This window comes from Pseudoflavonifractor phocaeensis (assembly GCF_016901735.1).
Lineage (GTDB): Bacteria > Bacillota > Clostridia > Oscillospirales > Oscillospiraceae > Pseudoflavonifractor_A.
In genome coordinates this window covers 1-115343 of sequence record NZ_JACLZC010000002.1, presented here as the reverse complement: position 1 = coordinate 115343, position 115343 = coordinate 1, and the positions used below count along the sequence as shown (strand labels likewise).

113 protein-coding genes (1 of these 113 running past the window's edge) are annotated in these 115343 nt (G+C 55.0%); 57 read left to right on the top strand and 56 right to left on the bottom strand.

Going from position 1 to position 115343, the window contains the following annotated elements; genetic code table 11:
- Positions 1-728: the 5' portion of a phosphate/phosphite/phosphonate ABC transporter substrate-binding protein gene (locus H7U37_RS01330; protein WP_204872995.1), read on the bottom strand. The gene continues 337 nt to the left of window position 1, outside the view; only the first 728 of its 1065 coding nucleotides appear in the window; the start codon lies at positions 726-728; its stop codon lies off the left edge, out of view.
- A 527-nt stretch (positions 729-1255) separates the two neighbouring features.
- On the opposite strand from H7U37_RS01330, the gene H7U37_RS01325 reads away from it, so the two are divergent.
- The 4 genes from H7U37_RS01325 to H7U37_RS15970 are packed head-to-tail and all read left to right on the top strand — an operon-like array spanning position 1256 to position 3781.
- Complete coding sequence (locus H7U37_RS01325; protein WP_204872993.1) at positions 1256-1543, top strand: hypothetical protein; 288 nt, start codon at positions 1256-1258, stop codon at positions 1541-1543.
- Positions 1544-1558: 15 nt separating this feature from the next.
- On the top strand, positions 1559-2242 hold the full coding sequence (locus H7U37_RS01320; protein ID WP_204872991.1) for a hypothetical protein: 684 nt from the start codon (positions 1559-1561) through the stop codon (positions 2240-2242).
- An 8-nt stretch (positions 2243-2250) separates the two neighbouring features.
- Entirely contained in the window at positions 2251-3231 is a 981-nt protein-coding gene (locus tag H7U37_RS01315) for a S8 family peptidase (protein ID WP_204872990.1), read from the top strand.
- The gene (locus H7U37_RS15970) at positions 3188-3781 is read left to right on the top strand and encodes a BspA family leucine-rich repeat surface protein (RefSeq protein WP_338049734.1); all 594 of its coding nucleotides are present in this window, start codon (positions 3188-3190) and stop codon (positions 3779-3781) included. The genes H7U37_RS01315 and H7U37_RS15970 overlap by 44 nt, the downstream gene beginning before the upstream one ends.
- A 190-nt stretch (positions 3782-3971) precedes the next feature.
- Here the strand turns inward: H7U37_RS15970 and H7U37_RS01305 are convergent, their stop codons facing one another.
- Entirely contained in the window at positions 3972-4730 is a 759-nt protein-coding gene (locus tag H7U37_RS01305) for a polysaccharide deacetylase family protein (protein ID WP_204872989.1), read from the bottom strand.
- Positions 4731-4898: 168 nt separating this feature from the next.
- Between H7U37_RS01305 and H7U37_RS01300 the strand changes: the two genes are divergently transcribed.
- Complete coding sequence (locus tag H7U37_RS01300; RefSeq protein WP_204872988.1) at positions 4899-5300, top strand: NifB/NifX family molybdenum-iron cluster-binding protein; 402 nt, start codon at positions 4899-4901, stop codon at positions 5298-5300.
- Complete coding sequence (locus H7U37_RS01295) at positions 5293-6657, top strand: transglutaminase-like domain-containing protein (RefSeq protein ID WP_243413660.1); 1365 nt, start codon at positions 5293-5295, stop codon at positions 6655-6657. The genes H7U37_RS01300 and H7U37_RS01295 overlap by 8 nt, the downstream gene beginning before the upstream one ends.
- A 54-nt stretch (positions 6658-6711) precedes the next feature.
- Here the strand turns inward: H7U37_RS01295 and H7U37_RS01290 are convergent, their stop codons facing one another.
- Positions 6712-7215: a GreA/GreB family elongation factor gene (locus tag H7U37_RS01290; RefSeq protein WP_204872987.1), complete on the bottom strand. Its 504-nt coding sequence runs from the start codon at positions 7213-7215 to the stop codon at positions 6712-6714.
- 138 nt (positions 7216-7353) lie between these two features.
- Here H7U37_RS01290 and H7U37_RS01285 point away from each other — a divergent pair, with 138 nt between their 5' ends.
- Positions 7354-7824 (top strand): TspO/MBR family protein, encoded by a 471-nt coding sequence (locus H7U37_RS01285; RefSeq protein ID WP_204872986.1) that lies wholly within the window; start codon positions 7354-7356, stop codon positions 7822-7824.
- A 54-nt stretch (positions 7825-7878) separates the two neighbouring features.
- Here H7U37_RS01285 and H7U37_RS01280 read toward each other — a convergent pair whose 3' ends face one another.
- The 6 genes from H7U37_RS01280 to malQ all read right to left on the bottom strand — a co-directional run bounded on the left by H7U37_RS01280 (position 7879) and on the right by malQ (position 15302).
- Positions 7879-9222: a butyryl-CoA:acetate CoA-transferase gene (locus H7U37_RS01280; RefSeq protein WP_204872985.1), complete on the bottom strand. Its 1344-nt coding sequence runs from the start codon at positions 9220-9222 to the stop codon at positions 7879-7881.
- Between the two features lie 10 nt (positions 9223-9232).
- Positions 9233-10270 (bottom strand): MBL fold metallo-hydrolase, encoded by a 1038-nt coding sequence (locus tag H7U37_RS01275; protein WP_204872984.1) that lies wholly within the window; start codon positions 10268-10270, stop codon positions 9233-9235.
- Between the two features lie 110 nt (positions 10271-10380).
- Positions 10381-11523, bottom strand: coding sequence for an acyl-CoA dehydrogenase (locus H7U37_RS01270; RefSeq protein ID WP_204872983.1), 1143 nt, complete (start codon positions 11521-11523; stop codon positions 10381-10383).
- A gap of 63 nt (positions 11524-11586) precedes the next feature.
- Positions 11587-12591, bottom strand: a complete 1005-nt coding sequence (locus H7U37_RS01265) for an electron transfer flavoprotein subunit alpha/FixB family protein (protein ID WP_204872982.1) — start codon at positions 12589-12591, stop codon at positions 11587-11589.
- A 19-nt stretch (positions 12592-12610) separates the two neighbouring features.
- Complete coding sequence (locus tag H7U37_RS01260) at positions 12611-13417, bottom strand: electron transfer flavoprotein subunit beta/FixA family protein (protein WP_204872981.1); 807 nt, start codon at positions 13415-13417, stop codon at positions 12611-12613.
- Positions 13418-13814: 397 nt separating this feature from the next.
- Positions 13815-15302 carry a 4-alpha-glucanotransferase gene (malQ, locus tag H7U37_RS01255; protein WP_243414187.1) on the bottom strand — a complete coding sequence of 496 codons (1488 nt, stop codon included), beginning with the start codon at positions 15300-15302 and terminating at the stop codon, positions 13815-13817.
- 241 nt (positions 15303-15543) lie between these two features.
- Here malQ and H7U37_RS01250 point away from each other — a divergent pair, with 241 nt between their 5' ends.
- Complete coding sequence (locus tag H7U37_RS01250; RefSeq protein WP_204872979.1) at positions 15544-16908, top strand: citrate/2-methylcitrate synthase; 1365 nt, start codon at positions 15544-15546, stop codon at positions 16906-16908.
- Positions 16909-16987: 79 nt separating this feature from the next.
- Here H7U37_RS01250 and H7U37_RS01245 read toward each other — a convergent pair whose 3' ends face one another.
- Entirely contained in the window at positions 16988-17830 is an 843-nt protein-coding gene (locus H7U37_RS01245) for a hypothetical protein (protein ID WP_204872977.1), read from the bottom strand.
- A 94-nt stretch (positions 17831-17924) separates the two neighbouring features.
- Between H7U37_RS01245 and H7U37_RS01240 the strand changes: the two genes are divergently transcribed.
- The 3 genes from H7U37_RS01240 to lysS all read left to right on the top strand — a co-directional run bounded on the left by H7U37_RS01240 (position 17925) and on the right by lysS (position 20749).
- Positions 17925-18641: a hypothetical protein gene (locus H7U37_RS01240; RefSeq protein ID WP_204872975.1), complete on the top strand. Its 717-nt coding sequence runs from the start codon at positions 17925-17927 to the stop codon at positions 18639-18641.
- 100 nt (positions 18642-18741) lie between these two features.
- On the top strand, positions 18742-19221 hold the full coding sequence (gene greA, locus H7U37_RS01235) for a transcription elongation factor GreA (RefSeq protein WP_204872973.1): 480 nt from the start codon (positions 18742-18744) through the stop codon (positions 19219-19221).
- A 31-nt stretch (positions 19222-19252) separates the two neighbouring features.
- A complete protein-coding gene (gene lysS, locus H7U37_RS01230; protein ID WP_204872971.1) occupies positions 19253-20749 on the top strand; it encodes a lysine--tRNA ligase in 1497 nt (498 codons plus the stop codon).
- Between the two features lie 159 nt (positions 20750-20908).
- On the opposite strand, the gene H7U37_RS01225 is transcribed toward lysS, so the two are convergent.
- Together H7U37_RS01225 and H7U37_RS01220 are read right to left on the bottom strand one after the other, a co-directional pair.
- Entirely contained in the window at positions 20909-22138 is a 1230-nt protein-coding gene (locus tag H7U37_RS01225) for a site-specific integrase (protein WP_204872969.1), read from the bottom strand.
- A 57-nt stretch (positions 22139-22195) separates the two neighbouring features.
- Complete coding sequence (locus H7U37_RS01220; RefSeq protein ID WP_006573960.1) at positions 22196-22396, bottom strand: hypothetical protein; 201 nt, start codon at positions 22394-22396, stop codon at positions 22196-22198.
- An 854-nt stretch (positions 22397-23250) separates the two neighbouring features.
- On the opposite strand from H7U37_RS01220, the gene H7U37_RS16405 reads away from it, so the two are divergent.
- From H7U37_RS16405 to H7U37_RS01130, 20 genes are all read left to right on the top strand, one after another.
- Positions 23251-23739, top strand: coding sequence for a lambda-exonuclease family protein (locus H7U37_RS16405; RefSeq protein ID WP_420875787.1), 489 nt, complete (start codon positions 23251-23253; stop codon positions 23737-23739).
- Between the two features lie 57 nt (positions 23740-23796).
- Complete coding sequence (locus H7U37_RS16400) at positions 23797-24372, top strand: hypothetical protein (protein ID WP_420875786.1); 576 nt, start codon at positions 23797-23799, stop codon at positions 24370-24372.
- A gap of 16 nt (positions 24373-24388) precedes the next feature.
- Positions 24389-26662, top strand: a complete 2274-nt coding sequence (gene recD2, locus H7U37_RS01210) for an SF1B family DNA helicase RecD2 (protein WP_204872967.1) — start codon at positions 24389-24391, stop codon at positions 26660-26662.
- Positions 26663-26731: 69 nt separating this feature from the next.
- Complete coding sequence (locus tag H7U37_RS01205; RefSeq protein ID WP_204872965.1) at positions 26732-27751, top strand: hypothetical protein; 1020 nt, start codon at positions 26732-26734, stop codon at positions 27749-27751.
- A gap of 38 nt (positions 27752-27789) precedes the next feature.
- Positions 27790-29568, top strand: coding sequence for a YodL domain-containing protein (locus H7U37_RS01200; protein WP_204872963.1), 1779 nt, complete (start codon positions 27790-27792; stop codon positions 29566-29568).
- Positions 29565-29828: a ribosomal-processing cysteine protease Prp gene (locus H7U37_RS01195; RefSeq protein ID WP_087376819.1), complete on the top strand. Its 264-nt coding sequence runs from the start codon at positions 29565-29567 to the stop codon at positions 29826-29828. The genes H7U37_RS01200 and H7U37_RS01195 overlap by 4 nt, the downstream gene beginning before the upstream one ends.
- Before the next feature lie 39 nt (positions 29829-29867).
- Positions 29868-30863, top strand: coding sequence for a Cas9 inhibitor AcrIIA9 family protein (locus H7U37_RS01190; protein ID WP_243414186.1), 996 nt, complete (start codon positions 29868-29870; stop codon positions 30861-30863).
- A gap of 11 nt (positions 30864-30874) precedes the next feature.
- Entirely contained in the window at positions 30875-31420 is a 546-nt protein-coding gene (locus H7U37_RS01185; protein ID WP_007713138.1) for a DUF7666 domain-containing protein, read from the top strand.
- A gap of 1 nt (position 31421) precedes the next feature.
- Positions 31422-33614 carry a PcfJ domain-containing protein gene (locus tag H7U37_RS01180; RefSeq protein WP_243414185.1) on the top strand — a complete coding sequence of 731 codons (2193 nt, stop codon included), beginning with the start codon at positions 31422-31424 and terminating at the stop codon, positions 33612-33614.
- Between the two features lie 65 nt (positions 33615-33679).
- Complete coding sequence (locus tag H7U37_RS01175) at positions 33680-34162, top strand: hypothetical protein (protein WP_204872959.1); 483 nt, start codon at positions 33680-33682, stop codon at positions 34160-34162.
- 13 nt (positions 34163-34175) lie between these two features.
- A complete protein-coding gene (locus tag H7U37_RS15560; protein WP_243414184.1) occupies positions 34176-34319 on the top strand; it encodes a hypothetical protein in 144 nt (47 codons plus the stop codon).
- Positions 34320-34395: 76 nt separating this feature from the next.
- A complete protein-coding gene (locus H7U37_RS01165; protein ID WP_007713133.1) occupies positions 34396-34716 on the top strand; it encodes a hypothetical protein in 321 nt (106 codons plus the stop codon).
- Entirely contained in the window at positions 34716-36737 is a 2022-nt protein-coding gene (gene ligA, locus H7U37_RS01160; protein ID WP_204872957.1) for an NAD-dependent DNA ligase LigA, read from the top strand. Before H7U37_RS01165 ends, ligA begins: the two co-directional genes overlap by 1 nt.
- Positions 36738-36813: 76 nt before the next feature.
- Positions 36814-37038, top strand: a complete 225-nt coding sequence (locus H7U37_RS01155; protein WP_040411900.1) for a hypothetical protein — start codon at positions 36814-36816, stop codon at positions 37036-37038.
- Between the two features lie 20 nt (positions 37039-37058).
- A complete protein-coding gene (locus H7U37_RS01150) occupies positions 37059-39179 on the top strand; it encodes a hypothetical protein (protein WP_204872955.1) in 2121 nt (706 codons plus the stop codon).
- A complete protein-coding gene (locus H7U37_RS01145) occupies positions 39176-40888 on the top strand; it encodes a hypothetical protein (RefSeq protein WP_243414183.1) in 1713 nt (570 codons plus the stop codon). Before H7U37_RS01150 ends, H7U37_RS01145 begins: the two co-directional genes overlap by 4 nt.
- Before the next feature lie 9 nt (positions 40889-40897).
- Positions 40898-41641, top strand: a complete 744-nt coding sequence (locus H7U37_RS15555; RefSeq protein ID WP_243414182.1) for a hypothetical protein — start codon at positions 40898-40900, stop codon at positions 41639-41641.
- A 4-nt stretch (positions 41642-41645) separates the two neighbouring features.
- On the top strand, positions 41646-42278 hold the full coding sequence (locus H7U37_RS01140; RefSeq protein WP_007713100.1) for a hypothetical protein: 633 nt from the start codon (positions 41646-41648) through the stop codon (positions 42276-42278).
- Between the two features lie 177 nt (positions 42279-42455).
- The gene (locus H7U37_RS01135) at positions 42456-43367 is read left to right on the top strand and encodes a ParM/StbA family protein (RefSeq protein WP_117777621.1); all 912 of its coding nucleotides are present in this window, start codon (positions 42456-42458) and stop codon (positions 43365-43367) included.
- A gap of 5 nt (positions 43368-43372) precedes the next feature.
- Positions 43373-43801, top strand: coding sequence for a hypothetical protein (locus tag H7U37_RS01130; protein ID WP_243414181.1), 429 nt, complete (start codon positions 43373-43375; stop codon positions 43799-43801).
- Between the two features lie 39 nt (positions 43802-43840).
- Here H7U37_RS01130 and H7U37_RS01125 read toward each other — a convergent pair whose 3' ends face one another.
- Complete coding sequence (locus H7U37_RS01125; protein WP_204872953.1) at positions 43841-44176, bottom strand: helix-turn-helix domain-containing protein; 336 nt, start codon at positions 44174-44176, stop codon at positions 43841-43843.
- 133 nt (positions 44177-44309) lie between these two features.
- Here H7U37_RS01125 and H7U37_RS01120 point away from each other — a divergent pair, with 133 nt between their 5' ends.
- Positions 44310-44849, top strand: a complete 540-nt coding sequence (locus H7U37_RS01120; RefSeq protein ID WP_204872951.1) for an SLOG family protein — start codon at positions 44310-44312, stop codon at positions 44847-44849.
- 104 nt (positions 44850-44953) lie between these two features.
- Here H7U37_RS01120 and H7U37_RS01115 read toward each other — a convergent pair whose 3' ends face one another.
- Together H7U37_RS01115 and H7U37_RS01110 are read right to left on the bottom strand one after the other, a co-directional pair.
- Positions 44954-46669: an ABC transporter ATP-binding protein gene (locus H7U37_RS01115; RefSeq protein WP_207751906.1), complete on the bottom strand. Its 1716-nt coding sequence runs from the start codon at positions 46667-46669 to the stop codon at positions 44954-44956.
- A gap of 1 nt (position 46670) precedes the next feature.
- Positions 46671-48422: an ABC transporter ATP-binding protein gene (locus H7U37_RS01110; RefSeq protein ID WP_204872949.1), complete on the bottom strand. Its 1752-nt coding sequence runs from the start codon at positions 48420-48422 to the stop codon at positions 46671-46673.
- Between the two features lie 126 nt (positions 48423-48548).
- Here H7U37_RS01110 and H7U37_RS01105 point away from each other — a divergent pair, with 126 nt between their 5' ends.
- The 6 genes from H7U37_RS01105 (at position 48549) to H7U37_RS01080 (ending at position 52812) form a co-directional block, all read left to right on the top strand.
- Entirely contained in the window at positions 48549-49166 is a 618-nt protein-coding gene (locus H7U37_RS01105) for a TetR/AcrR family transcriptional regulator (protein WP_177692410.1), read from the top strand.
- Between the two features lie 122 nt (positions 49167-49288).
- Positions 49289-49876 (top strand): MptD family putative ECF transporter S component, encoded by a 588-nt coding sequence (locus H7U37_RS01100; RefSeq protein ID WP_177692409.1) that lies wholly within the window; start codon positions 49289-49291, stop codon positions 49874-49876.
- 44 nt (positions 49877-49920) lie between these two features.
- Positions 49921-50607, top strand: coding sequence for an energy-coupling factor transporter transmembrane component T (locus H7U37_RS01095; protein ID WP_243414180.1), 687 nt, complete (start codon positions 49921-49923; stop codon positions 50605-50607).
- A 12-nt stretch (positions 50608-50619) separates the two neighbouring features.
- Entirely contained in the window at positions 50620-52125 is a 1506-nt protein-coding gene (locus H7U37_RS01090; RefSeq protein WP_204872945.1) for an ATP-binding cassette domain-containing protein, read from the top strand.
- Positions 52112-52492, top strand: a complete 381-nt coding sequence (locus H7U37_RS01085; protein WP_007713082.1) for a metal-dependent transcriptional regulator — start codon at positions 52112-52114, stop codon at positions 52490-52492. Before H7U37_RS01090 ends, H7U37_RS01085 begins: the two co-directional genes overlap by 14 nt.
- 26 nt (positions 52493-52518) lie before the next feature.
- Positions 52519-52812, top strand: coding sequence for a winged helix-turn-helix domain-containing protein (locus tag H7U37_RS01080; RefSeq protein WP_243010176.1), 294 nt, complete (start codon positions 52519-52521; stop codon positions 52810-52812).
- Between the two features lie 77 nt (positions 52813-52889).
- On the opposite strand, the gene H7U37_RS01075 is transcribed toward H7U37_RS01080, so the two are convergent.
- The 10 genes from H7U37_RS01075 to H7U37_RS01030 form a co-directional block, all read right to left on the bottom strand.
- On the bottom strand, positions 52890-53561 hold the full coding sequence (locus tag H7U37_RS01075) for a peroxiredoxin (protein WP_087388203.1): 672 nt from the start codon (positions 53559-53561) through the stop codon (positions 52890-52892).
- A gap of 91 nt (positions 53562-53652) precedes the next feature.
- Positions 53653-54672 (bottom strand): siderophore ABC transporter substrate-binding protein, encoded by a 1020-nt coding sequence (locus H7U37_RS01070; RefSeq protein WP_204873016.1) that lies wholly within the window; start codon positions 54670-54672, stop codon positions 53653-53655.
- A gap of 46 nt (positions 54673-54718) precedes the next feature.
- A complete protein-coding gene (locus H7U37_RS01065; protein ID WP_204872943.1) occupies positions 54719-55471 on the bottom strand; it encodes an iron ABC transporter ATP-binding protein in 753 nt (250 codons plus the stop codon).
- 2 nt (positions 55472-55473) lie between these two features.
- On the bottom strand, positions 55474-56451 hold the full coding sequence (locus tag H7U37_RS01060; RefSeq protein WP_204872941.1) for an iron chelate uptake ABC transporter family permease subunit: 978 nt from the start codon (positions 56449-56451) through the stop codon (positions 55474-55476).
- Positions 56448-57521: an ABC transporter permease gene (locus tag H7U37_RS01055; RefSeq protein ID WP_204872939.1), complete on the bottom strand. Its 1074-nt coding sequence runs from the start codon at positions 57519-57521 to the stop codon at positions 56448-56450. The genes H7U37_RS01060 and H7U37_RS01055 overlap by 4 nt, the downstream gene beginning before the upstream one ends.
- Positions 57522-57671: 150 nt before the next feature.
- Positions 57672-59786 carry a heavy metal translocating P-type ATPase gene (locus tag H7U37_RS01050; protein ID WP_204872937.1) on the bottom strand — a complete coding sequence of 705 codons (2115 nt, stop codon included), beginning with the start codon at positions 59784-59786 and terminating at the stop codon, positions 57672-57674.
- A gap of 52 nt (positions 59787-59838) precedes the next feature.
- Positions 59839-60111 carry a DUF6110 family protein gene (locus tag H7U37_RS01045; RefSeq protein ID WP_204872935.1) on the bottom strand — a complete coding sequence of 91 codons (273 nt, stop codon included), beginning with the start codon at positions 60109-60111 and terminating at the stop codon, positions 59839-59841.
- A 169-nt stretch (positions 60112-60280) separates the two neighbouring features.
- The gene (locus H7U37_RS01040) at positions 60281-61201 is read right to left on the bottom strand and encodes a helix-turn-helix domain-containing protein (protein WP_204872933.1); all 921 of its coding nucleotides are present in this window, start codon (positions 61199-61201) and stop codon (positions 60281-60283) included.
- A 109-nt stretch (positions 61202-61310) separates the two neighbouring features.
- Complete coding sequence (locus tag H7U37_RS01035) at positions 61311-61733, bottom strand: flavodoxin (protein WP_204872931.1); 423 nt, start codon at positions 61731-61733, stop codon at positions 61311-61313.
- Positions 61734-61777: 44 nt separating this feature from the next.
- The gene (locus H7U37_RS01030) at positions 61778-62329 is read right to left on the bottom strand and encodes a DUF3793 family protein (protein WP_204872929.1); all 552 of its coding nucleotides are present in this window, start codon (positions 62327-62329) and stop codon (positions 61778-61780) included.
- A gap of 262 nt (positions 62330-62591) precedes the next feature.
- Here H7U37_RS01030 and H7U37_RS01025 point away from each other — a divergent pair, with 262 nt between their 5' ends.
- Positions 62592-62987: a metal-dependent transcriptional regulator gene (locus tag H7U37_RS01025; RefSeq protein ID WP_164475022.1), complete on the top strand. Its 396-nt coding sequence runs from the start codon at positions 62592-62594 to the stop codon at positions 62985-62987.
- Positions 62988-63184: 197 nt separating this feature from the next.
- Here H7U37_RS01025 and H7U37_RS15550 read toward each other — a convergent pair whose 3' ends face one another.
- The 6 genes from H7U37_RS15550 to H7U37_RS00995 form a co-directional block, all read right to left on the bottom strand.
- Positions 63185-63328 (bottom strand): hypothetical protein, encoded by a 144-nt coding sequence (locus H7U37_RS15550; RefSeq protein ID WP_243413619.1) that lies wholly within the window; start codon positions 63326-63328, stop codon positions 63185-63187.
- A gap of 37 nt (positions 63329-63365) precedes the next feature.
- Positions 63366-63611 (bottom strand): heavy-metal-associated domain-containing protein, encoded by a 246-nt coding sequence (locus H7U37_RS01015; protein ID WP_087238112.1) that lies wholly within the window; start codon positions 63609-63611, stop codon positions 63366-63368.
- A 6-nt stretch (positions 63612-63617) separates the two neighbouring features.
- Positions 63618-64304, bottom strand: coding sequence for a class I SAM-dependent methyltransferase (locus H7U37_RS01010; protein WP_204872927.1), 687 nt, complete (start codon positions 64302-64304; stop codon positions 63618-63620).
- 189 nt (positions 64305-64493) lie between these two features.
- On the bottom strand, positions 64494-66233 hold the full coding sequence (locus tag H7U37_RS01005; protein WP_204872925.1) for an ABC transporter ATP-binding protein: 1740 nt from the start codon (positions 66231-66233) through the stop codon (positions 64494-64496).
- Positions 66230-67981 carry an ATP-binding cassette domain-containing protein gene (locus H7U37_RS01000; protein WP_204872922.1) on the bottom strand — a complete coding sequence of 584 codons (1752 nt, stop codon included), beginning with the start codon at positions 67979-67981 and terminating at the stop codon, positions 66230-66232. The genes H7U37_RS01005 and H7U37_RS01000 overlap by 4 nt, the downstream gene beginning before the upstream one ends.
- A 69-nt stretch (positions 67982-68050) precedes the next feature.
- Positions 68051-68671: a TetR/AcrR family transcriptional regulator gene (locus H7U37_RS00995; RefSeq protein WP_204872921.1), complete on the bottom strand. Its 621-nt coding sequence runs from the start codon at positions 68669-68671 to the stop codon at positions 68051-68053.
- Positions 68672-68837: 166 nt separating this feature from the next.
- On the opposite strand from H7U37_RS00995, the gene H7U37_RS00990 reads away from it, so the two are divergent.
- The 3 genes from H7U37_RS00990 (at position 68838) to H7U37_RS00980 (ending at position 73014) form a co-directional block, all read left to right on the top strand.
- The gene (locus H7U37_RS00990; RefSeq protein ID WP_204872919.1) at positions 68838-69467 is read left to right on the top strand and encodes a TetR/AcrR family transcriptional regulator; all 630 of its coding nucleotides are present in this window, start codon (positions 68838-68840) and stop codon (positions 69465-69467) included.
- Between the two features lie 74 nt (positions 69468-69541).
- Positions 69542-71287 carry an ABC transporter ATP-binding protein gene (locus tag H7U37_RS00985; RefSeq protein ID WP_204872916.1) on the top strand — a complete coding sequence of 582 codons (1746 nt, stop codon included), beginning with the start codon at positions 69542-69544 and terminating at the stop codon, positions 71285-71287.
- Positions 71284-73014 carry an ABC transporter ATP-binding protein gene (locus tag H7U37_RS00980; protein ID WP_204872914.1) on the top strand — a complete coding sequence of 577 codons (1731 nt, stop codon included), beginning with the start codon at positions 71284-71286 and terminating at the stop codon, positions 73012-73014. The genes H7U37_RS00985 and H7U37_RS00980 overlap by 4 nt, the downstream gene beginning before the upstream one ends.
- A 90-nt stretch (positions 73015-73104) precedes the next feature.
- On the opposite strand, the gene H7U37_RS00975 is transcribed toward H7U37_RS00980, so the two are convergent.
- A complete protein-coding gene (locus H7U37_RS00975) occupies positions 73105-73335 on the bottom strand; it encodes a helix-turn-helix domain-containing protein (protein WP_040411886.1) in 231 nt (76 codons plus the stop codon).
- A 156-nt stretch (positions 73336-73491) separates the two neighbouring features.
- Between H7U37_RS00975 and H7U37_RS00970 the strand changes: the two genes are divergently transcribed.
- From H7U37_RS00970 to H7U37_RS00900, 15 genes are all read left to right on the top strand, one after another.
- Positions 73492-73971, top strand: coding sequence for a hypothetical protein (locus H7U37_RS00970; RefSeq protein ID WP_204872912.1), 480 nt, complete (start codon positions 73492-73494; stop codon positions 73969-73971).
- A gap of 286 nt (positions 73972-74257) precedes the next feature.
- Positions 74258-75043, top strand: a complete 786-nt coding sequence (locus H7U37_RS00965; RefSeq protein WP_204872910.1) for a ZIP family metal transporter — start codon at positions 74258-74260, stop codon at positions 75041-75043.
- Between the two features lie 70 nt (positions 75044-75113).
- Positions 75114-75629 (top strand): hypothetical protein, encoded by a 516-nt coding sequence (locus H7U37_RS00960; protein WP_204872908.1) that lies wholly within the window; start codon positions 75114-75116, stop codon positions 75627-75629.
- Between the two features lie 251 nt (positions 75630-75880).
- On the top strand, positions 75881-76669 hold the full coding sequence (locus H7U37_RS00955) for a class I SAM-dependent methyltransferase (RefSeq protein ID WP_477742896.1): 789 nt from the start codon (positions 75881-75883) through the stop codon (positions 76667-76669).
- 136 nt (positions 76670-76805) lie between these two features.
- On the top strand, positions 76806-77669 hold the full coding sequence (locus H7U37_RS00950) for a helix-turn-helix transcriptional regulator (protein ID WP_338049732.1): 864 nt from the start codon (positions 76806-76808) through the stop codon (positions 77667-77669).
- 175 nt (positions 77670-77844) lie between these two features.
- Positions 77845-78426, top strand: coding sequence for an MptD family putative ECF transporter S component (locus tag H7U37_RS00945; protein ID WP_204872902.1), 582 nt, complete (start codon positions 77845-77847; stop codon positions 78424-78426).
- On the top strand, positions 78423-79127 hold the full coding sequence (locus H7U37_RS00940; protein WP_204872900.1) for an energy-coupling factor transporter transmembrane protein EcfT: 705 nt from the start codon (positions 78423-78425) through the stop codon (positions 79125-79127). Before H7U37_RS00945 ends, H7U37_RS00940 begins: the two co-directional genes overlap by 4 nt.
- 15 nt (positions 79128-79142) lie before the next feature.
- Positions 79143-81659 (top strand): ATP-binding cassette domain-containing protein, encoded by a 2517-nt coding sequence (locus H7U37_RS00935; RefSeq protein ID WP_204872898.1) that lies wholly within the window; start codon positions 79143-79145, stop codon positions 81657-81659.
- A gap of 109 nt (positions 81660-81768) precedes the next feature.
- Complete coding sequence (locus H7U37_RS00930) at positions 81769-82488, top strand: L-2-amino-thiazoline-4-carboxylic acid hydrolase (RefSeq protein WP_243414179.1); 720 nt, start codon at positions 81769-81771, stop codon at positions 82486-82488.
- A 301-nt stretch (positions 82489-82789) separates the two neighbouring features.
- Positions 82790-83389: an MptD family putative ECF transporter S component gene (locus H7U37_RS00925; protein ID WP_204872893.1), complete on the top strand. Its 600-nt coding sequence runs from the start codon at positions 82790-82792 to the stop codon at positions 83387-83389.
- A gap of 1 nt (position 83390) precedes the next feature.
- On the top strand, positions 83391-84086 hold the full coding sequence (locus H7U37_RS00920; RefSeq protein WP_204872891.1) for an energy-coupling factor transporter transmembrane component T: 696 nt from the start codon (positions 83391-83393) through the stop codon (positions 84084-84086).
- Positions 84080-85462: an ABC transporter ATP-binding protein gene (locus H7U37_RS00915; RefSeq protein WP_204872888.1), complete on the top strand. Its 1383-nt coding sequence runs from the start codon at positions 84080-84082 to the stop codon at positions 85460-85462. Before H7U37_RS00920 ends, H7U37_RS00915 begins: the two co-directional genes overlap by 7 nt.
- 18 nt (positions 85463-85480) lie before the next feature.
- Complete coding sequence (locus H7U37_RS00910) at positions 85481-86461, top strand: helix-turn-helix domain-containing protein (RefSeq protein ID WP_204872886.1); 981 nt, start codon at positions 85481-85483, stop codon at positions 86459-86461.
- Between the two features lie 99 nt (positions 86462-86560).
- A complete protein-coding gene (locus H7U37_RS00905) occupies positions 86561-88318 on the top strand; it encodes an ATP-binding cassette domain-containing protein (RefSeq protein ID WP_204872884.1) in 1758 nt (585 codons plus the stop codon).
- Positions 88319-88320: 2 nt separating this feature from the next.
- On the top strand, positions 88321-90066 hold the full coding sequence (locus H7U37_RS00900; protein WP_204872882.1) for an ABC transporter ATP-binding protein: 1746 nt from the start codon (positions 88321-88323) through the stop codon (positions 90064-90066).
- Positions 90067-90140: 74 nt separating this feature from the next.
- On the opposite strand, the gene H7U37_RS00895 is transcribed toward H7U37_RS00900, so the two are convergent.
- From H7U37_RS00895 to H7U37_RS00785, 24 genes are all read right to left on the bottom strand, one after another.
- Positions 90141-91709, bottom strand: coding sequence for an ATPase, T2SS/T4P/T4SS family (locus H7U37_RS00895; protein WP_204872880.1), 1569 nt, complete (start codon positions 91707-91709; stop codon positions 90141-90143).
- A complete protein-coding gene (locus tag H7U37_RS00890; RefSeq protein ID WP_420875785.1) occupies positions 91702-92460 on the bottom strand; it encodes a hypothetical protein in 759 nt (252 codons plus the stop codon). The genes H7U37_RS00895 and H7U37_RS00890 overlap by 8 nt, the downstream gene beginning before the upstream one ends.
- Positions 92461-92527: 67 nt before the next feature.
- A complete protein-coding gene (gene cpaB, locus H7U37_RS00885; RefSeq protein WP_040411863.1) occupies positions 92528-93367 on the bottom strand; it encodes a Flp pilus assembly protein CpaB in 840 nt (279 codons plus the stop codon).
- A gap of 12 nt (positions 93368-93379) precedes the next feature.
- Positions 93380-93892 carry a prepilin peptidase gene (locus H7U37_RS00880; protein ID WP_204872877.1) on the bottom strand — a complete coding sequence of 171 codons (513 nt, stop codon included), beginning with the start codon at positions 93890-93892 and terminating at the stop codon, positions 93380-93382.
- Positions 93864-95558: a DUF8193 domain-containing protein gene (locus tag H7U37_RS00875; protein WP_204872875.1), complete on the bottom strand. Its 1695-nt coding sequence runs from the start codon at positions 95556-95558 to the stop codon at positions 93864-93866. The genes H7U37_RS00880 and H7U37_RS00875 overlap by 29 nt, the downstream gene beginning before the upstream one ends.
- Before the next feature lie 86 nt (positions 95559-95644).
- Positions 95645-96217, bottom strand: coding sequence for a DUF6550 family protein (locus H7U37_RS00870; RefSeq protein ID WP_204872873.1), 573 nt, complete (start codon positions 96215-96217; stop codon positions 95645-95647).
- A 74-nt stretch (positions 96218-96291) separates the two neighbouring features.
- Entirely contained in the window at positions 96292-96792 is a 501-nt protein-coding gene (locus H7U37_RS00865) for a hypothetical protein (RefSeq protein ID WP_204872871.1), read from the bottom strand.
- Positions 96793-96800: 8 nt separating this feature from the next.
- Complete coding sequence (locus H7U37_RS00860; RefSeq protein WP_204872869.1) at positions 96801-97223, bottom strand: DUF4320 family protein; 423 nt, start codon at positions 97221-97223, stop codon at positions 96801-96803.
- Between the two features lie 182 nt (positions 97224-97405).
- A complete protein-coding gene (locus H7U37_RS00855) occupies positions 97406-98053 on the bottom strand; it encodes an RloB family protein (RefSeq protein ID WP_204872867.1) in 648 nt (215 codons plus the stop codon).
- Position 98054: 1 nt separating this feature from the next.
- Positions 98055-99251: an AAA family ATPase gene (locus H7U37_RS00850; RefSeq protein ID WP_204872865.1), complete on the bottom strand. Its 1197-nt coding sequence runs from the start codon at positions 99249-99251 to the stop codon at positions 98055-98057.
- A 163-nt stretch (positions 99252-99414) separates the two neighbouring features.
- Positions 99415-100974, bottom strand: coding sequence for a S1 RNA-binding domain-containing protein (locus H7U37_RS00845; RefSeq protein WP_204872863.1), 1560 nt, complete (start codon positions 100972-100974; stop codon positions 99415-99417).
- Positions 100975-101002: 28 nt separating this feature from the next.
- Positions 101003-102910 (bottom strand): VirD4-like conjugal transfer protein, CD1115 family, encoded by a 1908-nt coding sequence (locus tag H7U37_RS00840; protein WP_204872860.1) that lies wholly within the window; start codon positions 102908-102910, stop codon positions 101003-101005.
- Positions 102911-102921: 11 nt separating this feature from the next.
- A complete protein-coding gene (locus H7U37_RS00835) occupies positions 102922-103908 on the bottom strand; it encodes a hypothetical protein (protein ID WP_338049731.1) in 987 nt (328 codons plus the stop codon).
- A 283-nt stretch (positions 103909-104191) separates the two neighbouring features.
- Positions 104192-104854 carry a DUF6100 family protein gene (locus H7U37_RS00830; RefSeq protein WP_204872856.1) on the bottom strand — a complete coding sequence of 221 codons (663 nt, stop codon included), beginning with the start codon at positions 104852-104854 and terminating at the stop codon, positions 104192-104194.
- A gap of 3 nt (positions 104855-104857) precedes the next feature.
- Entirely contained in the window at positions 104858-105385 is a 528-nt protein-coding gene (locus H7U37_RS00825; protein ID WP_040411855.1) for a DUF5697 family protein, read from the bottom strand.
- Between the two features lie 122 nt (positions 105386-105507).
- Positions 105508-106284: a radical SAM protein gene (locus tag H7U37_RS00820; RefSeq protein ID WP_204873015.1), complete on the bottom strand. Its 777-nt coding sequence runs from the start codon at positions 106282-106284 to the stop codon at positions 105508-105510.
- Between the two features lie 349 nt (positions 106285-106633).
- Positions 106634-107104, bottom strand: a complete 471-nt coding sequence (locus H7U37_RS16395) for a TraG/VirB4 family ATPase (protein WP_420875788.1) — start codon at positions 107102-107104, stop codon at positions 106634-106636.
- Positions 107105-107137: 33 nt separating this feature from the next.
- Positions 107138-109591 (bottom strand): VirB4 family type IV secretion system protein, encoded by a 2454-nt coding sequence (locus H7U37_RS00815; protein ID WP_420875784.1) that lies wholly within the window; start codon positions 109589-109591, stop codon positions 107138-107140.
- A 30-nt stretch (positions 109592-109621) separates the two neighbouring features.
- Positions 109622-110998 (bottom strand): C39 family peptidase, encoded by a 1377-nt coding sequence (locus H7U37_RS00810; RefSeq protein WP_204872854.1) that lies wholly within the window; start codon positions 110996-110998, stop codon positions 109622-109624.
- A complete protein-coding gene (locus tag H7U37_RS00805; RefSeq protein ID WP_204872852.1) occupies positions 110999-111979 on the bottom strand; it encodes a hypothetical protein in 981 nt (326 codons plus the stop codon). It abuts the gene before it with no gap.
- 11 nt (positions 111980-111990) lie between these two features.
- Positions 111991-112701 (bottom strand): hypothetical protein, encoded by a 711-nt coding sequence (locus tag H7U37_RS00800; RefSeq protein WP_204872850.1) that lies wholly within the window; start codon positions 112699-112701, stop codon positions 111991-111993.
- Between the two features lie 39 nt (positions 112702-112740).
- Positions 112741-113139, bottom strand: a complete 399-nt coding sequence (locus H7U37_RS00795; RefSeq protein ID WP_007712699.1) for a hypothetical protein — start codon at positions 113137-113139, stop codon at positions 112741-112743.
- A 254-nt stretch (positions 113140-113393) separates the two neighbouring features.
- Complete coding sequence (locus H7U37_RS00790; protein WP_148320070.1) at positions 113394-113945, bottom strand: hypothetical protein; 552 nt, start codon at positions 113943-113945, stop codon at positions 113394-113396.
- 12 nt (positions 113946-113957) lie between these two features.
- Complete coding sequence (locus H7U37_RS00785; RefSeq protein WP_204872848.1) at positions 113958-115097, bottom strand: MarR family transcriptional regulator; 1140 nt, start codon at positions 115095-115097, stop codon at positions 113958-113960.
- Between the last annotated feature and the right edge of the window lie 246 nt (positions 115098-115343).

Genomic DNA, 115343 nt, shown 5'->3' with positions numbered 1-115343 from the left:
ACCTGACCGGCGGCCAGCCGGGCCACGGAGGTGGTGTGGGAGTCACACTCCACCACGTTGTCCAGGTCGCTGATCCCCTTGCCGTAGTGCTCCTGGAGCCAGAGACAGGGGTAGATATAGCCGGAAGCGGAGGTGGGGTTCAGCACCGCCCAGGTGGCGCTGTTGAGGTCGTCCCAGGTGAGTTCCTGGCCGCTGTTGACCTTGTCCAAGAGCGCCTGTCCCTTTTCGGTGGGGCCGGCCAGGAGGATGCAGCGGTAATAGGTGCTCATCTCGTCGGTATTTTCCTCAATGGTCCCGTCGTTCCAGTCGGCGGGATTTTCCGAGTCCTTATTGATGGCGTAGCGCAGGGCGGTGAGGAGCACGTCGCAGTCGTCGGAGAACAGGACGTAGTTGCCGCCCGAAATAAAGCCCAGGTCAGCGCTGCCGGCGCTGAGGGCCTCGCCCACGGCGGTGTAGCTGGTGCCCACCGTCATGTCGATCTCTTCCACGTCGTAGCCCTTTTCCAGCAGCTTTTCCTGCAGCATGGCTTCCAGCGGCTGGGTGGACTCCGAAATAAGATCGGCGTCGGCATAGGGAGAGAAGGCAATCTTCAAGGATTCCACCCTCTGGACGCCGGAGGAGGGCTGGGCGGACTGGGCGGACTGGGCGGTCTCGCCGGAGCCGCAGCCGGTCAGCAGACCGGAGCAGAGGGCCAGGGTGAGCAGGAGCGCGGGGAGCTTTCGTTTCATGGGAATAACCTCCAATCAAATAGATCCGCGCAAAAGAAAAGGGGTATGCGCAGCATCAGCACATACCCGCCATGACTTTTCCGCAGATGCTGATGGCCCGCTTCCGCAGGGGGAAGCGGGTACGGTCGGCCCTCTCTGGGACCCTCTCAGCCTGGAACACAGGCTCCCTCGCAATCTGGTTTTTGTCATCCATATTCTGAGCGTGGCGCCAGGGCGCTCCCCCTTTCGCCGCATTCCTCAAACCTCGCCCAGTATAGCACGAAATCGTGGAGAAAACAAGAGCAATACAAAATCCCGAATTCTTTGGGAACAAGGCGAAAAGAGAAAATGCTATAATCCGTTTGTCTAATATTTTCTATAAATAGGAGGAGTATCCACAGATTTTGATGAGAGGAAAAAGAATATAAGAAGGAAGGTTGCGAAGGAGTATACTTCAAGCATAGCAAGAGCAGGCAGACCTGCCCGGCGGGAAAACCGGATGGATTCCGGCTGGACGTGCGGGCCAATAGACAGAGAGAGGGATTAGAATGGCGAGGATAGAATTTACGTGTTATAAGTACTCAAAATTAGCAACGGTTGTTTCGTTTACGGGCAGCTTGCTGTCGTGGGGCGTAATAATGCTGGGCATTGGCCTGTTGCTGTCAGAATTCAGCCTGGAAGGCGTTGTCGTGTTGGCCGTGATCCTTGGGATTGGGATTTTGATTGGTGCAGGCTTTGAATTTCTGGCGCATCAGATCGCCAAGAGAAAGCAAATGAAGATGTTACAGAAGATGCTTCAGCAAAACGGCTGCGTAGGTTTCCAGAAGCGGAAGTAAACGAAAGGAGGAAATATGATGCGTAAACAGTTTGGCCTGCTGAGTTGGTTCTTTTCCCTCGTGGGAGCCGGCATCGGAGGATTTCTTGCCGCATTGCTGCTGGGCAAGTGCAATGATACCTGGACATATATTTTGTGGAGCGGGGCTCTTTTTCTCCTCATTTTTTGCGGTGGATTTCTTGGAGTACAGCTCTCGCTTCTCGTAAATAAACGATACCGTATGCAGCAGGGGTCAAAGTGGCTGGCGGCAGGTCTGATTTCTGGCGTGGCAATTTTTGCGGTGGGTTGTGGCGGACAGGCGCTCTTCCTGTTTGCCCAGACGGCTGCCGGAACGTCTCCTGCGGTGATGCTGCTGGCCGGTTGGGAACAACTTTCCATCTATCTGTTTCTAATCCGTCTGCTGACGGTCATGGTATGCGCCGTTCTCTTCCATATTGGCTATTTTGGGCGTATCACCCTGGCCGGCGCGGTATCTGCTTTGCTCAGAGGTCTGGCGGCGGCAATAGCGCTCTCCTTGACGGGAGGAAATCCTTATCTTGCAGCACTTTTTATTTGTCTGCTTCTGGGCGCCGCTTATACCATGCTGGAATGCGGCGAGAGGAGTCATGAAAAAAATCCAACGCTTGGGAAATGTCTCCCCGTGTGGAGCCTGTCCCTACCCAAGGTAAGAAGCCATCCCAGGAGAAGAATCCGCATATAGTACCCGGAATGATTGCAACACAGATGGCCAGGCTGTCTGGTGGGAAGCTGGTAAATGGAACCTATCAGGGGAGAAAGGGACCGGGCTGGAAACAGAAACTCCTTATTCTACTCGGAGCCGTTGCGGCGGTGGCGGCAATTGTGCTTGTGGTAGTGGGCGTCCGTGTCTTGCAGCGTACGGCTCCGCGGAATATTCTGGTACATAAAGATACCAAATTGACCTGGACGGTTACGCTGACGGAAACCAATGAGGCGTTAAACAACATGATCCAGCAGTATGACGACGAGCTGGTCGTCAGCGGTGTAAACAGCACCAAACGGCTGCTGATTCAATTTGAGGGAGATGAGCTTGATCTAAGTGCGTTTCCGGCCGCGGAGGTCATTGCCGATGAGGACAATTATCTGATTGTTCAGTTTCAAACGGAGGAGGACGCCCAGCAATGCCTTGTGGCCGTCGAAGAAATGGATGGCGTGGTATGCGCGAGTATGGATAAATATCAGTCCATCTCACAGAATGCCATAGCGGCCCAGACGGCATACGGGACACCATACACATCGCCGTCTACCGGAATGGTCTATTATAGTTGGGGCGTAGAATATTTGGGACTGGATCGAATGTCCAGCTGGGTCGCAGGGCAGCAAACCGAGCCGGTCACTGTGGCCGTGCTGGATTCCGGCGTGGAACCTTGCAATGAAACCCAGGGCCGTATCCTGGAAGGGTTAGATATGTTCGACTCAAGCGGGAACGGATGGAATGACATGGCCGGATATGGCACCCATGTGGCCGGTACGATCCTTGACTGCACCAGGGGACTGGATGTTTCTGTTTTTCCGGTGCGCGTTTTAGGCGAAAATGGTAAGGGAACAGATTCCAGCGTTATACAGGGACTCAAAGCGGCCATTGCCAATGACGTAGACGTGATCAATATGAGTTTGGGCGGACGGCGTGATTTTTCTCCACAGCACGATCTCAAAAATGCGAAGGACTGAGCCTGTCGAAAAAGTCCAGCGAAAGCTGGGCTTTTTCGACAGGCTCGTATTGATGTCTGATCCCTGTGAGGTTACCAATGGCGATGACGCCTATACAGCCCCGGTGTTTGGCACGGAGCTAAGAAGGGAAGAAATTGGGACGGTCACCTTCCTGGACAATCTGAATAGTGCCCCCAATCATGTGAGGGACGTATCCCAAAACCAGGACGGCTCTGTGGTGGCCTGGTGGGAGCAGAACGGCGTGGGTTACTATGACCTCTTTATAGCGGCGGAAGGCGGTGTTTCCGCACCGCAAGACGCGTCTTATCTGTTCAGAGGCTATCGGAATGTGACGGGGATATATTTTAACGGCGCATTTGACACGGAAAATGTCACAAAGATGGATCTGAGTTCTTTTGATACTTCAAAAGTGACGGGTATGCTGGCGATGTTTTATCGCTGTTCTAATCTGACGGAACTGGATGTGAGTGGGTTTGACATCTCGCAGGTAGTGGATATGTACGGAATGTTTGATGGTGTGCCGGAAAGCGCGATCCGATACTGGAATTAGAGTCAAACCATCAAGTCTGCGTTAACAGTACACGCTTTCCGGACATCCTATGCCGGTCAATGAGACGATATGCCGCAGGGAGACCGGAGTAACCAACGGCTGAAAAAGGCAGAGCATGGCGTCTCTCCACTGTCGCGGCAGTGGAGAGACGCCGGTTTTTATTTTTTGGCAAAAGGAACGGCGCAGGCGCTCACTCTGCGGGACACTGGCGGCCGGTGTGGTCGATGGTGTAATCTCCCTGGAGGAGGAGCTGGGAGATGGGCACAAAGGTGTAACCCTGCTGTAAAAGCGTCTCGAGGATGGTGGGCAGAGCCTCGGGCGTGTGGAGAGCGGCGTTATGGAAGAGGACGATGGAGCCGGGCTGTACTTTGGAAGTGACCCGCTGGGTAATCTCGCCGGCGGAGAGGTCTTTCCAGTCCAGGCTGTCCACATCCCACTGGATGGGCTCCATACCAATGGAGCGGATGGCGGAGATTACGGTATCGTTGTATTCGCCGTAGGGCGGGCGGATCAGGGTAGGGCGTATGCCGGTGACGGCCTCGATTTTGTCGTTGCAGGCTTCCACGTCGGCGATGAGTTCCTCGCGGGACATCTGGTTCATATGGGGGTGGGTGTCGGAATGGTTCATGACCTCGTGTCCGGCGTCGGCCAGGGCCTTGACCGATTCGGGGTATTTGTCCACCCATTGACCCACCACAAAGAAAGTGGCCTTGACCTGGTACTGTTCCAGAATGTCGATGAGCTGCTGGGTATCCTCATTCCCCCAGGCGGCGTCGAAAGAAATGGAGATCATCTTCTGATCCCGCTGGACGCAGTAGATGGGGAGCTGACGGGCGGCGGCGGAAGCGCCCAGAATGGCGGGATGGTTGACCAGAGCAAACATCAGCGCTCCGGCGGCCAGGCAGGCCAGGACAGCGAGAAGCTTACGGCGCACCAAAATCAATTTCATCCACGTTCCCTCCGTTCGATATGGAATTCCATTTGAATGTATGCGCGCCCCGTTGTCCCACAGACCGGGGAGGACGGTTGACTTCCGGGGGCAATGTGACTACAATGAAGGTATCTCAAGGGCGGCGGGCCTCGGCCATCCGCCAAGCGTTTGTATGGAGGCAAAGCTATGAAAATCGCGGTTACATACGAAAACGGTCAGGTGTTCCAGCATTTTGGGCACTGCGGACAGTTCAAGCTCTACGAGGTCGCGGAGGGCAAGGTGATTTCCGCCCGGGTGGCGGATGCCGGCGGCAGCGGCCACGGCGCGCTGGCTGGCTTTTTGCAGCGTCAGGGCGTGGATACCCTGATCTGCGGCGGGATCGGCGGCGGCGCCCGTATGGCGCTGGCGGAGGCCGGGATCACCCTCTATCCGGGGGTATGCGGCGACGCCGACGCCCAGGTGGCGGCCCTGCTGGCCGGGCATCTGGATTATGATCCCGACACTCAGTGCGCCCACCACCACGAGGAAGGCCATACCTGCGGGGAGGACCACCAGGGCTGCGCCGGAAACGGAAGTTGTCATGGATAAGGGTCCCTGGAGCGGCATGCGGGGAGAAAATGAGGCGCTGGCTGCGCTGATTCTTCCGCTGCCGGGGGACATTGCCCGCCGGAAGGCCGTGGGAGATATCGCCGGCGCCCTTCGCCTCATCGAAAGGGCGCTGAACCGGGCGGACCGGCCGGAGCTGAGGGACCGGCTGCTGGCGGAGCGGATACGCTTAGAGCGTCTGCCCAAAAGCTATCCCTATACCAGAGGGGAGGCCATCGCCCAGATGCGGGCGGAGTGGCCGGACATGACCGAGGCGCAATTTGACGCCCTGGTGGACGGTGGACGGATCGATTGGCGGTATATCGACGGGGAAATGCACGTCCACAGCGCCTTTTTGGGCAGTCTGCGGCTCTACCCCGGAGAGGCCCCCGGCCTGCGTCCCCAGCCGCCGGAGGATACGGCCCGGCGGGACGCGCTTTTGGCGGAAATGGAAGGAAGGGGCGTTGTCCGGGCGCGGATCACCCTGCGGGCCTCAATCCGGCCCAAAGCCGCCGCCAAAGGAAAAGCGGTCCAGGCCTGGCTGCCCATCCCGGCGGCCTGTCCGCAGCAGAGCGGGATAGAGATCCTCTCCGCCACGGAAGGGGGCATTTGCGCCCCTCTGGACGCGCCCCAGCGCACCATCTGGTGGAATACCCGGCAGGAGGAGTGCTTTTTTGTCCAATACCGCTATGTCTATGAGGCGCGGTGGACCGATCCCCGCACCATCGTACCCGACCCGGTACAGCCGGCCTTTGACACCGGTGAAGAGCCGCCCCATCTGGCCTTCACCCCCTATCTCCGGGCGCTGGCGGCACGGCTGACGGAGCACTGTAACGGTCCGGTGGAAAAGGCGGCGGCCATTTACGACTATGTGACCGGCGCGGTGGATTATCGCTATCAGCCCGCCTATCTTCAGCTGGAGCCCATCGCCGACGCCTGCGCCCGGGAGCTGCGGGGAGACTGCGGCGTAATGGCCCTGCTGTTCATCGCCCTGTGCCGCATTTCCGGCATCCCCGCCCAGTGGGAGAGCGGTCTGGCGGTCCAGCCGGACCATGCGGGCTGTCACGACTGGGCACGGTTTTACATCGCCCCCCACGGCTGGCTGTGGGCGGACTGCTCCTTCGGCTCCTCCGCCCGGCGGCGGGGAGAGGAGGGGCGCAGAAGGCACTATTTCGGCAGCCTGGACCCGTGGCGCATGGTGGCCAACCGGGCCTGCTACGCGCCGCTGACCCCGCCTGACCCGGCTTGGCGTTTCGACCCCTACGACAATCAGCTGGGGGAGATGACGGTGGACGGCCGCGGCCTGGACAGCGACGAGATGGAGCGTACCGTGGAGACGGTGGACTTTCAGCTTCTGTAAAAAGAAAAAACGCATCGTAGAAAAAAGGAAAATTCTACGATGCGTTTTTGTTTATCAAAAAGAGTTCAGCGGAATGGAGCCGTCGTCGCTGCCCTTTTCGATGGCCTGGATAACCAGGTCATAGCCGTACCGCTCATTGACCTGAATGTGGACCCGGTCGCCCACCCGCTTGCCCAGCAGAGCCTTGCCCAGGGGAGCCTCCCGGCTCACCAGGCCGTGCAGGGCGTCCTGCCGCATGGTGGTGACCACTTGATAGACCTCGGTCTCGTCGTCCTCCTCCAGATAGCAGGTGACCTTGTCATAGAGGCCCACGGTGTCGCTGGAGGAGTGGTCGGCGATGACCACCGCCGTTTTGATCATCCGCTCCAGGTAGCGGATGCGGCTTTCATTGCGGTTTTTCTCCTGCTTGGCGGCCTTATACTCAAAGTTTTCACTCAAATCGCCAAAGGCTCGGGCTTCCTTTACCGCCTCCAGCAGCTGGGGCCGGAGATTGACCCGCCGCTCGTAAAGCTCCTGGCGCATCATGTCCAGATCTTGCTGTGTCAATTCGTTGTGCATCGTCCATTTCCTTCCTCTGCCGGACTTGCGGCAGTATCAACATGATAACGCCGCCGCCTTGAAAAATCAACCACAAACCCGTCCGTATAAAAGAAAGGACTCCTTCATATCCTGAGCAAAACGGCAGGAGGTGTCCGTATGGACGAAACGTGGAAAACGCTGGCGGTGAGCGAGGGGATCAGCCTGGGGACCGGCGTGCTTTCGGCCCTGTGTACCATGGGGACCATGGAGCGCTACGGAATGCTCCGGCAGCCGCCGCTGTCGCCGCCGGGCTGGGTGTTTCCGGTGGTGTGGACGGGTCTGTTTGCCCTGATGGGCGTCTCGGCCTGGCGTGTCTGGCAAAGGAGCGGCGGGAAGCGCCGCCGGCGGGCCCTGCTGCTCTACGGCCTCCAGCTGGCGGTGAATTTTACCTGGCCCATTCTGTTTTTCCGCCTGGGGGCCTATGGACCGGCCTTTTTCTGGCTGCTTTTGCTGCTGGCACTGGTGAGCATGATGGCCTCCCGTTTTTGGGAGATTGACCCGCTGGCCGGCGCGCTCCAGATCCCCTATACCCTCTGGCTGCTCTTCGCGGCCTATCTGAATCTGGGGATCTGGCTGCTGAACGGATAAAAAAGAGCTGGGGACCGGCAGGTCTCCAGCTCTTTTGCGGTTTTGAGGGAAAGATCAGCGCTTGTTGGACCGTCTCCAGATGTGGAGCTTTTCCGCCTCGGCCACCAGCTCATCCCGGAAGTCGGGGTGGGCGATGGAGATGATCCGCTCGGCGCGCTCCCAGGTGGAAGCGCCCTTCATGTTGACCATGCCGTACTCGGTGACCAGGTAGTGGGTGTTGGCCCGGGTGTCGGTGATGATGGAGCCCTCGGCCAGGGTGGGACGGATGCGGCTCTTGAGGGTGCCGTCCTTGCCCTTCATGGCGGAGGAGCAGCAGATAAAGCTCTTGCCGCCCTTGGAGAGGTAAGCGCCCATGACGAAGTCCAGCTGACCGCCCGCGCCGCTGATGTGGCGGGTGCCGGCGGCCTCGGAGGCCACCTGACCGAAGAGGTCCAGCTCCACGGCGTTGTTGATGGAGATGAAGTTGTCCAGCAGGGCCACCGTGCGGGCGTCGTTGGTGTAATCCACCGGAGCGGACATGCACTCGGGGTTGTCGTTGAGGTAGTCATAGAGCTTTTGGGTGCCCGCGCCGAAGGCGTAGACCTGCCGGCCCTTGTCGATGGCCTTGTGAGCGCCGGTGATCTTGCCGGCCTTGGCGATGTCCACGAAAGCGTCCACATACATCTCGGTGTGGACGCCCAGGTCCTTCAGGTCGGACTGGGCGATCATGGAGCCCACCGCGTTGGGCATGCCGCCGATGCCCAGCTGGAGGCAGGCGCCGTTGGGGATCTGCTCCACGATGAGCTTGGCCACGGCCTTGTCCACCTCGGAGGGCTCGCCGCCGCCGCCCAGCTGGCCGATGGTGGGATTATTGCCCTCGATGATGCCGGTGACCTGGGAGATGTGGATGCCGTTCTCGGTGCCGCCCAGGCAGCGGGGCATGTTCTGGTTAACCTCCACGAACACCAGCTCGGTGCGCTCCAGCATGGCGGACAGGTGGGAGGCGTTGGGGCCGAAGTTGAACCAGCCGTGGGCGTCCATGGGGGCCACCTGGAAGAAGGCCACATGGATGGGAGCGGCATTTTCCCGGTAATAGCGGGGCAGCTCGGAGTAGCGGATGGGGGCGTAGAAGGTGGCGCCCTCGGCAATCATCTTGCGCTCCACGCCGGACATATGCCAGGAGTTCCAGGTAAAGTGCTCCGCCACGTCAGGCACGGCCATGACGGCGGGCTTGTGGAAGAGGATGCCGCCCCGCAGCTTGACGTCGGTGAGCTCCTCATAGCGGGCGGCCAGAGCCTGGTCCAGCAGTTCGGGGGTATTGGTGCACCAGCCGTAATCCACCCAGTCGCCGGACTGGACGGCCTTGGCGGCCTCCTCGGGGGTGGTCAGCTTGCTTTGATAGAGAGCCTGATAATCCATAGAAAAAACCTCACTTTCCCATGAATGGGTTTGATTCACCAGAGGAAACGGAGACGAAGGGGGGCTCATGGGCGGGGGCGTAGCGGGTGACGCCGTCCTCTTCCCAGTGCCGGAGCTGTCCCTTTTCCGTCAGATAATAGAGGTGGGCCAGGGTTTCCGACAGGGCGAACCACTTCTGATGGGGCGGGAAGTGGTCCCAGTCCATGGAGCGGACCGACCAGTGGATGGCAGAGGCGATCTGGAAGGCGGAAGCGCCGGGATGGGTCCGGACCGCCTGATAAATCTCGTCCAGCCGCCAGCCGTGGTGGTCGATGAGGGCGTCGATGCGCTCATACACATCGCTTCCGGCCGCCCGGTGGGCGGGAAACGCTCTTCGGATGGGCAGCGCCCTGGTTTTGCGCAGGCTGTCGATATAATCGGAGAGGGAGTGGGGCACCTCATACCACACGCTGATGTTGGGGGTGATATCGAACAGCACATGGTCGCCTGAAAAAAGAAGCTGTTCTTTGGGCAGGTAGAGGACCATATGCCCCGGCGTGTGACCCGGTGTCAGGAGTCCCCGGACCTCCAAGTCCATAGGGAGCGCCTCGCCGTCCTCCACCTGAAGCACGGGGAAGCCGGGACGGGGAGCATAGCGTTGCCCCTGGTTGCTCTCCCGCTGGCGGCGCAGCTCGTCGGGGGGAAAGCCCTCCCGGGCAAAGAGAGTGTCCATGGCCGAAAAGGGCCGGGCGATCAGCTGCCGGTAATAGAGATCCTCCACCCGGCTCATATAGACGGGGATACCCCGCTCCACGAAATCCCACACCAGGCCGGTGTGGTCGGTGTGCAGGTGGGTGAGAAAGAGCATGGCCCGGTCGGCCCGCAGGCCCAGTTCGTCCAGTCCCTGCCACAGGGCCTGGCGGCATTCCGGGCGCTGAAAGCCGGTGTCGATGACCAGATCCCGCGTTTCAGTGCGGATCAGGTAGACGTTGAGATTTTTGAGGGGGTTGTCCGGCAGCGGCACGGGAATGGCGTAGACCGCTGGCCGGTCCCAAACCTGGCAGACCATAGGGCCTCCTTTCCGCCGCGGAAAAAACGCACGCCCCGCCGATGCCCGGCGGGGCGTGCGCCTACGGCCGGTGTTTTATGGAGAAAACACCGTACATTGGTCGAAGTAGATTACTTCACGCCCATCCAGCCGGAGATGACCATACGCTGGACTTCGGAAGTGCCCTCGTAGATCTCGGTGATCTTGGCGTCGCGCATCATGCGCTCGAAGGGATACTCGCGGGTGTAGCCGTAGCCGCCGATGAGCTGGAGGCAGCGGCGGGTCACGTCAGAAGCCATCTCAGCGGCGAAGAGCTTGGCCTCGGCAGCCAGGTGGCTGTAGGGCTCGCCATCCTGCTTGGCCTGGGCGGCGCGATAGATGAGCAGCTTGGCGGCGTCGCACTTGGCCTGCATGTCGGCCAGCTGGAACTGGGTGTTCTGGAACTGGCTGATGCGCTTACCGAACTGGACGCGCTCCTTGACGTACTTGACGGTCTCCTCGATGCAGCCCTCGGCGATGCCCAGAGCCTGCGCGGCGATGCCGATACGACCGCCGTCCAGGGTCATCATGGCAACCTTGAAGCCCTTGCCGACCTCGCCCAGCAGGTTCTCCTTGGGGATCTTGCAATCCTCAAAGATCAGCTCGCAGGTGGCGGAGCCGCGGATGCCCATCTTCTTCTCGTGCGCGCCGATCTTGAAGCCCGGGGTGTCCTTCTCCACGATGAACGCGGAGATACCCTTGGTGCCCAGGCTCTTGTCGGTCATGGCAAAGATGACATAGATGTCGGCCTCGCCGGCGTTGGTGATGAAGATCTTGGAGCCGTTGATGAGCCAGTGATCGCCCTTATCCTCGGCAACGGTCTTTTGCATGGCGGCGTCGGTGCCGGCGCCGGGCTCGGTCAGGCCGAACGCGCCAAGCTTCTCGCCGGAAGCCAGAGGAGTGAGGAACTTCTCCTTCTGCTCGGGGGTGCCGAAGTGCTCGATGGGCCAGCAGCACAGGGAGCCGTGGGCGGAGAACATAACGGAGGTGGTGGCGCAGTACTTGGCGAACTCCTCGCAGGCGCCGATGTAGGTGAGGTAGCTCAGGCCGGCGCCGCCGTACTCCTCAGGCATGTAGATACCCATCATGCCCATTTCCTGCAGCTTGGTAAGGGTCTCCTTGGGGAAGCGCTCCTGCTCGTCGATCTCGGCGGCCAGGGGCTTGACCTCCTTCAGGCAGAAGTCATGCAGCATATTGAGGATGTCCTGCTCTTCTTCGTTAAAATGGAAATTCATAACGCAGTTCCCTTCCTTTCCGTAATGCTTCTCTAAAATTCAGTGATGGGCAGATAGGGGAAATCAGCCCTTCAGCTTCTTGACCTCGGCAGTGAGGATGGGGAGGACCTCAAAGAGGTCGCCGACGATGCCGTAGTCGGCGATGTCGAAGATGGGAGCGTCGGGGTCCTTGTTGATGGCCACGATGCAGTCGGAGCTGCTCATGCCGGCCACGTGCTGGATGGCGCCGGAGATGCCGCAGGCCACATACAGCTTGGGGCCGACGGTCTTGCCGGTCTGGCCGACCTGATGGGCGTGAGCGATCCAGCCGGCGTCAACAGCGGCGCGGGAAGTGCCCACAACGCCGCCCAGAGCGTCAGCCAGCTCCTTCACAGGAGCAAAGCCCTCGGGGCCGCCAACGCCGCGGCCGCCGGAGACGATGATTTCGGCGCCCTCCAGGTCCACCAGCTCGCCGGCGGCTTCCTTGATGGACTCCAGCAGCTTGGTGCGGATCTGGTCGGCGGGCACATGGATGTCCTCGCGGATGATCTCAGCCTTGCCCTCGGTGGGGTCGGCCTTCTTGAATACGCCGGGACGGACGGTGCCGATCTGGGGACGATGGTCGGGGCAGAGGATGGTGGCCATCAGGTTGCCGCCGAAGGCGGGACGGGTCCAGGCCACGTTGCCGCTCTCCTCGTCGATGTCCAGGGCGGTGCAGTCGGCGGTCAGGCCGGTCTGCAGGCGGCAGGACACGCGGGGGCCCAGGTCACGGCCGTGGGGGGTGGCGCCGATCATCATGCTGGTGGGGCCGTACTTCTCCACCAGGGTGACCAGAGCGGTGGCGTAGGCGTCGGTGGTGTAGCGCTGATACTCCTCGCCCTCCACCACGATGACCTTGTCCGCGCCATAGGCGGAGGCGGCCTTGACGGACTCGTCCACGTTGTTGCCGATGACGATGGCAACCAGGGCGCCGCCCTGCTTATCGGCCAGCATACGGCCGGGATTGAGGAGCTCCAGGCCCACGTTCTGGGCGGAGCCATCCTCCTTGGTTTCAATCAATACCCAAAGATCCTTGGTCTTGGCTTCCATTGTAATGTTCCTCCTCCCGTCAGATCACGTGCGCCTCGCTCAGCAGAGCGATGAGCTTGAGCGCGGACTCCTCGTTGGTCTCTTCCTTGATCTTGATGCCGCCGGACTTCTTCTGGGGCACGAAGGTCTTTTTCACGTGGGTGGGAGAGCCCTTGAGGCCGATGCGGGCGGTGTCGATGGCGGGGAAATCAGCGGCGGTGAGGGTGGGGATCTGGGCGCGGTTGGCAGCCATTTTGCGCTTGATGGTGGGATAGCGGGGATCCCAGGCGGGCTTGGTGAAGGTAACGACACAGGGATACTGGATGCCGATGATCTCCACGCCGTCCTCAGCCTCGGTGCGGACCTTCAGGCCGTCCTCGGCAGCCTCGGCCTCCAGGCCGTAGGTAACCTGGGGATAGCCCAGCCACTCGGCCACTTCGGGGCCGACCTGCGCGGTGTCGCCGTCGATGGCCTGCTTGCCGCAGAAGATGGCGTCGAACTTCACGCCTTCCTTCTCCTCCACCAGGCGGATGGACTGGGAGATGATGTAGCTGGTGGCCAGGGTGTCGGAACCGCCGAAGGCGCGGTCAGAGACCAGATAAGCGCTGTCAGCGGCGATGGCCAGGCATTCCTTCAGAGCGGCCTTGGCCTGCTCGGGACCCATGGACAGGACCACGATCCTGGTGCTGGGATCCTTATCCTTAATGCGGGCGGCGGCTTCCAGGGCATAGCCGTCGAAGGGGTTGACGATACTGGGCACGCCCTCCCGGATCAGGGTATTCTTGACCGGGTCGATCTTGATCTCCGTCGTGTCAGGCACCTGCTTGACACACACAAGAATGTTCATACGCGTTCCTCCTTCAAAATGGTGCAGAATCGGTCCAAGAAACCGGCGGGACCCTGTAAACTGTGAGGAAAGCATCTCTCGGCCCTTCGCGGACGGCGAAATAGACAAGGGACTGCCGGTGTGACCGGCGACTTTTCTGCAGCACAGAGCGCTAGATTTTCTCAAACAAAATCTGCCGCTTTTTGCACGCCATTATTATAATGGTGTGGAGGGGAGGTTGTCAAGGGAGAGAGAACACAATATAGCGAAAATTCCACAATGCGCATAAACAAAAATCTATACTCTGTGGTGCAGTTTCCCATAAAAAAGTGCAAAAAGTAAGCAAGCAAAGAACATGCCAACTTTCTCGAAAAGGCAAAAAGGGTCCCGCCGCAAAAGGCGGCGGGACCCCGTGGTCTTACAGGCAGCGGCGATAGATGCGGGTAATTTTGCGCAGGCGGCCGGAGACGTCGGGATTGATGGCGGCGTCACGCACCCGCCAGCTCCAGTTCTGGGGCCCCATGGTGCCGGGGGCGTTCATGCGGGCGTCGGCGCCCAGGCCCAGCAGATCCTGGAAGGGGGCGATGGACAGCAGCGCGGGAGAACCCCAGGCGCCGCACACCGCGCCCCAGCCGAAGCCCTCGTCGGCCCGGAGGCGGAGGTAGTCGAAGGCATACTGCCGTTCACCGGGGCTGGCCTCGTCAAAGAGCCACTGCACGAAGGTGGGGGTATCGTGGGTGCCGGTGTAGACCACCGAACACCGGGGGCAGTTGTGGGGCAGGTAGGAGCTTTCGCCGATGGGATCGAAGGCATAGACCAGGATCTTCATGCCGGGCAGACCGCTGTTGGCGATAAAGTTCCGGGCGCCCTCGTCCAGATCGCCCAGATCCTCGGCGATGAGGGAGAGGCCGGGGACCGATTCCAGCACATGGACCAGGTCCATGCCGGGGCCGGGCTCCCAGTGGCCCTCCTTGGCGCTCTTGGCGGTGAGGGGGATGGACCAATAGGTGTGGAAGGCCCGGAAGTGGTCGATGCGCACCACGTCGTAGAGCCTGGCCATGTGCTCGCCCCGGCGGCGCCACCAGTCAAAGTCGGTCTTTACATGGACGGGCCAGTCGTAGAGGGGATTGCCCCAGTGCTGGCCCTCGTCGGTGAAGGCGTCGGGGGGGACGCCGGCCACGGCGGTGGGCTGATAGTCGTCGTCCAGCTGGAAGAGCTCGGGATTGGCCCACACCTCCGCCGAGTCGGGGGAGACATAGAAGGGAAGGTCGCCGATGATGGACACCTCGCGCTCGTTGGCGTAGGCCTTCAGGTCGGTCCACTGGCGGTAGAAGAGCAGCTGGAGGAACACCTGATAGTCGATCTCATCGGCCAGCTTTTCCCGCCAAAGGGCCAGGGTCTCCGGCTCTCTGGCCCGGACCTGGGCGGGCCAGTCCTTCAGCTCCGCGCCGTCGAAAGCGCCCCGCAGCGCCATGAAAAGGGCGTAATCCGGCAGCCAGTCCGCCTCTTCCTCCACAAACTCCGCCAGGAGAGGGGCGTATGTTTTCTGTCCCCGCTCCCAGGCTTTGCGCAGCAGGGCGGGACGGGTCTCGTGGAGCCAGGCGTAATCCACCCGGTCAGGATTGGGGTATTTGGCGGTCTCCAGCTCCTGGGGGGTGAGCAGCCCCTCCTTGGCCAGGGCGTCCAGATCCAAAAAGAAAGGGTTGCCGGCAAAGGAAGAGGCCGCCATGTAGGGCGAATCGCCGCCGCCGGGTGGGACCAGGGGCAGGATCTGCCAGTAGTGCTGACCGCCCGCGGCCAGAAAATCCACAAACTGCCGGGCCTCCTTGCCAAGAGCGCCCACACCGTAGGGGCCGGGCAGAGAGGAGACCGGGAGCAGGATGCCACTCTCACGCCAATCCATCATACACAAAAACCTCCAAACAACACGAGAGAAAATTGGACAAAATGTCCGAAATATAAGACGGTGCCATTATAACGGTTCTAATCCGAACTGTCAAGAGCCGGAAAGAGACCGGCGAAAAAAAGAGGCTGGATTCATATTCTGGTAACAATTTTATGGTAAGATACCGCCATATTGATGATCCCGCAGGGAATTCTCCTCCTTGCGGGACGCTTCTACTTCACAGGAAACGGAGGGGGACAACATGGCAACCAACCCCAATTACGGCGATATCACGCCGGAAATCGAGGCTTTGACGGCGCTATGTCAGCGCAACAGCGGCATTGATCTGGAAGATTACGCCCGCTATGACGTCAAGCGCGGCCTGCGGGACGTCAACGGCAAAGGTGTGCTGGCGGGCCTTACCGAAATCTCCGACATCGTGGCCAGGAAGCTGGTGGACGGCCAGGAGCGGCCCTGCGACGGCAAGCTCTACTATCGGGGCATTGACGTGCAGGACATCGTGGACAACGTGCTGGCCGAGCAGCGCTTCGGCTTTGAAGAGGTGGCCTATCTGCTGATGATCGGCCGTCTGCCCAGCCACGCGGCGCTGGAGGAATTCCGGGACCAGCTGGCCTATTACCGCTCCCTGCCCAACAATTTTGTGCGGGACGTGATTCTCAAGGCGCCCAGCGGGGATATCATGAATTCCATGATGTGCAGCGTCCTCAACCTGGCGGCCTATGACGAGCGGGCGGATGACATCTCCCTGCCCAACGTCATGCGCCAGTGTATGCAGATGCTGTCGGTTTTTCCCATGCTGGCCGTCTACGGCTGCCAGGCCTACCACTACAAGAGCGGAAGCAGCCTGTTCATCCACGCGCCCCGCCCCGAGCACTCCACCGCCGAGACCATTTTGTCTCTGCTGCGGGCCGACTCCGCCTATTCCTACTGGGAGGCCCATGTGCTGGACATCTGCCTCATCCTCCACGCCGAGCACGGCGGCGGCAACAACTCCACCTTTACCACCCATGTGGTGACCTCGTCGGGCACCGATACTTACTCCTGCATGGCCGCGGCCCTGGCCTCCCTGAAGGGCCCCCGCCACGGCGGCGCCAACATCAAGGTCATCCGCATGTTTGAGGACATGAAGGAGCAGGTCAAGGACTGGAAGGACGAGGACGAGATCAAAGCCTATCTCCAGGCGCTGCTGGATAAGCGGGCCTTTGACAAGTCGGGGCTGATCTACGGTATGGGCCACGCCATTTATTCTCTGTCCGACCCCAGAGCCAGCATCCTCCACGGCATGGTGGAAAAGCTGGCCCGGGAAAAGGGACGGACGGAGGAGTACGAGCTTTACAGCATGGTGGAGCGGCTGGGCCCCCAGGTCATCTCGGGAGAGCGGAAGATGTACAAGGGCGTTTCGGCCAATGTGGACTTCTATTCCGGCTTTGTCTATCATATGCTGGATCTGCCGCTGGAGCTGTATACCCCCCTCTTTGCCATGGCGCGCATCGCCGGTTGGAGCGCCCACCGGCTGGAGGAGCTCATCAACATGGGCAAGATCATCCGGCCGGCCTATCAGTATGTGGGAGAGCATCACCCCTACCGGCGGCTGGAGGACCGGTAATCTCAAGAAAGCGGACCGTGCCCCGGAGATGTGGTTCAACACCTCCGGGGCACGATTGGCCCTTCAGACGCCCCGTTGCTCAGGAGCAGCAGGGATGGTTTTTGATCTCGCGGTAGCAGTCGCTGCCGCCGTTCATGCTGTTGGGGGGGAAGAATTCATCCACGGGGAATTTGACGTGACGGAAGATCTCGCAGGGGTCCTCGTCGTTGCCGCCGCCGCAGGCGCACTCCTTCTCCGGCATACAGTAGTCGTAGACCGGCATGAGGAGCTGAGTGTCCCGCTCCAGGCGGATGATGGAGAACTGGCCCAGGGTGACATAGAGGCGCTTGCCCTCGCCGCCGAAGGAGAGCTCACAGCCAAAGGAGGAGCATACGGCGGGGGGAACCTCGTTGACGCAGCAGTCGCAGGGACGGCAGTCGCAGGGCTCCACCAGCTTCATATTGAGGACGATGGGGTCCACCGCCTCCACCACGGCGGTGGGGAGGTTGGAGCGGCGCAGGTTTTGGCAGTCGGCGCCGTCGGCCACGGTTTCAGAGGAAAAGACCTTGGCGTTGCCCTCGCTGCCGAAGAGGATCACCCGCTTGTCAAAGACGCACAGGCCGCAGATCTCCACCGGCCGGGCGGCGCCCACGAAGGCTTCGGCGGTGACGCGGTAGAAGTAGCGCACATCCACGGTGTAAAAACCACGGTTGAAGCCGATGGGCTCCACGTCGATGTAAACATTGAGGAGCGTGGCCTTGCCGCCCCGGATGCTGAGGGCCCGGTCGATGACGCACTGGGCGTCCTGGGTGGGATAAAAGCGCAGGTCCTCCACGCAGTCTTTGTCCTTGCAGCTGTCGTAGATTTTCTTGGTGTGGATACAAACGGCCTCGCGGATGCAGGCGTTTTCCTGCACGGGGCCGGGCATGATCTTATCAGGCATATGGCATTCCCTCCTGAAAGAGAAATCGTTGGAAGTGCTTCCATGCCATACTATGAAGGGGCGGGGAGGGATGTCACCGCCGGAAGGAGGGGGCATGGTGGGATGGGTGATCCCCGGCGGGGGAAGCGGATGGCGGCCCCGGCTGAGGGTGGAGCGGCTGATGGGCCTGGCCGTGCTGGCCGCGGAGGTGCCGGAGCGGCGGGGCTGGGACGGCAAGGGAACGGAGCGCGGCTGCCGGGCCGCGGCCCGGCAGCTGCGGCGGAAGGGCTGCCGGCGGGTGCTGGCGCCGGAGGGGTTTTCCTACTGGCCCCAGCTGCGGCAGGCGGGTCTCTCGCCGGTATGGGCGGGCGGGATGTGCGCGGCGCTGGCCGGACCGCTGGCGGAGGCGGCGCTGGTCCAGCGGGGAAAGGACCCGCTGCAATCGTCGGTGCTCCTGCGGGGCGGCAGAGTGGACCAGGACTTGTTCCGGGCGGCGCTTTTTTTATGCCCCAAGGTGCGCCGCCTGTCCCTGTGGGCCGGGGAGGAGGGGGAGGAGCTGGCCCGGTACTTGCAGCGGACCTACGGCGTGCCCATGCTGTCGCCCGGTCCGGGATGGCGTCCGGACGTGACGGTGGACCTGTCGCCGGCGGAGGAAGGGGGCGACCTGGTTTTGTGTGGGGAGCGTCCGGCGCTGGGCGCTCTGTCCCTGACCGCGGAAAAACTGCCCGACGGACCGGACCGGCTCTCTCTGCTGGCCCTGCTGTGGGAGACCGGCCGGGTCAAGACCGATGAGATAGAAATTATTACCAGTTCAAAGGGGCAAATGACTTGACAGAGAACTGGAAATTACCTATAATGTAGAATCACCAATATCATGCGGCCGGGAAAAAACGGCAGTATGCGTATGTAAGGAAGAAAGGTGTGCGCAGAGCATGGCAAAAGAATATAAGCTGAGTCCTGAGCGCTTTGAAGCGCTCAAGCAGGAACTCAATTATCTGAAAACGGTCCGGGAAAAAGAGGTGGCCGCCCTGTTGAAGGAGGCCCGCTCCTTTGGCGACCTGTCGGAGAACAGCGAGTATGACGAGGCCAAAAACGAGCAGGGCAAGCTGTACGCCCGCATTGCCGAGGTGGAGGGGATTTTGGCCAACTGTGTGGTCATTGAAGAGGCCCACAGCGACGACACCACCACCATCCGCCTGGGCTGCCGCATCCGGGTGCTGGACCTGGAATTCGACGAAGAGGAGAGCTACGAGGTCGTGGGCTCTCAGGAGGCCGACCCCATGAACGGCCGCATTTCCGACGACTCCCCCTTTGGCAAGGCCCTGCTGGGCAGACAGGTGGGAGACGAGGTGGAGGTGGACGCCCCCGCCGGTACCCTGCGTTATCGCGTGCTGAATATTGAACGGGCCTGATTTGGCCGTAGGAGAACGGAGTAGAGAAAAGATGGCAGAAAAGAACATTCCCCAGCAGGAGGAGCCCGCGCTGTCGGAGCTGCTTCAGATCCGCCGCGACAAGCTCAAGGAGCTGCAGGCCGCCGGCGAGGACCCCTTTCAGATCACCAAGTATGAGGTAACCGCTTACAGCGCCGACATCAAAGCCCAGTTTGAGGCGCTGGAGGGACAGGAGACCTCCATTGCCGGCCGCCTGATGAGCAAGCGCGGCATGGGTAAGGCCATGTTCTGCGACTTGCAGGACGTCAAGGGCCGTATCCAGATCTATGTCCGCATCGACGAGCTGGGCGAGGAGGCTTTCGCCAAGTTCAAAAAGGTGGACATCGGCGACATCGTTGGGGTCAAGGGCGAGATTTTCCGCACCAAGCGGGGGGAGATCTCGGTCAAAGCCCACGCCGTTACCCTGCTGTCCAAGTCGCTCCTGCCTCTGCCGGAGAAGTTCCACGGCCTGACCGACAAGGAGACCCGGTACCGCCAGCGCTATGTGGACCTCATCATGAACCCCGAGGTGCGTCAGGCCTTTGTGATCCGCTCCCAGTTTATCAAGTTCGTCCGGGACTTCCTGGACGGCCGGGGCTATATGGAAGTGGAGACTCCGGTGCTCAACACCATCTCCGGCGGTGCTACGGCCCGTCCCTTCGTGACCCATCACAATACCCTGGACATTGATATGTATATGCGCATCGCCACCGAGCTGCCCCTCAAGCGGCTCATTGTGGGCGGCATGGAGCGGGTGTATGAGATCGGCCGCATCTTCCGCAACGAGGGCATGGACCCCAAGCATAACCCTGAGTTTACCAGCGTGGAGCTCTACCAGGCCTATGCCGACTTCAACGACATGATGGACCTTTTTGAGGACCTGCTGTCCTCGGCGGCCCAGAAGATTCTGGGCACCTACGAGGTGGACTGGCAGGGCGAGCACATCGACCTGAAGCCCGGCTGGCCCAGACTGGCCATGCATGAGGCGGTCAAGCAGTATACCGGCGTGGATTTCATGGCCATTGAGGGCGACGAGGCCGCCGTGGCCGCCGCCAAGGCTGCCGGCGTGGACATGGACGGGGTGGAGCCCACCTGGGGCCACGCCCTGTATGAGACCTTCGACCAGAAGGTGGAGAGCCGTCTCATCCAGCCTACCTTTATTACCATGCACCCGGTGGACGTGTCCCCCCTGGCCAAGCGCTCCCCCAAGGACCCCCGGCTCACCGAGCGGTTTGAGCTGTTCATCTGCCACAGCGAGATGGGCAACGCTTTCTCCGAGCTCAACGACCCCATCGACCAGCGGGGCCGGTTCCAGAAGGAAGTGGAGGCCCGGGCCAAGGGCGACGACGAGGCCGGCATGATGGACGAGGACTTCCTCACCGCGCTGGAGTACGGTATGCCTCCCACGGGCGGTCTGGGCATCGGCATCGACCGGTGCGTCATGCTGCTCACCGGCAGCGACTCCATCCGGGACGTGATCCTCTTCCCGACGATGAAGCCATTAGACTAAAATTCCACAATATATAGTGTCTGATGAAATAGGACGGCGCAAGATGTAGTAAATGAGGCTTACAACTACAACTTTTGCTTGAAATCAGACGGCATCAGACGGGCCAAAATGAAGGGCAAATCCGTGTTTTTTATGCGGATTTGCCCTTTTTTGCAATTTTCACATTAGCACCAAATTACCCTTGATTGCCTCTGCTTTTTCCCTCATGTTTTCTTGCGTAATATGCGTATAAATATCCATAGTTGTGGAAAAATCAGCGTGGCCCATCACCTGCTGGATAAACTTGATGTCGTTCGTGCTTTCACAGAGCCGCGTGCAGAATGTGTGTCTCATGTTATGTACGCTAAAATGCGGCAGCAGTTCCGGCTCACGATCTTCCAGTTCAGCCTGATCCATTTCTTCGGCGTTGTAGGCGATGGAGATACGCTGGATGGCCCGATTGATATTATGGGCACTGAGAAAGTAACCTTCCCGATTCCTAAAAAGGAAACCGTGATACCCATTCATCACAAGGTCTTCCGGATAGAGGGTGTCCATGACTTCAATCAATGTGCGGAGCTGTTCAGCAACCTGCGGATACAGGATAGGGATGGTGCGGGTGCCGCTGGCCGTTTTAGGGGTGGTGATATGAAAACCTGCTTTCCCATCGATCACACGATAGATCAAGTTGTGATTGACAGAGATGGTGTTGTTCTCCAGGTCTACATCATTTTTAGTTAAGCCAGTACATTCCGCAACACGCATTCCCGTACCGAGCAGCACGACCATGACAGGCAGCCAGTGGCTATACATCGGTGACTTGGAAATGAACCGAAGGAAGTTCTTCTGCTGTGTCATAGTCAGCGCGATTCTTTTCTTCGGGGGCGCCCCGGTTCCCTCTGTTTTGAGAGAGCGGTAGACACCTTTGCTTGGATTTTTTCGGATGTAGTCATCATCGACCGCCAATTCAAGCGTGGGGTGAATCAGGTTATTGATGCTTTCCAAGGAATTGATCGCAAAGCCTTTTTTCAAAAGCTTCGTGTAAAATGTCAGGATGTCGCTCTTTCGGATGTTGGGCAGGGGAATGTTGGCAAACGGCTCATCCTTCACATAGTTGCTCCAAAGATATTCGTAATTCGCCCGTGTAGAAGCCTTTAACTGGATCTTCGTATCCATGAGGACTTTGAACATATCATTTAGGGTGATTTTCATAGCCTCCTGGGTGCGAATACCGTCTTCGCTGTCACGGTTGAGAACTTTTTCTTTGGCCCGCAGGCTGGCAAGGTCAAAATCATAAATGTACTTTTTCTTCTTACCCAGCTTATAGACAAACATATAGCTGCCGTCTGAGCGTTGTGTTTCTCCTGGCCGCAGGTTGCGGCCTTTGTTGTCTTTTCTAACTTTTGGCATAGGCTGATACCTCCCGATGTTTTGTGTGTTGCTGCGCCCGGAATGGGCAAGGTTCTGTTAGCATGAGATCTCGTACAAATATTCCTTCACTCGCTGAACGCTCCAAAGGACACGAGAATTCATGGTGATGCGGGCGTGGGCCAGGTCGCCGATCTGAACGGCCGTATGCCGCCCGCAGTCGAGCAGTTTGCAAAGCGATTCCGTATCGACCGCCAAGCACTGATCCGGTGAAAGGTCATTGGGTTTTCTTTTTTCCATAATTGCCCTCCTTTATTTGCAATTACATATATCCCCTACGATTTGTAGTGGAAGGTTTTCAACAAAAACAATGAAGTCATTCAAATTCATCGGGAAGTGTAGGGTCTCTTCCAAAGGCCATTTCCTGCGCCGGGCTTTTCCGCCGCGTATTTTCAGGCAGCCGCTATGCGGCAATTAAGCTGTGGGCGCGCAGAAGCACACTGTCCGCAGCGCCTGTATAACTCCAATGGAAAAGGTTTATAGGGGCTGTCAAGGTACAAAAGGCGTACAGACAGGCAGTGGAACCACACGCCATGTCTATACGCCTTATATATAGGGACGGAACGGGTTGAATTCTGCAGATTCCCGTTTTTTATGCTCAAACAGATACGAAGAAATAATTGAAACGCTATATGTAGATTACGATGCTTGACTAACACTATATATTGTGCTAGACTTGCTTTGTAATTGATTTTTGTGCGCTTCCCGTATGGGATACAGACCGATGTTCTGTACCGCAGGCCGAAAGCCCGCATTGCACACGCAGTTAAGATTGTACTTGTGCCAGTAGTATTACTGCGCCCGTATGGGACGGTATATTACTGGCTTTTTCTATTTTCAGGGAGTATCCATTCCCTATTTGCGAGGATGACTTTGGTTCACAGGTTACTGTGGACATCAGGCGTATGCCGCAGTCAGCCTCGCTTATTTTTTTGCCCAAACGCCGGAAACGGCTTTGAGGATATATCAAAAATAAGAAAGGCAGGTATACAGATGAACACGAAAATGTCGAACCATGAAATCATGGTGAAAGAGAAGAAATTGAACGAGAGCTGGAGGCAGTCCAAGAGACAGCAGCAGCCTATCAAGAAACGGTGCCCGGTGATGAAGGCGCACGTCGTTCCTCGCCCGACGAGGAGGGGGTGCTGAGTATGCCGGATAGCTGTGCGGCATTGAAAGAAACACATCAACCGCAGGTATTGGTCGAGACCGCAGGCTTATCCGAAAAGGAATGGCTCGCTTATCGGCGAAAAGGAATTGGCGGCAGTGATGTGGCTGCGTTGCTGGAGATATCGCCCTGGCGGACGGCCCGTGACCTCTACTACGACAAGCTGAATATTGCAGCGGTTGAGGACAACGAAAACAACTGGGTTGCTCTGGAAATGGGGCATCTGCTGGAGCCGCTGGTGGCAAAAATTTTTCAGCATCGGACCGGCTACAAGATTTATCAGGTCAAGAAGATGTTCCAGCACCCCAAGTATCCCTGGATGCTGGCTGATGTGGACTACTTTGTAGAACTTCCGGATGGCACGACCGCAATTTTGGAAATCAAAACCACAAACTACAATGCTAAGGATCACTGATGGCTGGATGGGGAAGAAACTGTTCCGGTCTACTACGAAACCCAGGGTCGGCATTATATGGCGGTCATGGATGTGGATCGCTGCTTCTTCTGCTGTCTGTATGGCAACAACGAGGAAGAAACCATCATTCGTGAGATTCGCCGTGACGAAGCTTATGAGGATGAGATGATTTTTCTGGAACAGCATTTCTGGGAGAACCATGTCCTTGCCAAAACACCGCCGCCCTATACTGAGGATGGCGATCTTGTAATTGAAAGCGTGCGCCGGCATACGGGTCCTGCGGATAAGGACGCCCCTGTGGTGACCTTTGATTATTCTCTGACTGCCAAGCTGATGCGGTATCTCCAGCTTCAAGAAGAAAAGAAACGTGCTGAAAAGGACAGCAAGGAAATCGATGCGGATATGCAGCGACTGAAGGGAGCACTGATTGCCGAAATGGGCAAGAGCTGCAAAGCTATTTGCCAGCAGGATGGCGTAAATTATACGGTCACCTACAATCCGGTGCGGAAGCCTAACATCGACAAGGACAATCTGATCCGGCTGAAACTGGAACATCCTGATATCTACGAGCAGTATGTCACAATTTCGGAGTTTCGCCGGTTCAGTGTGAAAGCTGATACCAAGGCGGCTTAAAGGAGGGAAAAAAGAAGTGATCCACAGAGGAACTTATGACGGGACGATTTATCACAACCCGGCAAATCGGTTCTGCATTATTAGTGTGAAGACTGCCGACAAAGAGGTGCCGCAGGAGGCCCGTTCTACCCGGCGGTACAGAGACCATCTGATCCGTTTTGTGGCGACCGGTTATGAACTGCCCCGTACGGATGCGGTGGAGCTGGAACTGGATGGTGAATGGAAGCAGGGCAAGTATGGTATGCAGCTTCAGGTGGAACAGTGGCGTGAGATCGTCCCCCGCACCAAAAGCGGTGTGGAGGGGTATCTGGCATCGGGTCTTATCAAAGGCATCGGGCCCGCAACCGCCGCGCTGATTGTCGCCCGGTTTGGCGAGGACACGCTGGATATTCTGCAAAACCAGCCGGAACGGCTCTTGGAAATCAAAGGTATCACGGAAAGCAAGCTGGAGGACATCAAGACCTCCTATGCGAAGAGCCGGATGCTGCAGGATCTGATGACCCTGCTTTCCCCGTTCAAAATCACGCCGAAAACTGCGCTCAAGATTTATCAGTATTTCGGGCCTGCCAGCGTAGACATCTTGAAAAAGAGTCCGTTTGAGCTGTGCCAGATATCCGGGTTTGGCTTTCTGCGTGTAGACGCCATTGTTCAGAAGAACGGCGGTGACCTTCATGCCCCCATGCGGGTCAAGGGTGCGCTGTTCTGGGCGCTGGAAGATGGTAAAGGAGCTAAAGGGCACCTGTTCTTGCTCAGGGAAACCCTGCAGAAAGAGGCGCTTCGGCTGCTCAACAACAAGATTCCGGTGCCGGCACTTCGCCTTCAGGCGCAGGAAGTCGCAGATGTGCTGCAAGACATGATCCTTAAAGGAGAAGTGGTGGCAGTCAAGGATAACATCTATCTGCCCCGGGTGTTTGCACAGGAGGACGAAACCGCCCGCCGCATTGCCATGCGGTTGGTGGAGCCGTCAGAACCGGAGCGGATTGAGCGGGTGTTGGAACGGGTCAAGCGTGAGATGGGCGTGGTGTTGTCCTCCAAACAGGAGGCTGCCGTCTATGCGGCGTATCGCCACAATCTTTCCATTATCACAGGCTCTCCCGGTACCGGCAAAACGACGGTTCTGAAAACGATCCTGGAGGTATACCGCCGGCTGTACCCTGACGGCCAAATCGTCTTGATGGCGCCGACGGGCAGAGCCAGCCGTCGTATGGCAGAGAGCACCGGCTTTGATATGGCCCGGACGCTTCACAGCGGGTTGGGCCTCGGCAGCGAAGAGGACGATGTCAACCGAACCAAACAACAGGAGCCGTTGTCGGCTGACCTGATCATCGTGGACGAGTTTTCCATGGTAGATATGTGGCTGGCAGATAAATTCTTCTCGCGCATCAAGGACGGTGCACGAATCGTACTTGTAGGCGACCCGGATCAGCTCCCCAGCGTGGGAGCCGGAAATGTGTTCCGTGAGCTGATCGACTGTGAGTTGGTGCCTGTCACCGTGCTGGATCAGATTTTCCGTCAGTCCAAAGACAGCTTGATTGCCTACAATGCCAAGTTCATCAACGAGGGCAATACCAAGCTGTACTATGGGCCGGATTTTATGTTTATGGCAAGCGATAACCAGGCGGATGCCGCCGAGCGGATCATCTCCCGTTATTGCAGAGAGATTGAAGAAAGCGGCATCGACCGAGTGCAGATCCTGTCGCCCTTTCGCTCAGAAGGTGCGGCATCGGCGGAACAGCTCAATAAGGCAATCCGTGAAGTGGTCAACCCGTTCCGATCCGCCGAAGACGAGATCAAAATCGGCGTCAAGGTTTTTCGGGTCAATGACCGTATTATGCAGACCAAGAACACCGCAAAGGTATCCAATGGCGATCTGGGCTTTATCCGTTATATCAAAGACGGGGAGAACGGAAAGCGTGTGGGCCTCGATTTTGGAGTTGGCCGGGAACTGGAATATAGCGTAGAGAATATGGTCAATCTGGACCTTGCCTATGCCACCACCATCCATAAGTCTATGGGTTCTGAGTATGAAACGGTTATCATGCCGCTTTTGAAAGCGCATAGCATCATGCTCTACCGCAACCTGCTCTATACCGGAATCACCCGTGCTAAAAAGCGTGTGGTGCTGATTGGACAGAAGCAGGTGCTGTTCATGGCGATTCACCGCAACGAGATCAGCAAGCGAAATACGCTGCTGGGCGCACGCATCGATATGTACTTTAAGGCCTATGCCAGACGTGCCGGTATTCCGCTCCCGAATGAAGCGAAAAAAGAATTGAAACATGCAGGTTAAAAAGGGACGCAAAGTGCAGAAAAAGCACAGTGCGTCTCCTATTTTATTTAACAGGAAGGAGTTTGCAAGATGAACGAAAGCAGCAATCCCAAAACCATGTATGAGGCCGTACCAGCCGTAGCAGAGTTGAACAAGGTGCCGGGCTTTGACCCGCTCAAGTTCCTCCGCCGCACCAAGGACAGCATGAGACTGGATCTGCCCTATCAGAAGCTGTGGTTCCGTATGGCCCATCCCAATGGCCGTATGCGCGTGACGGCGCTGCGGATCACCGAACAGATGGCGATTTTCGAGGCCCGGGTGTTTTTGGATCGTGGCGATGCCGAGCCTTTCAGCATGAGCGTGGCCCAACAGCAGCTTCAGGACAACCGTGACTTTATCCGAGGCGCACAGAATGAGGCTTTGAGTCAGGCTCTCACGGATGCCGGCTTCGGTATTCAGCTTATCAACGCAGACGCACAGGCCGCCGCCGAGCAGAAGAAAACCAATGCCGCCGAGAAAAAGGCGGCTGAGGCTGTCCCTGTTCAGGTGGAGCGCACGGAACCGCGTCAGGCGCCTGTCAACGCCCCTCAGAAGCCTGTTGCGCCCACTGTTGGTGATTCCCATGCCAGCGACCTTAAAACGCAGCAGAGGGCGTCTGTGGCCCTGAAAACGGCTGTGACGGCCCCGCCTGTGGAGTCGGTGGAACAGCGGCTGCCGGTGGAGCATGTTAAGGCGGAGAAAGTGGTGCCCACGGATACTGTGATGGCTGCCGCTGAGCCGGGAGCTGTGGAGCAGACGGATGAACTGCCGCTGCCCGCCCAAAAGGCTGAGATGCGAATCGAACCCAAGGGCAACGATGCGCCTGCGCAGGACGAGGCTCCGGCCTACACGCAGAATACTCCTGTGGAAGAGCTTCTGCAGGTGATGACGCTGGAACAGGCCAGACAGGTCGTTGTGGATGATGGCATCTGCCGTGGCATGACGATTGCACAGGTGGCGGAGAAACGCCCGGTCAATTTGCGCTTTTATCTCATTCCGGGCAAGAGCAAGAACAACCTGGTGCGCGCTGCCGCCCAGCTGGTGCTCGATTCTCTCCAGAAGGCCGGCTGATATGAACCCCAGCGTGGGTACAAAGGGAGGAATGACAGATGGGCTCATACCCGGATGAATTTCCGTTCAATATCATGGATGTCGTGGAACTGCTGCACCTGCGTATCAGGCGCCAGCAGTCAAATAGTGTCTATGTGGATTGCCCGTTCTGTGGCGACCGTCGGGGTAAGATGAATGTCAATTTCGTCAAAAATGTGTGGCGCTGCAATTACTGCGGCGAGCATGGCGGAATGCTTGGGCTGTATGCACGGCTCAACAATACGACGACCTCGGACGCTTATTGGGAAATAGCAGAAGCTTTGTGCGACAACTGCCATGAAGAACATATACGCTCCGGGAATGAAGCTCCTAAGCTGACGGTCAGCACCGGGTCCTCGCTTTCGGGGGCCCGGGCTGACGCCGGCCGTCATTCTACTTCCGAGCGAAAAACTGTGCCGCAGTCAGAAAAAGCAAGTCCTGCGGAGATCCATCAGACGCTGTCCCTGCTGTTGGCCCAGCTTACACTGCGGCCAGCTCATAGGGAGCATCTTCGTTCGCCCAAGCGCGGGCTGTCTGATGAACAAATCGAATCGCTGGGCTTTAAGAGCACTCCACCGCCCTTTTTGTGCCGCTCTATTACGGCGCGTCTGATAAAAATGGGTTGTAAGGTGGAAGGTGTCCCGGGGTTCTACCGCGATGACTGCGGCTACTGGACCATGGCCTTCTATAAAAAAACATCTGGAATTTTGATTCCAGCCGTTGGTTTTGACGGCAGATTGCAGGGGTTTCAAATCATGTTGGATGTGCCGCTAAAGGACAAAGATGACCCGCCGGAAAAGGCTGGCGCCAAATACATCTGGTTCTCTTCTTCGTCAAGGAAGGACGGTGCATCATCGGGAAGCCCGGTACATCTGATCGGCGACCCATCTGCCCGCGTGGTCTATGTCATCGAGGGGCTGCTGAAAGCCGACATATCCCATTGTTTGACTGGGCGTACCTTTGCTGCGATTGCCGGAGCCAATAACACAAATCCGCTGGACACGTTATTTGCCCTTCTGGCGCAGAACGGAACGGAGGAAATCATAGAAGCCCACGACATGGATAAGTACAGCAACCAAATGACCATGGCGGGAGCCTCAAAAATCTACCTGACAGCCCGAAAGTACGGAATGAATTGCAGACGGCTGACCTGGAATCCCAACTATAAGGGGTTTGATGATTGGCAGCTGGCCTTGCGCCGGGAAAATCAACGGAGAAAGGAGTTGGAAAAAAAGACATTCAAAGAACAGTATCTCAATGGCTGGTGTGAACTGGCGCATATTGAGGACTGCACCGAGCAATGGCAGCACCTGGCGGAGAGGAATATCAGTTTGACCGAATATTTGGGCCTGACCCGGGAAGAGCATGAAGCTTTTCTGCGCCATGGCAGGGAGGCGCTTGGCATCCTTCTGGAACCCCAGCGCAGGAAACAGCGATTTGTGCTCTATCAGCTGGAACTGGACGAGCAGAGAGCGATTCCCTTTGCTTTCAAGGATATGGAAGCGGTAAGAAAGGCCGGCTATGAGCAGCCGCCCGCGGCTCAATATTGTATGGTCTGGACGGGGGAAGTCTATTGTCCTACCAATCAAAGTGATGCCGAGGTATTGAAACGCCTGTTTTCAGAACTCAGCGTGGAGTTGCCAGAAGACTGCAACGGACGGCCAATGTCGCTTTCCGATGTTGTGGAACTGGAGTATCCCATGAAACGAATTTACTACTATGTGAACGGAGATACACAGTTTCAGCAGGTGAAATTTTCTCCGATGCTCGCCAAAAAGAAGGCTTCGGGAGGAGCATGAGCAAATTGATGGTTGTTGTAAATGGAACGAAGAAGGGACAGTTGGAGGCACTTTTGGAGCAATGCGTTCAGCTGAATGCGGATGTTCGCCCCAACATAGAACAGGGATATTTCACGGTGACAGTTCCGCCGCCCTGGAATATTTCGGCACAGCTGGTGGCGCAGGCAGTACAGGAACAAATCAAAGAATGGGCGGAGCAGTACCCCAATGTGGTCTGCTACTGCTTTGACAGCTTCAGCACTTTGCTCTATGTGCTGTGATACAGGTAACGATGGCATGGAATGGGCTTTGGCCCGTCCATGCCGTTTTTTGTTTACAGAAAGGAGTTCACTATGGGATATTTTTCAGAAATGTCGCTGGGTATGCAGGAGGGACGCAAACCGTCGGCAACTGCACTCACGGGCGAAAATGCCTTTGAGGAAGAGGAAAGCTTTGACGAGCTGCCGGTGCCTCCGGTCAGCAGTTCGTCTGTCCAGCCCCTGAACGAAGCTGCACCACAGCCTGGTTCTGATGCGGCTTCCTCCGTTTCCGCTGAGATGATGGAAGCGCCGGAGGATGACCTCGTGGAAGAGGATGGCGGATGTGACGATGCGGCTGACATCAAAACGGATGTGCCCGTCAGAAATGGTGCGTCCAAGGATGCCGATGAAGAAAAGCGCCGTGCCGAGCATGAGGCTGCCGAAGCAAAACGCAAGGCTGAATGGGAGGCCAAGCAGGCGGAGAAAAAGCGGGCCCTGCAGGAGCAGATGGACCGCCTTGCCGCCATGAGCGATGATGAAGTGGTATCCGCCTCCATGCAACGTGTCAGTAAGGATGTGGAAAAGCTGACCCGTCGGAATATGAAGGAGTGCGTTTCGGAGTATATCCAGACGCTCTGCCTGGATGATCCGGCTTTTGCCCGGCTCACCATGCACCCGAAGAAAACCATGATCCATTGCTTCCAGTACATCAGCCGGAAGGCGTGGGACTATGTTCAGGACGAGCTCAGGGCCAGTGGTATCCAGCCCGGACAGGGCGGCCAAGGCTATGGCTGCGATATTCCGGACGATTTGTGCTACCAGTGGGCGGAAGATTATTTCCGCGACCCGGATGCCAAGGAGGACCAGGAGCAGGAGGAAAAGTTTGTGCCGAAGCCCTATATTGGCAAGACTACCGGAAATACCGGCAAGAAAAAGAAGGCGGAAAAGAAGCCCGCCGAAAAGAAAAAGCCGGAACCAAAGCCGGCGCCGGAAAAGAAGCCTTCTACTGATGGCCAGATGTCTTTGCTGGATTTCAGCGTGGCAAAAGCTGGGTAAGGAGGCAGCGTATGATCGCGTACAAAGGGTTTCATCCTGGCATGGTTTGTATCGGCTATCAGTTCCAGATGGGATTGAACGTAACCAAAGAAGCCAACTGCCGCCAAAACGGTTTTCACTGTGCGGAAGATCCTCTGGATTGCCTGAGTTATTACAGTGATGTGGATCACTCGGAATACTATATCGTCAACGCTGGCGGCGACATTGATGAAGACGAATTTGACTCAAAGATTTCCTGCACTGAATTGACGGTTCTTAGGCGGCTGACCAAGGAAGAACTTTTCACCCTTGGCCTTGCGTTTATGGCCGATCATCCGAAACGGAAATGGAACAGCCATGTGAAGAAGGACAAAGCTGTGGCGTGTTGTGGATACGCTGTTGTGCGTGGTGTTGACCCTGTTGCACAAGGCAGCCGGAAAGGTGATGTGTTAGCGTTTGCCAAGGAAGATCCGGTCACCGGCTGTATCCAGCAGATTGTGGTGGCGACCATTGATGGGAAGAAACTCCGACCCAATGAGTGGTATGGAGCCGATCTTGAAAAAAGGACGGTGAAATGAATTGAAGAAATCTATTCTTCTGGGGATGCCAAAACTGACGGCATCCCCGGAAATGAAAAAAGTGGCACTTGAAGACGAGCCGGAAAAAGTGAGAACCTACTCCGGGTACACCCGCATTCGTCGGAAGTATAAATGCTATATGAATTGCATGGTTCAGAACGGCATTTTGAAGGTGGCGCTTTATCTGCCGGATCATCTTCGATTGGATGGGGACAATCCCGCCTATGAGGTGTTTCTTGATAAAAAGAAGCGCCAATTCCTTACCTATGACTATTTGGATAAGAAGTGGCGAGATGCCAAGCTGGACAGACTGGAATGGCCTGGACAGGATTATGATGCGGTTTGCTGGGTGAGTACAGGAGACTCAGATATGGTGCAGCAGTATTTTTCCAGCGAACGTGGCGGATACTTCGGCATCCTCGATTTTCAAAGAAAAGTGAGAGAAGAACAGCTGGATCAGCGTCATAGGCGAATCACCGACCCGTGGGACAAAGATCTTGCTCAGGTACCGGAATTGCCGAAAGACTGGGGCCGTTGGGCCGACAAGGTGGCCGTGCGGGAAAATTTTATATTTTACTACTACAAGCGCGACGGAGCAAAAACCGGCTACTGCACCTTCTGCGGGAAGGAGGTGCCTATTTCCGGGCATCCCTACCACAACAAAGAGGGACATTGCATCCGTTGCCGGCATCCCGTTGTTTTTAAGGCGCTGGGCCGCACTGGCTATTTTCAGACGCAGAGGCATTATGCTTATCTTATCCAGCGGTGTAGAGATGGGTTTGTTGTCCGAGAATTCTGGGCGAACAGGACCTATCGAAAGCACAGTTTGCCCAATAGTGAACCTTATTGGCATGAGATCCGGCGTTCGATTTATGACCGCAGCGGAGAAATCCGATCTTATTACTGGGGAATGTACTGCCAAAGAGAAGTGCGCTGGATCATAGGAAGCCCCTGCTATTACAACTATAGCTGGTATCAGTCTGGCCGGGTGTATGGAAAGACTTTGCCCAGCCTTGGGAAAAAAGAACTTCGCCAGACCGGCTTGGTTGAGTGGGTACGAAGCCATCCCATCACTGATCCTGAAAAATACTTGGCGGTATGGGAAAAACTTCCCCAGATGGAGCAGATTTGGAAGGCTGGACTGCCGAAGCTGACCAACGAGTGCTTCAACTCCTGTGACCGTGTGCGAAAATTGGTTCTGCATCCGAACGAGCCAGGGTTGATTCGAGCTCTTGGTCTGGATACGCCCAAATTCCGCCGCCTGCGCCAGTTGGACGGAGACACAGAAACTTTAGCCTGGCTGCAGCTTGAGAAGCGGACGGGACAGTGTATCACGAATGAAATGCTGTGCTGGAGCAAAAAAGAACGGATCAGCCCCAGGGATCTGGTGTTTATCGCAGACCGCATGAGTGTGGTACAGATCAAAAATTATCTGGAACGGCAAAAGAAGTATTTCGATGGCAGCTGCCAGCAGGCGCTGACCACCTGGCAGGACTACCTTGCTATGGCAGAACGGCTGCACTATGACACCAGTGATGAGATCGTATACCGTGTGCGCAAACTGCGCCAGCGGCACGATGAACTGGTCCTTCAGAGTGAAGCTGGGAGTCTGGAGGAGCAGGCGTCGAAAATGGCGGCGAAATATCCCCATGTCAACGACATCTGCATGGAACTGCAGGAAAAATATGCCTACAGCGATGGCGACTACACAGTGCTTGCGCCTCAAAACATCTTTGCCATCATCAAAGAGGGGCGTATGCTCCACCATTGCGTCGGAAATGACGGAAGCGGCGAGCGGTATTATGAGCGCATCGAGCGCCGGGAGAGCTTCATCATGTTCCTTCGCCGGACGGATGAACCGGAAGACCCCTATTACACGCTTGAAATCGAGCCGGATGGTACTGTGAGGCAGAAACGTACCCTGTTTGACCGCCAATATGAGGACATCGAACAGGCAACGGAATTCCTGCTGAAGTGGCAGAAGGTCATAGCAGCCCGTCTTACCGGCCGCGACCTGAAGCTGGCCGAGCGGAGCCGTGAGCTGCGGAATGAAGAATTTATCCAGATGCAGAAAGACCGTGTGATTATCCACACTGGGCATCTGGCTGGCCGTCTGCTGGCAGATGTGTTGTTGGCCGACTTAATGGAAAATACGGAAGTCATACAGCCGCAGGCACTCCCTGCAGTCGCGTGAGACAGGTTCAATGGCCGGGCGTCCCTTGGGGCGTCCGGCCATTCATTTAAGAAAGGGGTTTTACATTGAGCAAATTGAAATTTGAGTACAACATCCGCGGTTATCGCTATGCTCCCGAGAGCTTCCACATCTATAAGGGGCTGCCGGGACAAAAGAAAAAAGAGATTCCCTTGTCCGATGAACAGCGCCAGCAGATGGGATACCTCTGTTTGACGGAGGGGGTTAAAAGCGCCGTGGACTATGTGAAACACATCGAGCGGGAGCGGGAGCGTAAATGCCGTCAGTATATGACCTATGGCTTCATACTCAAAGAGAACCCGCACGAATATGTGTATTGCCCTTCGCTTCGTTGCAGAGAAAGCGACACATTGAAAACTCGCCTATGTATTTTGCAGGCGGTTCGTGAAGAACTGGCCCGGGATAAAGGCCGAGTGGAGCAAAGCGTTGAATGCGATTTGGATGGGCACTACCGTCCTGTCAATATCAGAAAGCATTATGCGACTGCAGACCTTCGCCGTCCTGTCATGGTTTGGCTGCATGTTGTGTGAACAAGGAGAAATTATGAAACAGCTTGGAAATTTGTCAATCGTCTGTGCCCAACGCACGGATGTGTTGATGCAGATCTATGGTGGACAGGTGAGTGTCCATGTGGGGGAAGGCCGGAGCGGACTTCTCTTTTTGCCGCATGGGATGATGACGAAGTGATCCAACGCATTATCCATGAATTGAATTTTGGCCGCTACGCTATCAAGGAAAAACGGAACAGTAAGGAGAATGTCGCATGATCGAAAATTTGAATCAGCTGAAACGCGCGCTGCGGCCCGGAATCCGTCTGCAAATCGTTGATCATCGCCGAACGGAGTGCATCAATCAACTGCGTGAGGTCACATGGATTACCTCAAATGGATTTTGCACGAAGGTGTTGAATCAGCCGGCTGACAAGATCGATGCCGGCAATAATGGCCGCGGCGCCATGCTCTGGTGGGGGCCGGCCAGCACCTGGACATTTGAAAATGGTGTGTGCAGTTCGTTCACCTACGGCGGCAACAGAAAAGAAACGCTGATCATTGCGTTTCGTGTACTGAATGAGGAGGTAGCGTGATGAATCAGGAATTGATAAGGAAACAGCAGGATCTGACTGCCCGGCTCAACCGTTATCGCCATGAGTATTACAATCTCAATGCGCCCAGCATCAGTGATGCTGTCTATGATCGGCTGTTTGAGGAACTTCAAGACCTGGAGCGGCAGACGGGCATCCAGATGGCGAACTCTCCTACCAGTACGGTGGGGTATCCGGCAATCAGCAAGCTGGAGAAAACCAACCATCCAATCCCGCTGCTGTCGCTGGATAAGGAAAAAAACATTGTGGAGGTGTGCCGCTTCATGGGCGAGCATCAGGTGATGTTCATGCTCAAACTGGACGGGCTCACCATCAAGTTAACCTATGAGGGTGGCGAATTGCTGGAAGCTGCTACCCGAGGCGATGGGGAAGTGGGCGAAATCGTGACCCACAATACCCGCGCCATTGGCGGCATACCTGCGCATATCCGATATGAAGATCGTCTGGTGATCACCGGGGAGGCATTCATTCGACCCAGCGATTTTGAACAGCTGAAGGCCTCGCTGGTGGACAATAACGGAGAGACCTACAAAAACGGACGCAATCTGGCGGCTGGCTCGGTACGCCTGCTGGATGCCAAGACCTGTATGGAGCGGCGTCTGATGTTCATGCCGTTCACTGTGCTGGAGGGATTTGAAAACCTGCCGCGCAAGTCGGAGCGGCTGAAAGAGCTCTCTGCGCTGGGATTTACCCCCTGCAAGTATCTGGTGACCAAGCGAACGCTGACGCAGGCAGAGGCGGAGGATGGAATCAAGCAGCTGCAGCAGTATGCCAGAGACAAGGATATTCCTATCGACGGCATCGTTGTCACCTACAATGATGTGGCCTTCGCCAAGAGCTGCGGGCGTACAGGCCACCACTATAAGGACGGACTGGCGTTCAAATTTGAGGATGATCTGTTTGAAACAAAGCTTCAGATGATTGAATGGACGCCCGGACGCACCGGCGAGATTGCCCCGGTCGCAGTCTTTGCGCCGGTGGAAATCGATGGCTGTGAGGTGTCCAGAGCGAGCCTGCACAATCTTTCCTTTATTGAAGATCTGGAGCTGATGCCGGGAAACCGCATTTTGGTATCGAAAAGGAATCTCATCATTCCTCATGTGGAAGACAATCTGGACCGCGGCGGCTTTGTGCTGGAAAGCGCATACCCTCACCGGTGCCCTTGCTGCGGGGAACCCACCCGTATCCACGAAACCAGAGGGCGCAATGAGAACGGCGAGGAACGCACGATCAAGACGCTGTTCTGCGACAATGCTGGCTGCGAGACGAGAAAGCTCAAGCAGTTTGTCCATTTTGTCGGCAAAAAGGCGATGAATATTGAGGGACTCTCCGAAGCAACGCTGGAAAAACTGATTGGCCGGAGGTGGATTCACAGCTATCTGGACATCTACCGGTTGGATCAGCATAAAGACGAGCTGGTGCGTATGGACGGCTTTGGAGAAAGATCCTGGCAGCGCCTTTGGAGCGCCATTCAGCAGAGCCGGAATACGACCTTTGAGCGGTATGTGATTGCCATGGACATCCCCATGATCGGCAACACCGCCAGCGGCGTTCTTTGCCAGGTATTCCACGGTAATCTGGACGAGTTCCGGGATGCCGTTTATGCCGGGTACGACTTCCGGCAGCTCCCGGACTTTGGAGATGCGCTGCACAATAATATTCATGAGTGGTTCAGCAAAGAAGAAAATTTCTGTATTTGGGAGGAATTGCAGATGATGATGAAGATCCAGAAGCCGGTGCAGCCGGTTGCGGAAAACAACACGCAGGACAATCCCTTTGCCGGGAAAACCATTGTGGTGACCGGAAAGGTGGAACCCTACACCCGCGATGAGATGAACAGCCTGATCGCCTCGCTGGGGGCGATTGCTGGCAGCTCGGTGACCCGTAAGACCCACTATCTGGTCTGCGGCGAGAAGGCCGGCAGCAAACTGTCCAAGGCGCGGGAACTGGGTGTCACTGTGCTGGAACCACAGGAATTTTTCCGTATGGCAGGCGTGGCCTGAACACCAGGCCAGTCAATAACAACAGGGAGAGCACCATAATTCGGCGCTCTCCCCCTGTTTTTATGGAGGAATTGATATGGATAGAACCTATATCACGCCAATCGTGAACCAGACTTATACCAATCGCAACGGCAGTGAATATCGCTGCACCAGTGTTGCCGAAGCAATCCGGCCGTGTGAAACGACGGCGCTCTTCACGCGAGTGCGCGATGGCTGGAGCCTGCAGGCGCATGGAATTCTCCAGTACGACGATGGAACCATCGAATGGAACTACTCCACTGGGGGCCACTGGCCCAGGTAATCACGAAAGGAGGGACAACTGTGAATCAAGAAATCATGCCGGCATACGCGGCCTATCAGAAAGCCATTGATCTGACATTGTATCATGCTTTTGCCGAACTGGTGGTACAGACTTCTCAGGACGACAAGGCAAGGATGCACTATCGCCAGATCGCAGCTGCCCAGATTTGGCAGCAAGATGTGGATGTCTCTATCTATTTTGAGCAGTATAGCCTGCGCTATCCTGGAGAGGTGCTGGAGCGGTTTGAGGAAAAGTTGGGCACAGATATCCGTATTGTCCGTGCATTGGCACTGGCACTTGCCGTTACACGCACACTCCACGCAGACCAGATGTTTGTGGGCAGTCAGCGTAGTGGCTTTCTCCAGAAAATCCGGCGAATCGCTGATGGGGATGTGTACCTGAGCGGTGCTCTGTATCATCTGGAGGAAGATACTGTGCGCCAGCGTGCCCTGTTGGATGCCCTGGCAAAGACGGAATACACCAAGACAGAAGAAGCCTTGTTTGTCCTTTCTCTGTTTGATGACCGGGAGGAAGGATATCAGGTGATGCACGCACAGCTGCTCCGGTTGTTTGGTCCGGAGCGGACGATGCCGCTGGCTTTTAACTGTGGTGTGCTGGAGTGGTTTATCCGCACATACGCTGAGCAGGTGAAGGCCTGCCGGTCAAAGGCAGATCTTGTATTGCGAACACTGGTAAAGCTTCCTTGTATGAATATGAAACAGGACAGCCGGGAGTTTGCAGTTTTGACCGCAGCTGGATACGGAGCAGATGAAATCATTCTGACAAACTCACTCGCAATGTGGATGGATAGAATTTCTTATCGGCTATCCTCTAACAGCATTCCTGCCGAGAAACTTGCGGCGGCGTGCTGCAAGATGTTGCTCAACTGCCCGGAAGCATTGCCGGATTCGCTCTATGGATATGTTGGCTGGCTATTTACCCGCTACAAGGATTTCTCCATCAAATATGAGGGCAATCGGGATTTGTGGGCGGCTGTAAATTCAAGCCTTTCACCGTCTTCCTCCAAAACTATCCTTTGGATGAACCGAAACATCAAGCAGTCATTTAATTATCGGTTCGATGTGTTTGATCCGCAGTATGACTGCCTGGCAGTCGAGTTAAAGCGGGACACCTATTTGGAATTGTTCACGATGCAAATGCTTCGCTCGCTTGGATCGGCAACTACTGGACAGTGGCTTGCCCGGTATAAGCAACTGACCGGAGCCGACTACATGGAGTATTTCACTTGCTTTCGGCAGCACACCGAGGAGGCGTTTACCCTTCTGGTGGAAACGAAGAAAATCGACCTGTGGGCTTTTTTTGAGAAACACCGAGCGGAGGGTGAATACGCATACCCTTTGAAGCTTCTTCGGGACTATGCCCTGCGTATTTCCAGTTGGAAATGCTATCGGTTTGTCGAAAAGTTACTGAACCAATACAGATTTACACAGCTGCAGGAGATTTTCGGAGATCGGTTCTATTTTCACCGCTCTTTCTGCGAGAATACTGGTGGTTACGGAAACGAGAATTTTCGCACCATAATTGCCCGGCCTTTCCTTGGCCCAGAGGAGCACCGAAAGCTCTACGAATGGGTGGACTCTTCGTTTTTTCAAATGGAGCCGGAACACTATACGGCATTTGTCTGGAGCGCACTGAAGGACCCGACGATTCAGCGGCTCTACGACAGGCCCACCCTGGCCTCTGTCCTGCGGCAGCTGATTGCCCGGGGCAACAGCGGAGGCTATGATGGCAACTGCCTGAAAAAGCGGTTCTATTCCAAAAAAGAACTTGAAGCCGACCGAAAAGCCGCTGCAGAGAAAAAAGAGCAGGAGCAGATGCTGCAAAAGCAGCAGGAATTTTTGAAAAGAAAGGAAAAGTTGGCACAGATCTATAACGGAAGTGCGATGTCTTTGGTTCAATTTGCAGACAAGTATTATTACAAAGAAGATAAACAGCAAGCCATGAATATGGTCTATGAAAAACTGTTGGAATGGCCTGCCGGCTGTGTGCAGGAACTGACGCCGATAGACACACAGAATTTCTTTGTGCTGTGCGGAATGCTGGCAAAGTACGAGACCAGGCCAAAACAAGAACTATTGGATATGGTGAAAAACATGATCGAAGGAGGTGCAGCAGCATGACCAATACGATGAAACATTTGTCTCTGCTGGGCCGCATGGAAACTGACGGCCTGATGCTGAGCCTAACGGGCTTGTTTTCTGAGAACGAGTTGGACGGGGCGTGCGAAAAGGTCGAACGGCTGGAACTGCAGGCGCGGCTGAAGAAAAACAGGAGCTCCCAAATTCAGCGGAAACTGGTTGAATGCGGTGAGTTCGCAGATTTGTACCATGCTTTGTGTACCTGTGAGATCGAGGATGACAGGATCGAACCGATGCTCAAATCGGCAGATGACTGCCATGAGAGCCTGACACAGTATCCGACGGAACAGGTACTGGAGGCAGCGTCTTTGAATGTTCCAACGGCGCTGACTTTTGAGTATTTGAAATACTATTTGCCCTATGTCAAGTACGAAGAAGAGGAAAAAGCTATTCTGGATAATCTCTGGCTTTTTCCTGTTGCAGATTGGAAAGGTCTTTCTTCACTGACCGCACATCAGCGGGACATGATGCGCTTTCCATTTCTTGGCGCCTGCCTGTTCAACTGGCATAGCAACGAAAAAGAGACGCTGGTACTTCTGGAGCAGAATACACCGCTGCAGAAGATCCTCGGCCTGCTGTACCAGCAGGGCGTGACCGTGTTTCTTGATTCTGGCCGGCTGAAAGCGCTTCAATGGCTGCGGGAGACCGATATCGGGAAGTTCCGCCAGCTGCTGGAGGTCTTTGAACATGATGCAGATGATTTGAGTATCTTTTTCCAACGCTGGTTTGAAAACCGTGCGGGACAGTATGACCTGAACTGGTTCATCAGACAGGAAGCACCGCTGAACAAAGAACAGCGTGAGGAAATCTTGTGCAACCAGGTCAGTTACCTGAATGCGCTGTATGCCGGTTGCCTCCATCTGGATTTTGACGCGATCCGCTCGTATCAGTTTCCAATCCTTGTCTATGCGGTGGAACACAGGAAAAAGCACTTTTTACAGTTGGTGGATCAGAACAGTGAGATTTTCCTTTCTCTGAGCCGCTATGCGCTCCTGTTTGAAGATTGCTTTTGTGAGCACTGCAATCTCAATTCCCTGTCAGAAAAGAATTTGCAGGATTGCGATGCTGCAAAGCGCACAGACAGCTATTTTGACTGCCTGGAGGAAGGACAGCAATACACCTTTGAAGAGATGCGGCTGCTGTGGCAGCAGGACCAAATCTATGTCCGCCTGTATGCAAAGCTGACCCCGCTCCCGGTAGACCAGCGTATGCTCACGCTTCGCCAGCTCCTCAAGCGGGATCTGGTCAGCCGATACACGGAGGATGAGCAACTGACTCAGCTGGCTCAATGCCTGCTGGAGCAACCGTTCAGCGAATGGTATCGGAAGCGATTCGGACATATTCGCGGGCTGACGAGGCGGACAGCTATGCAAATGCTGTTTCATTACACCCAGCTTTGCCCCTTTGTCCCAGATCTCCAGACGGAAACGGATGCGGTCTTTGCGGCCAGAAACCTGCCATTGCTTGCCGGGTGTGAAAATTGGCCGCAGGTTCGCGCCTCTGTCCTGACCACGGATATGGATTGGGCCCAGTTGAAAGAAAGCCTCTCCATTTCAGACGAGTTTGTGAAACAGAACCAAAATCGTATCACAGACTTCCTGCTTCGAGGAGGCAGTAGCCTGGTGACTCCGCTATATAACTACCTGCAGGGAAACGATGCGGCTATCGAGGCACTCAGAAGAATCGTGTAGGCTGAACTCATGGGCCAGTTCTATGTGCTGAAATATTTCGCAGACGATCTGCGCAGGGAAATTAACCACCCAATCAGTGAGCAGCAGGAGACCGCATGGCAAAAGAACCTTGCGTTGGAGCGAGGCAAGTTTATTGCCGAAGAAGCGGATGATTTCTACCACACCATTCAGATAGGCGAGCTGCCCTATGGCACCTGCTTGTCTTACCGAACGGGGAGCCAACGAGAGTGCCTGCTGGCGGCTTTTGATTCCAACAAGAAAATCATCCTGATCAGAAAAGGTGATGAGATCGTGGCCCGCGCCTGCATTCGCCTGACGAAAGGGGCGTTTCAAAAGCCGACAGAACTGATGCTTTCTTTTGCTGATTTGGCCGGAGAGAACACAACCGAGAGCGGTCGTATTGTCAGTGAGAAGCTGGTGCTGTTTCTGGAGCGCATTTACACCACCGGCATCAATGACGATGAGCAACAAGTGGTCATGGAGATGGCCGTCGCTCTGGCAACGCAGAAGGCTGCGGAGCTGGGGGCAGTCTCTGTTCTGGCAAGGAGGTATGTCAACTGTTATGCACGGGATCAGTATGTCAGCAGCCCGTTTTATGTGTATATCTCTAAATCTAAGAACGGGCAGCAGTATCTCGATTCCCTGGGCGGCGCAGCAACGACCTCTCGCAAAGAAAAATATGTGGAAGGTGCATTTTTGGTAGAACGGGCGGCCCTGCATACCGCAGGGGCGCTCCCTGAAAAGGAGGAATGAACATATGAATGACCGGACTATGATAAAAGTGCGGTGCGACAAGGAACTGCTTTATATTCGCACCATTTCATGGCAGAAAAAGTCTCCGCATCGGTTTGCCATCCTGCGCAGCGAACTGCAAAAGTTGGAGCAGGAGCCGAATAAAAGGGTACTGACGAGTGATTGCGGTTCCTTTGCCAGTCTGCGGCTGACAAAGGGGCCGGATGGTACACAGATTCTGGAAATCCGGTTCACATGGCTTCAGGAAGATGGCAACGACAAGGTGCATGGCTGGAAAGAGGATGTGCGGATTCCCTATGAGCCATTCCGCGCCTTTTCAGGGGCCGGAGAGGATATGGATGGTGCCGAGTGGCGCCAGCTCTCCATCCCGGAACTGGTAACACGCCGATATGAATTCCGCTGCCGGAAAAATCTCCATGAGGTTACCGGGTGCCGGCTTCTGCGTCACAAATTGGGGAAGATCCTGGAACAGCATTTCCAGTGGCGCGGCACGGAAAAGATTGTCCTCTATGATGACAGCCAGCCGTACAGCTTCTTTTTTGAGGAGTATACGCCTTATGGCAGAGGAATCTGCGGCGCCGTCATCCTGCATGGAATAGAAGACATAGCAAAGGCTCGATACAGCGTACACACATAAAATATATACTGATTTACATCGGATGGATGCGATACCGCCGGAGAAGAAAAAATTCTTCTCCCGGCGGTATCGTTGTTTTACCATGGTATAGGCTTTGTGTTTTTTTGACCTCCTGTTGAGAAAGGCGTCATCCAGGCGTAAAGGATATGTATAAAGCAAAAAAGGAGGCAATTACCTATGTTGATTGGTGTCGATCATGGCAACAAGCAAATCAAAACCGTCCACTGCAGCCCGTTTGTTTCCGGCCTGCAGCAGAGCATTACAAAACCCTTTGGCCAGAGCCTGCAATACCGGGGAAATTACTACACGCTTTCCAACGAGCGCATCCCGTTCCGGAAGGACAAGACGGAAGATGATCGCTTCTTTGTACTTACGCTGATTGCTATCGCAGAGGAATTGGAGGCGCGTCAAATCGGTAAGCAGGAACTCTACAATATCCAGCTGCCGGTAGGATTGCCGCCGGCACATTTTGGCGCCCAGGCAAAAAAGTTTACCGATTATTTCAAGAGAGATGGAATCGTGGAATTCGTGTACCGGGATAAGCCTTACGCCATCCGTATTACCGATGTGGTTTGCTACCCTCAGGCGTACGCGGCGGCGGCAACCATGCTTCACACGCTCATGGATGACCCGAAAGCGGTGGTGCTGGATATCGGCGGTTTCACGGCGGATTATCTTCTTTTGAAAAACGGAAAAGCTGATCTTACCTCCTGCGATTCGCTGGAAAACGGCGTGATTCTGCTCTACAATAAGATCAGGTCCAGAGGAAACTCGGAACTGGATCTGCTGCTGGATGAAAGCGATGTGGATGCAATTCTTGCTGGCAGGAAGACCTCGTATCCGGCTGAAGCCGTGCGCTTGGTGGAGCGGCTGGCACAGGAATTTGTAAACGACCTGTTCAGTACGCTCCGGGAGCGGATGCTGGATCTTCGCTACAGTAAGGTGGTCTTTGTGGGCGGCGGCGCGATCCTGTTGCGCCGGCAGATTGAAGCTTCTGGTAAGGTGGGGACGCCGCTGTTCGTCACGAACATCAATGCCAATGCGGCCGGTTTTGAATACCTCTATCGACTGGAAACGGCGGGTAGGTGATGGGTATGGCGGCCAAAAAGGAACGGGGGCGATTTTCTCTGCGGTTCAATATTGGCGACCCCGTACAGCGGGCTGCCGTTGAACTGTTGGAACTTCAGCCTCCTCATAGCAAATCCCAGTATATTGCCAACGCAATCACATACTATAATGCGAATTTTGCAGATGACCCACAGCCTTTGAAAGCGATGGCTCCGGTCATTGACAGAGCCGCCATCGAAGCCATTGTACGTGAGATCATGCGGCAAGAGACAGGACAAACCGAAAAGCCTACTCCTGCCTCGGGCGTCTGCCGAATGGAAGAAGGGAAAGCGGCTTCGACATCAAATGTACAGGCGCAGAAGCCAGAGTATATACCGGAAGTGGGAGAAGCGCCGGAGATTGATGATGTGACCCGCAACCTGATAGCCAGTACAATGGCTGCATTCCGTAGATAATAAAGAAAGAGGTATAGGGGAGACAGATAAAGCCTCATCCTATACCTCTTTCTGTTCTTGAATGGCAGCAATATAACTGTCAATAATATCTTCCAGATGGCGGTACTGGCTGGGTGTCAATGAAGAAATCTTTTGATGAAGCAGGCGTGCATCGTCTTCTATGACCCGACCGCGCAGTAAATAGTCTGTGCTGATGTCCAATGCTTCACAGACATTCAGTATAGTTTCAGGACGCATGGCTTTTGCTCCCAGTTCGGCAGTTGAAATAGTTTGCGGGGTTACATGTGCCATTTTAGCCAGAGTTTCTTGTGTTAATCTCAGTTGTTTGCGGCGATCCAGCATTCGCTGGCCCATCTCTTTTAATAATTCACCCATTGGCAGCCCTCCATGCTATAGCTATATTTTATCCGCCATAACACAAAAAATTAAGCGGCCATAGTTGAACTTATTCAGCCATAGCAGGTATAATGAGCTATATTACTGTACTATTGAAAAAGGAGGAGATGAGATGGACAAGTTTTATTCGTGTGCTGTTGTTAGTCAACGGCCTACGCAGTTTAAATTCAAATATCAAGAATATATGACTTCGTGCAAGCGTCTGAAGAAGCGGTTGCATGATGTTTTTATGGAACTGTATCGGCGTGGAGTACGTCGGTACTATGTCGGTGGAGCACTTGGTGTCGATCTATGGGCCGGTGAGATCCTGTTGGAAATGCGATGGCAGGAAGAATGCCCGAAATTGAAAATTGTGCTTGTGTATCCCTTTCCAGGTCATGACGAACGATGGGACCCCAAAAGTCGTGAAAGGTTGCATCGCCTAAAGGAGAACTGCGACCAATTTGTAATGGGTAGCAGGGGAGTGGGAGCGCAGGGGTATAAAGAGCGCACAGTTTACATGGTGCAATGCGCCGACTGCTTGGTGGCAGTGTATAATAATGATCCGCAGGGAGCGGGTAGCATACGGGTAGCAATGCGGATTGCAAAGACCCGCAGACTGCCGCTTGTGCTGATTCATCCAAATACGGGGAAAATTAGTAGAATAGGTTAATAAAAGTATATCGCAAATAGATATGACTATTACTATAAGAAGTAAAAAGGATGGCTGTGGTGGAACTAAGACCACCACAGCCATCCTTTATAGTGTGCTATCCATTATAGATGCCATCCAGCAGCTTCTGTGCGCAGAGATAAAAATCTTCGATACATTCCGTCTATTGACAATAATTCCTCGTGTGTTCCTCTTTGAATAATCCGTCCATGGTCTATTACAATAATCTGGTCAGCATTCCGAACGGTACTCAGGCGGTGAGCAATAGAAATTAGAGTTTTATCCTTTGTCAGCTCCTGAATTGCGGACAAGAGCGCTTGCTCATTCTCCGGGTCGACGCTGGAGGTGGCTTCATCCAGAATGATGATAGGCGCATCTTTCAAAATAGCCCTGGCTATGGAAATGCGTTGCTTTTCACCTCCTGAGAGGGTGGAGCCACCTTCCCCGATAATCGTATCGTACCCATCTGGAAGGGTCAAAATAAAGTCGTGACAACAGGCTCGTTTTGCAGCCGCTACCACCTCCTCATGGGTAGCTTCTGGCCGTCCAAACCGGATGTTATTTTCCACAGAATCATGAAAGAGATATACATTCTGAAAGACCATGCTGATGTGTTCCAGCACACTGTCTGCGGTATAGTTTCTCACATTTTTCCCGCCAATTCGTACTATCCCCTCCTGCACATCCCAAAAGCGGGCGATTAGATTGCAGAGTGTGGTCTTGCCGCTGCCGGAGGGGCCTACAATCGCACAGGTGGTGTGCTCCGGGATTTCCAGCGAAATGTCATGAATCACCCGGCGGTCCCCATAGCCAAATGAGATATGCTCCAGAGAAATATCATAGTGGGACACAACCAGTTTCTCCGAGTTGGTATCCATTTTTGGAATGTCGGTGACCTCCTCCAGCCGATCCAATTCCGTATTGATCTTCTTGCTCAGAAAGGCACTGTTGCCCATCGTCTCCAAGTCGGAATAGACTGTGAAAGCGCAGAACAAGAAAGTCAGGCAATAAGGCAGGCTGATTTGCCCCGCCAGATACAGCAGAGCCGCCGCCGCAATCAGCACACAGCTCATGAGCTTAAAGGTCAATCCATAGAAACGGAGGACGCCAGCCGTAGCCTTTTCCTGGCCGTAGTCTGCGTCCCATTTTTTCTGGAACGCAGCGCGGACTTCCCGCTGTCCTTCTTCACCTTTAGAGAAAGAACGCAACACCGAAATACCCTGTATGTATTCCATCACCTTACCGACCAGATGCTCCTGGGCCTCCTGGTAAATGGGAGCATATTGGGCGGCGCGAAGCCTCACCCAACGCAGGACCAGCATCCCAAGTGCCAGCCCCACAAGGCTCAATCCCGCAATCACCGGGCTGAAAAGGAACATCATCACGGACATCAGTACAGCCATAGCCACACCGCTGGTCATCTGCTCAATAGCCAACATGGAGTACCCCTCCAGGTCGGCAATCGTAGTGGTGAGCATGGCCTGAATGGTGCCCAGATTTTGTTCTGAGAAATATCCCATGGGTGCCTGCTTCAGCCGATCCCCAATCTTCAGACGGTAATCCCGGAAAATGTCATAGCCGGACCCGCTCATGGTGCGATCATACATCCATTGGAAGCAAAAGCGGCCCAGTACACTGCCTAGAATTACGCAGAATGCCTGCCCAATAATAGTTGGTGTCAGATTATCCAGATGAAGTAAAATCCAGAACACACCGAACATCATAAAACCGTTGAAGAACGATTTCAGTATGTTGCAGACGGTGCCTGCCACGATCTTTCCCCGGCTATTTCCCGCAATTTTAAAGACACGGCGAATCATTTCAAATATCTTCTGCGCCTCCTTCTATAGAGCCGGCGTAGTCTTGCCACATCTTTCGGTAAAGGGGGCAGTTCTGCAGAATCTCCTCCTGGAGGCCCCAGCCCACAATCTCTCCATTGGCAACAACCAATATCTGGTCGGCATTGCGGATCGTATTCAGCCGGTGGGCCACGACAATCAGAGACTTTCCCGCCACCAGCTTGCTGATAGCCTGCTGAATCAGCGCCTCGTTTTCGGGGTCGGCATAGGCGGTCGCCTCGTCCAAAATGATGACGGACGCCTGCTTGAGCATGGCCCGCGCAACGGTGATGCGCTGCCGTTCTCCGCCGGAGAGGCGGTCCCCAGCATCGCCAACCATGGTGTCATAGCCCTGCTCTAACTGCATGATAAAGTCGTGGCAGTTGGCAGCCTTGGCCGCAGCCTCTACCTCCCCGTCGCTGGCGTCAGGGTTTCCCATGCGGATGTTTTCCCGAATGGATTTATCAAAGAGAAAATTGTCCTGGGCTACATAGCTGATTTCACCCATGAGCTGTCCAAACGGAATGTTGCGAATATCCTGCCCGCCAAAGCGAACTGTACCGGAGGTTACATCCCAAAAGCCGGCCATCAGCTTAGCAATCGTAGACTTCCCGGAGCCGGATGGACCAACAATGGCGGTCATGGTACCGGGCTGTGTCTGGAATGAGATACCGTGGAGAACTTCGGATTCATTATAAGCAAAATGGACATCCTCAAATTGATAACACCGCTCCCCAAGCTTCGCAGGCTCTGTAGGGCGGACAAGCTCCGGTGTTTTCAAAAAGGTGGTGACTTGTTCCAGGTTGCCTTTGATCATGCTGACCTGCTCCATAGCCGCGGAGACCTTCATCAGCGGCGCAATAAAACCCAGAGGCACCACCAAGGCCACCAGGAAGACAGGGAAAGAAAGACTTCCCTCCATGTAGAGCCACGCTCCCACTGGAAGGGTTCCCAGAAGCGTAGAAGGGAGGACCGCCCGGGCTGCCGCGTTCCAAAGCCAGCACTGGCTCCACCATGCCATGGTGGAATCGTGGAAATAGCGGACAGAATCGGCATACTTTCCATAGGAAGCTGCAGACCGGTTGAACGCCTTGATGACCTGAATGCCGTTGACATACTCCACCAAAGCGCTGTTCATCTCGTTGGCAGATCGCATGTAGTTCTCCATGCGGGGCCCATATCCCCGCATCATGGCGGCAAAAAAGAGGGTGCCCAGCGGAATTGTAACAAGTGCGGCCAGACCCATACGCCAGTCCAGCAGAAAAATTAGGAGAATACTGCATAGGGGAGCGGCGATGTTGGAGGGCAGTTCCGGCATGAAATGGGCCATAGAGTCCTCTAACTTCGCCACATTGTCCACGATCAGATTCTTGAAAGCCCCTGTGGGTGTTTCCAGCATGATGCCCATGGGGACCTTCGCCATCCGATCCGTAATGGCCTCTCGGATATTTTTCAGTATGGTAAAGGATATTTTGTGGGAGATCAGGGAGGATTGCCAGGTAAGCAGCATTTTTATGATCTGGCAAACCGCGGCGCCTCCGCAGAGAGGCAGTACCAGCATGGGAGTTGCGGTTCCCCGGTACAGTGCATCCGCAAGAACAGCCACCATTAAAAATGGGCCCATGCCGAATAGTTCTCCCAAGACGGCCAGAAAGATAGAGAGACGCATTTTACCGTTGCTCTCTCCTACGAAAGCGAATAACTGCCGAATTGCTCCCGGCTCCTTTGACTTCATAACCAGACTCCTTTCAGGCCACAAAAAATACAAGGAGGGTATTGCATTTTTGAGTACCCTGTGCTAAAATCTAAATTACGGTGTAATATTACAGTGTAATTTTAGTATAGAACGGAGGGACAGGTAATGTCAAGAGACTTTCAGCAGACCCATGAAAATCTTTTGCTCTGCGCCCAAAAGCACTTTCTGGAATACGGCTATGAGCGGGCAAGCATTCGGGAGATCTGCAAGGACGCTCATGTGACCAATGGGGCTTTTTATAACCACTTTGACGATAAGGAATCTCTGTTCGGTGCGCTGGTGGAGCCTGTTGTTCAAGAGGTCAAGGCCATTTATGATGCGTCGGTAAATGAGCACATGGAGCTGGCAAAGACAGATGACTTAAAATCTATCTGGAAACTGTCGGAGGAAACGCTGAAGGTTATCATCGAATATATCTATGAGCATTTTGATGTGTTCCGTCTGCTTCTCATGCGGGCGGAGGGGACACGGTATTCCTCCTTCTTAGATGATGTTGTCCGTCTGGAAACTCAAGTGACACTGAAGTTCTTTGCAGAGTTGAGATCCCGCGGTGTTCCGATCCGTGAATTGGCAGAAGAGGAATGGCATATTTTGCTTCATGCGTATTTTGCATCCCTGGCGGAAGTAGTTATGCACAATTTTCCCAAAGAGGCAGCTCTGAAATATGCCCATACGCTTGTCTCATTTTTTAACGCCGGATGGCAAACAATTTTGGGGATTTGATCCCCAAAATTTTTGCACATCAGTTAGCATTTACTAACTCTCTGCGGGGAGGTGAAACTGCATAGTTCCCTTTGCACGGGGCATTACAACATTTATTCTTTTTCAGAAAGGACATATTAAAAATGGAGAACACGAAAAAACTTACAGGTAAAGATTTGATCAATGTCGGCATTTACACCGCTATGACCCTTGTTATTTTCTTTGTTGTCGGACTACTCACTGCTTTGCCGGTGGTATACCCGTTTCTGTTCTTGATTTGGCCTATCGTCTGTGGCATTCCCATGATGCTCTACTACACTAAAATCAAGAAGGTTGGTATGCTGACTATCACCGGCATCATCGGCGGCATTTTCTTTTATCTAATTGGCTACGGCTGGATCGGCCTGATTGGCTGGGTACTCGGCGGCATCCTAAGCGATATTGTTCTCAAAATCGGAGGTTACCAGAAGTTCAAGATCACGGTTCTGAGTTATGCCTGCTTTTGCCTCGGCATCATGGGTTGCCCAGCCAATCTCTGGTTCGCTGGTGAGGCATACTGGGAAAACATTCACACTTCCATGGGAGATCAGTATGCAAATACCCTTCAGAGCCTAATGCCCTCCTGGATGCTCTATGTAGGTTTTGTTCTGCTGTTTGTGGGCGGCATCCTGGGCGCACTGCTGGGCCATAAAATGCTGAAAAAGCACTTTGAGAGAGCGGGCATTGTGTAATGGAGCAATTACAAGCAGTTGTTGAAAATAGAACAGGTTTTCGGTTGGACCCACGAACCAAGCTGCTGCTGATGGCCGTTGTCGCTACCGCAGAATTTCTATACAGCCACACCGCCTTTATGGTTGCGGTGGCGATGATCCCCTTTATTTTACTGTTGACTAACCGGCAGTATAAGACGGCAACCGTGTTCTTCTGCCTGTTTGCGGCGGGGCTGTTTGTGCAGGCCATCCAGAACTCGGTCCAGTTCCCCATGATTGTCAATATGCTGGTAGTCCTGTTGGTGGGACTGGTCCTGCGACTGTTTCCGGCCTTTATGATGGGGGCCTACATCATCAAATCCACCACGGCCAGCGAGTGCATTACCGCACTGGGCCGGATGCACATTGGGCGGCAGATCACCATTCCGCTCTCCGTCCTGTTTCGCTTTATCCCTACCATGCAGGAGGAGTCGGCCGCCATCAAGGACGCCATGCGGATGCGGGAGGTCCAGTTCGGGACAAAGAAATTCTGGCAAAACCCCGCTGCCCTGATTGAATACCGTTTTATTCCCCTGATGATCTCGGTGGTCAAAATTGGGGATGATCTCTCCGCGGCGGCCCTGACCCGCGGCCTGGATAACCCGGTCCGGCGCACCAATATCACAAAGGTCGGTTTTACTGGCTGGGATCTGCTGGCGGTGCTGATTGCCGGAGCCGCACTGCTCTCCACATACTTTTTCAGTCCGTGGTAAGGAGGTGATACTGTGATCGAATTAAAAGATGTTTCCTTTACCTATGAGAGCGGGGAAACCGAGAACAACCTGAGCCATATAAATCTAACAATACAGGATGGCGAAACTATTCTGTTCTGCGGAGAGTCCGGATGTGGCAAGACAACGCTGACTCGGCTGATCAACGGTCTGATCCCTCATTACTACGGAGGGAAACTGACCGGGCAAGTCCTTTTAGACGGGAAAGAGTTAAAAGACTATCCTCTTTATCAAATCGGGCAGCGGGTGGGATCTGTATTCCAAAACCCAAGGACACAATTCTACAATGTAGATACCACCAGCGAGATTGTTTTTGGGTGTGAAAACATGGCCCTGCCGGTCCCGGAGATGCGGAAGCGTCTGGAGGAAACCGCCCACAGCCTCAAGCTGGAAAAACTGCTGAACCGGAGCTTGTTTGCCCTGTCCGGCGGGGAAAAGCAAAAAATTGCCTGTGCATCTGCTGACGCAATCCGCCCGGACATTTTCGTATTGGACGAACCGTCCTCCAATCTGGATATTGCCACCATCGAAGATTTGATTGGTGTGATCCGGCACTGGCAGTCTGAGAAAAAGACCGTGATTGTCGCGGAACACCGGCTTTATTATCTCGTTCCCTATGCAGATCGAATTTTCTATATGAAACACGGAAGTATTGTACGGGAATTTACCGGGGCGGAGTTTCAAAAACTACCGCCCGATGAATTGCAGGGAATGGGGCTGCGGGCACTGGACCCATTCCACCTGTCCCCGGAGGCCGCTCCCAAGCTGGCCGCTCCGCAATTACATATCAAGGGGTTCCAGTTCTCCTATGAAAAGCACGGCCCCCTCAATGTGGATATTCCAGACCTGACCCTGCCCCAAGGGGAGATCATCGGCATCATCGGAAACAACGGCGCGGGAAAATCTACCTTCGCCCGGTGCCTGTGCGGTCTGGATAAAAAAGCGAAAGGTGTGCTTGAAATGGATGGGGCCTCCTATGACCCGAAGCAGCGCAGGTATATCTCCTATATGGTCATGCAGGATGTAAATCACCAGCTATTCACAGAAGATGTACTGGACGAATTGATGCTTAGTATGGATGGCGAGGACGAGAAAACAGACACAGCCCGCGCCAAGGAGATACTGAACAGCCTTGACCTGTTGGGCAAAGCAAAACTGCACCCCATGTCCCTGTCCGGAGGAGAAAAGCAGAGGGTGGCGATTGGCAGTGCAATAGCATCGGACAAAAAGGTCCTGATATTTGACGAACCTACCAGCGGATTGGATTACCGTCATATGCTGGAGGTATCGGACAACTTAAACCGTCTGAAAAAGATGGGAAAGAGCCTGTTTCTGATTACGCATGACCCGGAGCTCATTTATAAGTGCTGCACCTACCTGTTGTTCATTCAGGGGAGCAAGGTGCTGTGGCATCAGCCGATGGACGGGGATGCTGTAGGGCTCTTGCGGGCTTTCTTCTCCCGCAAGCAAGGAGCTGGTGTGTGCAATGCCTCCGGATAAAAAACTGTACGCTTCCGGTGAGGATTACTTGGAGGCCATACTTCTTCTCCACAAGAAGATGGGCATGGTACGCTCCGTGGATGTGGCTCGGCACATGGAGGTGTCCAAGCCCAGCGTGTGCCATGCGGTGGCGACCCTGCGGGACGGTGGATTTCTCACAATGGACGAGGATTATTTCCTTCACCTGACCGATGCAGGTAGGGAAGTGGCCGAGCAAATCTACGAAAAGCACCGCTTCTTTACAGAAATGCTGACAAATGCTGGGGTAGACCCCATTACTGCCGAGCGGGACGCCTGCCGGATTGAGCATGTCATCAGCGAGAGTAGTTTTCAACACTTAAAAAAGACTTTGACAGAAAAGAAATAATGGGGGAGGTGAGACTGTTGACCGGGATGGCAGTGCTGCACTATGACAATCTGTGTATAGACCCAAACCAACGCAGAGTCTATGTAAATGGTCGCGTCATAAAGATGACTACAATGGAGTTTAACATCTTGTATTATCTGGCTTCACATCCCGGTTGGACTTTTACCCGAGAGCAGCTTTATCAATATGCTATGCCGGATGATTTTGCTGCTGGCCCGGAAAGCGTCACCAGCAGGATATGCAAGATACGAAAAAAACTAAATATCAATGCGATTCAAACTGTATATGGATATGGCTATCGCTTTGAAAAGTATAACTGAAAATATTATAAAACCCGGTCGAGATCTCGTGCATGAAATTTCGACCGGGTTTCTGTTATTGGAGAATAAATTTAATATTATTTCGACTCTTTGCGGAAGCACATGAACCAGTCCAGGCAATACTGATTCTCGCTCTGGTTGTCCATCCGCTCCTTGGCTACGCCGCAGCTGCCGGCGGTGGGTACGATGACATCATCGCCGGGCCGCCAGTCGGCCGGGGTGGCGCAGGCGTCGGCGTCCGCTTTCTGGAGCGCCAGGATGATACGCTTGATCTCGTCAAAGTTACGGCCCGTGGACAGCGGATAGTACAGGATGGTTCGCACCACGCCGTTGGGGTCGATGACAAACACCGCCCGTACCGCCTGGGTGTTGGACTGTCCCGGCTGGATCATGCCGTACTTGTTGGCCACCTCCATGCGGATATCCTCGATGAGGGGGAAGGTCACATTGATGTGTTTCTTACCGTTCCACTCCAGCTCCTGGATCTTCCGCAGCCAGGCGATGTGGGAATAGATAGAGTCCACCGAAAGCCCCACCAGCTCAGTATTGAGCGCCTTGAACTCGTCGATCATGGAGCCGAAGGTCATAAACTCCGTGGTGCAGACCGGGGTGAAATCCGCGGGATGGGAGAAGAGGATCACCCATTTGCCGGCGTAATCCTCCGGGAATTTGATAGGGCCCTGGGTGGTGACAGCCTCGAAGGACGGGGCCTTGTCGCCAATAAGAGGCATTCTGTTTTCCTGATCCATGGTAAGCGCTCCTTTCGTTAGTAGTCAAGTTCGATGAATATGATATATGGGTTCTTTGGAGAAAGGCCGTAATACTCTATCTGAAACAGCGTTAACCCAGCAGCTCGCTCTCCAAATCCTGCAGCATGATGTCCAGTGCGGAGATACCACCCTCGGCGGTGTACCACACGGCGGGGTGAGCCAGATAGACGATGTTGCCGTTCTTGTAGGCATCAGTTCCCATCACCAACTCGTTTTCCATGATCTCCTGGGCCAGCTTTGCCCCGTCGGTGCCGATGGCGGCATCACGGTCCAGCACGAAGATATAGTCGGGTGCCTTCTCCACAATGAACTCAAAAGATGCCTCGTTGCCATGGGTGGAGGTGTCGATGTTGGCGTCCACGCCAATATTTTCGAAACCAATTTCGCGTCCAATCATGGAGCAGCGGCCGTCATTGCCCAGCACATTGTAGCTGCCGCTGGTGACCAGTCCCACGATGGCGGTCTTGCCGGCGGCAAATTCGGACAGGGCGGTGATCCGGGCGTCAAAATTGGCCATCAGCTCATCCACCTTGTCCTCCAGACCAAACATGGAGGCAATGGTAGTGGCATTCTGCCGCACGCTTTCCACTACGCCAAGCTCGGTATCAGTGGCCAGGTAGACCACAGGAGCAATCTCGCTGAGGGCGTCATAACTGGAAGCCAGGCGGCCGCCGATGAAGATGACATCCGGCTCACAGGCCATGACGGCCTCCAGATCGGCCTCCTTGATGGTGCCCAGGTTGGCAATATCGTCATTGATGTAGTCCTGGAGATACTCCAGACTGGTGGAGGCAGTGCCTACCACTCGGTCACCCACGCCCAGGGCATCCAGAATGTCCAACGAGGCCATATCCAGAATGGCGATACGCTGGGGATCGTAAGGCACCTCCAGCTCCGCCGCCTCCTTGTTGGCATTGAGGCTGGTGATGGTCACAGACTCAGGGGTTTCGTTGTTCTGGGTTTCCTCACTGGACTGGCTGCTGCTGGGCGAGGAGGTATTCTTGGAAGAATCGCCGCCGTTCTGAGCGGAGCAGGCCATGAGGCTCAGGGCCATCACGCCGGCCAGGGCAAGAGAAAGCATCTTTTTCATGTTCATTTTTGGTTACTCCTTTTCTAAAAAGTACTGAAAATAAGGGTCAATAGTAGATGGACAGAGGCTTGCCCGCAATGGTCAGGATCTCAAAGTCCACCTGATAGATCTGCGACAGGTTCTCTTTCGTCATCACCTCCTCCACAGTGCCGAACTTAGCGATTTTTCCGTCCTTAAAGGCACAGATATAATCGGAATAAAATGCCGCATAATTGATCTCGTGCAGCACTAAAATCACCGTCTTCCCCAGCTCGTCGCAGAGGCGACGGACGATTTTCATCATGTTGGTGGCGTGGTAGATATCCAAATTGTTGGTGGGCTCATCCAGCAACACATATTCGGTGTCCTGGGCGATGACCATGGCGATCAGCGCCCGCTGCCGCTGGCCGCCGGAGAGTTCGTCGATGAAGCGATCCTGGAATTCTTCCAGTTCCATGTAGGCAATGGCCCGGTCGATGATCTTCTGATCCTCTGGGGTGACCCGGTTGCCTGAATAGGGGAAGCGCCCGAAGGTCACCAGCTCCCGCACGGTCAGCTTCATCTGGATGTTATTGGACTGGGTCAGGATGGCAAGGCGTTTGGAGAGTTCCTTGCTTTTCCACTTGCCGATGTCCCTGCCCTCGAAGTCCACCAGTCCGCTGTCGTGGGCGATGAGCCGGGAGATCATGCCCATGACGGTGGACTTGCCCGCGCCGTTGGGGCCGATCAGGGAAATCACCTTGCCCTTGGGAATGGCAAAGCTCACGCCGTCCACCACGGTTTTCCCGTCATACTGTTTTGTCAATTCCTGTACGCGCATGGTCACACCTTCTTTCTTGTCAGGAGGAGATAGAGGAAGTAAAGGCCGCCGCCCACGGTGATGAACACGCTCACCGGCACGGAGTAGGAATACACATGCTCGACGATGAGCTGCCCGCCCACCAGCACGATCATGCCGAACAGGGCCGAGCCCAGCACCAGCTGGGTGTGGCGGAAGGTCTTGAGCAGCTGCCGGGACAGGTTGGCGATGATGAGCCCCAAAAAGGAGATGGGCCCCACCATGGCGGTGGCCACGGCGATGCAGAGGGTCACGCCCAGCAGCAGGCGGCGGATGCAGCGGTCGTAGTCCACGCCGAGGTTGATGGCCTGCTCCTTGCCCAATGTCAGCACATCCAGCAGGGCCAGTTCCTTGCGCAGAGCGAAGATGACGCCTGCCAGAAGAATCAAGGAAAAGACGATAATCTCGGAATTGATATTGCTGAAGCTTGCCACCAGGGTATTCAGCAGACTGTCGTACTCATTGGGGTCCATGACCCGGGTCAGCGTGGTCTGGATGCTGCCAAAGAAGGAGGTCAGTACTGTACCCACCAGCAACACATACAGCACATTGTGCTTTGTCTTTTTGAAAATCCAGCTGTAGATTACTGTGGCGGCGATACCCATGAGCACAACATCCACTGCAAAGGACAGATTGGCGTTGGAGGCCACCACGCTGGCAGATCCAAGAAAGAACACCACCGCCGTGTGGATGAGGGTATAGAGGGAATTCATCCCCAGCAGGCAGGGGGTCACGATGGTGTTGTTGATGATGGACTGAAATACCAGAGAAGCACCGCCAATGGAAAAGGCGGTAATGAGCATGACAATGAGCTTGGGAGTTCGGATCTTCATGGCGTAGGCCAGCAGCTTGGGATTAGAGAAATTCACTTCAACCAGCATATATCCCGCTGCGCAGAACAGAACGAGGACCACTAAAATCAGAAGTTTGCGCCGGTTGGCGCGTGCTGCAGAGATGTTCACTGGTCCGCACCTCCCCTCAGGTTGGGCATGGTGGAGCAGCAGCCTGTCCCGGCGCCGCCCAGACGGATGGCCTTGCGGCCATGCTTGAGCCGGTAAAACAGCAGGGCGATGAAAATGAGGCTTCCCAGGATGCCCACGATCAGCTCGATGGGCAGCTCGTAGGGGGCAATCACCACCCGGCCGATCATGTCGCACACCAGCACGAAGATTGCGCCGAACAGGGCGGTGTCCACCAGCGTGCCCCGAATCTTGTCGCCCTTGTACATGGCTACCACATTGGGCACGATCAGGCCGATGTAGGAGATGGAGCCGACCACCACCACGATGGAGGCGGTGATCATGGCGGCAATGGTGAGGCCGGAGAAGAGCACCAGATTGTACGGGACCCCCAGGTTCTTGGAAAAATCCTTGCCCAGCCCCACGATGTTGAAGTGGTTGGCAAAGAGAAAGGCCAGAATGACCAGCGGCACCGTCAGCCAGACGATCTCATACCGGCCCTTCAGCACCAGGGAAAAGTGGCCCACCAGCCAGGAGGACAGGGCCTGGGTCATCTCGTACTTGTACGCCAGATAGTTGGTAATGCCGCCGATGACATTGCCGAACATGATGCCCACCAGAGGAACCATAACCACATCCTTGAACTGGATGCGCTGAATGAACCAGACGAAGATCCAAGTGCCCAGAATCGCCGTGGCAAAGGCGAAGATAGCCCTGCTCCATAGGGTGGAGGCCGGCATAAACAGCAGAGCCAGCAGGATGCCGAACTGGGCCGAGGAGGTGGTGGCGCCGGTGGTTGGGGACACAAATTTGTTGCTGCACAGCTGCTGCATGATGAGTCCCGCCACACTCATACCAATGCCGGTGCATAGGATGGCCAGCAGGCGCGGCAGCCGGGAGATCAGGAAAATCTCCAACTGCTCAAAATTGCCTGCGAGTAGCTCACCGGGTGTCAGGTCAATCACGCCCACAAACAGTGAACAGCCGGACAATATAAGTAGCAGAACAGAAAGAACAATGGTAGATCGATACGGTCTGATACAATCCTCCCCTTTCTTCTTGCGGTTAGCCATAGCTAACCGCTGTGTATAAAAGAATGCGCAGCGGCGATTGGACTTACCGTGCATCACACACTGCGCATCGTAAGTGTATTATAGCATATGGAGTTAGTCATGTGCAACCGCGCAAAAAGCACAAGCTACCAAGCGGAAAGAAATCTTTTTTTATCCATTCTGCAAATTGTTGCCCCGAGTGGACTGCGTCTGAGCAGTCAACCGGCTCATACTCCGCAGGCTGACGCCCAGGGTGGAGAAATTGTGCAGCGTGGCGGAGGTGGCTGGCGGCAGGACTCCGGCTACGCCCAGAGCGATCAGCGCGCTGTTGAAGCCGATGACGAAGCGGTAGTTGGAGTGGATGCGCGCCATCAGCGCCATGGCGATCCGGCGCAGCTCTACAAGTTCCCAGAGGCTGTCGGCAGCGATGGTGATGTCTGCAATCTCCCGGGCGATGGCGGCGCCGTCGCTGATGGCGATGCCCGCGTCCGCCTCGGACAAGGCCGGCGAGTCGTTGATGCCGTCGCCCACCATCAGGACAGTATGCCCCTCCCAGCGGAGCCTTGCCACATACTCCGCCTTGTCCGCCGGCAGGACTCCGGCGCGGAAGTCATCCACTCCCACCTGGGCGGCAATGGCTGCGGCGGTGCGGTAACTGTCGCCGGTGAGCATAACGGTGCTGGTAATCCCCAAGGTGCGGAGGGCAGAGAGGGCTTCCTTTGCCTCCTCACGCAGCGGGTCGGAGATGCAGATCACGGCGGCCAGCTGTCCGCCTACGGCCAGATACAGGTGAGAATACTCCGGCGGCAGGGCGTCAAAGCGCTCCTGTTCGCCTTCCGGAATGACGCAGCCCTCATCCTCAAAGACAAAGTGGGCGCTGCCGATGAGGACCCGCTCCCCATCGACGGTGCTGGCGATGCCGTGGGCCACCAGATACTCCACCTTGGAGTGGTACTCCTCGTGACGCAGGCCCCGGCGCTTCGCCTCCTCCACCACGGCGTTGGCCATGGAATGTGGGAAGTGTTCCTCCAGGCAGGCGGCCAGCCGCAGCATTTCGGCTTCCTCCTTGGTGCCGAAAGATACCACCTGAGCCACCCGGGGGCAGGCGCGGGTCAGGGTGCCGGTCTTGTCAAAGACGATGGTATCGGCAGCCGCCACAGCCTCCAGGAATTTGCCGCCCTTGACGGTGATGTGGGCGCGTCCCGCCTCCCGCATGGCGGAGAGGACGGCCAGAGGCATGGCCAGCTTCAGGGCGCAGGAGAAGTCCACCATCAGCACCGACAGGGCCCGCGCCACATTCCGGGTGAGGGCAAAACTCAGCAGGCTCCCGGCGAAGGTATAGGGCACCAGCTTGTCCGCCAGATTGGCGGCCTTGCTCTCAGCCTCCGACTTCATCTGCTCCGACTGCTCGATCATGTGGACGATCTGGTCATAGCGGCTCTGGCCGGAGGCCTGGCGTACCTCCAGCACACATTCGCCCTCCTCCACCACAGTGCCGGCATAGACCGCGCCGCCGGGGCGCTTGGGCACCGGGATGGGCTCTCCGGTGAGGGACGCCTGATTGACGGTGACCTCCCCCTCCAGCACAAGACCGTCTACGGGCACGATGCCGCCGGCGCGGACGACTACTGCATCCCCCGGCTGGATCTGGGACACAGGAACCAGCACTTCGCCCTGGGCTGTGCGCAGCCAGACCCGGTCCACATTCAGCGACATGCACCGGGCCAGATCCGCCACAGATTTCTTCCTTGTCCACTCCTCCAGCAGCTCGCCCACCTCCAGCAGAAACATGACCATTCCGGCGGTTCCGAAGTCCCTTCTACAGGCAGAAATGGAAATAGACAGGGCATCCAGCAGCTCCACCTTGATGCGGCGGCGCAGCAGGCAGCGCAGTCCTCTCCGCACAAAGGGGATCATGTGCCAGAGAATGCGGGCAATCCGCAATGGAGACGGGAGAAACAGGGTGCAGGCGGCCTTGCACACCACCTTTGCCACCAGCTTCTCCTCAAATTCCCGGTTCAGCGCCCGGCTGCTGTGGGCGGGCAGCGCGGTGGTCCGCTCCGCCTCCTGCCAGGAAAAATGCCGAATTTCGTTCAGCACGGCTTGGCGAGTCCCATCGTAGTACAGGATGACGCAGCAGGTTCGCTCATGGACGGTGACCTGCCGGCACCAGGACTTTCCCTGAATCCATGCCTCCAGCAGATCCGCCTGAGCGAGTGTCATTTGTTTTTGCCGCAGCCGGAACCGGATGCGCCCCCGGCTTTCGTGCAATATGGTTGCGTTCATAGGTTCCTCCTTCACGAAAAGAGGGAGCCGCTGGCGGCTCCCTCTGGGTCAATCAGGCTTCTTCGCTCTCCAGATTGGCAGCGGCGGCTTCCTCCGCTTCCTTCGCAGCCCGGTCCTCATTCAGCTCCTTGGCGGAGGCCAGAATGTCCGCGGCGTTTTCCTGCACCGTAGTCACGGTTTCCATGACCGCGTCCTTCATCCGCAGGCCGGCGGCCGTGACGTGGACATAGGCCTTCTTGGCATCCTTGCTGGACAGCAGCTTAACGCCAAAAGATCCAAACAACGCACCGGTGGCAAAGCAGGCCAGTTTCGTATAAACGCTCATTGTGATCCTTCCTTTCCCTTATTTCCGTTTGTAGCCGGTGACCATGACCATAATCATGCAGATCACAGCGCCCCACGCCCAAAAACGATGCTGTTTCATCGCTGTCACTCCTTCTGAATGCTTTGGAATGTCTGATTATTGTAGCAGAAAAGGTGGGTGTTTGTCGCTGTCAAAACGGACGCGGAGTTGCGGTTTCCGACATTTTTCTGTACTGGCCGGGAGTCATGCCATACTCCCGCTTGAATGCTGCGTTGAACTGGCTCATACCCTCATACCCTACAGCCTGTGCGATTTGCTGAATGGGCATCCGGGTGGTGCAGATCAGCTCCTGTGCCCGTCGGAGGCGCTGTTGAACCAAAAAGCTGTGAATCGGCATGCCATAGGCGCGGCGGAACCCTTCTTTCAAGAAGGTCGGGGAAAGCGAAAACTGTTTGCAGAGGAACGCAATGGTAAGCTTATCAGACAGATGCGTCTGGATGTATGCCTTGACTTCCAACAGACTGTGGGATACCGGGCAGCCTGAGCCGGAGAAAGATTCGTCCGATTCAGATACCTCGGTGCAGAGCAGATACAGCAGTTCCACCGACTTGAAAACACAGTAGCGTTCCTGCTCCTGCTCAGACAGATAGCGAACCGTTTCAAAAAATGACTGCGTCCAAGGTGTGCCGCACAGGGCCATGCAGCCGTTCCTCGCCGTCATCTTCTGCTTGACGATCCTGGTGTCCAACCTCATCCCCAGGGTGGAGCAGACCGTCACAAGGCTTTCTTTTGCGGCTTTGGCGTCTACGGCGATCAAAATGCCGCCCAGATTTCCGCTATACTGACACGAGCGGAGAGCGGAGCTGTCGGAGAGGAGGAAAATGGCCGGAGCCTCCACCGTGTAGGAAGTCCCCTGTAATGGCCGGACGGCAAGGCGGCCGGTCAAACAGAACAGCACCTCAAACTGGAGCGGTGCGCCGCACACCGGGATGGGCCGCAAGGGCTCCTGCACCGGCTCCGGCAGGGAAAAGCGGCAGATCTGCACCCCCGGCATACCGTGGCCCCAGCGGCCCGTGCCGGAGCCCTGCCTCAATAAGTATTCTTTCAGCATATTTCTCACGACCTGTTTCTCTGGGTTCGAAATTGGTTTCGCCTATGCTGGCTGGGGATACAGAGAGAAGGCAGGAGACGAGATCCTCCTGCCTTCTGCGGTGTTTTTGTCAGGCCAGAGATGCGCCCAGCTCGCGGCAGGCCGCCAGAGCGTCATCGTCCGGAGCCTCGTTGCAGATCACGCTTTCGCGGGCCAGATTGGCGCCGTCGTCGTTGCAGCGGGACTCCCAGCTGCGCATCCATTCGCCGTCCCCCCAGCCGTAGGAGCCGAACAGAGCGATGTTCTTCCCGCTCAGCCTGCCCTCACAGGCGGTGAACATGGGCTCGAACTCGCTCTCCTCCAGCTGCTCCGACCCCATGGAGGGGCAGCCAAAGGCGATGGCGGAATACTCGCCGACCTGCTCCGGCGAGAACTCTGCGGCGGTAATCACAGACACCTCAGCGCCTTTGCCCTTGGCGCCTTCGGCCACCGCCATTGCCATGGCCTCGGTGTTTCCCGTGCCGCTCCAATACACAACTGCAACTTTACTCATAAGACTCAACGACCTTTCTTTCTGGATTTGTTATGGTAGAAACATCAACCAGCCACGGTGAGCTGCTCGATGGATTTCCCTTGCTGCCACTGCCGGGAGTAGATCTTGCTGCATATCTCATATTTTTCAAAGATGTTTTTGGCGGTCTGCTCGTCGCCGTAGACCTTCCAGCAGCCCACGCATTTGTGATTGCACGCCCGATTGCAGATGAAGCCCAGCACATCCTCAGGGGGATAGCTCAAAAACAGGCCGATCTCATGGGGGAATTCCCCCTCGCTCCGGAGCCGGTGGATGAGGTGAACCACGCAGCCATTGGGGTTTTCCGGCACATAGCCGTATTTGAGAAGCAAGGCTCTGGCCCGCTGATCGGTCAGATCGCTCTCCAATGCATTGGGCCGGTAGGCATAGATCAAAGCGCGGCCTTTGCGAACCCGGAGCGGAAGGACGCGTATTCCTCTGGGAACCAGTTTCTTGTTCAGTCGACACAAGTCTTTCGTCAGATCCTTCCGGCTGGGGCAGGCACAGGAAAAGAGGTTTCCCGTCTTGATTCCGGCCAGGGTGGGAGAACAATGGCGAATCAGCAGATCCTCTGACATAGGCGTTTCCCTCACAAAATCATGTCCACGCGAAGACTGTACGGCGAAATAAAAAAACTGACAGTAAATGTAGTTAGCGATTGCTAACCAATGCGTTAAATATATAGCCGCCGCCTTTTAGTTTGCGGTAGCTAACTAACGCAATTATATACAGGACAAATTCGCTTGTCAAGAGGACGGATGGATTTTGTTGACAGAAAAAATGGCGCTTGTCGGACGCCTGTGTTATAATAAGCAAAACGCCCGTTTTTTGGAGGTTCCTATGGCGATTCACGAGTCTGGCCAGATGTATCTGGAAACCATCTATATTCTTTCACAGAACAGCACCTTCGTTCGAGCTATCGATGTGGGAGCGCAGTTGGGCTTTACCAAGCCCAGCGTCAGCAGAGCCATGTCCATTCTGAAAAAGGACGGATATGTGAATGTGGATGCTGACGGTGCGATCACCTTGACGGAGACCGGGCTTGCCATTGCTAAGACGATGTACACCCGCCACACGGTGTTGAGCCAGATGCTGATGGAATTGGGCGTGGACGAGGAGACTGCGACCGAAGATGCCTGCCGGATCGAGCATGTGATCAGCGAAAAATCCTTTGCGGCGGTGCAGGCGCACTTGGAGCAGGTAACGAAAATGCGGGAAGATGCGCACGGGCAATGAGCCTATGCAAATTTGGCGGACTTTGCTATCGAGCGGCAACGCGATAAGTGAATACCTGCCATTTGGCACGGAATATCAAATGCGGTGGAGCCTGGATATGGCCTCCACCGCATTTTATGTGATCTGCGCTTTTAAATCAGGAGCGACCTGCTGTGTAAGTTCACCGCCAAGCGTACCTGCTCCATAGCTCCAAACGCTTACGGCAGCTCATCCTTATGTGTCTGCTGGCTTTTCAAAAACTTTCGGGCGGCTTTTTTGATATTATGGCACACGCCAAGAATAGCGATGCAAAACAGCAGAGCCGCTAATCCATATCCAAACGACTGCATTGCCGTGTTCATATTCACGCCTCTTTTCTGACCGCTGCCGCCAATGAACTCAACCGAATAGTCCTCTTTTTTTATACGGCTCTTTCTGGATCGCTCCGACCTCATACCCCGTGCCGCGAATGGCGTTCATGAGCACCTCCGTGTCCAGCTCTGTTTCAGAGAGGATCACGGTCTGGTTTTTGCTCCGGGAAGAACTCACCTTTTTGACCGGGCAGGCTTTGCGCACAGCGTCATTGACATGGGCCTCGCACATCCCGCACATCATTCCATTGACTTCCACTGTGTACTTCCACATGTTCTCTCACTCCTTCTTGACTTTTGGATCATCGAACTGCGCGGACCGGAAGGTGGTCTGCCGTGCCGCGGTCCGTTCATCGGGGATCTTCCTGGCCATCAGACAGCACAGCGGCGCCAACGAACTTCCGAGAAGTGGATGGCGAACGATGGAATAGCCGCGCTCGGACAGGTATGCCATCAGCTCCCCGGCAGTCCAGACATGATACACCCGAAAGCCTGAAAGCCCCATGAACCAGAGCCGGAGTCTGGCGCTTCGGCTTTTGCCCCAGACAAAGGTGGGGGCGAACAGCCATCCCCCCGGCTTCAGAACCCGCCAGGCTTCCGCCAGAGCTTTTTCCGGGTGAGGCATGACATGGAGGGCGTTGGAGATCACGACCGCGTCGAAGCTCTCCGGGCCGTAGGGCAGCTTGGTAGCGTCCTGGACGGAGAAATGGAGCCGGGACGAATGCACCTGCTTTTTGGCCTGACGGATCATTTCAGCTGAAAAGTCGGTTGCCTCCCAGCTCCGGACACATGGAGACAGCGGCACGGACAGCTGGCCTGTTCCGCAGGCCAACTCCAGCACATCCATGTCCCGTTTCAGAAAAGGACGCATTGCTTTGCAGATCTGCTGATAGGTCGCCTGAGAGCGGCGTATGAAACCGGAGTAATGCCGTGAAAACCGCTCCCAAAACTGCTTGTTGTCATCCATACAGTATGGTCACCTCAATGATGGTTAGTTCGTGCTAACCACATCATACTCTTTGTCGCATGAAATTGCAAGATGCCACTATATTGGATTTGTATGCCCCCCGGGATCAATCAAGGGAAGAAGCTGGAACGAAGAATGACCGGGATACATCTCCCGGCCATTCTTTCCGTTTCGTTCGGCTCACTGTGTTTACCGGCACCAACCGGTGGGATTGGAGCGGGCGGTGATGAAGCGGCGGTAAATGCCCTCCTCCTCCATAAGTGTGTCGTGGGCGCCGGCCTGAACGATGCGCCCCTGGTCGATAACCAGGATCTCATCGGCGTGACGAATGGTATTGAGCCGGTGGGCAATGACCAGCAGGGTCTTGCCCCGGCACAGTTGGGTGATGGCCTCCTGGATGTAGCTCTCATTGTCGGCGTCCACGCTGGCAGTGGCCTCATCCAGAATGACGATGGGAGCATCCTTCAGAATGCAGCGGGCAATGGAGATTCGCTGCCGCTCTCCGCCGGATAGGCTGGCTCCACCTTCGCCGATGACCGTGTCAAAGCCGTCGGGCAGCTCCATGATGAAGTCATAGCATCGGGCTTTTCTGGCCGCCTCATAAACCTCCTCCCGTGTGGCGTCTGTCCGCCCCATGGCGATGTTGTTATAGACGGTATCTTGGAATAAGTAGACCCGCTGGAACACCATAGAGATCTGATCCATCAGATCAGAAAGAGGAATATCGCGGATATCCCTGCCCCGCACTAAAATTTGGCCCTGTTTGACATCCCAAAACCGGGAGAGCAGGTTGGCTACCGTACTTTTACCGCCGCCAGAGGGCCCCACCAGGGCCAGCATCCGGTTTTTCTCCAGTGTGAAAGAGACATCATGCAGTACCTCTTTCTCCCCGTAGGCGAAGGTGACATTTCGGAACTCCACCTCCGGGGCACCGCCGGCTTTGGGTAAGGTCTCCCGGCCCCGGTCAGGCAGTTCCGGCTGAGCCAACACTGCCTCGATCCGGTCCATGCAGGCGTTCATCACCGTCAGGCGGGTGGCTTGACTATAGAGCGCTTTAATGGGGCCGAAGAGGTCAAAGACGAAGAGCAGGACACCCAGCAGGAAGGTGATGGAGAGCTGCCCCCGGCCATAGAGCCAGAGAGACAGGGGGATCATCAGCACCGAGCCCAGACCGCACACCAGATAAAGGGCCCGCATCCAGGGGGCCTGACTCTCCTCGAACTCGATGCTGACCTTGCGGCTCCGGGCGAAATTTTCGGTGAGTTGCTCGGAACGCTCTCCCAGCAGGTTGAAGGTCTTGGCAATACCAATGCCCTCCACATAGTCCAGCACTGCCCGTGTAAGCGCCTCGCTCTGCTCCTGTCGGATGTCGGAGTGGGCCAGGGTGCTCCCCAGAGATGCGCGGCCCAGCTGCCAGATAATCAGCACCACCACCAAGGCGGCCAGTCCCAGCCAGGGATTCAGGAAGGCCAGCCACAGCACAAGAATGGCTTGGGCAAAGGTATAGCTCATCATGTTGGCAATGTCGTGCATACAGTTCTCCTCAATGAACACCATGTCGGTGGACAGAACGGAACTGATTTTGCCGATGTTGCCCTCTGTGAAATAGCCCATGGGCAGGCGGCGCAGATGCCGTCCTAGCTCCATGCGCAGATCGGCGAATACCATATAGCCCGCCGCGGCCTGGAGCCGGTCGGCGATGTTCTGGTACAGGCACTCCAGCAGAACGCAACCCACCGTGCCCACCGCCAGCCACAGGCACAGCCGTGCCGTCATGGTTCCCTGGAGAAAAGCGCTCAGGGCCAGGAAGGACAGACCGATGGGGGCCTTGGACAGCATGGCCTTCAGGAACGCAAAGACAAAGGCCAGCTTGATCCGCCCCTGATAGGGGCCGGATACGGACAGGATTCGTTTCATCAGCGCGATCATGCCTCGTCGCCTCCTTTCTCCGCAGAGACACGCCAGGCAGCGGCTCCCTCGGCAGCCCGCCACAGTTTTTCATAGGCGGGGCAAGTCTTTCGCAATGTATCGTGGCGGCCAATCCCTGCCACATTGCCCTGATCCAGCACCACGATCTGATCGGCACCTGCAATGGACTGAAGCCGGTGGGCGATGACGATGACCGTCTTGCCCCGGATCACCTCGGCAATGGCGGCGTTCATTTTCTCCTCATTCTCCGGGTCCAAAAAAGCGGTGGCCTCATCCAGCACCACGATGGGAGCGTTCTTCAAAATCGCCCGGGCCAGGGCGATCCGCTGCCGCTCCCCGCCGGAAAGCCCTTTGCCGCCATCGCCGGCCATGGTATAGATTCCTTTTTCCAGCTGTTTCAGAAACTCTCCGCATTGAGCCCGTTCCGCCGCCGCCAGCACCTCCTCGTCGGTGGCGCCGGGTCTTCCCAGCCGGATGTTCTCCAACAGGCTGGTGTTGAACAGGAACTGCTCCTGCGCGACGAAGGAGATCTGCTCATTCAGAGAGGCGAGGGACATCTCTCGCAGGTCTTGCCCCCCCAGCGTAATGCGTCCGTCCGTCACATCGTAAAAGTGGACCAGCAGCTTGGCAAGGGTCGATTTCCCGCTGCCGGATTCTCCCACCAAAGCGGTAAGGCTGCCCTGTGGGACAGAGAAGGAGATGCCGTGGAGGACTTCGTCCTTTTCATAAGAAAACCGCACATTCTCAAAGCGGATCTGCAAATCGTTTCCGTTGAAATCCGTTTTTCCTTCTTTCAGGGGCGGAATATTGAACAGAGATTCCATTTGGTCAATCTTGTAGCTCAGCTGGGGCAGCACCGACATAAAGTTCATGGCTCGGATCAGAGGCGGTCCCACGGAAAAAGACATGCACAATACCAGCGCGTAATCCGGCAAGGTAGAGGCGCCGGCGAGTACCAGATAGCCGCCCACCGGCAGCAGCACCAGCGCCACGCAGGGCAAAATGCTGGTGTAGAGGGCCATCCACAGCCAGCAGGCCCGGAACCAATCCAGAGTAAAATCACGGTAGTTTTTTACATCGGTCTCAAAGCGGTGATATGACTCTCCGTCCCGGTTGAAGACTTTCACGACTTCCATGCCGTTGATGTACTCCACGATGGTGTTGTTCATTTTCTGCCCGGCGGCGTAGTAGTCTCCCATCTTGCTCATGCCGGAGCGGTACATCATGCCCATGGCCAGTACGCCCAGCGGAAGGGAGCAGAGGGAAAGCAGACCCAGCTTCCAGTCCGTGAGGAACATGGCCGCAAATACCACCACCGGCACCGCCAGATTGGACAGCCCTTCCGGCAGGGCGTGGGCCAGCAGAAGTTCCATGCTCTCAATGTCGTCAATGAACATCTTCTTCCAGACTCCAACGCCCTTCTCCTGGATCGCGCCCAGGGGCTGCTTTTCCAGCTTGCTCTGGAGATGGAGCCGGAGGTTTTCCAAAGTATGATAGGCGGAGCGGTGGGACAGAGCCAGCCCCTCCACATAAAGAAGGCTGTAGAGGACCATGCACAGAGCCATGGCCCCGGCGTTGAACAGGGTTTCCTCCAACGTGAGACTGCCCCCAGTCAGCAGGGGCCGCAGCAGGCGGTAGAGGAAGAAATAGGGCAGCACGCTCATGGCCACGCCGGCCACCAGTACCAGAATGGAGGCATAAGTCGTCTTCCGGTGGCGTCCGGTGTAGCGCAGGACTTTTTGAAACACAGTATCACTCCTTTTTAGTTAGTTATTGCTAACTTATTAGCGAGAAAAAAGCCTCCGCAGAGGCGTTTTTCATCCCTTGGGGAATCCCAGGGCAGCGTACCAGTCAAAGAGACGGCAGACCAAAGTGCAGTGGCGCTGGATCTCCGGCCAGGCGAAGGCGTGGATAAAGGGCTCGTAAATGGTGGTCCAGAAGGCGGACAGGACTACATGGAGCTCCTCCTGCGTCATATCCACAGTACACAAGCCCCGGCGTCTGGCCTCGGCGTAGTAGGTCCAGGTGCCTTCCGTCATTTTCTCCACCCAGTCGTGTTGGAAGTTGGCGTAGGCGGTGCCCTCCGCTCCGGTGAGCAGCAGCACAAAGCCATCCCGCCGCTCATTGAGAAAGCGGAACCACCACAGCATGTATTCCTCATCCATATACCACGCCCGGATCAGGTCTTCGTCGGAGAGGGCGGATGCCGGCACCGCCGTCCGCTCCTCATAAACAGCATCCAAATCCGCCACCGTATCCGCCACCACAGCGCGAAACAGTTCCTCTTTTCCGGCGTAACGCTTATAAAGGGCGCCGGTTGTCACCCCAGCCCGCTGGCAGATGGATTTCAGGGAAGCCTGCTCAAAGCCCAGCGCCAGGAACTCCTCTCTGGCACTGTCCATGATCCGAGGGTCGATGGAAGTATCCGGTCTTGCCATAACACCCCTCCCGACAAATGATAATTTGATTACCGATAATCTGATTATCAATATAGCATTCCTTTCTATCACTGTCAAGGAGAAATCCTCTCTTGACAAACTTGCTTTTTGGTTGTATATTCAAAACATCGTTATGAAACAGTGTTTTGAATTGAGAGGCGATACCATGGCAAAGCAGATCGAAGGGGTCTATGAAAATGTACTCCGCTGCGCCCGTCGGGAATTTTTGGAAAAAGGCTTTGCTCTGGCCTCCCTGCGGGACATCGCCAAAGCGGCGGGAACCAGCACCGGCTCCATCTATACCCGCTTTACCGACAAGGCGGGATTGTTCCGGGCCCTGGTGGAGCCTGCCGCGGGAGAGCTGAAGCGCCGTTTTTTGGAGATTCAGGAGTCTTTTCACCAGTTTGACGGCCCAACCCAGCAGGAGGAGATGGGGCGTTACACTGCCCATGCCCAGGAGGGACTGTTTGACTACATCTATGAGCACCTGCCGGAGTTTGAACTGCTGCTCCGCCGGGCCGCCGGGACGGAATATGCCCACTATATTGACGAGTTGGTGGAGATCGAAGTCAGTTACACCTACAAATACATGGAGGTCATCGGCTGTGAGAGCGTCCGCTCCGGTCAGGTCACCGAGGACTTGATCCATATCGTTACCACCGCCTACTTCAACGGAATGTTTGAGCCGGTGCGGCACCGCATGGATAAGGCCCGGGCGCTCCACTATGTCCGCCAGCTCAACCGCTATCACATGGCAGGATTTGAAACGATTTTTCATCCTGAAAACTTCCGGTAGTGCAAAAGGCCGCTTTTCCGGCGGCCTTTTCATAGAACCAAAGGTTAGCAATAACTAACTAAGGAGGCTTATTTATGCAGCAAACACAAAGCCCACTGCTGCGGTTGTGGCAGCTGGGCAAGGATCATCACGGCGGCCTGATTGCCGCCATCTTCTGCGCGGTGGCGGGTGTCCTGCTGGGTCTGCTGCCGTATCTCTCGGCAGGGCGTATCCTGGTAGCGCTTCTCACCGGGCAGCGGGACTGGAACTTCTATCTTCTGTGGTGCATGGTGGCCCTTGGTGGCTATCTGGCCAAAACTCTGCTTTACAATCTGGCGCTCTCCCTCTCCCACAAGGCCACCTTCCAGATCCTGCGGGACATCCGGAAGATGGTTCTGTCCAAAATGCCCCGCTTACCCTTGGGAGACATTCTGGACACCTCCAGCGGCCGGCTCAAACAGATCGTGGTAGATCAGGTGGAGAGTATGGAGACGACACTGGCCCACCTGCTGCCGGAGATGACCTCCAATCTGCTGGCGCCGGTATGCGTTCTCGTGTATCTGTTTACGCTGGACTGGCGCATGGCATTGCTGAGTCTGGTGTCCATTCCTGTGGGCATGGCTTTTATGATGGCCATCATGGGCAGCTATGGCAAGGACTATCAGGGTGCGGTGGAGACGACCCAGGCCATGAACGAGACCATTGTGGAATACATCGGCGGCATTGAGGTCATCAAGGCCTTCAATCAGGGAAAGAACTCCTATGAGAAGTTCTCCTCCCGGGTGCGGGCCAATGCTGCCTACTACTACAACTGGATGAAGAAATGCCAGTTCGGAATGGCGCTGGCCTATGCCATCGCTCCCACCACGCTGATTACGGTGCTGCCTGTGGGCTGGATCTTCTACACGGACGGCAGCTTGTCCGCGGAGGTATTTCTCACCACCATCATCCTGTCCATGAGTATTGTGGGGCCTCTCATTGCCGCCATGGGCTTTGTGGATAATCTTGCCAAGGTGGGTACCATCGTAGGTTCGGTGGACGAGATCCTCCTGAAGCCGGAGCAGGATCACGGAACACAGCCGGCACAGCTGGGAAGACCGGATATCGCCTTGGATCATGTCTCCTTTGGATATGCCCAAGACAAGGAGATCCTCCACAACATCTCCCTCACCATTCCGGCCGGCAGCCTCACCGCTTTGGTTGGTCCCTCCGGTTCGGGCAAGTCCACCATTGCCAAGCTCATCGCCGGTTTCTGGGATGTGACCGAGGGCCGCATTACCCTGGGCGGCGTGGAGGAAAGCCGTATCCCGCTGGAACAACTCTATGACCAGGTGGCCTTTGTTTCTCAGGACAATTACCTCTTTGACGATACCATCCGGGAAAATATCCGTATGGGCCGGGTAAATGCCACGGATCAAGAAGTGGAACAAGTCGGCAAAGCCGCCGGATGCGACGGTTTCATCCGCCAGTTGGAGCATGGCTATGACACCCGGGTGGGCGGCGGAGGCGCCCATCTCTCCGGAGGAGAGCGGCAGCGTATCGCCATCGCCCGGGCCATGCTGAAAAACGCCCCCGTGGTGATTCTGGACGAGGCCACCGCCTACATTGATCCGGAGAATGAAGCGGTGGTCCAGCGGGCAGTGGCAAAACTGGTGGAGGGTAAGACGGTCATCGTCATTGCCCACCGCCTGTCCACCATCACCGGCGCAGATCAGATCGTGGTGGTGAAGGATGGAAGCATCGAGGCGCAGGGCAGGCATGAAGACCTGCTGCGCCATTGCCCGTTGTACGTCGATCTGTGGCAGGCTCACATGGGCGCAAAGGAGGGAGAAACGGTATGATCGAGACATTCAGAGGTATCTGGCGGTTTGCCGGTAAGGAACAGCGCAACATCCGGCGCTCGGTGATCGCCTGCTTTTTCAATGCGGTATTCCATATGTTTGAGATTGCCGCCATCTACTACACCATCCTGGCTCTGCTGGATGGAAAAATCGGCCCTGCCACGGCGTGGCAGGCGCTGGGCCTGTTGGCAGTCAGTATTCTGGGCAGCGCCGTGACCAGATATTTCTCCCAGCTTGAGCAGACCCACGCAGGGTACTTCATGGCGGCAAATAAGCGCGTGGCCATCGGGCAGCGGATGAAATCCGTCCCCATGGGCTACTTCAACGACAACAGCCTAGGAGAGCTCACCGGGGTCTGCACCACCGTGCTGGACAATGTGGAGACTGTGGCCCCCATGGTGTTGGTGACCATGCTGGGCGGGATGCTCAACGCTCTGGTCTTTACGGTGATGATCCTGATTTTTGACTGGCGGATCGGTCTCATTGTGGTGGCTGCTACAACAGTTTATTTGTTCATCACCTCGGCCATGGAGCAAAAATCCGCCGCCCTCGCCCCGCACCGTCAGAAATCCGAGGCCAAACTGGTGGAGGCGGTGCTGGAGTATGTGCAGGGCATGAGCGTGGTGAAGTCCTTCAACCTCACCGGACGGGGTGACCGCACCTTGCAGGAAGCACTGGAATACAACTGCCGCAGCAACCTGAACATCGAAAAGATGTTCACCCCTTATATTATGGCGCAGGGGATCGCGCTCCAGCTGGGAAGCGTGGCCATGATGTTTGCGGCGGTATGGTTCTATCTCTCCGGAACGATGATTCTGGCCAACGCTCTGATGGTGGTCATCATGTCCTTCCTGGTCTTTGCTCAGATCTCCTCGGCGGGCAGCGGCATGTCCCTGCTGCGTATCGTCAGCAGCTGCATGGCCCATGCCGATGAGACGGACGCCATGCCCCAGCTGGCAGAGACCGGTCGGGCCGGCACGCCCAGGGAGCACGGCATTACCTTCGACCATGTTTCGTTCTCTTATGACCAGCGGCCTATCCTGCGGGATGTATCCTTCGCCATCCCGGACAGAACCACCACCGCCATCGTGGGCCCCAGCGGTTCCGGGAAAACCACACTGTGTAATCTCATCGCCCGGTTCTGGGATGTGGAGAGCGGCACCGTCCTTGTGGGCGGTCAGAATGTGAAGGACTATACTCTGGAGGACCTGATGGATCAGATCTCCATGGTATTTCAGAAGGTCTATCTCTTTGCCGACACGGTGGAAAACAACATCAAGTTTGGATGCCCCAATGCCACCCACGAGGAAGTGGTGGCTGCGGCGAAGAAAGCCTGTTGCCACGACTTCATTCTCACCCTGCCCCAAGGCTATGACACCGTCATCGGCGAGGGTGGCTCCAGTCTTTCCGGCGGCGAGAAGCAGCGCATCTCCATTGCCCGGGCGATCCTGAAGGATGCTCCCATCGTGATTCTGGATGAAGCCACCGCCAATGTAGACCCGGAGAATGAGGACCGGCTGCAAAAGGCCATCGAAGCCCTGACTCGGAACAAGACCATTCTGATGATCGCTCACCGGCTGAAGACGGTCCGCAACGCCGACCAGATACTGGTGCTGGACGGCGGACAGATCGTTCAGCGGGGCACCCACAGCCAGCTCATGGCCCAGGAGGGCCTGTATCAAGCGTTCGTATCCGGCCGTAAAGAGTCCGGCCAGTGGAAGCTCTAAGAGGAGGAACGCCCAAACCATCATGAAAAGAGGAGTGCCGCCACCGGGTATATTCCGGCGGCGGCACTCCCTTTCTTTTTACAATGTTAATCAGTCGTCCTCCAACAGTTTGGAGGGCTGAATCTTCAATACTTGGGCAATTTTGAACAGGGTCTCCAAGGATACACCCCGAATTGTTCCTGTTCCTTCTACCTGGCCGACAAAATTAACACTTTTTCCGATCCGTTCAGCAAGAACCTCCTGTGTCAATCCTGCCTTTTTTCTGTAATAGGCGATTTTTAAGCCCAGAGTGATATATCGTTCCGGAAACTCTGTCTGCATCACTTCACCTCCCAACATTATGCTACCAACAGAACAGGTAAAATATAATTGAAACCAATTAGAGGATTATTTACTTTAAGTAAATGTTTATATATAATAAGAGTTGGAACATTTACTTAAGGGAGCTGTTGGTCAGAAAATGCCAACGAGAACGACATGGATCTATTTACCGTCAGTTTCTTTGGACATCGGATCGTTCCGGAATTTTGGAAAGCGGAAGAGCGTGTGGAGTCGCTGATCCACACATTGCTTTTGGAAAAGGAATATGTGGAGTTTCTGGTTGGCCGTAACGGAGACTTTGATCAGATTGTTTCTTCTGCCGTCAAGCGCCAACAGCGCCGTGTGCGGGATGACAATAGCGCCCTGATTTTGGTACTTCCGTATCCGACGGCAGAGCTACGGGACAATTTGGAGAACTTTGAAGCATATTATGATGAAATTGAACTGTGCAGCGCCGCCGCTGGCAGCCATCCGAAGGGTGCCATTCAGATTCGCAACCGGCAGATGGTGGATCGAAGCGACCTTGTGGTATTCTGTGTGGATCATTCCAGCGGCGGAGCATATCAAACTCTGCGTTACGCCCAGAGAAAGAAAAAAGAAATCCTGAATCTCGCACACGTTGAAGGTTGCGGGTGAGAGTTTGCGTGACACTCTACACAGCTGATAGGAAAATTAACTGTCCCTAACAGAAAATGACTTGACTGGTTAGCGATAGCTAACTATAATCAAGCATAGAGTATCATACCTTTTGAAGAGCGACTATGAAAAATGTAAAATTGATAAGGGCTCTGTACAGGAGATTCTTATACAGTGTTCGGTTGCACCTGTTAGCCACTGGTAAAGCTGGCCGACGGACCGATGCGCCTCCTGATTGTCCGGATCGACTTTGCAGAAAACCACTGCGGTAAGATTGGAGGAGAATATGCCGATTGAGCTATGGCAAGGGCTGCTGATTCCCTTTGCGGGGACGACGCTGGGGGCGGCCTGCGTCTTTTTTATGCGAAACAATTTGGGTGAGATGGTACAGCGTGCGCTCACCGGCTTTGCGGCGGGGGTCATGGTGGCGGCTTCCATCTGGAGCCTGCTGCTGCCCGCGATGGAGCAGGCGGCGGACATGGGGCGGTGGTCCTTTGTCCCCGCCGTTGCGGGGTTCTGGCTCGGCATCCTGTTCCTGCTGGGACTGGATCGGCTGATTCCGCATCTGCACCGCGGCAGCGCGGAGGCCGAGGGCATCAAAAGCAGTCTTGGAAAGACGACCATGCTGACGCTGGCTGTGGCACTGCACAATATTCCGGAAGGAATGGCGGTAGGGGCGGTTTATGCCGGGTGGCTCTTTGGGGACAGCGGGATCACGCTGGCGGGTGCGCTGGCTCTTTCTCTGGGAATTGCCATTCAGAACTTCCCGGAGGGCGCAATCATATCCATGCCTCTGAAAGCGGAGGGATTCTCCAAATCCCGATCCTTTCTCTACGGAACGATTTCCGGTGCAGTGGAGCCCATAGGTGCGATTCTGACCATCCTTCTGGCGGGGATTTTGGTTCCGGTACTGCCTTACGCCCTGAGCTTTGCCGCCGGAGCGATGATCTATGTGGTAGTCGAGGAATTGATCCCGGAAATGTCAGTGGGGAAGCACTCCAATATAGGGACTATTCTGTTTGCAGTCGGTTTTACCCTTATGATGACGCTGGATGTGGCGCTGGGTGCTTGAGAACGATGATACCTAACCGATTCTTTTCTCGGTCTGGAATACGAGCAAATGATAGTGATAGGAGATGTGTATGAACTGGACGCGCACCATCTTGGACGGGCTTGCTATGGCAGCCTATTTTAACCTGTTTGCCGGGTTGGTGGCGCTGTATCATCCCCGGCTGGTGTTTCCCAGCTATCCACCCGCTATCATCAAGGTGGCAAAAGAGCCGCCTACCGGGGCGGAAAACCAATTTTATTGGCTTTGGATCTGCTTTGGGGAGTTGCTGCCCCTCCTTCTTTATGGTGCAATCAGCACTGTGGAGGGTGGGACGACAGGATTCTGGCGGCTGGCCCTGACCGGGTATATCCAGTGGATGATGGTCAATTTCTGTGACCTGTTCTTTCTGGATTTCTGGCTGATTCAGAGGAAGGCGAAAAGCCGGTTTATCATCCCTGGTACGGAGGGGCACCCCAGCTATGCGTTCAAAGCCTGGATGAAGAGCTATGCTCTGCCGGAGCATCTGCTTCAGTGGCCGTTTTTTATGTGCCCTATCCTGGCGGCAGCCCAGGCAGGGCTGGGGCTGCTCATCAATATGTTTTGGTGAACTGTAAGAAAATGTGCCGCATAGGTATTCGTTTTCAAATTGTCAGACCGGTAGTCAAGATGATGGGGATGCCTTTGCGCAAAAACTGCAGGAGATGGGCTATCAGAATGTCTGACTCATGGATACCGCGGAAGAAACTTTCGGCTCCCGCCGCCGGGCGGCAATGATGATACTAGTATCTTCCAGGCGGCTTGTCGGCAGGAAGTAATCCGGAAAACAGAAGGGGTGTTGTTATGTCAAAGTTAGGCGTTGTGGAAGACACGCTGTTTGTCCCCATGGCGGGGAGAATCTATGCCAGTGAGCACTACCCACAGATCTTATACGATGAAAAGGCACTGGATCTGAAAAAGAAGCTGCCGTCCGCCCTACTGGAGCAGGACGGACAGAGCCAGTACACCCTGCTGGCCTCCGCCGCTCGGTCCGCCAATATGGACCGGTTCATCATGTCATTTCTGGAACGCAGGCCGGATGGTATCATTGTCCAGCTCGGATGCGGTCTGGAAACGACGTATCATCGCTGCGACAACGGTCACACTCGATGGTACGCCGTTGATCTGCCCCATGTGGTGGAGTACCGGCGGGAGCTGCTGCCGGAGGCGGAGCGCGAGATCTACCTCACCGGGGACGCTTTTGCCGAAAACTGGATCAGGAGGATTCGCGCTGATGCGCCGGATGCTCCCATCCTGGTTACCGCTGGTGGGCTGTTCCACTATTTTGAGGAGGTTAAGGTTGTGGGGCTGTTCCAAATGCTGCAGAAATTCGGAAAGATCGAGCTTGTCTTTGATGCTGTGAGCAAAAGTGGTATGTCCATGATGCGGAAGAGGTACATGAAGCAGGTAGGCCACGCTGATGCCCGGATGTTTTTCTATGTGGATTCAGTGGCGGAGCTGGCCGGGAAAATCGGTGGCGGGGTCAGAGTGCTGGCCAAGGAGCCCTACTACCGCCATATCCCAAGAAGCGATTTGAAGCTGTCCACAAAGATTAGCATGGCTGTTTCTGATCGGTTCCGCATGGTGAAGATGGTACATTTCGAACTGTAATTTTTTGAGAGAAAAACAAGATGCGTCCCGCAGCAAAATGGGAATGAGGTGAGACCCGGTGCAGGAGCTGAACTATTTGAAAGATAAAGTCATAACACCAGGGCCGGCGCCATTTGTCAGCCATGCCACATATCCTGTGGAAGATGGCCATGCAGATCTTTGGCTCTATGATATTTTTCCGGGCGTACAGCTGATGGTGACGGATTTTGCTTGTGAGACCTGCTTTCAGGATGGCATGGAACAGGATGTGATCGGCATTCATCACTGCGCCCGTGGGCGGTTTGAATGCGTCTTTGACCACTGGAATTACGTCTATATGGGCGAAGGGGATATTGCCCTCAACAGCATGCTGCATCCGCCCATCGGCGCCTCCTTTCCCTTAAAGGATTACTTTGGCTCTACCATCATCCTGTACCCCAAGACCTGTGACGATGTGCCGGAGCTGGCCGGTCTTGGAATCAGCGCCAGGGAAATTTTCCGGAAATACAGTCTGGCGGAGCATTGCAGAGTCTTCCGCCGCAATGAGGCGGTGGAGCATGTGTATCGGGAACTGTACGGAAACCTGGTTAAACCCCAGTTGACCTTCCTGCGACTGAAACTGCTTGAGCTGCTCTATCACATTCAGGCCGACCAGACTGTTTTTGAGGAAAACTGCGGTTATCTGCCCAAGGCGCTGACAGAAAAGATCAAACATGTGAAAGATCATATGCTCCAGAATGAGGACGGACGGATCAGTCTGAAGGAGCTTGCGGCGGAACATGAAATCAGCCTGACCCAGTTGAAAGCCGGGTTCAAGCAAATCTATGGGGAGACTCCCTACGCCTATCTGCGCAGCTATAAAATGCACTGTGCGTCCCAGCGTCTTTTGGAGACAGATCTCCAGATTGGAGAAATTGCTTTGGAACTGGGGTATCAGAATCCCAGCAAATTTGCCCAGGCATTCCGTGCGATTGTAGGTTGCACTCCGGCCCAGTACCGGAGCGGCAGGAAAAACAAATAAGCGCTTTCTCAAATATCCCGCCTGACCGCGGGATATTTTTTGACCTTTTGGAGCATTTGCGCCTTCGGCAGACTTTTTAGAGTGGAACAAAGAAATTGGATACCATATAATTATTGAAGGTTAGATATAGCTAACCGAAGGAAAAAGAAATTGATCTTGAAAGGCAGGATTCTATATGAAGTCCAAGTTGACCACAAAAGACCTGATCGCGGCCGGCGCATTTGCGGCAATTTATTTGGTGCTGCTGACGGTTCTTGCAGTTATGGTACTGCCCATTGTTCCGGTGCTCTACCTGGCCACTCCGCTGATTGCCGGCATTGTATTGGGGACAGTTTATCTGTTGTACTGCGTGAAGGTACCTAAAACAGGCGCCATTTTCATTCTTGCACTGCTGGTGGGCGCCATTACTTCCATGGCAAGTATTTACCCTCTGATCGCCGCGGCGGTGTGGGGCGTGGTTGCGGAAGGGATCGCGTGGGGGAAACGGAGACGCTCGCCCACTGCGTTGGCTGCCAGCTACTGCGTGTTCAATCTGACATCCATGGGGCCCTTTTTCTCCTTGCTGTTGGCAAAGGATGCCTTCCTCTCCACCTGCGTGACCTACTATGGCCAGGAGTACGCAGATACCATTGACCGTCTGACGCCCGACTGGATCATCGCCGTATTTATTGTTTTGGCGCTGCTGGGCGGGATCCTGGGAGGCATGTTCGGAAAGAAACTGCTGAAAAAGCATTTCGCAAAGGTCGGAGCAGTGTGAACAGGCAGGTGCACAGTCGTTTTCACCCCGACCCCAGAAGCAAATTGGCCCTGTTTGTGGCGGCCTGTCTCTGCGTTTTTTCCGGAATGACCCGGATGCAGGAGATCGTCCTTCTGCTCCTCTGCATCGTTGTCCTGCTGTTGAGTAAAAAAGCTGGAAGGGCGGTGGCGGTGGTTCTGCTGTTTCTTCTGATGACGCTGGGAGACCAATTGTTGGTGAGCCGGCTTTCCGGGGCGGCTCAGTATGCCGTGCTGTTGATCTGCCATGTGCTGCGGTTCCTTCTGCCGCTGGCCGTCTCTTTCTACCTGGTCACAAAGACGGTGACGGTGGGGGCTTACATCAGTGCCTTTACCGCCATGCGCCTGCCGGGGGTGGTGGTCATCCCCATGGCCGTAATGTTTCGTTTTGTTCCCACCATGACAGAGGAGTGGCAGGCGGTTTCCCAGGCTTTGCGCCTCCGGGGGCTGGGAGCCACGGGAATCAACAGCATCCTCCACCCCATGCGGCTGCTGGAGTATCTTCTGGTCCCGTTTCTCCTCCGGTGCTCGGAGGTGGTGGACGAAATGTCGGCGGCGGTTATGGCCAGGGGCTTTGACAAGGATCGGCCCAGGACCAACTACCTGGAGCTCAAACTGGGCGTATTGGACTGGGTTTTGATCCTTGCGTCACTGGCGGTCACAGTATGGAATCTGGCGTTTTGAAAGGGGAGCAGCCCGATGATTCGGTTTCAGGAGGTTTCCTATACATATTTATCTCAGGGGTCAGAGGAAGCGCAGAGTCCCAGCCTGGACCACATTTCATTTCACATTCCCAAGGGACAATGCGTGGTGCTGTGCGGTAAAAGCGGCTGTGGAAAAACGACGCTGCTGCGCATTATTAACGGCCTGGCCTGCCATTTCTACCAGGGCAGACTGGAGGGGGATGTTTCGGTAAGCGGTATGGCGCCTGCATCCGCATCCCTGCCGGAACTTGCCCGGGTGGTGGGCAGTGTGTTTCAGAATCCCCGAACCCAGTTCTTTCATACGGATACCACGGGAGAACTGGCCTTTCAGCTGGAAAACCAGAATATGCCCCGGGAGCAGATGCGTCGCCGCCTGGACCAGGTGGTAACGGAGCTGGGGCTGGAGTCGTTAATGGAGCGCAGCATCTTTGCCCTGTCCGGCGGTGAAAAACAGCAGATCGCCTGCGGCAGCGTCTATGCGTCCATGCCCCAGGTTGTGGTGCTGGACGAGCCGTCCTCCAATCTGGACCTGGAGGGCATCCGAAAACTGCGGGGCTTGCTGGAGACCATGAAAGCCTCCGGTGTGACGATCCTGGTGTCCGAACATCGCCTCTGGTATCTGCACGGTCTGGCAGATCGCTATCTGCTGCTGGAGAACGGGAAGCTCCGCGGGGATTTTGAACCCGAACGGATGACAGCACTGGATCCGCAGACACGCCAGGCCCTTGGCCTGCGGGCTGTGGATCGAGGGCAGCTGTTCTCCCTCTGTCCCCAGGCACGACCGGAAGAATGGATGGAACCCGGTCTGGAGCTGCGTGGCCTCTGCTGCCTCCGGGGCCGCCGGGAAGTGCTGCATATATCACACTTGCAAATCCCCAAAGGGGCCATTGTCGCGGTAGTCGGGAGAAACGGGGCGGGAAAATCCACCCTGCTGCTGACCCTGAGCGGGCTGCTGAGGTTCCGGGGAACGGTGAGAGTCGGTGGGAAACCAGCAGCGCCCAAAGCGCTGTCCCGCCTGTCTTATCTGGTGATGCAGGAAGCGGGACACCAGCTGTTTTCCGATACGGTGCTGGGAGAGCTGACGCTGAACGATCCCGACATATCAGAGCAAGACGCACAGGAGATTCTGAAAGCTCTGGGACTTGCGGGGCTGGAAAGCCGCCATCCCGGATCTCTTTCCGGTGGGCAGAAGCAGCGGCTGTCTCTGGGTGTCGCCCTGGCCAGCGGCCGCCGGCTCCTGCTCTATGATGAGCCAACCAGCGGTCAGGACGGAGAAAATCTGCTGCGCACCGCACAGCAGATCACAAGCGCAAATCAGAATGCGGTCTGTACCCTGATGGTCACCCACGATCCGGAGCTGATCTTTCGGTGTGCCACCCACATTATACATTTGAAGGATGGAACACCCCAGGCGTTCTTTCCCCTGAACCGGGACGGCGCAGAACGTCTGTGGCAAATATTTGGAGCGTCGGAATTTGATGAGTTTGATTCTGAAAGGAGCCTGAACAACATGAAGCATTTAAGCGTATGGGATCAGCTGGTGCAGCTGCCCTATCTCAACCTGTACGGCAAGGTGGTGAGCAGCGCTTTGGAGCTGGATCTCTTTACCTACCTGCAGGAGAAGAAAACCCCTGCAGAGCTGGCCCAGGCCATGGGCTGGAACGAGGCGAATACCGGGTATCTGCTGGCAACGCTCGGTACCTACGGTTTTCTGCAAAAAGCGGGGGATAGCTATGTCAATTCCCAGGAAGCCCAGAAGTATCTGGTCCGGGGAACGCCGGACTATCTGGGCGGTTTCATCCATTTTTACGGACAGAACGAGGGCATGGTGCCCATGGATGTGAAAAAGCTGCTGACAGAAGGCCCTCAGCCCATGCCCCAGATGGAGATGGAGCAGAATCTGGACTTCGCTCAGTACGGCCAGATGCTCCGCATGTCCGAGGAGGGGTACCGCCAGCAGGAGATTTTGCGCATTGTCCGGGAACTTCCGGAAAACAGTACGATCCGCCGGGTGCTGGATGTGGGCTGTGCCGCCGGACTGCTGGGGCTGGCTGTCATCAGCGACGGGGAGAACCGCTCCGGCGCGCTGCTGGATCAGATTCCATCTCAGATCATTCAGCCCTCGGTGGACGCCGCCGGGCTGGGAGAGCGGGTCAAGGTCATGCAGGGGAACTTCCTCACCGACGATCTTGGCAGCGGCTATGATCTGATCCTGGCCGTATCCGTCATGCTCTTTGCCAAGGGCGGTATGGAGCCGCTGATGAAAAAGTTCTTTGACGCGCTCAATCCCGGCGGCGTGTTTCTGGTGGTGTCCGAGGGGATTGCGGAGGATCTGTCCGGTCCCTGGGACATGATGACGGGCTATCTGCCCTACTTCCTCAACGGCATGGATCTGGCGGTACGCGCCGGAGAAGTGGAGGCGGCAGCCCGGGCGGCGGGATTCACCAAAATTGAAAGCCGCACCGAACAGCTTTGTTCCGGAACCCAGGATATCCTTGTGATCCGAAAATAAGATGGCCAACAGGATGATTTGTTTGCCTGAAATCCACAACGGGAGCGTCATCAGCACAGAGATGACGCTCCTGCTTTGCAATGGAAATACAAACACAGGGGGAGAACCTATGCACGAGTATTATCGAAAAAACAAGGGCAAACTGCAAAAGGAAATGGACGGGTATCTGAAGCTTGTCAGGTCGGAGATTGAGGAGGTTTTCGGGAAATCCTATCCCCAGGCTTTTGCAGAGATCTGGAGTTGCTATGAGCGGGAGATGCTGGAGCATTTTCCCTTTATCGGAGGGGACAGCAGCAGCGGCACCAGGAATTTGACTGGCTGCATGTTCTTTGTGGCTGTCGGCGTGGTGGGCAAGAAATATGGTCTCTCCACCAACGACTGGGGACGGCTGGCGACCACTTTGTATGAGCGTCATTTTGATCAAATGCCCCGCCTTCTGCGCCGGTTGGCTGGCGGACTGTTTCACCACTGTCCCGGCCTTGTTACGAAAGCGCTGAAGAAAAAGGACAAAAGGAACGCGGAAAACGCTGCGAAAAATCCTGGCAGCTTTTTGACGCAGACCATGGAACCCACAGCGGAGTATACCGTGATCTATCATAATCTGGTTTGCCCCATCTATGAATTTTGCAAAGAGAGAGGATACATGGAGTATCTGCCCTATATGTGCAACCTGGACTATGTTATGTTCCGAGCCTTTGGGGTTTCCTTGTATCGGGAAAAGACCTGCGCTGCCGGGGATGGCGTGTGCGACTTCAAGATCAAGCGCAGCGCTCCCATTCCATCTGTATGGCCGCCTCATATTCTGGATGCGTCTGATCCGCTGAAATGAGGCTGTTGCATTGGATGTATCCACATTGCCGGTTTTTTATTATCGTCACATCTCTCAAAATAGGTTGAAGTTGTCCACCAGAGTTCGCATGGCAATTTCGGATCCATTCAGTATGGTGAAAATGGTGCATCTGTGTTATGATAAAGCATATATCTCTCGACCAAATAGGACGAAGTCGTCCAAACGGAGCGGAAAGAACGGCGATGTACCGCTATACTCAGTAAGGAGGGGCGCGCTGAGCGCCTTTTCTCAGAAATAACGGTTAGCATAATCTAACCGCATTAAAGGAGAGCGGTACATCATGAATACGCAGAAAAAAGGGATGACGGGGAAGGACATCATTACGGTGGGAATTTTCTCCGCCATCTACTTTGTCATCAACTTTGCTTTTATGCTTCTCAGCGGTCTGCATCCTCTGCTTTGGATCTTGATGCCTGGTCTGATCGCCGTATTTGCGGGGATCCCATTCCTGATGATGTGCGCCAAGGTGCCAAAGACCGGCGCGGTGGTCCTGATGGGCTTTATTACGGCCTTGATCTACTTTGTTACTGGCCAATTCACGGTGGTGATTCTCATTGCTTTTGCGGTGAGCTGCATCCTGGCGGAGCTTTGCCGGATCTGTAGCCATTACCGGTCTTTCCGCGGTAATGCTCTGGCCTATGTGTTCTTCTCGCTGGGGATGATCGGCTCCCCGCTGCCTATCTGGATCATGCGAGACAGCTTTCTGGCGCAGATCAGCCAGCAGGGAATGCCGGAAGCCTATGTCTCCACCTTGGCGGCATTGACTTCTCCGGGTATGATCGTGGTTCTGGTGGGGGCACCTATCGTGGGGGCTATTCTGGGTATCCTGCTGGCCAGGGGAATGTTCCGCAAGCACTTCGAGAAGGCGGGGATTCTGTAACATGGATGAGGCACGGCGCTGTTTGGTGTTCGACCCCAGAGTGGGTCTTGCTCTGCTGGTCTTCGCCAATCTGGCGGCCTTCAGTGAGCAGCCTTTTTGGATGGAAATGACATGGATCGGTTTTCTCCTGTTCCTGATGCTGCTCCATCACTGCTTTGCCATGGCGGGGAAAAGCCTCTTGATTTTTGGGGGAATCCTGTGCCTGCAATACTGGATTTTGCCGGCCGCGCCGGGATGGGCTGCTACCAGCTTTTCCATTTTCGCTAACTATGCCCGCCGGATGATGCCCTGCCTGATGATCGGCTTTCTGATGTTTCGTCGGACGCCTATGCCCTATCTGGTGGCTGGAATGCGGAAGATCCACTTCCCTCAGCGGCTGATTGTGGCCGTCTCGGTGACGCTGAGGTACTTTCCCGCCATTCGGGAAGAGACAGGCTATATCCGTGATGCGATGCGGTTGCGGGGCATCCGGGGATTGGCAAAACTGGAGGGGATCATGGTTCCCCTGATGGTTTCCGCTACCGGCACTGCGGAGGAGCTGTCCGCAGCGGCAGTAACCCGGGGAATCGAGGACCCAGCACCTAAGACCAGTCTGGTGGAGCTGCGGGCCACGCCGGTTGACAGCACCGCATTCGTTGTGGGCGTGGGGTTGACTGCTGTCCTTCTGGCAGTCAAATTGGGGGTGTTTCCATGGTAGAACTGCAAGATGTGTCCTTTTCCTATACAAAAGAAAGAGGCACCCTCACCCACGTGGATCTGACCATCCGACCGGGCGAGTGTGTCCTGCTCTGCGGCGCTTCCGGCTGCGGAAAGACCACCATCACTAAGTTGGTCAACGGCTTGATCCCGGCATTTACGGAGGCCTGCACGCTGACCGGACAGGTCCTGCTCCACGGCGCACCGGTGAGGGAACAGCCTCTTTACCAACTGGCCCGGCAGGTAGGGTCTGTTTTCCAGAACCCCAAAAGTCAGTTTTTCAACATGGATTCCGACAGTGAGCTGGCCTTTGGCCTGGAAAATCAGGGCATGACTCGGGGTGAGATCCTCCGTCGGCTGGATAATACCACTGACCGCCTACATCTGAAGCGGCTGAGGGGCCGGAACATCTTTGCCATGTCGGGCGGAGAAAAGCAGCTGCTGGCCTTTGCCTCGGTCTATGCCATGGGGCCGGAACTCTACATTCTGGATGAACCTACGGCCAATTTGGATCGGGATACCATTGACAGACTCCATGATCAAATCGCATACCTGAAAAGTCGGGGACACACCATTCTCATTGCGGAGCATCGGTTGTACTTTCTGGCGGATCTCATAGATCGGGCCGTCTATCTGCGGGACGGGGTCGTGGAGCGGATCTGGAGCGGAGCAGAATTCCGGCGGCTGGCTGAGACAGAACGGATCGCTCTGGGCCTTCGCACACTCACGCCTACTCAGGTGACTCTGCCGCCCTCCCGCGCTGCGGGGGAACAGGATGGACTGTCTGTGGAGGGACTGTGCTGCCGGTACAAGCGGAAGCCGCCGATATTTCAAAACCTTTTCTTCTCCGCCCGCCCGGGAGAGGTGCTGGCCGTCACGGGTGACAATGGCGTGGGAAAAAGCACCCTTTCCCGCTGCTTGTGTGGCCTGATGCGGGAGAGTGCCGGAACGATCCGCCTCAACGGCCGCATCCTTGGTGCGAAGCAGCGGCAGCGGATTGCCTACTGCGTCATGCAGGATGTGAACCATCAGCTCTTTTCCGACAGCGTATGGGGAGAGTGCCGGCTGGCTATGGAAGGGCTCTCTGACCAGCGCATTCAGGAGGTGCTGGATCGGCTCAATTTGCTTGCGTTCCGGGAAAAGCACCCTATGGCCCTCTCCGGCGGTCAGAAGCAGCGTTTGGCGGTGGCTACCGCCATGCTGTCCCAAAAGCCGCTGCTGGTATTCGACGAGCCCACCAGTGGTCTGGACTATGCAAGAATGCAGGAAGTGGCCCGCTGCGCACGGGAACTGGCGGCCGAGGGCCGGGTGGTTCTGGTGGTGACCCATGACCGCGAATTTCTCCAGTGCGCCTGTGACCGAGTCCTGGAACTTTGAGAAAGGAGTTGAGCCGCAATGGCATTGTTACAGGACGGCCAGCCGGATCTGTGCCTCTTGGCCAAGAGCGGTGGGTGCAGCGTTTATCAGCTGCGAAATGAGAGCGGCGAGGGAACCATGACCGTCTACGAGGCGTTCCCCGGCGCTACCATCCTGTATAACGATTTCCACATGGCCTATTGCGACTCCTCTTTTGAGACCCGGCAGGATCTTCTCTGCATCGACTATTGCCGGGAAGGCCGGATGGAATACGCTGTGGGCAACGATGCATTCTCCTATGTGGAGGCAGGTGACCTGAAAGTGGATCGCCGTCTGAAGCACAAAGGATATTTTTCCCTCCCGTTGTCCCACTATCATGGCATCTCCATGTGCTTTGATCTGTCCATGGCGCCCATGGAACTGGCTCATCTGGCGGGGGACTATCCTTTGGACCTGGCCGCCATCCAGCGGAAATTCTGTCCGGATGCCCGACCGCGGGTTATTCACGGAGCACCCTCGGTGGATCACATTTTTCAGGAGCTTTGTGCCGTACCGGAGCAGATCAAAATGCCCTACTTCCGGGTAAAGATTCTGGAGCTGCTGCTGTATCTCGACGCCCTGGAATTGGGAAGCGGAACGGAAAAACCGTATTTTTACCGTTCCCAGGTGGAAACGGTAAAGGCCATCCGCTCCTATCTGGTGGAGCATCTGGAGCAGCATATCACATTGGAGGCTCTGTCCAGACAGTACCAGATACCTTTGACCACCATGAAGGCTTGTTTCAAAAGTGTATATGGCAGTCCGGTGAACACCTATATGCGGGCACTGCGGATGGATCGGGCGGCTCTGCTGCTTCGGAAAGAACCGGAGGCCAGTGTTACAGAGATCGCCGGAGCGGTGGGCTATGACAGCTCCAGCAAATTTGCCGCGGCTTTTCGGGCGGTGAAGGGACAAACTCCGCTGGAATACCGGCGAGGCGGCGGGAATCCCGTTCTCTCTTTTCCTGACGAAACGGAGTGACGCCGGCCGTGCGGAGCGGCAAGCACGGACAAGAACCGATAAAATAGGGCATGGTGAGAGACATCTCACCATGCCGATTTTTTTGAGAGGAGTGGTTTTGTGAAACAACGCAGCTGGCTGGCCATCCTGCTCTCCTTTGCCGGTCCCTGCCGGGGAAAGCTGGTCTTGTCTGTCTTGTGTGCTGTTATCAGCGTAGCAGGGGGCTTTGTGCCGTATCTGGGGGTCTATGAGATCCTTCGCCTGTTTATCCATCAGTCGGCCTCCGGCATGGAGCTTCTCCGATGGGCTGGAGTGTGTCTGGCGGGATATGCGGTCAAGGTGGCTTTTTACGCCTTTTCTACTATGCTGGCCCATGTGTCTGCCTACACCATTTTGGAGGGTCTGCGCCGTCAAGTGGCCCATAAGCTGATGCACGCTCCCTTGGGGAGTGTGCTGTCGAAGCCCGTCGGTTCCCTCAAGAGCACCATCGTGGATCGGATCGAGGACATTGAGCCGCCGCTGGCCCACATGATCCCGGAACTGAGTTCCAATGTGCTGCTGCCTATCGTGGTGGTGATCGCCCTCTTTGCCATGGATTGGCGGATGGGCCTTGCCTCCCTTGCTACGATCCCGGCCGCGCTGATCCCCATGGCGGCGAGCCTGCGGACCTACAACGAAAAGTATGCCGCCTATATGGAGGCCAATGCCCAGGTCAACAGTATCATTGTGGAGTATGTGGAGGGCATCGAGGTGGTAAAGGCTTTCAACCAGAGCGGCGCCTCCTATGAGAAATTCGTCCGGGCAGTGACCAGCTTCCGTGACTTCACGCTGGATTGGTTCCGCTGTACCTGGAAGTCCATGAACCTGTGCCTGTCCATCCTGCCTACCACGCTGCTGGCTACCCTGCCGGTTGGGATCGCCCTGTATCAGACCGGCGTCCTGGACCCGGCACGGCTGGCTCTATGCCTGATGCTGGTGTTGGGTATCGTGTCCCCGCTGGTGCAGGCTGCAGCCTTTCTCAATTCCATGAAGAGCATGGAATTTGCCGTCCGGGACACTCGGCATCTGCTGGATCTGGAGGAACTGCCAGAGGCGTCCGAGCCCGCCCGCCTCTCCGGCAGCGGTATCACTTTGCGGGATGTGTCCTTCTCGTATAGCGGGAAAGAAGAGGACACTGTGCTGCGTCACATTGATCTGGAACTTCCCGCCGGCACCTTCACCGCTCTGGTGGGTCCCTCCGGCGGCGGCAAATCTACGGCAGCCCGGCTTATCGCCCGGTTCTGGGATGTGACGGATGGCCGCATTGCCATAGGCGGTGTGGATATTCGGAATCTCACACTGAAGCAGCTGGCGGATCAGGTCAGTTTCGTGACACAGGACAATTTCCTCTTTGACTGCTCTCTGAAAGAAAACATTCGATTGGGGAAGCCGGACGCCACGGAGGAGGAAGTTTGGGCGGCTGCCCGGGCCGCTCAGTGTGAGGAGTTTTTAGGACGGCTGGAGCATGGATGGGATACCCCAGCGGGTGAAGCGGGCAAGCAGCTCTCCGGTGGGGAGCGGCAGCGGATCGCCATCGCCCGCGCGATTCTGAAGGACGCCCCCATTGTCATTCTGGACGAGGCCACCGCCTTTACCGATCCAGAGAATGAGGACAAGATCCAGCGTTCCCTGATGGCGCTCTCCCGGGGGAAAACGCTGCTGGTTATTGCCCACCGGCTGAGCACGATTCAGAACGCCGACCAGATCGTGGTGCTGGAGAAAGGCCGTATTGTGGACAAAGGCACACAGCCGGAGTTGCTCAGCCGATGCCCGCTATATCAAAAGCTATGGCAGGCCCATGTGGGTGCCCAGAATTGGGCAGTTGGAAAGGAGGCTTGACGATGTTTCAGAGTATGAATCGGATTCTGCGTTGGACAAAGGGGTACCACAGACGGCTGTATCTCGGAAGCCTCTGTTCGTTTCTTGCCACCTGGGCCGCCGCCGGGCCGGTGATGCTGGCGGCCTGGGCCCTTGGGCTGGTCATCGAGAGTGCCCAGGAGGGGACGGCGCTGGACGCCAAGCTCCCCTGGCTGTGCCTGGGCGGGATCATCCTGCTGATCGTTCTGCGCTTCGTGTGTGCTTACTGGAAAAACCGGCTCCAGGAGAGTATCGGAACAGAGCGAGCGGCGCAGCAGAGACTGGAACTTGGTGACCTGCTCAAACGGGTTTCCTTGGGGTATTTCTCCAAGAATAACCTGGGCGACATTCTGGCTGCTCTGACCACGGAATTGAGTACCTTGGAGTTGCAAAGCATGAAAATGGTGGATGCAGTCATCAACGGCTATCTGCAGGTACTGGTCATCGTTTTGTGCATGGCATTCTTCTGCCCGGAGGCGGCGCTGGTGGCAGTGGTGGGCGTGCTGCTGTCCGCCTTTGCCCTCCGCGGCATCGGGCGGCAGAGTGCCCGCACCGCTCCGGTGGGACATCGGGCCCAAGAGGCATTGTCCGGGGCGGCCATTGAGTACATCCATGGCCTGCCCGTGGTCAAATCCTTTGGCCAGGAGGGGGTGTCCTCCCAGCGGTTTTTTGAGGCGTGCCGGGCCAATAAGGACATCCGTATCAAAAATGAGTTTGGCTTTGTGCCCTGGAACTGCCTGCACCTGTTTTCTCTGAAGGCCGCAGCTGTTGGCCTGGTGCTCACCGCCGGCTGGCAGACTATGAACGGAACCTTGGAGTTGCCGGTGCTCCTGATGGCTGCCATGTTTTCCTTCACGATCTTCGGCAGTGTGGAGTCCATCAACGACGCCGCCCATATCCTTTCTGTCACGGACTCGGTGCTGGACCGTCTGGAAGAACTGGAGGGAACGGAACTGCCGGATCAGGATGGGAAAGACATCTCTTTGGAGCATTACGACATCTGCTTCGACCATGTCTCCTTCGGTTACGGAACACGGGAGGTGATCCACGATGTTTCCTTCCATCTGCCGCAAAACAGCGCCACCGCCATTGTAGGGCCGTCCGGCAGCGGGAAGAGCACGCTCTGCGCACTGCTGGCCCGGTTTTATGATGTGGATCAGGGACGCATCACCGTGGGCGGCTATGACATCCGGAAGATGACCTGCGACAGCCTTTTGCGCAACATTGCTATGGTATTTCAGAATGTGTATCTGTTCCACGACACCATCCGCAATAACATCCGTTTTGGCCGTCCGGATGCTGCCGAGGAGGATGTGATCGCTGCAGCTAAAGCGGCCCGCTGCCATGACTTTATCATGGCGCTGCCCCAAGGGTATGACACCATAGTGGGAGAGGGCGGTTCCAACCTTTCCGGCGGAGAAAAGCAGCGCATTTCCATTGCCCGGTGTCTGCTGAAAGATGCCCCCATCATCATTCTCGATGAGGCCACCGCCAGCGTGGACCCGGAGAATGAGCATGAGATCCAGGAGGCGCTCTCTGCTCTGGTGCGGGGAAAGACCATCATCACCATCGCCCACCGTCTGGCTACAATCCAAAACGCAGACCGGATTTTAGTGGTGGAGGATGGCCGCATTGCTCAGCAGGGCACCCATCAGGAGCTGATGAGCCAGGAGGGAATTTACCGGAACTTTATCGAGATCCGACAGCGGGCTGAGGGCTGGCGGATATAAAATAAGTATGTGGGGAGGCAGATATGCCTCCCCACATACTGTTTTGGAATGATTCTTTGGATTTTGGCTTTGTATCACTTTCGCTTTGCCATTTTCCTGTACTCCAGCGGGAGCAAGCCGGTGCTTCTTCGAAACAGTTCCGCAAACCGGCTGGATGTAGAATATCCTATCGTTTGAGCAATCTGACCAATTTGCAGATCGGTATGAGCCAGCAGATATTCTGCCTGACTCATGCGGCGCTGCTGTATATACTCTGTGATCGTGCAGCCATAGACCTTCTTAGGGGGCTGCATGAACTCGGCCAATTCCTTGTTGGAAATACCGTTGTCCAGCAGGCGCTTTTTCAAAGTGTCGGAGATCAGGCCGACCTTCCGATGGTGCCCGACCACACGGACATTCCCATCCCTGTCAGTCACATTGTCCTCCACCTCAAACTTGTATAGTGTGTGGGAGACGAGCTGACCATCTCGGAAGTCCTCACCCTCCAGGATTTCCATGATTTTGCGGGAGCGATCCTCCAACTGTTTGGTGAACACCACGATGGGGTAGGCCTCTACCATGATCTCCATGAGCACAGAGTCATCCATACTGTATTTGCGCTTGGCGAGGGTCATCATTCTGCGGTATGTGCTGTTGCAGGAATTGGAGTGAATGGTGGTGCAGACCGTGTGGCCGGTTCGGGAGCTCTCTGCCGCAGACAGACTTTCCGCCGCAGACCGCATCTCACCGACGCCGATTACATTGGGATGCTTGCGCAGGACCCGCTCCAAGAGGAAGTCCTGGTTGATGTTCAGAGCCGGATTCTCGCTGGGGCGGGTCAGCAGGTGGATGACAGAATTCAGGATGTTGCCGTTCTCGTCCCGTTTGACCAGATCAAACTCACGGCTGCCCTCCTCGATGGTAATGAGGCGCTGGTTATTGGGTACATTGGAGAGCAGCCAGGCCATAATGGTAGTCTTGCCGGAACCCGTGGAACCAGCGATGCACACACTGACACCGTACCGAATACAAGCCATCAGGAAGTGAAGCATCTCAGCTGTGGCGCTGCCAGAATCCAGAAGCTTCTGTTCAGAGACCGTCTGCTGATTGACGATACGGATGGAGGCATTGATACCAACATCCGGGTCCACGATAGGGGTCTTATCCACGGAGATACGGATGTTCTTATCCAGAAAACCCACCACGCTGGGCATCGTATCATCGATGACCATGCCGCAGGCGTTGAGCATACGCCGCACCACATCAATGGCGTGCTGCGGAGAAGAAAACTTGTCCGGGATCTTGATGCTGCGGCCGCCGGCCTCGATCACCTCAATGTCATTGTAGGCATTGATATTGACTTCCTCGATGCCGGGCTTGTAGATCCATTTCTTCAAAAAGGAGTACCCGGCCATATCTTCATAGAGCTGCTCGCAAAGCTGCTCGGTGGTCAGCCCGCTGATAGCGTATTTGCGTTTGACGATGTACTGCACCATCAGTTCTTTCAGCAAGGCTGTGGCCCGCTCGGCATTGGCTTCGCCAGCCTCAGCAATGGTGGAAGCGTGATTCTCAGCAAAATACCGCTGCACATCCTCCAACACCTGGTCATAGGTCAGATCCTGATTGGCAGCAGGCGCAAAGAATATGTCGTTGAGGTTATTCATCGGCATCGTCCTCCTCGAACTCTTCCTCATCGTCGGGATCTTCCTCTGCGGCCTGTTTCGCCAACTCCATCTGCTCCAGTGCGTCCAGCACCTTGTTGAGCGAAGCGGTGTACTTGGGATTGCAATATTTGATGGCCTGGAACATGCCGCCCTCAGTGGCGCACCGGTCGATTTCCTTGCCGTAGGGGAGCAAACCATCAAATCCTCCGATGATATACCCCATTTCATCCAGAGCGTGGAACGGCCGGGCCATACCGGCAAAGGTCAGGTGCTGATCGTAGTGAAAACGTCCATCCACCAGCAGCGGCTGATGGGCCTTCAAGTAGTTGATCCCTTTCAAATCAGGGGTGAGCAGTCTGACGACCAGATCACCGGATTCAATGGCTGCCGGTGTGAACACATTGGTCATGTTGGAACTGCAGTTCAAAATGACGAAATCCACCAGTTTGGCTGCCGCATTGACCAGCTGGAGCACCATGGCGTATTTGATTTCCGGGTAACTCAGAGGATTCTCACCGGCGGAATACCCCATCAGGCCAATAAACGGATAGCTTTTCAGAACCGTGACATGGCTTGCCACCAGCGAGGTATCAATCTCTACACTGCTGAGAACCTGGCCCACCGAGGCGTTGGTCTGAATGATCTGATCCGGCAGCCAGACCGGGAGCATGGGAACGCTGATCTCCGCATTGATGATGATGGCTTTCCGCTTATCTCGAGTCAGGGCTTTTGCAAGAATGCAGGAAAACATACTTTTCCCGCTTCCCGGACTGCCCCAGACAGTAATGACTTTTCCCATCGTTTCCGACCTCCTTCTGTTACTCAGCCGGTTGGCTGGTGTCCGCGGGGGGCGTTTCAGCACCGCTGTCCGGCGCCTCAGAACCGTCCTCGGCCGTAGGCTCGCTGCCCTCCGTAGTCTCACCATCTTCCGTCAGCGTTTCGGGAAAATAGATCTCCTGCAGAGTTTTGTCCTGCGCTGCCAGAAGTTCCTCGGCCAGCTGATCGTTGTTACGGGAGATCAGGGCCACATGGGCGACGCCGTCGTTTTCCATCTCTGTGATGATCCGGGCCTGCTCAGGTGTCGCCAGAACTGTGATGGTAGCAGATTGCTGCCGCTCTTCGTCCTCCGTGGGCTCCTTGGTGTTGTCCACATTGACGCCATCGGAATCGGTAACCGACAGCACTTTAACAAAGCGGAGCTCCGGGACCTCTTCTGCTGTCTCCAGGAAGTGATAGATCCGAATGATGTCGTTGGGCTGGAGCTTGTCGGAGAGGCCGGAGGCCAGCGTCTTAACAGTCATTGAGATAGCTACCTTTCCAGAAGGAATGTCATTGAGTGCCACATCCGAAGAAACCGGAACACTGCTGACCTTGCTGGTAAGGATGTAGTCACCCTCAGCCAAATCCGCTGTTACATACAGCCCCTCTACATCGCTGAGACTGTGTGCAACATTGGAGGGCAGATTGTAGCCGCCAACTTCCACAACCTCGGCATTGTCCGAGGTGATTTTTTCGCCTTTCAGCACCGGCTGCGTGATACGGACGATTTCGGCTTTTCCGTTGGTCTGACGGGCGATGGTGGGGAGGGCAACAAAGGCAATGACTGCTGCCAGGACCAGGGACAAAATGCCGAAGATAAAACGGTTGTTCAATTTCATAAGCATAATCTCCTAATGCAAAAATAGTTCGGCCAATGTCGCCGCAGAGCAGCCGCAGGCCAGAAAAGGTAGAAACGGGATGGACAAAGGGCGCCGATCCCGGTAAATCCGCCGAATCATCAAAATGATGGGCATAGCACATACTGCGGAAACCAGAAAAACGATGGACATACCGGAAGGACCATAGATGAGTCCCAGCACACCGCAGAATTTGATGTCACCGCCGCCCATGCCGGTCCCTCCAGTCACCATGGCAGCAGTCAGAGGAATACTGAATCCAAGCAGAGCACCTATTAAGGACTTTGCGAATATCGGCCAGAGCCAAAGCGGAGGTTGTCCGCAGTCCAGTGCGAACCACGCTTTGATCAGCGGCGCCGCCGCAGCCAGCGGGATAAAAAAGACGAGCGCCCGGTCGGGCACTCGCCGATGAAAGATATCGTAGAAGGCAAAACCGACAATCACCAAAAATGCGGTGAGCAGATATGCCGACCAGATACTATTCTCGATTGGTATACCAGTCATCATAGAGGCTCCCGTTGATCGATACATAATCATTCAGGTTGATGCTCAGCATCCCATCCGGTGTCCACGTGTCCCAAACCTGAGTAAATACTGTGTAGTTGGTAGAATCCGGGAACCAGATAGGCGTAAAATGCACCGTTCTGTTGTAAGTGGAGAAATCGTTGGGCTGGAAAGTGAATTTTGCACTTCGACCACTGGACACCCGCTGCAGAAGACGCAGATAGGTTTGGTACTGGAATTCCGGAAACACAGAAAACGCCGTCTGCGGATGGGTAATGTGACTGGTGGGGGCATCGGTAGAGAGCGTTGCGGTCACATCCTGCTTGACGCCATACCCGCTCTTCATGGCCTTGCCGGAGGCAGTCGGTACAATATCATCCGGCATCAGAGACATGACTCCGCTGATTGAAGCGGAGTAACCGGTGTATTCATACTCCCAATATCCTTCATCGACCCAGTGACCACCATCTTCTCCGTGGTCACACCATACCCATACCGGCACCCAGTAACAGCTCCAAACACCCCAGTTGGCGGTCAGTTTCTGTGTTTCGCTGGGAAGGGAAGGCAGTGTATAGCTCGGATTGGTATCCGTAGCTACGGGATCGGGCGGGATGTGTTCGTTCAGATCTACGATTTTCGCCACAAAGGTATCCTGGGCAGTATAGGCGCCGCTGACGGATACCGTTATAGTGACTGTCTGGGGAGTGGAGGGAGTGTGCCATTTGACCCAGACTTTCTGGCTGTCGCCAGCCGGAATCACGATATTGTTGACCCGGTAGGATGTGCCGAGAATAGAAAAAGTCACCGAAGCGGGGTTATCCGGTGTAAGGTCGGTGTCAGTCCGAAGTGTCACGGTCGTAATTACATCGGTATCTACCCGATACTCTACATCAGGAGCCTCAATCTCGCCTTCGGGCGGGATTTCATCAAACCAGACGATGCCAACGCCGAGGGTATTGATGATGTCGGAGTTGCTTTGCGTCCCGGTGGTGTTACCGCCCCATGCAGAAATGCCCAGGTCGCTGAACTCCAGAAACATGCTCAGGGGCAAGTTCTTATGGGTGAGCGAGGTCATAGTCCTTCGCAGTGAACCACCCGCCAGCTGATCGTACAGGCCGGCTTCGGTTGCTGTCATGCAGTAATACTGGCCATTGTGGGTAAAGTAGGCGATAGGCTCAATCAGCAGCTTATATTCGCCGGCAATCATCCGTTCGTAGTCCACACCTGCTGCCTGAGCAACCATCATGCAGGCATATTCTGAGCAGAAGTACCGTTTGATGGCATCAATATTATTCTGCCCGCTACTGCTGACGATTGTGGGCATAGACTGGGTGGGCTTGATGCAGGTATAGGCCACGCCGGATGGAAGAGAAAGCCCGGTACCGGCCAGATATTGCAGTTTATTGACTTTACCGAAGTGCAGGATGCTGCTGTTCTGCGTACGATTGGAAAAGTCAATCGGAGAAGAGACGGCAGAGCCGCTCGCTGCATCTACCACCGTAATGCGAACACCGTCATTGCCCGGGTTCCAGAAGTTGGTGCTGGTGCCCTGGCCCATACCACCGCCGCCGCCGTCAATGTTGCCGTTCCCGCCGGCAGCAAAAGCAGTGGCAGGAACAAGGCACAAGGTCAGCGCCAGACTGCACAGGAGGGCGAGAAGTCGTTTCAAATGACATCACACTCCAATCATATAAAATTGAAGGGCCGCCACATAGCTGTGACGGCCCTGGAGATCCGTGTTTAGTTGTGGGGCAATCAGCCCATGTTTCCGACTTGCTTGTTCAGGTCACCATCGCTGCCGCCGGTGGACTGCTGCACATCGCCGGGCACCACCCACCCAAAGACGGGATCGTAGACGGCACCGCTGCCATTGCTGAAGCCGGGGGCCGGCTCATTACTGGAAGTGGATTCTCCTGCCGGCGGCGCCGTGACTTGAGGTACAGACGGGTCGGGGTTGACATCGTGATCTTCGCCGGGGTCTGCGATCTCTGTCTTGCCTTCCGGAGCAGGGGGCGGAGTTTCCTCCGGCTTGTCCGTATCAGTGAAGTCAATCACCACTTCACTTTCCGTTTCGGAGGTTACCTTGGGGTATTCCTCCTCAGAACTGGGAGACTGCCCAGGGGAATACGCATCTGCTCCGCCGGAATCGTCCCCGTTTTGGGCGCCGCCGTCCGACCAATCGCTGGTGGTGCTGTTGGGAGGCGATTCATCCGGCTTAAAATCCTCCGTTCGATCCCGGCTTACGAACCAGCAGACGCCCAGGATCGCAGCACAGAGAACGGCCAGGACCGAAATGATAAAGCCCTTGGATTGGAAAAACTTTTTCATGTGTGTCCACACTCCTTCTTTACTGTTATATAAAGACATATACTGCGGAACTGATTGATGTTTCAACAGCGCCGCTAAAATTTGGTGTTATGGTAGCCAGTCAGTTCTACCCGCTGTGTGATAGTAGGGTAGTTGTGCCCAAACATCCGCACATAGAACTCTACATCACAATAGAAGATATACTCGACTCGGTCTCCCACCACATTGAACTCCAGGCTGATGTCGGATACCTGGTAGTCGTCCGTGGAGAGCGGGATTTTGGAGGCCAGTCCGCCGGCCACCGTGGCCTCCAGCATTTCCGTGTAGTCACTGCTGGAATAGAGGGTGCACAGGTACTCTTCAAAGTTAGTTTCCCGTTGGGAGCGGTAAGTGTCCGCATAAATGGTGGCGCTCAGATTGTTCAGCTCCATTTTAGCGCCGTTTCGGATGTTGATGCAAGTGATCCGCACCGAGGCATACAACAGAAGAAAGGAAATGAGCATCACTACGCCGACCACAAAAAAGCAGGCGAAGAAAGTGATCTCACCCCGCTCGTTGCGGAGTGGCCGTCGCAGCCACCGCATAAAATGCTTCATAGGCCACCTCACTTCCAGTAGTGTTCACTGACGCCGGAGCCGCGGGCCACTACAGTGATGTTGACCAGATCCAGATTCCAGAAGCCGCCCAGCTTTGCTTCCCCCTCAATGGTGATATAGAAAGGAGTCCCGAGCTGAATGGCCCTGGACATTCCGGCAGGTGTGGGCGACTTGTATGTGGCGTCGATGGAGTAGGTTATGTTTTCCGCTCCCTCAATCTCCGAGCACAGAAATTCAAAGAGAGAGTCCATCTCGCTGTTGATGCCACCGGACAGCTGGATCTGCTTTACCATCTGATCGGCTGCGTGATCCAACTCCTGTTTCGTGGAGATGATACCGAACAGGTCGATGATAAATGCCAGCAGGACAACGGCGATAAAGATGAAGAACACCGTAGAGAAATAGTTAGCTTCACCTCGCTCGCTCTTCATTGTCCTGCGGGCTTTCTGCAGGAAAGTATGAATGTGAACCACCACCTTTTCTGACAAATGAAAGCAGCCGCCCCCTGCCGGAGCGGCTGCTTTACAAAGTATTGACTGTACCAAGTATAACAGATATGGATTTACGGCGAAAGGGCAGGACTGCGCCAATGTAGGGGCAGGATTGTGCCAATTCACAGCAGCGATTCGACCAGATGATAAATATCGGTGAAGGGATTGACTGCAATCCCAAAAGGTTTATTGCAGCCATCCTGAAGATGATACTGCTCTACATGTTTGGCATTCTGAATAGCGGCAGCTGTATGTTCAGACAACCGCCCATATACATCACCTGACTTTTCGTAATCCGGCAGGTAAGCAGCCAGTGCGTTTTTGACTGCGGGATAGTCTTTGAAAAACTTTGTGGTGAACTGGAAATGCAACAGATACCAAAACTCAAAGCAGGGATTTGAGAGTGCCATGTGAATCCCTTTGCTCTCTGCTAGTTTCCTTGCCTTAATGAGCAAGCTGTCTTTGGCCTTGATGGGGTCCGGATTGTTGTAGTTTACATCGCCATCGGCAAGCACCCATACCGCGTCCCCGCTTGATACAGATATTTGATTTTTGTTCTGGTATTCTACTGCTTTCCGAATCAGGCTGAGGTAATCGGTTTCGCCTCCGCTGGTGCGGCTACCAATGACACGAATATCAATATTGGTCTGCCGGCTGCGGTAGTGCTCAAAATATTTTGGCTCCGTTTGAGAACCTTCTGTCACGATCAAAATGACAGGTTTGATCTTCCTGCGCCGTTGTCCGCGCTTTTCTATCTTTCCACGTGCCATCTTACAACCCTCCCTTGATAAAGGGAATCGCACCATAGCGGCCAATCAAATAGCCCTTCTCGACTTTGGTATCTTTGCGAATGGAAAAATCATAAAGGGAAAACAAATCAGTGGCCGCAGTCTGTTCGTCCTTTTCGGTAAACCAGATCTGATCTCTGCGCAGCACATCCAAATCCAGAAGATTGGTATTGTGTGATGTGAAGATCAGCTGTGCCCCATTGGGGTTGAATTCCACGCTGTTAAACAGGGAGACCAGATGCTTTGTCAGAAGAGGATGCAGGTGAGCGTCCATCTCATCAGCAACAAGCAGCGTTCCCTGATCCAAGGCCTTTTTTACAATACCAATCAGCTTAAAATAGCTGTTGGTACCATCCGATTCTTCCGTCATGTTCAACGTATAAGAGGAGGCGTTTCCTTCGGAATCCTGTACCGTGTGGACAGCCTCAATATTGGGGAATACATCGCCGCGCTGGGAAGGTATGGGTTCTGAATCACGCATCTGGAGGGACTGTATCCCAAAATCTGCGACTCGCAGCATAGAAGCGATCACACGCCGGTAGTCATCATCTTTGAGCTGTTCTGCTTCCAGACCATAGGCATCCGCAACCGAATATTTGGTGATAATTTGGCAGGAGGCAAACCATTCCAACACAGGGATTACCTTGGAGTAGCTCCAGTTTGATGCAACAGATAGATAAAGTTTATTGGCCGAGGTGCGCTCTTTGAGCGTATTCTGTTCCTCAATATCCACTGTGAAACGAAAATCCGTGGTATCTTTCCGCTCAAAAATAAGTGCCTGTCTGCCGTTGGGGTAGTAGTACAGATATTCCTCCACAACAGCTCTATCCGTCACAGAAAAACCATAGGCATACCGGATACCATTGGCGGTGAAGATGACCTCGAAGCTGCTGGGGCGAACAGGGGTTTCCTGGTCAAACTTGAAGGGAGAACGTTCAATGGCCTTATGGACCTGCTGGTTATGTGAAGTCAGGACATAATTAACCATGAACCAAAACGCATTCAGAACATTGGATTTTCCGGAAGCATTGGCTCCATAAATGACAGTGGACTTCAAATAGTTTTTGTTTCCATCTGCAATGAGGTGTTCCGGATGTTCAGTATCTCTGCTGGCAAGCATAGACAGAACGACTTTATCTTTGATGGAGAGATAGTTCTCTACACTAAATTGAATCAGCATAAAACAACCTCCTAAACCCTTGATTATTTATATTATATCCTCGTTTTTGTGAAAAATCAACGAAAATTAAAAATAAAAACTTTGAGAAAAGGATTTAAGGAGAATGCTTTGAGAAAAGACCGCCTGGGAAGTACGCATTCAGTACATCCCAGGCGACTTTACATTATAGGTTCTGCCGGATGATCCGCGTGATGATGCCTACGGCTACGCCACGCTCCATGTCCAGGCGGGTGACGGCAAAGGACACATCATCCTTTTTCCCGGGCATCCGGTAGTCGTAGCAGGAGTGGGCCACCGCATTGACGCCGTTGGAAAGCCTGACATAGACGACGCCCTTGTGGACATCGGTGACCTTGCCGGCGTACTTGCCCTGGATGCGGCACTTCTGCAGGTTGTCCCGGTCGGTGTTTTCCGAAGTGCTCTTGATGTCAGCCCGGATGCTCAGGTCTTCCGGACTCTCGCGCCGCACGCTGAGGATGCGGACCAGCACCTCATCGCCCACAGCAAACCGCTCATGGGCGTCGCCAATCCAGTCCCAGGCCAGATCCCGAGCCAGGATGGAGCACTCGACGCCGAACACTTCCACGCGGATGACTTTCTCGGCCACAGCAATCACACGGGCCTGCACAATGCGGCCCTCGTAGATACGGTACATGCCGTCAGCATCCAAATCGAAGTAGAAAATCTGGCGCTTACGCATCATCGCCTCCCGGCGACTGGCGACCACGCTGCGGGTCTTGGAGTCAATGCCCCGCACCACAACGTCGATGTCAGCGCCCAGCATGTTGCCCAGGATCTTGTTCTGGCGCAGCATCAGGTCGGCGTAGTCCTGGCCGGAAGGGCTGCGGCCCAGGTTGATCATCATTTCCTTGATGGGAATGATGATGCGGAAACCCTTGTAGTCCACCACGGCCACCGTCTTACGGTTGTCCAGCTGCTCGATTCCGCCCAGCTGGCCCGTCAGAATACGGCGGGTACGGTAGGCGTTGTGAATCTCATGCCAGATGACATCCTCACGGTCTTCCGCCGTCTCTACATCCTCACGGCTGCGGATGGTCAGAATAGAGGGCTCACGGCGCGTCTGCACACTCCGCCGGCGAGCGGGCGCCCGGGGAGTGGCGGCTTCAGGCACCTGCTCCTCCACCAGAACGGGATCATCCTCCAAAACGGGTTCACCCTCCGCAGTAGTATCCTCAGCCGGGGCCTCATCCATCGGAAGCGGCTCAGCGTCTGCCTGCGGAACAGAGGTTTCCGCCTCGGCGGCGGTATCCGACACCTTCTTCTTGCGGGAGGTGCGCTTGGGCTTTGCGGCAGGCGTTTCTTCGACGGCCTGGGAATTCGGCTCAGAGGCAGCGGTATCGTCACCTGCGCTGTCTTCCTCTGCGGGGAGATCTCCGTCGCCGTCAGCCGTTGCCTCATCGTCCTGCTCGAAGTCTGTGTTCTCGTCAGAAGGAGCCTCGGCGGCGGCCGCGTCGCTGCTCACAGCATCATCGCCGAACATTTCGGCTTCCGTAAGCTCCGGCAAATCACCGGTGGAATCATCGGAAGGGGGTGCGCTGTCGGGCTGATCCATAGCGGCCAACAGAGCGTTCAGGTCCTCGCCGTCAACCGGGGCGGCATCAGGAGAGGCCATATCCTCGGGGGGGACGGGGGAATCTTCCAATGCAGTGGTCTTAGAAACAGGGGTCTCCTGTTCCAAAAGTTCCTTTTTCTTGGTTGCCATATAAGTAAAACCTCCTTAATTTGGTGTATTACGAAAGGATCGAATCCTTGTCGGTTGAAACAATGCCCTCCGGGGGTTTGGCTCCAGGTTTTTTCACGTCAGCAGCAGGAGCGGAAGGCTTGGGCTTTTTTCGTGCCGGCTTTTTCGGGGCGGCGGGCGGCGGGGGAGGAGCAACAGGGGCAGCCGGCTGTTCCTGCTCCATCTGCCGCCATTCAGGAATGTGGGAAGAGGCTTTGCAAGAATGGAGCTTAGGCGCCTCCGGGTGCTTGGAGTAGTCCATCTTGTCAACTTTAAGTACCTTCTGACCGCGGATGATGACCAGAGCCTGCGTGATGGGCAATCGCAGCACTTCATCCGGGGTGAGCACAGGCCGTTTGCCAACGCCAGAAGTTTCCCGGAATTCCGGAGTGTAGTTGGAAATGCGCCAAGTGCCCAGCTGCTTGGATTTGCTGGATACTGACACCGAGGCCAGACCGGTGCGCTCGGAGATAAACTCGGCTGTAAGGCCGTCCGTGCAGCCCGGAAAGAGTTGCGCGTCGCAGTTGCCCAGAATTTCCTGCCAGAGATTGAGCGGGTAGCGGTTCTGAAGGCCCGCTAGATTTTGGAACACGCAGCTCATGGAAATGTTGCGAGAGCGAATCACACTGAGTCGCCGCGAGAGATCAGGGATGGTGCCGCAGGCGGTAAGCTCTTCTCCCAAAATGTGGACAGGAATCGGGAGCCTGCCTCCCTCACAGTTTTTGTCCGCATACCGAACCAGCTTGATAAAGCAGAAAGAGAGAAACAGACTTGCCAGAAAATCAAAGGTACTGTCCTGGTCACTGGTAACAAGGAAGTAGGCGCACCGCTCCTGGCCGGGCAGTTCCAGATCGATTTCATCCCGGGTGGTAATTTTCTTGATCAGTTCTGACTGGAATACCTGCAGGCGGGAACCCAGACCGATGATGACACCGCTGCGCACAGTATCGCTGGCCTGCTTGAACAGACTGTACGGAGCTTTGGCAGGATGAGTGGGAGGCAGAACATCGAACAGATTGTCGAGATCGGACTCTCCGTTCAGCGTCAGTAAGCGGTACACCTCACCGATATTGCGGTTCTCCGCTGCATAACTCTGATCCACATAAAGGACAAGGGCTTTCAGCAGATTCATTTCGCAGCTGTCCCAGAAGTGGTCGCCCTTGCCGGTACTGTTGGTGTTCTTGATGATGATATCCACAAAGAGTTGGGCCATCAGTTCCTGCCCTTCCACTTCGGAAAGGCAGTTCCAGCTGTCCGAGTTTTCCGGGAGTACCAGATTGAACACCTTGACACAGTAGCCTTGATCGCGCAGGTACTCGCTGGATTTTTCGTAGAGCTCGCTTTTGGGGTCAGAAATGATCAGGGATTCCCCGCGAATCACCGCCTGCAGGATGCGGTTCATGCAGAAGGATCGGGTTTTCATGCTGCCGCTGGAGCCGTATACGGCCAGATTGCCGTTGGTTTTGGGATTTTCAGGGATGCAGACCGCTTTCCCATCTAGCATTCCCAGCACAACACCTTTATGCTTGCGAAGGTCGGGCACCAAATCGAGCACACCCGCCATCTCCTTGCGGCTCATCCAACCAGAGGTGCCATAGGTTCCCTTGGCCGAATAGATGAAATTCCGGTCGGTATCATATTCGCCCGTATCGCTGTAGCCCATCTTCATCACCATCAGGAGCAGGATAGCCAGCAGGCCGATGCAGATCAGGACGCCGTATACCCCATAGGGAGGGCGCAGCACTGAGGTCAGGCAGGTAAAAAAGTCGGGCGACGCCGCCACCGGAGATGTGCCGTCCCCGGGAACGCCGCCGCCCTGTTTCCAAGCTGCGTAATTGCCCAATATCTGCCCCAGAAAGCCGCCAGAATAGAGAATGGCGAGGATGGCCAAAGGAGCAGCCATCAGGCAGGCAATCATTTTCTTTTTGTTTATGGGAAGAACCTCCTCTCAAATTTGATGAAGTCAATGGTTTGAAAGCGCACCCTGCTGCCGCAGTAGCGCCGCAGCACATCTGCCTGAAAATCAAAGCAAATGATCGTCCCGGAACTGTCCATAAGATCGAGGGCGCTGTTGAAGCGTGCAATTCTGGGCAAATCGAAGAAGTAGCAAAATAAAACAGGTGTTCCATCCGCTTCAAAGGCATCGTGTTCGACGGCCCGGCTCGCAGCCCCGGTTGTAAGGCCCTGCTTCAAGATGTCGTTGAGCTGCGCTGTCTTGGCGCAATCGCACAACAAGGCCAGCAGCACTTCTCCCTGATGGTCGTTGGTAAAAAAGAAAAAATGGTCGTAGCTTCCGTCCAGCATGAAATAGTCATGTTTGGCGCCGCCAGTGCTGGTCAGCATCTGGTAAGCGAGTTCCATGCTTTCCCCCAGAACGACCCCCTGCACAGCGTCTGCATTGTATTGCCCGGCGAGGCGCTGCTGACACAGAACGCTCCACATCAGAGCCTTTACCCGCATCTCGGACTTGTAGCGCCATTTCATCAGAGCTGCGCTGCTGTTGTAAGTAACATAGATGCCGCTGGAGGTAAGGAGCACCCCAGTGAAGCGAGAACTGCGGATCTGCGTGGTATCCACCCCCATCTCCTTGACTTCACGGGAACTGTAAAATGAGGGGTGCTCCACGGCCCCATCGGAATAGCCCTGCGGGGCAAAAACCTTTGGTTTTTCATCTTGGAAAAGTCCCACCCCAGCATTGTCCATCGTGACATAGGTTTCTGCCAGACGGTGAAGACGAAGCCGACGCCCAATCTCGCTTTTCAGCCGGTTGGTGTCGGTATCGCCTGTCAGATAGGGAGCAAAACGCTCAGGCCAGTTGTCCAGCAGCCTGTTTTTGGCGCGAACGCCTAAACGATAGCCGCGGAGTTTGTCTCGGTAATAGGTGCGGAGTAGCCCGCTCTTTTTCAGATCGGTCACAACCGACTCCAAATAGTAAGGACTGGCTGGGAGACGGTTGAGCTGGCTGGTGGGGAACTCTCCAGAGATGGCCGTCAACGCCAGAAGCCGGAATGGGAGCGTGTCCGGCTGTGGAAATGTCCGGCTGCTTTTCCCAAGTGATCACCTCCCTTGTGAATTGTTTTTTTACCGTGATGACTGAGAACTTCGGTAAAATTCTACGGTGGCGCAAGTCTGGAAGCGTTGAAAATCCGGGCTTTTTTGTGCCATCAAGGTATGTCGGGAAAAATAAGGGCCAAAAGGCTCAAAAATCCGAGATGGTTTTCAAGCTCTCTTTGCGCTCTGCAAGCCATTGGGGAAACCGCTTTTTTTCCATGACAAAGATCTTGGTGCAGTCCTGCTCTCCCAGCTCTGTGGTATTATAGGCGTCGCATAGCAAACCGGTATCATCGGCCATCACAAAGGTGGACAACAGATCCAGTAACTGCTTTTCCTCCAGATTGTCATAATCACGCACCCGCCTGGTGGAAAGTGTTTGATCGTAAACTTGGGCAAAGCAGACAACACAATTCCGGTAATGGGGGAGAGGCTGTTCCTTTGCGTACTGCTCCAGAGCGAAATAGAGCGGGTCTAACAGGAACTCGGAACTTTGCCGTTGCCGGCGCTTCGGGAGAAGCCCGGGAAGGGTCACTTCCAGGACCCCGTTTTCATAGGTTATCGAGATGCCCTGCGCCACGCTGGCGGATTGGAGATACTCTCCCTTCTGGATGGAGGTGCTGGAATATATCAAATGCCGCAGCCGGCAGGCGATCCGTTCCGCCCGAAGCGCAGCATCGGTAGAGAGAATTTCGTAATTATCGGGATAGCGTTGGATGTCTGTTGTGTCCATCGCATACAGCGCATTACTCAAACGGGATATATCGTCGAGAATGCTCCCTATTCTGCGGGAAATCAGTTTTCGGTCCAAAAATCATGTGCCTCCTGCTTTCTTGAAATACTGGGTTTGTCCATCTTGGGATACGGTGCAAAAACCGGATATGTCGGGACAGTCGATTTTGGCAATCTGTGTCGGAGAATCGACCACGATGATGCGGCGGCTACCGCCCTTGTTGCCCCGTAGGGCATGACAGACTAACGCTTCCTGTCCATGGGCGACATAGGCGACTTCATACAGCTCCCCGTCGGCGAAAAAGACCAGTTTGACAGGAAACTCCGCAGGTGCATGATAATCAGCCTGCTGAATGAAATCCAAAAGGACCCACACCGCCTTGATAAGCGCCTGATCAGCTTTGGGGGAATAACCGGCAGGAAAATATCCGCCGTTATCACTTTGGAAAATGCGGCCCTGCCTTTCCAGATGGGAAAGCAAGGCTTTCGCTGTTTCAGACTTGCCAGGGTGAAAGCAAAGAAGCTGCTGCTGGCTGAGACCAGGATACATAGTCACCGTCCGCAGCAGCGTTGCAGCTTCATTTCCGTAGATTTCAGCCCTGGTCTTCATGAGCTCACCTCCTTTTTTGACGCCAAAAGGCGTCATCAGAGCGCCTTTTAGATGTTGGAGCGTCAGGAAGACGCCATTGATACGCCTTCCTGACGCTTTTGAAAATAACAGAAGTAAATATATCAGGGATTTATCTTCTGAAGGTTGCAACAATCTTCCTTGTTCGGATTGACAAAATCTCTCCAGAACTGATAATGCTCCGTTACATCCTCACAAATCGTTTTTTGGGGAATATGTATTTTTTCTACAATACGTTGCTTTTCTTCCAAAGGAAGATGCCAATAACCACTTTGCCGCACAAGGTATCGGGAAAAATCCACACCTTGAAACCACTGCTTAATCCAGGAATTGACACGCAAAAATTCAATAACGCATCGTTCAATACCCAACGAATTAAGAGCATCAAAGTCCATGTATTCTTCGATAAGAGGACTCAGACGAATTGCTACATCAAAACCGCGTGACTGTAGAGTTTGTATGGCATGGATGCGCTGAGAGGGAGGACTGGCTTTTTCATATTGGGCTGTTCGTTCGTTATCCAAGCAGGTTACAGTAATTTGGATATGAGCCAGCTCTTTGTCCAGAACTTCCAAGTATTCCGGTAAAGTTAGAAGAGCTGATTTTGTAACAATGAGGTAGCCGATCCGATGCAGGTTCATTTCTTTTATAACCTGATAAGTAAGATGGTATTGAAGCTCACAAGGTTGGAAACAGTCGGTCATACCACCCAGTCTGATAATACTGCCGGAGGGCAGGCTTTGAATTTTCCGTCGAATCTTTTCAATGTCTGCAACACGAGGATGTTCGGCATCCCATAATCCGCGAAAATGGAGCAGTGAACGAGCATAGCAGTAATTGCAGTTGTGCTGACAGCCGCAACCGTAGGTATCTAATCGGATATTGTATTTGCATTTATTGCCTTCGTTGCCGCCAACTTGCTTGAAAAAACTTTTGAATTCGCTTTATATCACCTCAGAGTTATGATTTGCTTCTTTTATCATCCCAGTACATTGGACTCACCTCAAAAAATGGTTGCGGAGGGCGGTACTGCCCCGCCGTCTGTTGGTAAAGCATCCAACTGTGTTCTTTAACACTACTCCGCGAAGTAGAGGGAGGTGGAACACACCTCCCTTTGGATACAATTTTTTATGTAGAAGTAGAGTGCTCACGGCGCTTGCGCTCCAGAATTTCACGAAGCTCACGCCGGTCGGTGGTAATCAGGTCTTTCTCAAGAGGGCTGGCCTTAAACTAAACCATGACATTATTGTTGTTGGTCGAGATTAAGCCATTGCCGCGCTCAAAATGGGTGACCTCCATCGTTTCCGCATCGGACAGATGCAGGGTCTCCTGAACCCGTTCCGCTTCATCATCCTCCAGATTAAGAATGATCTTAGTCTTGCTGTTGTTGATGATACCTTTGCCAAAGCGACCTTCATCCAGATTGAAGAAATCGTTGAGGTCTTGGCTCGCGAAGACCGCCGAGCCTCCATACCCACGTATCGTTTTCGCAATCTCCAAAAGGAAATCGCCGGCCAGCCGTGTGCCTGTGGCGCCGGCGCCGGAAAGGAGCTGCCAGCATTCATCGATGAAGATGGCTTTTTCTTCTGTGCGGTCGGCCTTTGCCCGGTCCCACACGAAATCAAGTGCCACAAACATCCCTACAGTCAGCAGATCGCCGGTGAGCGAGGAAATGTCCAGCACGGTATATTTGTTATCCAGACTTACATTGGTCTGCTTGTTAAATGTACTGGCCTAACCGTGAACCAGACGGTTGAGAATATGAGCCATGCGGGTAGTTTCCGGCGTAGCTTTCAGAATCTCATGCAGGTCGCCCAGCACCGGCATTTCCCGGTACTGACCCGGATTGGTTGGGTCATCCAGTGAAGCGTTATCATGCGTGATGCCCTTTGCATTGTAAGTGCGGATCAACGCTTCGTCCAAAAGCTGACGCTCTTCATGGCTCATATCGGGAATGAGCAGGCTGAAAAAGATGTGCAGCTGCTGGACTTTTGCCGCCAATTCAGAAAGCTGGATTCCGGGGCCGTCCAGCAGTTCGTTGGCAGACCGATCAACCTTGCGGATCTCCATAACATTGATGCAGTGAGGGCTTGCCGGGGAAATCTGAATAAATTCCCCGCCCACATTGGCGCAGGCCCGGTGAAACTCATGGCCCTTCAAAGGTGCAATGATAAAAATAGGAATATTCTTGCGTCGCATCCTTAACGCCATGAGCTGCAGAGAGAATGTTTTGCCTGCGCCGCTGGTACCTAAAATCGAAATGTTGGCATTTTTGTAAATCGCGGAATTGAAAATATCCACGATGATGAGGGAACTGTTGTACTTGTTGACCCCCAAAAGGATGCCGTTGTCGTCACACATCTCAAAGGAAGTGAAGGGGTAGCAGCTTGCAGCGCCGCCAGTCAGCAGGTTGCGCTTGCCACGCTCAAAAAGCCCTTTCTCCATGGATACCAGCGGGAGCGCGGAGAGAAATGCCTGCTCCTCACGAAAATGGCAGGAGCGGACATCCATATCCTGCGAAAGCAGAAGCTTTTTCATCTCGCTGACCTTCCATTCCAAATCTTCCTCAGTAGGGGCAGTAACGGTAATCAACAGATTCAGATAGTAGAAGTCTTCGTTGTTGGCAAGACCTTCCTTCAGAAAATAGCCGCTTCGGATGGCACCGTCGATGTCGTCAAAATCAGTGTTGGTGTCGCTCGCGTCCTTGATTTTGGAACGATTGATGCGGAGCTGCTGGCCTACCCGCTGGATGATGCGCTCTTTGGGCTGCCTGGAAAGGAACATGTCCATGTCGATGCCGTCGCCGGCGTTGACGATTAAACTCAGCCATCCGGCGGGAACCTGCGTCTTATAACCATCCGACGGAATCAGCAAATAGGCGTAGTACAGCCCGTCTATGCACAGATAGCGCCCATGAGTAAAATCAATACTCTTGGGAGCGGCAAACTCGGCTGCAGGGATATGGTCAATCTCGCTTTCCCGGCCTTTTGCCGCATACTGTGCAACAACCTCCTGTGCCCGGAGTGCCAGCGGTTTGATGGCGCTCTCGTTTCGGCAGAGGAGATTATAAAGAACATCAACCGTAAATTCGTCCTCGTTTTCGGGGATAATCACTTCATTACCGCATTGCCGGAGGTAATTGGATGCAGTATGTACGGCACTTTGCAGGAACTGAATAGCTTCCTCTTCCTGTTCCGAACGCCGTGTGTTGTTCCAGGGCTCATACTCAAAAATCAGGAAAAAGCGCCGTGTGACAGCTTCCCGGGCGCCGATCTGCTGCACAAAGTTTAGATAATCCTCTTGCATCAGGCGGCACTGCTCGTTTTCCTCCTGCGCCATTTCCCTGCGTACTGTGTCCAAATGACGGTTGATGTCCGCCCGACGGGTCAGCACCTTGATTTGCAGCTTGACGGGAGAGATTTTCAGATACGACACAAAAGAGTAGATGATATTGCGCTGCTCTCTTGCGCTGCGGAGCATAAAGTTGATGGGAACCACCTCGACCACCTTGACATACCGGTGGTCTTTGGTGTAGATGATGCCGTTCTGGACCTTTTCAATGGGAAGATAGTCTGCCACCGGATTAAGGCAGGCGGGCGGCTGCTCTTTGATATGAGCGGGGCGCTTGGGCGGACGTGCCTTCTCCTTCCGCTTGTTGGGCTTTTTCTTCGCTTTTTTGGACGAAAGTTCTTTCTTCGGCTTTTTCTTGGGCCGGAGCTTCTCACGAATCTCGTAACTGCGAACCTCGTCAAACTCAGCTGGGAAATCCGCTTCACTGGAACGCCTGCGCTTCGGAGGCCGAGACTCCTTTTCCTTTGGAGCCCTCTGCTTGAGATGTCTGCCGGGGCGTTTTATAGGGGACGCTTGCTCATTCGGCTGCTGACCGTCGCCGCCGACGATGCGGCGATTCCGCAGGTATTTCAAAAAGATAATCAGAAATTCCGACAAACTCTCGCCAGAAATGCCGATCAATGCGACCAGAGCCGCAGGAAGGGCGGTCAGGCACAAAATGATAATGCGGGTCGTCAACCCGAACGGAACAAACATGAAGACCGGCACCCCGATGGCAAAAGCCAGGATACCGGCCTCAATAACATTCCACGCACGGAACATACCGCCGAAAAATGTGCCTGATTCAATGAAATTCGGCGGTATGATATAAATATCATGGTCGTTTTTGTTGCTCATACATACCTCATTTCCGCAACCGAAGGAAGGTCAACCGATAATCCAGAACGGACCGCCGGCCCCTGCACGACGGCTGGCCTCGTTTAAGATAATGGACAGATCCCAAAGCTGCTCACTGCGCTTATAGCTGGCCGGGTCTGCCACCATGATTTGACCGTCTTTTACGCCTCGGAGAACGATGAAATGGCCGGAAGAAGTGAAATGCCCTTCGGCCATGATTGCCACAACCAGCTTTCCCTCGGAAAGAGCATCGACGATGCGCTGCGGCTCGGATGTCGTACAGCCGGATACCGGCAGTCCCCAGGCTTCTGCTGCGGCAGGAATCAGGGCGTGATAGGAGCCGCTGTTGTCACACCAGTATCCATTTTCATAGGACCACTGCGCCATCTCCACGGGATCAACCGTATCGTCCGTAAGGGAAGACACTACGATTGCCATGCTGGTCGGCCCGCAGCCGTAGCCGCCAATGTTGTCAGTTCCGTAAGGCTGGCTGGCATAGCGAACATCCAGCTGGTTATAGTACACCACCGGTGTCACACCATCGGTAAAGGTTACATCCCCAAGAGAGGGGATGCTGTTTCCGGTCCACTCTGTCATGTTCTGGAGCAACCCATCACCCAAAAAGGTGCTTAGGTTAGAAGCGTAGTCAGAGGCAAGCTCCTTTTGTTCATCCGTGAGTGCGAAAACATGGTCCGCAAGATAGGATTCACCGTTATACCGGATCGTGTAAATGCTCCATGTTTCGGTAGTGGTGGTTTTCTCGCCGGTTTCCGGGTCCTCGGTAGTAACCTCACGGGATTCCTGGACACTGGTGTAGGAATACAGGTGTTCCTTATTATCCCGGAGAACAGCGGCCAAATCATCCAGTGAAATGCTTTCAAAATCCTCATCCCGGGCCGCACAATACTGAGAGATGATGAGATTGGCATTGAAAACAGGGCCGGAGGAATAGGAGTTCTTGATCTCCGTGTGGTCAGCACCAGACGAAGCAAAATCTTCCTCGATCCGGGCCATCACATCATCCAGCGCCTCGCCCAGAATGGAATTGATGGTGAATGTGATGTCATTGGCGTTTTCCACGATAGCTGTCTCGCTGTTGAGAACAGGGGCTTCGGAATCTGCAGGAGAAAAGGCGTTAACCAGACCTCCAAAGATAAGCCCCGGGAGCATCAGAATAAACAGTACCGGGAGCAAAAGCAAAATGATAATGACGGCAATGATCTTGCCGATGTGCTTGCGTCCGGCCCAAACGGTCCCGGCCACGGCACCATACGGGCCGCCGGCAGCAGCTCCTTTTGCGGCACCGAAAATTGCCTTGCCTGCCTTAATGGCACCTTTTATCGTGTGGGCGGCGGATGCTCCGATTTCCACAGCGTCGGCAAGACCAGTCTTTTTTTCTTCATCCATTTAGAGCCTGTCCTTTCTGCGGGGAGTGGGGGGCAGCTTTTTGACGATTGACTCGTTGTAGGCTATCGAACCATCCGGCGCCATGTAGGGGGATTTCTCTACAGTGTCAACAGCGTATTGCTTATACCATGCCGCACCGTCGGCGGAATGAACCGTTGTGTATTGGCCCTCGGGTGCAACATACTGATCTGCATGATACATTCCGAAAGCGATACCCTCCGGATGCTCGGCGGTAACTTCGGTGCCTGTGATACGCCCGCCGCCGATCTCAACATTCTGGTATTGGGGAATGTTTTCAGCGCCGGCTTCCAAAGCAGCGTGCCCCATGTAAGAGTGAAGAGCGTCAACGGCTTTCTCACCGGAAATCGTCCCCATCTGGGTGATGTTCCCGGTGGCAACAGAACCAATCACATTGTTGGCGAAATTGCCGCCCTTGCTGACGGACGAAGTATAGATGTGGCCGCCGATACCCCCTGCAGCACCGCCTACGAGACCAGCAAGGCCGGAGGATTTTGTTTCTGAGGGAGTTGTTGCTGTTTTTACCGCATTGTTCGTGACCTTCCGGCCAATTACCCCGGCCAAACCGCCGCCGGCAAAGCCGGCACCAAAGCCGCCGCCGCCTGCATTCACATGAGTGGAATTGCTGCTGTGCCCACCACCGAAATGGTGGCTGGAAAAGCTCTTGAATCCACTGAAGCCCCGGGCGGCTATTAAGGCCTCCGCCAACATACTGCCGCCGGTATGGCCTACATTGACCCCAAGACTTGCCATGAAGGAGTCGATTTTCTGTGATACTTTGAGAAAACCAATCGCACACATGAACCAAATCAGGACATTGCCGGATACTGCTTCTTTGCCTACGGCGTCTACCTGCGCCTGCACTTCTTCCTCTGTAACGGCGGCAAAAGCGGGTTGGCAGCACAGGCAGGCAAGAAGGCCAACCATGAGCGCAAGGAACAGAATTCTTCTGAGTTTTTTCATTACGCCCCTCCTTAAAGCGAAAGCGGGTTGGAGATAAAAGAACCAACCATGCTCGTAAATAGGCGCAGACACCAAGCGTTCATAAGTAGCAAAAAAATCTGTCCGCCCAGCATCCGACACCAGGATTTCCAGATGTTTGATGTGGTCTGGCTCGCCCCCATCGCAAAAGCGACTGGTGCGGTATACACCAGCACACCAAGCAATACATAGCGTTCTGCTGCTTCAAGCAGCAGTTTCAGATAGTTCCATGCCAAAATGATGACCAGAATCAAAGTGATCAAGGCCACAGCTCCATTGGCACATACACCGATGATCACCAGCATCACCGAATTGAAATCAGCAAAGCTGAGGGGCGGCAGTTCCGAGTCCATGATCCAGCGGTACGGGGTGCCGCCGATGGTCAGTATTGTGTTGATGATCTCGTCTGAAAAAAGTGCCAGCAGAATGAAGAGAACCGAGCGGATGCTCAGCTTCACAGGATCTTCTGCCTCGATACCGGCGCTCAGACCAAAATTCTTAAATAGCTGCCATACCCAGTTGAGCAAAATCAGACCGACAGCCAGAGCTACAAAAATCCCATACATCGTCTCTACGGCGGGGAAATAGCGCAGAAAAACGGTCATGTCACAACCAAGCGCGCCCAAAACCGAAGTAGTCACAAGGTCAAGACCTGCCATGATCTGCTCTGCAATCCATTCAACGATGCCATCCAGGATACCCATAAATTACGCCTCCTTCCAGCGGGTGTAGAGTTGTCTCTGTCATCCAGCCCACTGACCGCCGGCAAACAGAGGCGTCACATAAGCCATGATAAAGCCCAATCCGTTGAGGATCGCCCAGGTGATACAGATGCGCTTCAGCCAAGCACGGCTTTCATCGACGGTCCGGCCGGAGCGGGAGAAGTTCATCAACAGCAGGGCGACCGAGGCGGTAACAATGGCCGCAATGGTGGAAATGGCGACGATCTGCGTGTAGACATCCTGCATGATCTCTTTGGCTTTAGACCAAACATCGGTTGCAGCGAAGGCCGGCTGACAGAAAACCAGCGACATCGTGACACAGAGAAAAGCCATGTAGGCGAGTTTGGCAGCGGAAAAATGATGCTGAGGCGTGCGGTCAGCATCTTTCCGCTTCGGCTGGGGAAGTTTCAGTTTCTTCAATGTTTGAGGACCTCCAATCCAAATGTGATGATCGTTGCTCAAAAAGCAAAGAATAAGCCCACACCTGATTTACAGATGCGGGCTTATTCCCGGGCCGGACGGCCGTTTGGACAGAAAAAAAGCACCTCGGAAAAAGGCGCTGTTCTCTGTCCGTATTCGGTTTTGGGTGCAAGTTTGAGTATATTCAGTCTAACACATTGAGATTTACGCCTCAAGGGCAGAAACGCGCCAATTATTTTCCCGATATGTGCCAATTATTTGCCCTGCTTGTTTTCGCCGGCCTTCAAGTCTGGGAAAAATTGCTCCAGCACATCCAGGCTGTCCTTGGAGGTATATCCCCACAGCACGGAACTGAGGACTTCAATGGCCTCCCGCCGCTTACGGTAATAGGTGCGGAAGGAAATATCCCGGATATGAGGACGCAGGTTCTCGATGATCTCCTCCACATTTTTCAGCTGCTGGGGGGAGAGGAAAGAGTAGTACAGAAGCCAGTAGTATGCTTCACCGTTCTTGTGCCTAGTGCGGAGCAGATCGACTGCCGAATCCAGCAATTTCAGCATTTTGTGGCTGCGCTCAATGCACTTGGCGTGATGCTCAATATCGCTGCCCGCCAGATCGGCGCCGGCAAGGTAGACAGAATCCAGAAAATCCTCGATGGAAGTGCCATACTCGATCTCAAATTTTGTCCGGACATGCTGAACAGACAGCTCCAGGCTCCAAACCACATCACGGTATTTTTTCAGCAGCTTCCAGGTATCGTGGTACAGCGGGTTTTCAGCAACATTCTTTTCGTCAAAATTCTTCATGGTTATGCCTCCTTATTTGTTTTCAACAATGGGGTTGAGAGTAAGTTCAAAACTTGCGACCTGCTTGTTGCCGCACAACACAGCCAGGCCTAAGCGCAGCACCGTTTGCTCGCGCGCGCGGGGTAGTAATTCTTCCCGGCAGTCGCCCGATAAAGGATATAACTTGTAGTGAGAGAGGGAGCATCCAAAGCACGAAATCCCTTGTGCCATCAGGATTTGCGCCATTTTCTGCAGGATGATTTCAATGTGAGATTTTGAAACGCTGGAGAGTTCGTCTGAAACGATGACCTCATGCTCCATGGTGGGCTCTTCCTGGTCAACACAGCCCTCCGCAGGAAGCTCCAGACGGATATTGAGTGTCATAGCGACCTCCTCTTTGTCCACCATCACATCAGATATTTCAAACATGGTGGACAAGTAGTTTTTAAGATAGATCACACTGCCGTGGCGGCCGGGGAAGGACATGAGGGAAATATAGTCCAAGGCGGACAGCTTTTTAAGAATACGGCCAACAGTGGCCCGAGAAAGGCCCCAGCGAGCAGCAAGTTCCGTATAGGTGACCAAAGGGTTGCCGGTGCCGTTGCGAAAATAGGCTACAGGCCCAAGCGCCGACCCCTGCACTTGACTGTCGTTGTAGATGGCTGAGACCCATAGATCCAGCACGATGTCCATTTCAGAACAGCGGTCAGAGCTGATCAGATCAGTAACGATGGATACCGGCAGAAAGAAAAAACCGGTGTCCTTTTGACAGGGAGCGTTATACTCCAGAACTGTGTTATGCCGGGCCCAGTTCCGGATTTTATAGCGGATCACATTTCCGCGCCCCAGAGAGGAAAAGTCAATGAGGTGCCGCTGTTGAAGCAAACCCAAAATGGAAAGTGCCTGACACTGAAAACGAGTCCGAAACCATTGGGATAGTTCTTTGAGCGTACAGACCCATTCGCCGGGGTAGACGGTGTAGCTGATGCCATCAATGCGCCGGTATGAGGTGCGGAAGTTTGCAAAGCTGCAAAGCACGGTATAATAAAAAAGGCCGGAGCCGCCGCTTGCGCGAATGCTCCGGTCATCTATCAGACGATGGATAAACTGTCGGTAAATCCGACAACGTGGATAGTCCACCACCTGTTTAATTTGTAATTGATACGCTGGCATAAGAATCTCCTTTTTATATATAAGGTATGAAATTGGATTGCACTGCGAAAAAATCGTTGTAGGTTTGTCAAACATATTGGACAGTGAACTCAGAGGGAGAAAGCCAGCCCAGGGGCCTCATGGGAAAGTTGTTTGAACGGCGGTTGTGGACAGCAAGTTGCTTGGAAAAATCGTCCAGGGAGTAAAAACTGTGGCAGGAGTAAAAGCGTTTCTGGTCCTCCCGGTGGCTGCGTTCCACTTTGCCGT

Excerpts from the sequence above, each read along its gene's own strand:
- H7U37_RS00970 (WP_204872912.1), top strand. The coding sequence starts at position 73,492 with ATGGATCTATTTACCGTCAGTTTCTTTGGACATCGGATCGTTCCGGAA.
- H7U37_RS00930 (WP_243414179.1), top strand. The coding sequence starts at position 81,769 with ATGCACGAGTATTATCGAAAAAACAAGGGCAAACTGCAAAAGGAAATG.
- H7U37_RS15560 (WP_243414184.1), top strand. The coding sequence starts at position 34,176 with ATGAAACAGCTTGGAAATTTGTCAATCGTCTGTGCCCAACGCACGGAT.
- H7U37_RS01280 (WP_204872985.1), bottom strand. The coding sequence starts at position 9,222 with ATGGATTATCAGGCTCTCTATCAAAGCAAGCTGACCACCCCCGAGGAG.
- H7U37_RS01305 (WP_204872989.1), bottom strand. The coding sequence starts at position 4,730 with ATGAAATTGATTTTGGTGCGCCGTAAGCTTCTCGCTGTCCTGGCCTGC.
- H7U37_RS01055 (WP_204872939.1), bottom strand. The coding sequence starts at position 57,521 with ATGGCTAACCGCAAGAAGAAAGGGGAGGATTGTATCAGACCGTATCGA.
- H7U37_RS00895 (WP_204872880.1), bottom strand. The coding sequence starts at position 91,709 with ATGAATAACCTCAACGACATATTCTTTGCGCCTGCTGCCAATCAGGAT.
- H7U37_RS01115 (WP_207751906.1), bottom strand. The coding sequence starts at position 46,669 with ATGATTCGCCGTGTCTTTAAAATTGCGGGAAATAGCCGGGGAAAGATC.
- H7U37_RS01080 (WP_243010176.1), top strand. The coding sequence starts at position 52,519 with ATGGCAGTGCTGCACTATGACAATCTGTGTATAGACCCAAACCAACGC.
- H7U37_RS00855 (WP_204872867.1), bottom strand. The coding sequence starts at position 98,053 with ATGGCACGTGGAAAGATAGAAAAGCGCGGACAACGGCGCAGGAAGATC.
- H7U37_RS00985 (WP_204872916.1), top strand. The coding sequence starts at position 69,542 with ATGCAGCAAACACAAAGCCCACTGCTGCGGTTGTGGCAGCTGGGCAAG.
- lysS (WP_204872971.1), top strand. The coding sequence starts at position 19,253 with ATGGCAGAAAAGAACATTCCCCAGCAGGAGGAGCCCGCGCTGTCGGAG.
- H7U37_RS01015 (WP_087238112.1), bottom strand. The coding sequence starts at position 63,611 with ATGTGGAAGTACACAGTGGAAGTCAATGGAATGATGTGCGGGATGTGC.
- H7U37_RS00960 (WP_204872908.1), top strand. The coding sequence starts at position 75,114 with ATGAACTGGACGCGCACCATCTTGGACGGGCTTGCTATGGCAGCCTAT.
- H7U37_RS00860 (WP_204872869.1), bottom strand. The coding sequence starts at position 97,223 with ATGAAGAGCGAGCGAGGTGAAGCTAACTATTTCTCTACGGTGTTCTTC.
- H7U37_RS01165 (WP_007713133.1), top strand. The coding sequence starts at position 34,396 with ATGATCGAAAATTTGAATCAGCTGAAACGCGCGCTGCGGCCCGGAATC.
- H7U37_RS00850 (WP_204872865.1), bottom strand. The coding sequence starts at position 99,251 with ATGCTGATTCAATTTAGTGTAGAGAACTATCTCTCCATCAAAGATAAA.
- H7U37_RS00845 (WP_204872863.1), bottom strand. The coding sequence starts at position 100,974 with ATGGCAACCAAGAAAAAGGAACTTTTGGAACAGGAGACCCCTGTTTCT.
- H7U37_RS01075 (WP_087388203.1), bottom strand. The coding sequence starts at position 53,561 with ATGGATCAGGAAAACAGAATGCCTCTTATTGGCGACAAGGCCCCGTCC.
- H7U37_RS00995 (WP_204872921.1), bottom strand. The coding sequence starts at position 68,671 with ATGGCAAGACCGGATACTTCCATCGACCCTCGGATCATGGACAGTGCC.
- cpaB (WP_040411863.1), bottom strand. The coding sequence starts at position 93,367 with ATGAAATTGAACAACCGTTTTATCTTCGGCATTTTGTCCCTGGTCCTG.
- H7U37_RS01195 (WP_087376819.1), top strand. The coding sequence starts at position 29,565 with ATGAGCAAATTGATGGTTGTTGTAAATGGAACGAAGAAGGGACAGTTG.
- H7U37_RS01260 (WP_204872981.1), bottom strand. The coding sequence starts at position 13,417 with ATGAACATTCTTGTGTGTGTCAAGCAGGTGCCTGACACGACGGAGATC.
- H7U37_RS01295 (WP_243413660.1), top strand. The coding sequence starts at position 5,293 with ATGGATAAGGGTCCCTGGAGCGGCATGCGGGGAGAAAATGAGGCGCTG.
- H7U37_RS01125 (WP_204872953.1), bottom strand. The coding sequence starts at position 44,176 with ATGGGTGAATTATTAAAAGAGATGGGCCAGCGAATGCTGGATCGCCGC.
- H7U37_RS01065 (WP_204872943.1), bottom strand. The coding sequence starts at position 55,471 with ATGCGCGTACAGGAATTGACAAAACAGTATGACGGGAAAACCGTGGTG.
- H7U37_RS01135 (WP_117777621.1), top strand. The coding sequence starts at position 42,456 with ATGTTGATTGGTGTCGATCATGGCAACAAGCAAATCAAAACCGTCCAC.
- H7U37_RS01030 (WP_204872929.1), bottom strand. The coding sequence starts at position 62,329 with ATGTCAGAGGATCTGCTGATTCGCCATTGTTCTCCCACCCTGGCCGGA.
- H7U37_RS01205 (WP_204872965.1), top strand. The coding sequence starts at position 26,732 with ATGAACGAAAGCAGCAATCCCAAAACCATGTATGAGGCCGTACCAGCC.
- H7U37_RS01050 (WP_204872937.1), bottom strand. The coding sequence starts at position 59,786 with ATGAACGCAACCATATTGCACGAAAGCCGGGGGCGCATCCGGTTCCGG.
- H7U37_RS01220 (WP_006573960.1), bottom strand. The coding sequence starts at position 22,396 with ATGGAAAAAAGAAAACCCAATGACCTTTCACCGGATCAGTGCTTGGCG.
- H7U37_RS01145 (WP_243414183.1), top strand. The coding sequence starts at position 39,176 with ATGACCAATACGATGAAACATTTGTCTCTGCTGGGCCGCATGGAAACT.
- H7U37_RS00935 (WP_204872898.1), top strand. The coding sequence starts at position 79,143 with ATGATTCGGTTTCAGGAGGTTTCCTATACATATTTATCTCAGGGGTCA.
- H7U37_RS01320 (WP_204872991.1), top strand. The coding sequence starts at position 1,559 with ATGATGCGTAAACAGTTTGGCCTGCTGAGTTGGTTCTTTTCCCTCGTG.
- H7U37_RS00805 (WP_204872852.1), bottom strand. The coding sequence starts at position 111,979 with ATGAAAAAACTCAGAAGAATTCTGTTCCTTGCGCTCATGGTTGGCCTT.
- H7U37_RS00800 (WP_204872850.1), bottom strand. The coding sequence starts at position 112,701 with ATGGGTATCCTGGATGGCATCGTTGAATGGATTGCAGAGCAGATCATG.
- H7U37_RS00870 (WP_204872873.1), bottom strand. The coding sequence starts at position 96,217 with ATGAAAAAGTTTTTCCAATCCAAGGGCTTTATCATTTCGGTCCTGGCC.
- H7U37_RS01225 (WP_204872969.1), bottom strand. The coding sequence starts at position 22,138 with ATGCCAAAAGTTAGAAAAGACAACAAAGGCCGCAACCTGCGGCCAGGA.
- H7U37_RS01025 (WP_164475022.1), top strand. The coding sequence starts at position 62,592 with ATGGCGATTCACGAGTCTGGCCAGATGTATCTGGAAACCATCTATATT.
- H7U37_RS01005 (WP_204872925.1), bottom strand. The coding sequence starts at position 66,233 with ATGATCGCGCTGATGAAACGAATCCTGTCCGTATCCGGCCCCTATCAG.
- H7U37_RS00915 (WP_204872888.1), top strand. The coding sequence starts at position 84,080 with ATGGTAGAACTGCAAGATGTGTCCTTTTCCTATACAAAAGAAAGAGGC.
- H7U37_RS00865 (WP_204872871.1), bottom strand. The coding sequence starts at position 96,792 with ATGAAGCATTTTATGCGGTGGCTGCGACGGCCACTCCGCAACGAGCGG.
- H7U37_RS15550 (WP_243413619.1), bottom strand. The coding sequence starts at position 63,328 with ATGAACACGGCAATGCAGTCGTTTGGATATGGATTAGCGGCTCTGCTG.
- H7U37_RS01190 (WP_243414186.1), top strand. The coding sequence starts at position 29,868 with ATGCCGTTTTTTGTTTACAGAAAGGAGTTCACTATGGGATATTTTTCA.
- H7U37_RS00790 (WP_148320070.1), bottom strand. The coding sequence starts at position 113,945 with ATGAAGAATTTTGACGAAAAGAATGTTGCTGAAAACCCGCTGTACCAC.
- H7U37_RS00810 (WP_204872854.1), bottom strand. The coding sequence starts at position 110,998 with ATGGATGAAGAAAAAAAGACTGGTCTTGCCGACGCTGTGGAAATCGGA.
- H7U37_RS01110 (WP_204872949.1), bottom strand. The coding sequence starts at position 48,422 with ATGAAGTCAAAGGAGCCGGGAGCAATTCGGCAGTTATTCGCTTTCGTA.
- H7U37_RS00990 (WP_204872919.1), top strand. The coding sequence starts at position 68,838 with ATGGCAAAGCAGATCGAAGGGGTCTATGAAAATGTACTCCGCTGCGCC.
- H7U37_RS15555 (WP_243414182.1), top strand. The coding sequence starts at position 40,898 with ATGGGCCAGTTCTATGTGCTGAAATATTTCGCAGACGATCTGCGCAGG.
- H7U37_RS00785 (WP_204872848.1), bottom strand. The coding sequence starts at position 115,097 with ATGCCAGCGTATCAATTACAAATTAAACAGGTGGTGGACTATCCACGT.
- H7U37_RS00890 (WP_420875785.1), bottom strand. The coding sequence starts at position 92,460 with ATGTTTTCCTGCATTCTTGCAAAAGCCCTGACTCGAGATAAGCGGAAA.
- H7U37_RS01325 (WP_204872993.1), top strand. The coding sequence starts at position 1,256 with ATGGCGAGGATAGAATTTACGTGTTATAAGTACTCAAAATTAGCAACG.
- H7U37_RS01265 (WP_204872982.1), bottom strand. The coding sequence starts at position 12,591 with ATGGAAGCCAAGACCAAGGATCTTTGGGTATTGATTGAAACCAAGGAG.
- ligA (WP_204872957.1), top strand. The coding sequence starts at position 34,716 with ATGAATCAGGAATTGATAAGGAAACAGCAGGATCTGACTGCCCGGCTC.
- H7U37_RS01140 (WP_007713100.1), top strand. The coding sequence starts at position 41,646 with ATGAATGACCGGACTATGATAAAAGTGCGGTGCGACAAGGAACTGCTT.
- H7U37_RS01105 (WP_177692410.1), top strand. The coding sequence starts at position 48,549 with ATGTCAAGAGACTTTCAGCAGACCCATGAAAATCTTTTGCTCTGCGCC.
- H7U37_RS00980 (WP_204872914.1), top strand. The coding sequence starts at position 71,284 with ATGATCGAGACATTCAGAGGTATCTGGCGGTTTGCCGGTAAGGAACAG.
- H7U37_RS01045 (WP_204872935.1), bottom strand. The coding sequence starts at position 60,111 with ATGAGCGTTTATACGAAACTGGCCTGCTTTGCCACCGGTGCGTTGTTT.
- H7U37_RS00925 (WP_204872893.1), top strand. The coding sequence starts at position 82,790 with ATGAATACGCAGAAAAAAGGGATGACGGGGAAGGACATCATTACGGTG.
- H7U37_RS01035 (WP_204872931.1), bottom strand. The coding sequence starts at position 61,733 with ATGAGTAAAGTTGCAGTTGTGTATTGGAGCGGCACGGGAAACACCGAG.
- H7U37_RS00920 (WP_204872891.1), top strand. The coding sequence starts at position 83,391 with ATGGATGAGGCACGGCGCTGTTTGGTGTTCGACCCCAGAGTGGGTCTT.
- H7U37_RS01085 (WP_007713082.1), top strand. The coding sequence starts at position 52,112 with ATGCCTCCGGATAAAAAACTGTACGCTTCCGGTGAGGATTACTTGGAG.
- H7U37_RS00825 (WP_040411855.1), bottom strand. The coding sequence starts at position 105,385 with ATGAAGACCAGGGCTGAAATCTACGGAAATGAAGCTGCAACGCTGCTG.
- H7U37_RS01185 (WP_007713138.1), top strand. The coding sequence starts at position 30,875 with ATGATCGCGTACAAAGGGTTTCATCCTGGCATGGTTTGTATCGGCTAT.
- H7U37_RS00840 (WP_204872860.1), bottom strand. The coding sequence starts at position 102,910 with ATGATTGCCTGCCTGATGGCTGCTCCTTTGGCCATCCTCGCCATTCTC.
- H7U37_RS00880 (WP_204872877.1), bottom strand. The coding sequence starts at position 93,892 with ATGATGACTGGTATACCAATCGAGAATAGTATCTGGTCGGCATATCTG.
- malQ (WP_243414187.1), bottom strand. The coding sequence starts at position 15,302 with ATGATGGATTGGCGTGAGAGTGGCATCCTGCTCCCGGTCTCCTCTCTG.
- H7U37_RS01290 (WP_204872987.1), bottom strand. The coding sequence starts at position 7,215 with ATGCACAACGAATTGACACAGCAAGATCTGGACATGATGCGCCAGGAG.
- H7U37_RS01070 (WP_204873016.1), bottom strand. The coding sequence starts at position 54,672 with ATGAAAAAGATGCTTTCTCTTGCCCTGGCCGGCGTGATGGCCCTGAGC.
- H7U37_RS00975 (WP_040411886.1), bottom strand. The coding sequence starts at position 73,335 with ATGCAGACAGAGTTTCCGGAACGATATATCACTCTGGGCTTAAAAATC.
- H7U37_RS01270 (WP_204872983.1), bottom strand. The coding sequence starts at position 11,523 with ATGAATTTCCATTTTAACGAAGAAGAGCAGGACATCCTCAATATGCTG.
- H7U37_RS01040 (WP_204872933.1), bottom strand. The coding sequence starts at position 61,201 with ATGCTGAAAGAATACTTATTGAGGCAGGGCTCCGGCACGGGCCGCTGG.
- H7U37_RS01285 (WP_204872986.1), top strand. The coding sequence starts at position 7,354 with ATGGACGAAACGTGGAAAACGCTGGCGGTGAGCGAGGGGATCAGCCTG.
- H7U37_RS01250 (WP_204872979.1), top strand. The coding sequence starts at position 15,544 with ATGGCAACCAACCCCAATTACGGCGATATCACGCCGGAAATCGAGGCT.
- H7U37_RS01010 (WP_204872927.1), bottom strand. The coding sequence starts at position 64,304 with ATGGATGACAACAAGCAGTTTTGGGAGCGGTTTTCACGGCATTACTCC.
- H7U37_RS00965 (WP_204872910.1), top strand. The coding sequence starts at position 74,258 with ATGCCGATTGAGCTATGGCAAGGGCTGCTGATTCCCTTTGCGGGGACG.
- H7U37_RS16400 (WP_420875786.1), top strand. The coding sequence starts at position 23,797 with ATGGCGGTCATGGATGTGGATCGCTGCTTCTTCTGCTGTCTGTATGGC.
- H7U37_RS00945 (WP_204872902.1), top strand. The coding sequence starts at position 77,845 with ATGAAGTCCAAGTTGACCACAAAAGACCTGATCGCGGCCGGCGCATTT.
- H7U37_RS01300 (WP_204872988.1), top strand. The coding sequence starts at position 4,899 with ATGAAAATCGCGGTTACATACGAAAACGGTCAGGTGTTCCAGCATTTT.
- H7U37_RS01245 (WP_204872977.1), bottom strand. The coding sequence starts at position 17,830 with ATGCCTGATAAGATCATGCCCGGCCCCGTGCAGGAAAACGCCTGCATC.
- greA (WP_204872973.1), top strand. The coding sequence starts at position 18,742 with ATGGCAAAAGAATATAAGCTGAGTCCTGAGCGCTTTGAAGCGCTCAAG.
- H7U37_RS01200 (WP_204872963.1), top strand. The coding sequence starts at position 27,790 with ATGGGCTCATACCCGGATGAATTTCCGTTCAATATCATGGATGTCGTG.
- H7U37_RS01155 (WP_040411900.1), top strand. The coding sequence starts at position 36,814 with ATGGATAGAACCTATATCACGCCAATCGTGAACCAGACTTATACCAAT.
- H7U37_RS01315 (WP_204872990.1), top strand. The coding sequence starts at position 2,251 with ATGATTGCAACACAGATGGCCAGGCTGTCTGGTGGGAAGCTGGTAAAT.
- H7U37_RS00900 (WP_204872882.1), top strand. The coding sequence starts at position 88,321 with ATGTTTCAGAGTATGAATCGGATTCTGCGTTGGACAAAGGGGTACCAC.
- H7U37_RS01120 (WP_204872951.1), top strand. The coding sequence starts at position 44,310 with ATGGACAAGTTTTATTCGTGTGCTGTTGTTAGTCAACGGCCTACGCAG.
- H7U37_RS01130 (WP_243414181.1), top strand. The coding sequence starts at position 43,373 with ATGGCGGCCAAAAAGGAACGGGGGCGATTTTCTCTGCGGTTCAATATT.
- H7U37_RS00910 (WP_204872886.1), top strand. The coding sequence starts at position 85,481 with ATGGCATTGTTACAGGACGGCCAGCCGGATCTGTGCCTCTTGGCCAAG.
- H7U37_RS01275 (WP_204872984.1), bottom strand. The coding sequence starts at position 10,270 with ATGGTCTGCCAGGTTTGGGACCGGCCAGCGGTCTACGCCATTCCCGTG.
- H7U37_RS00815 (WP_420875784.1), bottom strand. The coding sequence starts at position 109,591 with ATGAGCAACAAAAACGACCATGATATTTATATCATACCGCCGAATTTC.
- H7U37_RS01240 (WP_204872975.1), top strand. The coding sequence starts at position 17,925 with ATGGTGGGATGGGTGATCCCCGGCGGGGGAAGCGGATGGCGGCCCCGG.
- H7U37_RS01100 (WP_177692409.1), top strand. The coding sequence starts at position 49,289 with ATGGAGAACACGAAAAAACTTACAGGTAAAGATTTGATCAATGTCGGC.